At 71.7% G+C, this 113,589-nt stretch carries 107 protein-coding genes and 3 tRNA genes (1 of these 110 only partly in view); 35 read left to right on the top strand and 75 right to left on the bottom strand.

Features of this window, described 5'->3' with window-relative positions; genetic code table 11:
- On the bottom strand, window positions 1–415 hold the start of the coding sequence (locus HD597_RS04665) for a DUF4192 domain-containing protein (protein ID WP_276082822.1). It extends 653 nt beyond the left edge of the window; 415 of the gene's 1,068 nt are visible here — the first part of the coding sequence; its start codon is at window positions 413–415; the stop codon falls past the left edge of the window.
- A gap of 710 nt (window positions 416–1,125) precedes the next feature.
- Window positions 1,126–1,893, bottom strand: a complete 768-nt coding sequence (locus tag HD597_RS04660) for an SDR family NAD(P)-dependent oxidoreductase (protein WP_253740459.1) — start codon at window positions 1,891–1,893, stop codon at window positions 1,126–1,128.
- 232 nt (window positions 1,894–2,125) lie between these two features.
- Between HD597_RS04660 and HD597_RS04655 the strand changes: the two genes are divergently transcribed.
- Window positions 2,126–3,055: an RNA polymerase sigma-70 factor gene (locus HD597_RS04655; protein WP_253740458.1), complete on the top strand. Its 930-nt coding sequence runs from the start codon at window positions 2,126–2,128 to the stop codon at window positions 3,053–3,055.
- Window positions 3,056–3,229: 174 nt separating this feature from the next.
- Here HD597_RS04655 and HD597_RS04650 read toward each other — a convergent pair whose 3' ends face one another.
- From HD597_RS04650 to HD597_RS04630, 5 genes are all read right to left on the bottom strand, one after another.
- Window positions 3,230–3,964: an EI24 domain-containing protein gene (locus HD597_RS04650; protein WP_253740457.1), complete on the bottom strand. Its 735-nt coding sequence runs from the start codon at window positions 3,962–3,964 to the stop codon at window positions 3,230–3,232.
- Window positions 3,965–3,974: 10 nt separating this feature from the next.
- Complete coding sequence (locus HD597_RS04645; protein ID WP_253740456.1) at window positions 3,975–4,556, bottom strand: Maf family protein; 582 nt, start codon at window positions 4,554–4,556, stop codon at window positions 3,975–3,977.
- 16 nt (window positions 4,557–4,572) lie between these two features.
- Window positions 4,573–5,184 (bottom strand): DUF937 domain-containing protein, encoded by a 612-nt coding sequence (locus HD597_RS04640; RefSeq protein ID WP_308210566.1) that lies wholly within the window; start codon window positions 5,182–5,184, stop codon window positions 4,573–4,575.
- 69 nt (window positions 5,185–5,253) lie between these two features.
- A complete protein-coding gene (gene ftsH, locus HD597_RS04635) occupies window positions 5,254–7,206 on the bottom strand; it encodes an ATP-dependent zinc metalloprotease FtsH (RefSeq protein WP_253740454.1) in 1,953 nt (650 codons plus the stop codon).
- A 37-nt stretch (window positions 7,207–7,243) separates the two neighbouring features.
- Window positions 7,244–8,044, bottom strand: a complete 801-nt coding sequence (locus HD597_RS04630; protein WP_253740453.1) for a hypothetical protein — start codon at window positions 8,042–8,044, stop codon at window positions 7,244–7,246.
- Between the two features lie 167 nt (window positions 8,045–8,211).
- Between HD597_RS04630 and HD597_RS04625 the strand changes: the two genes are divergently transcribed.
- A complete protein-coding gene (locus HD597_RS04625; protein ID WP_253740452.1) occupies window positions 8,212–9,183 on the top strand; it encodes a DUF3616 domain-containing protein in 972 nt (323 codons plus the stop codon).
- On the opposite strand, the gene HD597_RS04620 is transcribed toward HD597_RS04625, so the two are convergent.
- Both HD597_RS04620 and HD597_RS04615 read right to left on the bottom strand, forming a co-directional pair.
- Window positions 9,173–9,844, bottom strand: coding sequence for a peptidyl-tRNA hydrolase (locus tag HD597_RS04620; protein WP_253740451.1), 672 nt, complete (start codon window positions 9,842–9,844; stop codon window positions 9,173–9,175). The two genes, HD597_RS04625 and HD597_RS04620, sit on opposite strands and share 11 nt — an antisense overlap.
- Window positions 9,841–11,106 carry an MFS transporter gene (locus tag HD597_RS04615; protein ID WP_253740450.1) on the bottom strand — a complete coding sequence of 422 codons (1,266 nt, stop codon included), beginning with the start codon at window positions 11,104–11,106 and terminating at the stop codon, window positions 9,841–9,843. Before HD597_RS04615 ends, HD597_RS04620 begins: the two co-directional genes overlap by 4 nt.
- A gap of 71 nt (window positions 11,107–11,177) precedes the next feature.
- On the opposite strand from HD597_RS04615, the gene HD597_RS04610 reads away from it, so the two are divergent.
- From HD597_RS04610 to HD597_RS04600, 3 genes are read left to right on the top strand one after another with little or no spacing between them, the layout of a single operon-like run.
- A complete protein-coding gene (locus HD597_RS04610) occupies window positions 11,178–12,134 on the top strand; it encodes a GlxA family transcriptional regulator (protein WP_253740449.1) in 957 nt (318 codons plus the stop codon).
- Window positions 12,135–12,188: 54 nt separating this feature from the next.
- On the top strand, window positions 12,189–12,689 hold the full coding sequence (locus HD597_RS04605; protein ID WP_253740448.1) for a SigE family RNA polymerase sigma factor: 501 nt from the start codon (window positions 12,189–12,191) through the stop codon (window positions 12,687–12,689).
- Entirely contained in the window at window positions 12,682–13,893 is a 1,212-nt protein-coding gene (locus HD597_RS04600) for a hypothetical protein (protein ID WP_253740447.1), read from the top strand. The genes HD597_RS04605 and HD597_RS04600 overlap by 8 nt, the downstream gene beginning before the upstream one ends.
- Window positions 13,894–13,899: 6 nt before the next feature.
- Here HD597_RS04600 and HD597_RS04595 read toward each other — a convergent pair whose 3' ends face one another.
- The 4 genes from HD597_RS04595 to HD597_RS04580 form a co-directional block, all read right to left on the bottom strand.
- Window positions 13,900–14,790: a bifunctional helix-turn-helix transcriptional regulator/GNAT family N-acetyltransferase gene (locus HD597_RS04595; protein ID WP_253740446.1), complete on the bottom strand. Its 891-nt coding sequence runs from the start codon at window positions 14,788–14,790 to the stop codon at window positions 13,900–13,902.
- 23 nt (window positions 14,791–14,813) lie between these two features.
- Entirely contained in the window at window positions 14,814–15,077 is a 264-nt protein-coding gene (locus HD597_RS04590) for a hypothetical protein (RefSeq protein WP_253740445.1), read from the bottom strand.
- Window positions 15,078–15,174: 97 nt separating this feature from the next.
- Window positions 15,175–15,247 (bottom strand) — tRNA-Ala (locus tag HD597_RS04585).
- Window positions 15,248–15,317: 70 nt separating this feature from the next.
- Window positions 15,318–16,688: a vWA domain-containing protein gene (locus HD597_RS04580; RefSeq protein ID WP_253740444.1), complete on the bottom strand. Its 1,371-nt coding sequence runs from the start codon at window positions 16,686–16,688 to the stop codon at window positions 15,318–15,320.
- Between the two features lie 357 nt (window positions 16,689–17,045).
- Here HD597_RS04580 and HD597_RS04575 point away from each other — a divergent pair, with 357 nt between their 5' ends.
- A complete protein-coding gene (locus HD597_RS04575; RefSeq protein WP_253740443.1) occupies window positions 17,046–18,734 on the top strand; it encodes an asparagine synthase-related protein in 1,689 nt (562 codons plus the stop codon).
- Here the strand turns inward: HD597_RS04575 and HD597_RS04570 are convergent.
- From HD597_RS04570 to HD597_RS04560, 3 genes are read right to left on the bottom strand one after another with little or no spacing between them, the layout of a single operon-like run.
- Window positions 18,703–19,251 (bottom strand): TIGR03086 family metal-binding protein, encoded by a 549-nt coding sequence (locus HD597_RS04570; RefSeq protein WP_253740442.1) that lies wholly within the window; start codon window positions 19,249–19,251, stop codon window positions 18,703–18,705. The two genes, HD597_RS04575 and HD597_RS04570, sit on opposite strands and share 32 nt — an antisense overlap.
- A 5-nt stretch (window positions 19,252–19,256) precedes the next feature.
- Window positions 19,257–19,760, bottom strand: a complete 504-nt coding sequence (locus HD597_RS04565) for an isoprenylcysteine carboxyl methyltransferase family protein (RefSeq protein ID WP_253740441.1) — start codon at window positions 19,758–19,760, stop codon at window positions 19,257–19,259.
- Window positions 19,757–20,761: a type III polyketide synthase gene (locus HD597_RS04560; protein ID WP_253740440.1), complete on the bottom strand. Its 1,005-nt coding sequence runs from the start codon at window positions 20,759–20,761 to the stop codon at window positions 19,757–19,759. The genes HD597_RS04565 and HD597_RS04560 overlap by 4 nt, the downstream gene beginning before the upstream one ends.
- 57 nt (window positions 20,762–20,818) lie before the next feature.
- Between HD597_RS04560 and HD597_RS04555 the strand changes: the two genes are divergently transcribed.
- Complete coding sequence (locus HD597_RS04555; RefSeq protein ID WP_253740439.1) at window positions 20,819–21,790, top strand: helix-turn-helix domain-containing protein; 972 nt, start codon at window positions 20,819–20,821, stop codon at window positions 21,788–21,790.
- Here the strand turns inward: HD597_RS04555 and HD597_RS04550 are convergent.
- Entirely contained in the window at window positions 21,787–22,884 is a 1,098-nt protein-coding gene (locus tag HD597_RS04550; protein ID WP_253740438.1) for a methyltransferase, read from the bottom strand. The two genes, HD597_RS04555 and HD597_RS04550, sit on opposite strands and share 4 nt — an antisense overlap.
- A 111-nt stretch (window positions 22,885–22,995) precedes the next feature.
- Here HD597_RS04550 and HD597_RS04545 point away from each other — a divergent pair, with 111 nt between their 5' ends.
- Window positions 22,996–23,742 (top strand): DUF2071 domain-containing protein, encoded by a 747-nt coding sequence (locus tag HD597_RS04545; protein WP_253740437.1) that lies wholly within the window; start codon window positions 22,996–22,998, stop codon window positions 23,740–23,742.
- 3 nt (window positions 23,743–23,745) lie between these two features.
- Here the strand turns inward: HD597_RS04545 and HD597_RS04540 are convergent, their stop codons facing one another.
- From HD597_RS04540 to HD597_RS04525, 4 genes are all read right to left on the bottom strand, one after another.
- On the bottom strand, window positions 23,746–25,272 hold the full coding sequence (locus HD597_RS04540; RefSeq protein WP_253740436.1) for an acyl-CoA carboxylase subunit beta: 1,527 nt from the start codon (window positions 25,270–25,272) through the stop codon (window positions 23,746–23,748).
- A gap of 56 nt (window positions 25,273–25,328) precedes the next feature.
- On the bottom strand, window positions 25,329–25,721 hold the full coding sequence (locus HD597_RS04535) for a DUF3224 domain-containing protein (protein ID WP_253740435.1): 393 nt from the start codon (window positions 25,719–25,721) through the stop codon (window positions 25,329–25,331).
- A gap of 36 nt (window positions 25,722–25,757) precedes the next feature.
- Complete coding sequence (locus HD597_RS04530; protein WP_253740434.1) at window positions 25,758–26,540, bottom strand: LLM class flavin-dependent oxidoreductase; 783 nt, start codon at window positions 26,538–26,540, stop codon at window positions 25,758–25,760.
- A gap of 91 nt (window positions 26,541–26,631) precedes the next feature.
- Entirely contained in the window at window positions 26,632–27,840 is a 1,209-nt protein-coding gene (locus HD597_RS04525; protein WP_253740433.1) for an FAD-binding protein, read from the bottom strand.
- Between the two features lie 80 nt (window positions 27,841–27,920).
- On the opposite strand from HD597_RS04525, the gene HD597_RS04520 reads away from it, so the two are divergent.
- Window positions 27,921–28,268, top strand: coding sequence for a PLD nuclease N-terminal domain-containing protein (locus HD597_RS04520; protein WP_253740432.1), 348 nt, complete (start codon window positions 27,921–27,923; stop codon window positions 28,266–28,268).
- Here HD597_RS04520 and araA read toward each other — a convergent pair.
- The 12 genes from araA to HD597_RS04460 form a co-directional block, all read right to left on the bottom strand.
- Window positions 28,265–29,719: an L-arabinose isomerase gene (araA, locus tag HD597_RS04515; RefSeq protein ID WP_253740431.1), complete on the bottom strand. Its 1,455-nt coding sequence runs from the start codon at window positions 29,717–29,719 to the stop codon at window positions 28,265–28,267. The two genes, HD597_RS04520 and araA, sit on opposite strands and share 4 nt — an antisense overlap.
- The gene (locus HD597_RS04510; RefSeq protein ID WP_372513613.1) at window positions 29,716–30,363 is read right to left on the bottom strand and encodes an L-ribulose-5-phosphate 4-epimerase; all 648 of its coding nucleotides are present in this window, start codon (window positions 30,361–30,363) and stop codon (window positions 29,716–29,718) included. The genes araA and HD597_RS04510 overlap by 4 nt, the downstream gene beginning before the upstream one ends.
- 8 nt (window positions 30,364–30,371) lie before the next feature.
- Window positions 30,372–32,036 carry a ribulokinase gene (gene araB, locus HD597_RS04505; RefSeq protein ID WP_253740429.1) on the bottom strand — a complete coding sequence of 555 codons (1,665 nt, stop codon included), beginning with the start codon at window positions 32,034–32,036 and terminating at the stop codon, window positions 30,372–30,374.
- Window positions 32,037–32,045: 9 nt separating this feature from the next.
- Window positions 32,046–33,059, bottom strand: a complete 1,014-nt coding sequence (locus tag HD597_RS04500) for a LacI family DNA-binding transcriptional regulator (protein ID WP_372513357.1) — start codon at window positions 33,057–33,059, stop codon at window positions 32,046–32,048.
- 36 nt (window positions 33,060–33,095) lie between these two features.
- Window positions 33,096–34,352 (bottom strand): multiple monosaccharide ABC transporter permease, encoded by a 1,257-nt coding sequence (gene mmsB / locus HD597_RS04495; RefSeq protein WP_253740428.1) that lies wholly within the window; start codon window positions 34,350–34,352, stop codon window positions 33,096–33,098.
- A 5-nt stretch (window positions 34,353–34,357) separates the two neighbouring features.
- Window positions 34,358–35,887: a multiple monosaccharide ABC transporter ATP-binding protein gene (mmsA, locus tag HD597_RS04490; protein WP_253740427.1), complete on the bottom strand. Its 1,530-nt coding sequence runs from the start codon at window positions 35,885–35,887 to the stop codon at window positions 34,358–34,360.
- A gap of 53 nt (window positions 35,888–35,940) precedes the next feature.
- Window positions 35,941–37,050: a multiple monosaccharide ABC transporter substrate-binding protein gene (gene chvE, locus HD597_RS04485; protein ID WP_276082818.1), complete on the bottom strand. Its 1,110-nt coding sequence runs from the start codon at window positions 37,048–37,050 to the stop codon at window positions 35,941–35,943.
- A gap of 196 nt (window positions 37,051–37,246) precedes the next feature.
- Window positions 37,247–38,230: a galactofuranose ABC transporter, permease protein YjfF gene (yjfF, locus tag HD597_RS04480; protein WP_253740426.1), complete on the bottom strand. Its 984-nt coding sequence runs from the start codon at window positions 38,228–38,230 to the stop codon at window positions 37,247–37,249.
- Window positions 38,227–39,240, bottom strand: a complete 1,014-nt coding sequence (locus HD597_RS04475; protein WP_253740425.1) for an ABC transporter permease — start codon at window positions 39,238–39,240, stop codon at window positions 38,227–38,229. Before HD597_RS04475 ends, yjfF begins: the two co-directional genes overlap by 4 nt.
- Window positions 39,237–40,748 carry a sugar ABC transporter ATP-binding protein gene (locus HD597_RS04470; RefSeq protein ID WP_253740424.1) on the bottom strand — a complete coding sequence of 504 codons (1,512 nt, stop codon included), beginning with the start codon at window positions 40,746–40,748 and terminating at the stop codon, window positions 39,237–39,239. The genes HD597_RS04475 and HD597_RS04470 overlap by 4 nt, the downstream gene beginning before the upstream one ends.
- A 92-nt stretch (window positions 40,749–40,840) precedes the next feature.
- Window positions 40,841–41,827, bottom strand: a complete 987-nt coding sequence (locus tag HD597_RS04465) for an ABC transporter substrate-binding protein (protein WP_253740423.1) — start codon at window positions 41,825–41,827, stop codon at window positions 40,841–40,843.
- A 75-nt stretch (window positions 41,828–41,902) separates the two neighbouring features.
- A complete protein-coding gene (locus HD597_RS04460) occupies window positions 41,903–42,883 on the bottom strand; it encodes a LacI family DNA-binding transcriptional regulator (protein WP_253759222.1) in 981 nt (326 codons plus the stop codon).
- Window positions 42,884–43,112: 229 nt separating this feature from the next.
- Here HD597_RS04460 and HD597_RS04455 point away from each other — a divergent pair, with 229 nt between their 5' ends.
- Window positions 43,113–46,493: an alpha-L-arabinofuranosidase family protein gene (locus HD597_RS04455; RefSeq protein WP_253740422.1), complete on the top strand. Its 3,381-nt coding sequence runs from the start codon at window positions 43,113–43,115 to the stop codon at window positions 46,491–46,493.
- 32 nt (window positions 46,494–46,525) lie between these two features.
- Here the strand turns inward: HD597_RS04455 and HD597_RS04450 are convergent, their stop codons facing one another.
- The gene (locus HD597_RS04450; protein WP_253740421.1) at window positions 46,526–47,275 is read right to left on the bottom strand and encodes a metallophosphoesterase; all 750 of its coding nucleotides are present in this window, start codon (window positions 47,273–47,275) and stop codon (window positions 46,526–46,528) included.
- A 79-nt stretch (window positions 47,276–47,354) separates the two neighbouring features.
- Here HD597_RS04450 and pdxR point away from each other — a divergent pair, with 79 nt between their 5' ends.
- The 3 genes from pdxR to HD597_RS04435 all read left to right on the top strand — a co-directional run bounded on the left by pdxR (window position 47,355) and on the right by HD597_RS04435 (window position 50,579).
- The gene (gene pdxR, locus HD597_RS04445; RefSeq protein WP_253740420.1) at window positions 47,355–48,782 is read left to right on the top strand and encodes a MocR-like pyridoxine biosynthesis transcription factor PdxR; all 1,428 of its coding nucleotides are present in this window, start codon (window positions 47,355–47,357) and stop codon (window positions 48,780–48,782) included.
- Between the two features lie 23 nt (window positions 48,783–48,805).
- Window positions 48,806–49,012 carry a DUF4236 domain-containing protein gene (locus HD597_RS04440; protein ID WP_253740419.1) on the top strand — a complete coding sequence of 69 codons (207 nt, stop codon included), beginning with the start codon at window positions 48,806–48,808 and terminating at the stop codon, window positions 49,010–49,012.
- A gap of 112 nt (window positions 49,013–49,124) precedes the next feature.
- Window positions 49,125–50,579 carry a pyridoxal-dependent decarboxylase gene (locus HD597_RS04435; RefSeq protein ID WP_276082817.1) on the top strand — a complete coding sequence of 485 codons (1,455 nt, stop codon included), beginning with the start codon at window positions 49,125–49,127 and terminating at the stop codon, window positions 50,577–50,579.
- A 48-nt stretch (window positions 50,580–50,627) separates the two neighbouring features.
- On the opposite strand, the gene HD597_RS04425 is transcribed toward HD597_RS04435, so the two are convergent.
- On the bottom strand, window positions 50,628–51,572 hold the full coding sequence (locus HD597_RS04425; protein WP_253740418.1) for a helix-turn-helix transcriptional regulator: 945 nt from the start codon (window positions 51,570–51,572) through the stop codon (window positions 50,628–50,630).
- A 96-nt stretch (window positions 51,573–51,668) separates the two neighbouring features.
- Here HD597_RS04425 and HD597_RS04420 point away from each other — a divergent pair, with 96 nt between their 5' ends.
- Window positions 51,669–52,190, top strand: coding sequence for a nucleoside-triphosphatase (locus HD597_RS04420; protein WP_253740417.1), 522 nt, complete (start codon window positions 51,669–51,671; stop codon window positions 52,188–52,190).
- Window positions 52,191–52,196: 6 nt separating this feature from the next.
- On the opposite strand, the gene HD597_RS04415 is transcribed toward HD597_RS04420, so the two are convergent.
- Window positions 52,197–52,272 (bottom strand) — tRNA-Ala (locus tag HD597_RS04415).
- Between the two features lie 75 nt (window positions 52,273–52,347).
- Between HD597_RS04415 and sigJ the strand changes: the two genes are divergently transcribed.
- On the top strand, window positions 52,348–53,238 hold the full coding sequence (gene sigJ, locus HD597_RS04410; protein WP_253740416.1) for an RNA polymerase sigma factor SigJ: 891 nt from the start codon (window positions 52,348–52,350) through the stop codon (window positions 53,236–53,238).
- Window positions 53,239–53,240: 2 nt separating this feature from the next.
- Here sigJ and HD597_RS04405 read toward each other — a convergent pair whose 3' ends face one another.
- The 6 genes from HD597_RS04405 to HD597_RS04380 all read right to left on the bottom strand — a co-directional run bounded on the left by HD597_RS04405 (window position 53,241) and on the right by HD597_RS04380 (window position 57,575).
- Entirely contained in the window at window positions 53,241–54,065 is an 825-nt protein-coding gene (locus HD597_RS04405) for an alanyl-tRNA editing protein (protein WP_253740415.1), read from the bottom strand.
- The gene (locus HD597_RS04400) at window positions 54,062–55,273 is read right to left on the bottom strand and encodes a CynX/NimT family MFS transporter (RefSeq protein ID WP_253740414.1); all 1,212 of its coding nucleotides are present in this window, start codon (window positions 55,271–55,273) and stop codon (window positions 54,062–54,064) included. The genes HD597_RS04405 and HD597_RS04400 overlap by 4 nt, the downstream gene beginning before the upstream one ends.
- 137 nt (window positions 55,274–55,410) lie before the next feature.
- On the bottom strand, window positions 55,411–56,094 hold the full coding sequence (locus HD597_RS04395) for an SRPBCC family protein (protein WP_253740413.1): 684 nt from the start codon (window positions 56,092–56,094) through the stop codon (window positions 55,411–55,413).
- Between the two features lie 31 nt (window positions 56,095–56,125).
- The gene (locus tag HD597_RS04390; RefSeq protein ID WP_253740412.1) at window positions 56,126–56,503 is read right to left on the bottom strand and encodes a hypothetical protein; all 378 of its coding nucleotides are present in this window, start codon (window positions 56,501–56,503) and stop codon (window positions 56,126–56,128) included.
- Window positions 56,500–56,862: a hypothetical protein gene (locus HD597_RS04385; RefSeq protein ID WP_253740411.1), complete on the bottom strand. Its 363-nt coding sequence runs from the start codon at window positions 56,860–56,862 to the stop codon at window positions 56,500–56,502. The genes HD597_RS04390 and HD597_RS04385 overlap by 4 nt, the downstream gene beginning before the upstream one ends.
- An 11-nt stretch (window positions 56,863–56,873) precedes the next feature.
- Window positions 56,874–57,575: a TetR/AcrR family transcriptional regulator C-terminal domain-containing protein gene (locus tag HD597_RS04380; protein ID WP_253740410.1), complete on the bottom strand. Its 702-nt coding sequence runs from the start codon at window positions 57,573–57,575 to the stop codon at window positions 56,874–56,876.
- 44 nt (window positions 57,576–57,619) lie between these two features.
- On the opposite strand from HD597_RS04380, the gene HD597_RS04375 reads away from it, so the two are divergent.
- Both HD597_RS04375 and HD597_RS04370 read left to right on the top strand, forming a co-directional pair.
- Window positions 57,620–58,975 carry a DHA2 family efflux MFS transporter permease subunit gene (locus HD597_RS04375; protein WP_253740409.1) on the top strand — a complete coding sequence of 452 codons (1,356 nt, stop codon included), beginning with the start codon at window positions 57,620–57,622 and terminating at the stop codon, window positions 58,973–58,975.
- Window positions 58,945–59,439 (top strand): 2-thiouracil desulfurase family protein, encoded by a 495-nt coding sequence (locus tag HD597_RS04370; RefSeq protein WP_253740408.1) that lies wholly within the window; start codon window positions 58,945–58,947, stop codon window positions 59,437–59,439. The genes HD597_RS04375 and HD597_RS04370 overlap by 31 nt, the downstream gene beginning before the upstream one ends.
- Here the strand turns inward: HD597_RS04370 and HD597_RS04365 are convergent.
- From HD597_RS04365 to HD597_RS04355, 3 genes are read right to left on the bottom strand one after another with little or no spacing between them, the layout of a single operon-like run.
- Window positions 59,415–59,795: a hypothetical protein gene (locus tag HD597_RS04365; RefSeq protein ID WP_253740407.1), complete on the bottom strand. Its 381-nt coding sequence runs from the start codon at window positions 59,793–59,795 to the stop codon at window positions 59,415–59,417. The genes HD597_RS04370 and HD597_RS04365 overlap by 25 nt on opposite strands.
- A 41-nt stretch (window positions 59,796–59,836) precedes the next feature.
- On the bottom strand, window positions 59,837–60,439 hold the full coding sequence (locus HD597_RS04360; protein ID WP_253740406.1) for a TetR/AcrR family transcriptional regulator: 603 nt from the start codon (window positions 60,437–60,439) through the stop codon (window positions 59,837–59,839).
- Window positions 60,439–61,026: a hypothetical protein gene (locus HD597_RS04355; RefSeq protein ID WP_253740405.1), complete on the bottom strand. Its 588-nt coding sequence runs from the start codon at window positions 61,024–61,026 to the stop codon at window positions 60,439–60,441. The genes HD597_RS04360 and HD597_RS04355 overlap by 1 nt, the downstream gene beginning before the upstream one ends.
- Window positions 61,027–61,053: 27 nt before the next feature.
- On the opposite strand from HD597_RS04355, the gene HD597_RS04350 reads away from it, so the two are divergent.
- From HD597_RS04350 to HD597_RS04335, 4 genes are all read left to right on the top strand, one after another.
- Window positions 61,054–61,731 (top strand): response regulator transcription factor, encoded by a 678-nt coding sequence (locus HD597_RS04350; RefSeq protein WP_253740404.1) that lies wholly within the window; start codon window positions 61,054–61,056, stop codon window positions 61,729–61,731.
- Between the two features lie 10 nt (window positions 61,732–61,741).
- Window positions 61,742–63,064: a sensor histidine kinase gene (locus HD597_RS04345; protein ID WP_253740403.1), complete on the top strand. Its 1,323-nt coding sequence runs from the start codon at window positions 61,742–61,744 to the stop codon at window positions 63,062–63,064.
- A gap of 41 nt (window positions 63,065–63,105) precedes the next feature.
- A complete protein-coding gene (locus HD597_RS64215; protein WP_276082815.1) occupies window positions 63,106–64,146 on the top strand; it encodes a lytic polysaccharide monooxygenase auxiliary activity family 9 protein in 1,041 nt (346 codons plus the stop codon).
- Between the two features lie 159 nt (window positions 64,147–64,305).
- Complete coding sequence (locus HD597_RS04335) at window positions 64,306–65,676, top strand: Dyp-type peroxidase (RefSeq protein WP_253740402.1); 1,371 nt, start codon at window positions 64,306–64,308, stop codon at window positions 65,674–65,676.
- Window positions 65,677–65,683: 7 nt separating this feature from the next.
- Here the strand turns inward: HD597_RS04335 and HD597_RS04330 are convergent, their stop codons facing one another.
- A complete protein-coding gene (locus HD597_RS04330) occupies window positions 65,684–65,839 on the bottom strand; it encodes a hypothetical protein (protein WP_253740401.1) in 156 nt (51 codons plus the stop codon).
- Window positions 65,840–65,936: 97 nt separating this feature from the next.
- On the opposite strand from HD597_RS04330, the gene HD597_RS04325 reads away from it, so the two are divergent.
- The 3 genes from HD597_RS04325 to HD597_RS04315 all read left to right on the top strand — a co-directional run bounded on the left by HD597_RS04325 (window position 65,937) and on the right by HD597_RS04315 (window position 69,058).
- Window positions 65,937–66,617, top strand: a complete 681-nt coding sequence (locus tag HD597_RS04325; protein WP_253740400.1) for a GAP family protein — start codon at window positions 65,937–65,939, stop codon at window positions 66,615–66,617.
- 65 nt (window positions 66,618–66,682) lie between these two features.
- Entirely contained in the window at window positions 66,683–68,479 is a 1,797-nt protein-coding gene (gene nhaA / locus HD597_RS04320; RefSeq protein WP_253740399.1) for a Na+/H+ antiporter NhaA, read from the top strand.
- Window positions 68,480–68,518: 39 nt separating this feature from the next.
- Window positions 68,519–69,058, top strand: coding sequence for a hypothetical protein (locus HD597_RS04315; RefSeq protein ID WP_253740398.1), 540 nt, complete (start codon window positions 68,519–68,521; stop codon window positions 69,056–69,058).
- An 18-nt stretch (window positions 69,059–69,076) separates the two neighbouring features.
- Here the strand turns inward: HD597_RS04315 and HD597_RS04310 are convergent, their stop codons facing one another.
- Window positions 69,077–69,853: an SDR family oxidoreductase gene (locus HD597_RS04310; protein ID WP_253740397.1), complete on the bottom strand. Its 777-nt coding sequence runs from the start codon at window positions 69,851–69,853 to the stop codon at window positions 69,077–69,079.
- A 62-nt stretch (window positions 69,854–69,915) separates the two neighbouring features.
- On the opposite strand from HD597_RS04310, the gene HD597_RS04305 reads away from it, so the two are divergent.
- Window positions 69,916–70,224, top strand: a complete 309-nt coding sequence (locus HD597_RS04305; RefSeq protein WP_253740396.1) for a hypothetical protein — start codon at window positions 69,916–69,918, stop codon at window positions 70,222–70,224.
- Here the strand turns inward: HD597_RS04305 and HD597_RS04300 are convergent.
- Window positions 70,211–70,663, bottom strand: coding sequence for a hypothetical protein (locus HD597_RS04300; RefSeq protein ID WP_253740395.1), 453 nt, complete (start codon window positions 70,661–70,663; stop codon window positions 70,211–70,213). The two genes, HD597_RS04305 and HD597_RS04300, sit on opposite strands and share 14 nt — an antisense overlap.
- Before the next feature lie 44 nt (window positions 70,664–70,707).
- Between HD597_RS04300 and HD597_RS04295 the strand changes: the two genes are divergently transcribed.
- The 6 genes from HD597_RS04295 (at window position 70,708) to HD597_RS04270 (ending at window position 79,419) form a co-directional block, all read left to right on the top strand.
- Entirely contained in the window at window positions 70,708–71,778 is a 1,071-nt protein-coding gene (locus tag HD597_RS04295) for a helix-turn-helix transcriptional regulator (protein WP_253740394.1), read from the top strand.
- 30 nt (window positions 71,779–71,808) lie between these two features.
- Window positions 71,809–72,702: a hypothetical protein gene (locus tag HD597_RS04290; protein WP_253740393.1), complete on the top strand. Its 894-nt coding sequence runs from the start codon at window positions 71,809–71,811 to the stop codon at window positions 72,700–72,702.
- A gap of 237 nt (window positions 72,703–72,939) precedes the next feature.
- Window positions 72,940–76,728, top strand: coding sequence for a S8 family peptidase (locus HD597_RS04285; RefSeq protein WP_253740392.1), 3,789 nt, complete (start codon window positions 72,940–72,942; stop codon window positions 76,726–76,728).
- 474 nt (window positions 76,729–77,202) lie between these two features.
- Window positions 77,203–78,249, top strand: a complete 1,047-nt coding sequence (locus HD597_RS04280; protein ID WP_253740391.1) for a glycosyltransferase family 2 protein — start codon at window positions 77,203–77,205, stop codon at window positions 78,247–78,249.
- Window positions 78,250–78,338: 89 nt separating this feature from the next.
- Complete coding sequence (locus HD597_RS04275) at window positions 78,339–78,677, top strand: hypothetical protein (protein WP_253740390.1); 339 nt, start codon at window positions 78,339–78,341, stop codon at window positions 78,675–78,677.
- Window positions 78,678–78,882: 205 nt separating this feature from the next.
- Entirely contained in the window at window positions 78,883–79,419 is a 537-nt protein-coding gene (locus HD597_RS04270) for a GNAT family N-acetyltransferase (RefSeq protein WP_253740389.1), read from the top strand.
- An 806-nt stretch (window positions 79,420–80,225) separates the two neighbouring features.
- Here HD597_RS04270 and HD597_RS04265 read toward each other — a convergent pair.
- Together HD597_RS04265 and HD597_RS04260 are read right to left on the bottom strand one after the other, a co-directional pair.
- Window positions 80,226–80,298: transfer RNA gene (locus HD597_RS04265), tRNA-Ala, on the bottom strand.
- Between the two features lie 66 nt (window positions 80,299–80,364).
- Window positions 80,365–81,285, bottom strand: coding sequence for a TetR/AcrR family transcriptional regulator C-terminal domain-containing protein (locus HD597_RS04260; protein ID WP_253740388.1), 921 nt, complete (start codon window positions 81,283–81,285; stop codon window positions 80,365–80,367).
- Window positions 81,286–81,602: 317 nt separating this feature from the next.
- Between HD597_RS04260 and HD597_RS04255 the strand changes: the two genes are divergently transcribed.
- Complete coding sequence (locus tag HD597_RS04255; RefSeq protein WP_253740387.1) at window positions 81,603–82,772, top strand: FAD-dependent monooxygenase; 1,170 nt, start codon at window positions 81,603–81,605, stop codon at window positions 82,770–82,772.
- Here HD597_RS04255 and HD597_RS04250 read toward each other — a convergent pair.
- The 6 genes from HD597_RS04250 to nadD form a co-directional block, all read right to left on the bottom strand.
- Window positions 82,750–83,685 carry a fumarylacetoacetate hydrolase family protein gene (locus HD597_RS04250; protein ID WP_253740386.1) on the bottom strand — a complete coding sequence of 312 codons (936 nt, stop codon included), beginning with the start codon at window positions 83,683–83,685 and terminating at the stop codon, window positions 82,750–82,752. The genes HD597_RS04255 and HD597_RS04250 overlap by 23 nt on opposite strands.
- A gap of 10 nt (window positions 83,686–83,695) precedes the next feature.
- The gene (locus tag HD597_RS04245) at window positions 83,696–84,634 is read right to left on the bottom strand and encodes an MBL fold metallo-hydrolase (RefSeq protein ID WP_253740385.1); all 939 of its coding nucleotides are present in this window, start codon (window positions 84,632–84,634) and stop codon (window positions 83,696–83,698) included.
- Window positions 84,635–84,670: 36 nt separating this feature from the next.
- Window positions 84,671–84,979 carry a LysR family transcriptional regulator gene (locus HD597_RS04240; protein WP_253740384.1) on the bottom strand — a complete coding sequence of 103 codons (309 nt, stop codon included), beginning with the start codon at window positions 84,977–84,979 and terminating at the stop codon, window positions 84,671–84,673.
- Window positions 84,980–85,098: 119 nt separating this feature from the next.
- Entirely contained in the window at window positions 85,099–85,728 is a 630-nt protein-coding gene (locus HD597_RS04235; protein ID WP_253740383.1) for a histidine phosphatase family protein, read from the bottom strand.
- Between the two features lie 34 nt (window positions 85,729–85,762).
- Window positions 85,763–86,158: a ribosome silencing factor gene (rsfS, locus tag HD597_RS04230; RefSeq protein WP_148443615.1), complete on the bottom strand. Its 396-nt coding sequence runs from the start codon at window positions 86,156–86,158 to the stop codon at window positions 85,763–85,765.
- Window positions 86,159–86,252: 94 nt separating this feature from the next.
- Entirely contained in the window at window positions 86,253–86,870 is a 618-nt protein-coding gene (nadD, locus tag HD597_RS04225; protein WP_253740382.1) for a nicotinate-nucleotide adenylyltransferase, read from the bottom strand.
- 87 nt (window positions 86,871–86,957) lie between these two features.
- Between nadD and HD597_RS04220 the strand changes: the two genes are divergently transcribed.
- The gene (locus HD597_RS04220) at window positions 86,958–87,989 is read left to right on the top strand and encodes a M48 family metallopeptidase (protein ID WP_253740381.1); all 1,032 of its coding nucleotides are present in this window, start codon (window positions 86,958–86,960) and stop codon (window positions 87,987–87,989) included.
- Window positions 87,990–88,080: 91 nt separating this feature from the next.
- Here the strand turns inward: HD597_RS04220 and HD597_RS04215 are convergent, their stop codons facing one another.
- The 4 genes from HD597_RS04215 to proB form a co-directional block, all read right to left on the bottom strand.
- Window positions 88,081–89,853 carry a serine/threonine protein kinase gene (locus HD597_RS04215; protein ID WP_253740380.1) on the bottom strand — a complete coding sequence of 591 codons (1,773 nt, stop codon included), beginning with the start codon at window positions 89,851–89,853 and terminating at the stop codon, window positions 88,081–88,083.
- Window positions 89,854–89,935: 82 nt separating this feature from the next.
- Window positions 89,936–90,112 (bottom strand): hypothetical protein, encoded by a 177-nt coding sequence (locus tag HD597_RS04210; protein WP_253740379.1) that lies wholly within the window; start codon window positions 90,110–90,112, stop codon window positions 89,936–89,938.
- Between the two features lie 50 nt (window positions 90,113–90,162).
- Window positions 90,163–91,437, bottom strand: coding sequence for a glutamate-5-semialdehyde dehydrogenase (locus HD597_RS04205; RefSeq protein WP_253740378.1), 1,275 nt, complete (start codon window positions 91,435–91,437; stop codon window positions 90,163–90,165).
- Between the two features lie 24 nt (window positions 91,438–91,461).
- Window positions 91,462–92,580 (bottom strand): glutamate 5-kinase, encoded by a 1,119-nt coding sequence (gene proB / locus HD597_RS04200; RefSeq protein WP_372513356.1) that lies wholly within the window; start codon window positions 92,578–92,580, stop codon window positions 91,462–91,464.
- A gap of 97 nt (window positions 92,581–92,677) precedes the next feature.
- Here proB and HD597_RS04195 point away from each other — a divergent pair, with 97 nt between their 5' ends.
- Window positions 92,678–93,442 carry an SDR family oxidoreductase gene (locus HD597_RS04195; protein WP_253740377.1) on the top strand — a complete coding sequence of 255 codons (765 nt, stop codon included), beginning with the start codon at window positions 92,678–92,680 and terminating at the stop codon, window positions 93,440–93,442.
- A gap of 151 nt (window positions 93,443–93,593) precedes the next feature.
- On the opposite strand, the gene obgE is transcribed toward HD597_RS04195, so the two are convergent.
- The 15 genes from obgE to HD597_RS04120 form a co-directional block, all read right to left on the bottom strand.
- On the bottom strand, window positions 93,594–94,946 hold the full coding sequence (gene obgE / locus HD597_RS04190; protein ID WP_253740376.1) for a GTPase ObgE: 1,353 nt from the start codon (window positions 94,944–94,946) through the stop codon (window positions 93,594–93,596).
- A gap of 150 nt (window positions 94,947–95,096) precedes the next feature.
- A complete protein-coding gene (gene rpmA, locus HD597_RS04185) occupies window positions 95,097–95,354 on the bottom strand; it encodes a 50S ribosomal protein L27 (protein ID WP_012893687.1) in 258 nt (85 codons plus the stop codon).
- Between the two features lie 15 nt (window positions 95,355–95,369).
- Window positions 95,370–95,672 (bottom strand): 50S ribosomal protein L21, encoded by a 303-nt coding sequence (rplU, locus tag HD597_RS04180; RefSeq protein ID WP_043634375.1) that lies wholly within the window; start codon window positions 95,670–95,672, stop codon window positions 95,370–95,372.
- A gap of 218 nt (window positions 95,673–95,890) precedes the next feature.
- Window positions 95,891–99,322, bottom strand: a complete 3,432-nt coding sequence (locus HD597_RS04175; RefSeq protein ID WP_276082812.1) for an Rne/Rng family ribonuclease — start codon at window positions 99,320–99,322, stop codon at window positions 95,891–95,893.
- Between the two features lie 144 nt (window positions 99,323–99,466).
- The gene (locus HD597_RS04170) at window positions 99,467–100,234 is read right to left on the bottom strand and encodes a TIGR03936 family radical SAM-associated protein (protein ID WP_253740375.1); all 768 of its coding nucleotides are present in this window, start codon (window positions 100,232–100,234) and stop codon (window positions 99,467–99,469) included.
- A gap of 138 nt (window positions 100,235–100,372) precedes the next feature.
- Window positions 100,373–102,283, bottom strand: a complete 1,911-nt coding sequence (locus HD597_RS04165) for a TIGR03960 family B12-binding radical SAM protein (protein ID WP_253740374.1) — start codon at window positions 102,281–102,283, stop codon at window positions 100,373–100,375.
- Between the two features lie 204 nt (window positions 102,284–102,487).
- Complete coding sequence (gene rodA / locus HD597_RS04160) at window positions 102,488–103,651, bottom strand: rod shape-determining protein RodA (RefSeq protein ID WP_253740373.1); 1,164 nt, start codon at window positions 103,649–103,651, stop codon at window positions 102,488–102,490.
- Between the two features lie 25 nt (window positions 103,652–103,676).
- On the bottom strand, window positions 103,677–105,725 hold the full coding sequence (gene mrdA, locus HD597_RS04155) for a penicillin-binding protein 2 (protein ID WP_253740372.1): 2,049 nt from the start codon (window positions 105,723–105,725) through the stop codon (window positions 103,677–103,679).
- On the bottom strand, window positions 105,722–106,177 hold the full coding sequence (gene mreD, locus HD597_RS04150; RefSeq protein WP_253740371.1) for a rod shape-determining protein MreD: 456 nt from the start codon (window positions 106,175–106,177) through the stop codon (window positions 105,722–105,724). The genes mrdA and mreD overlap by 4 nt, the downstream gene beginning before the upstream one ends.
- A 196-nt stretch (window positions 106,178–106,373) precedes the next feature.
- Window positions 106,374–107,252, bottom strand: coding sequence for a rod shape-determining protein MreC (gene mreC, locus HD597_RS04145; RefSeq protein ID WP_253740370.1), 879 nt, complete (start codon window positions 107,250–107,252; stop codon window positions 106,374–106,376).
- On the bottom strand, window positions 107,252–108,283 hold the full coding sequence (locus tag HD597_RS04140) for a rod shape-determining protein (protein WP_148443635.1): 1,032 nt from the start codon (window positions 108,281–108,283) through the stop codon (window positions 107,252–107,254). Before HD597_RS04140 ends, mreC begins: the two co-directional genes overlap by 1 nt.
- Before the next feature lie 346 nt (window positions 108,284–108,629).
- Window positions 108,630–109,040: a nucleoside-diphosphate kinase gene (gene ndk, locus HD597_RS04135; RefSeq protein WP_185102209.1), complete on the bottom strand. Its 411-nt coding sequence runs from the start codon at window positions 109,038–109,040 to the stop codon at window positions 108,630–108,632.
- A 156-nt stretch (window positions 109,041–109,196) separates the two neighbouring features.
- Window positions 109,197–110,837, bottom strand: a complete 1,641-nt coding sequence (locus HD597_RS04130; protein WP_253740369.1) for a hypothetical protein — start codon at window positions 110,835–110,837, stop codon at window positions 109,197–109,199.
- A gap of 11 nt (window positions 110,838–110,848) precedes the next feature.
- Window positions 110,849–111,193: a DUF4233 domain-containing protein gene (locus HD597_RS04125; protein ID WP_253740368.1), complete on the bottom strand. Its 345-nt coding sequence runs from the start codon at window positions 111,191–111,193 to the stop codon at window positions 110,849–110,851.
- Window positions 111,190–112,479, bottom strand: a complete 1,290-nt coding sequence (locus HD597_RS04120; protein WP_253740367.1) for a bifunctional folylpolyglutamate synthase/dihydrofolate synthase — start codon at window positions 112,477–112,479, stop codon at window positions 111,190–111,192. Before HD597_RS04120 ends, HD597_RS04125 begins: the two co-directional genes overlap by 4 nt.
- Window positions 112,480–112,757: 278 nt before the next feature.
- Between HD597_RS04120 and HD597_RS04115 the strand changes: the two genes are divergently transcribed.
- On the top strand, window positions 112,758–113,486 hold the full coding sequence (locus HD597_RS04115; RefSeq protein ID WP_253740366.1) for a dioxygenase family protein: 729 nt from the start codon (window positions 112,758–112,760) through the stop codon (window positions 113,484–113,486).
- The last annotated feature ends 103 nt before the right edge of the window (window positions 113,487–113,589 follow it).

Genomic DNA, 113,589 nt, shown 5'->3' with positions numbered 1-113,589 from the left:
CGGCCGCGATCTGGCTCGTGGACAGGTCGTACGGGGTGCCCTCCGCCGGGCAGCACGTCGCCAGGTCGCAGACGTACGACCAGTAGCGGCCCTCGTGGGCCCGCAGCGCCTCGCCGACATGGACCCCGTTCTTGGCCGCCAGCCGTCTGGCCTCGTCGACCGCCGGTGTGACCAGGTCTCCCGGGCCGTAACCGATGATGACGATCTCCGTGATGCCCTCGCGGCCGAACAGGGGTGACATCGCGTCGAGCGTGCCCGGCGGGAACGGCAGGCCCCATCTGGCCACCATCTTCGCCCGCCCTCGGGCCAGGCCCACGACGATGAGGCTGGCGGTGGGGTGGAATCCGACGAGGTAGGGCACGGCGGCCAGGACATCGGTGGGGCTGCTCAGGGTGAGGCAGGGCTCTGGGACCAAGGACGCGGGTGAGGGCGATGGCGAAGGTGAGGACGAAGGCGAAGGTATAGGCGAGGGCGAGGGCGAAGGTGTGGGCGGGGAGAGGGACGCCGGGGTGGCGGGTTGAGCGGAGAACTGGTCGAGGGCCTGGCCGCGCGCCTGCGGGGACGTGGAAACGGAGGGCTGCGTGGACGCGGGCATGAAGGCCTGCCCATAAGCCTGAGGCGCGCGGGCGGCGGGCTGTTCGGAGGCTTGCAGGGGTGCGCGGGTGGCGGGCTGCTCGGAGGTCTGGAGGGGTGTTCGGGTGGCGAGCGAGGCTGGGGGATGGGGCGGGGTGGAGGTGATGCGGGGGTGGTCGGGAGCCGCGCCGACGGCAGGGGCGGTGTGCGGGTGGTCGGGAGCGGAGGTGGGGCGGTTGCTCGTCATGGCCCCAGAGAGTGCCGTGTTTAGGGAGGCTGGAACGGCGCTGGGCTCCGATCTGTGGATAAGGGTGAGTGGGGGTCGCGCGGGTTGTGGATGAACCCGGCCCGCGACCGATCCCGACCGCGGGCGCGAGCGGTCCCGCCCGCCCGTGCCCGCCCGTGCCCGCGCGGGCACGACCGCGGGGCACGCGCGGTCGGGGCGCTGGCAGGCGGCCTGGGACGGGGGCGGGGTGGCCGCAGGCCAGCGGGTGGTCGGGTTGCGGTGGTCAGGTTGCGGTGGTCAGGTGGTCAGGCTGCTCGCCCGCCCGTTCACCACGGCACCGGCCCCTCGGCGCTGAAGAAGCCGGCGGTAGGCCCGTTCGCGTCCAGCGTGGCGAGGTGCACCAGGACCGTGGCGCCCTGGGCGGGGGTGAGGAAGCCGCTGTGGTTGTTGATGTCCGTGGCCACGTAGCCCGGGGCGGCGGCGTTGACCAGGATGCCGTCCTTGCGCAGTTCGTTGGCGTACTGCACGGTCAGGGCGTTCAGCGCGGTCTTGGAGGGCGAGTAGGCGGCCGACGCCGGCAGGTCCGTCAGCGGGCTGTCCGGATCGGCGCAGATGGCCAGGGAGCCGCCGCCGCTGCTGACGTTGACGATGCGGGGCGCCGGTGAGCGTCGCAGCAGCGGGAGCACGGCGTTGGTCAGGGCGATCACTCCGAAGACGTTGGTCTCGAACACCGCCCGGACCATGTCGACGTCCACGGTGCTGGGGATCTGGTCGACGGCGTCCTGGGGCGAGACCTGCCCGGAGCCGGTGATGGCGGCGTTGTTGATCAGCACGTCGAGGTGACCGAAGCGTTCCTCGATCCAGCTCGCGGCCCGCTCGATGGTGGCCTGGTCGGTGACGTCCAAGGTGAGCGCGTGGGCGTCGCCGCCCGCCGCGCGTACCGCCTCGGCGGCCTCTTCACCGCGCTGCGGGTCTCTGGCGCCGATCAGGACCGTCATGCCCAGCGCGGCCAGTTGATCGGCCGCCGCGCGGCCGATCCCCTTGTTCGCCCCGGTGATCAACGCCACCTTCTGGTGGGCGGAGTGCTCGTTCACGATCAGGCTCCTGTCAGTGAGAGTCGGTCCTCCCCGGGACGAGACAGCCCCGCCCTTCTGTGACATGGGCGGCTGGTGCACGGCGCGGGGACGGAGTGCCTCATGTCACAGACGGCGTGGCTGTCTCGTCTCGAATGGCGGAGGCAGACACGTACGCCAGGAAGGTGATGAACATGCGGGTGTGGTGCGGGATCTCCCACGTCGTCGCGCGGAACGCCGGGGAGGAGCGGACGTGACGCGGGCCGAGGAGTTCGAGGAGCTGCGGCCGCTGCTGTTCTCGATCGCCTACCGGATCCTGGGCAGTGTGGCCGAGGCCGAGGATGCCGTGCAGGAGACGTGGCTGCGTTACGAGGCTTTCCCGGCGCGGCCGGCGTCGGTCAAGGGGTTCCTGTCGGCGACGGTGTCGCGGATCGCGATCGATGTGCTGCGGTCGGCCCGTGTCCGGCGGGAGGAGTATGCCGGGCAGTGGTTTCCCGAGCCGTTGCTGGCCGATCCGTATGCGGATCCGGAGCGGTCGGCGGAGCTGGCCGATTCGGTGTCGATGGCGGTTCTGCTGCTGCTGGAGCGGCTCAGCCCGCTGGAGCGGGCGGTGTTCGTGCTGCGGGAGGTGTTCGGGTTCGGCTTCGGTGAGGTGGCCTCGGCGGTGGGGCGGTCGGAGGCGGCGTGCCGGCAGCTGGCGGTGCGGGCGCGGCGGCACATGGACGCGGGCCGCGCCCGGTTCGAGGCGGATCGCCGGGAGCGGGAGGAGCTTGCCGGGCGCTTCTTCGACGCCTTCCGCGACGGGGACGTGGACGGGCTGCGCGAGCTGCTGGCCGCCGACGTGCAGATGGTCGGTGACAGCGGGGGCAAGGCGCCGCTGTGGGGCGACGGCGTGTTCGGCGCCGCGAAGGTGGCCCGGGTGCTGGCCGGGTTCGTCGCGCCGTTCGTACGGATCGGCGGCGTCGTGGAGCCGCACGAGGTGAACGGCCAGCCGGGCGCGATCTTCCGCGACCGGGACGGCAAGGTCGTCAACACCTTGACGCTCGACATCCTGGACGGGCAGGTCCAGACGATCCGCGCAGTGCTCAACCCCGACAAGCTCGGGCACCTGGGGCCGGTGGCGGACGCCTGGGCAGTCGTCCGCGAAACCAACCAGGCCCGTCGCCGGCCTGATGGGGCATGAGGAGCCGGATGGCGGGCGCCCCATGGCCGCCTCCCCGCGGGTGAGCGCGGGCGATCCGGCCGAGGTCGCAGTAGCGCTTCACGCGCCCCCGGCACCTGCCGTGCCGCAGGAGACAGCGGACGCGGGGCGATGAGACGAGTGGGCGGGAGTCGTTCCGAAGGGGTCTGGGAGGGTCTAGGGGACCGGAGCCAGCCGGCTCCGGACGAGCAGCGCCGCCCCCGCCACCGCCGCCGGCATGGCGATGACCGCCACGAAGGGCACCAGGAACAGCAGGAACACCGCGACCCCGAACCCCAGCGCGCTGGCCTTGTTGGCGCGCAGCAGGGCGAAGCGCTGCTTCCGGGCGAGGCCGCGGCGTTCGAGGGCGAGCGTGGTGAGCTCGACTGTCAGGAAAAATCCGGACACGAGGGCGCCCAGCACCGGCACCACCGTCTGCCCGACCACCGGCACGAACCCCAGGAAGAACAGCGGAATCGTGAACATCAGCACGAAGAAGAGCGTCACCAGGCTGTCACGGATCGAGCGCGGCAGCGTCCGCCACCACGGCTGCTCCTCCTCCGACTCCAGCACGTCCGCCGCCGCCGACAACTTCTCGTAGAACGGCTCCCCGATGGCCAGCGTGAGCGCCGCGAACGTCAGCACCGCCAGCACCAGCCCGCCCATGAACAGCGCGATGCCCACCAGCGTCCGGAACAGCTCCCGCCAGCTCCACGAGTCGGCGAACGGCGTCAGGAACTCGGCCACGGCGGACGCGTTCGTCCCGAGAAAGACCAGCGCCGCGGCGTAGAGCGCGAACGCGATCAACGCGGGGATCAGCCCGAACAACCACCACCGGGTGTTCCTGGCGACCCACCCGAACCCTTGGAAGAAGAAGCCGACACCGGCCGTGAAGTCGCGCACTGATCGCATGCCCGGCAGGCTAGCGCCAGAACGACGTGACCGCGTAGCCCAGCTCGGCGAGCAGGTCGCGCAGCAGCGGGAGCGAGATGCCCAGCACGTTGCCGTGGTCGCCCTCGATGCCCTCGACGAACCAGCCGCCGCGCCCCTCGATGCTGAACGCCCCGGCCAGGCCGAGCGGCTCGTCGGTGCCGGCGTAGGCGGCGATCTCCTCCTCGGAGGGCAGGCCGAAGCGCACGACCGTGGTGGCGACCTCGGCCACCTGGCGGCCGGCCGCCACGTCGATCACGCAGTGACCGGTGACGAGGCGGCCCGTGCGGCCCCGCATGAGGCGCCAGCGCTCGATGGCCTCCTCGCGGGTGGCGGGCTTGCCGTACGGTCGCCCGTCGAGCTCCAGGATCGAGTCGCAGCCGATGACCAGCCCCTCCTCGAGCCCGCCCGCGACCGCCTCGGCCTTGGCCGTGGCCAGCACCTTGCTGAGCGCGGCGGGTGAGTGCGCGGAGTAGGAGTCCTCGTCGACTCCGCTGACGATCACCTTCGGGTCGAGACCCGCGCTGCGCAGCAGGGCGAGGCGGGCGGGGGAAGCAGAGGCCAAGACGATCACTGGTTCAGCCTACCGGTCACCAGTCGGGGTTCGACCTGCCCGGGGCCACCTCGCGCTCGCTGCGCATCGGATCATGGTATGGGTCGTAGGGCCCCGCCTGCCGCGGCACCGCCGCGCCGCCGAAGATGCCGCCCAGCAGGCTCGCGAGCAGCTCACCGAGCCCGCCGGGGATGGCCGACTCCTCGCGGCTCAGGTCGTCGGCCACGGCCTCGGCGTCCATGTCACGGCTGGCGGCCCGGTTGGCCAGCAGCGACATGATCATGGGTGCGATGAGCGGCAACAGCTTCATGATGGTCGCGGAGTTGACCCCGGCGAGCTGCGAGAGCTGCGCCGCCGCCTGCTCCGTGCCCTGCCCGCCCAGCACGTGGCCGAGGATGCTGTGCCCGTCGCGGGTCAGCGAGGCCACGTCGCCGTTGAACGGGTCCGCGTCCATGTGGTCGTCCAGGGCTCCGCGCAGGGCGTCGGCGCCGTCGGGATGGGTGGCGTTGCGCGCCATGCCGCCGACGATGGTGCCGGACACGGCCTCGATGACCTTGCGGGCGGTCAGTGTGTCCGTGCCGAGCATGCCGGCGATCTGTTCCACTCCTTGGTCTCCGAGTCCGGCGAGAAGCTCGTCATAAAGTGTCACGACGGTCCCCCGATCAGTCTGTCTCGGGTGACCTGCCCTCGCCGGGCCCGGAAGAACGTCCGGATTGTCCTAATTATCGGAAAAGTGTGCCGGGACCGGGGCGGCCGCCGCCGGGCGGTCCTCGGCCGGCCTGGGGAGACCCGCCGCCGTGTACGCGCCGAGCTCGTCGAGCGTCTCGTGCTCCAGCAGGGCCGCCACGATCGCGTCCAGCTTGTCGCGGTTCTCGGTGAGGATGCGGACCGCGCGCTCGTAGCACTCGTCCACGATCCGCCGTGCCTCCTCGTCCACCATGGCGAGCGTGACGGGCGAGGCCTGCGGCTGCTGGCCGTCGTTGGGCAGGATGGTCAGCGGGCCGACCTTCTCCGACATGCCCCACCGGCCCACCATGCCGCGAGCGATCATGGTGACCTGCTCCAGGTCGTTCTCCGCGCCGGTGGTGATGACGCCGTACACGACCTGCTCGGCCGCCATGCCCCCGAGCGCGCCCGTGATGCGCCCGCGCAGGTACTGCTCGTCGTAGGCGTAACGGTCGGTGTCGGGCGTGGAGAGCGTGACGCCGAGCGCCCGGCCGCGCGGGATGATCGAGATCTTCCTGACCGGGTCGGCGCCGGGCTGGAGCATGCCGAGCAGCGCGTGACCGGCCTCGTGGAAGGCCGTCCTGGTGCGCTCCTCCTCCGGCATGACGATGCTGCGCGCCGCGCCGAGCTGCAGTTTCTCCAGCGCGTCGGCGAAGTCGGCCGACGCGACCTTCTCCTTGCCGCGCTTGGCGGCGAGCAGGGCGGCCTCGTTGACCAGGTTCGCCAGGTCGGCGCCCGTCATGCCGGGGGTGGTCTTGGCGATCTGCTCGGCGCTGACCTCGCCGTCGAGCGGCACGCCGCGCGTGTGCACGGCCAGGATCGCCGCGCGCCCGGCCGCGTCGGGCAGGCCCACCTGCACCGTACGGTCGAAGCGCCCGGGACGCAGCAGCGCCGGGTCGAGAATCTCGGGCCGGTTCGTGGCCCCGATGACGATCACGCCCTCGGCCCCGGAGAAGCCGTCCATCTCGGTGAGGATCTGGTTCAGCGTCTGCTCGCGCTCGTCGTGGCCGCCGATGCCGCCGGCGCCGCCCCTGGCGCGGCCGATGGCGTCGATCTCGTCGATGAACACGATCGACGGCGCCACCTTGCGCGCCTCCTCGAACAGGTCGCGCACCCGCGAGGCGCCCACACCGACGATCATCTCGATGAACTCGGAGGCGCTGGCCGAGAAGTACGGCACCTTCGCCTCACCCGCGACCGCCCTGGCCAGCAGCGTCTTGCCGGTGCCGGGAGGCCCCGCCAGCAGCACGCCCTTGGGCAGCTTCGCGCCCAGCTTGCGGTACTTGCCGGGATCCTTGAGGTAGTCGACGATCTCGACGAGCTCGTTCTCGACCTCGTCGATGCCCGCGACGTCCTCGAACGTGACGCGCACCTTCGCCGCCTCGACCGGCTTGGCGGCCTTGGATTTGCCGAGCCCGCCCAGGCCGCCGCCCATCATGCTGGCGCCGCGCCGCATGATCCAGATCCACAGGCCGGCCAGCAGCAGCACGGGGAGCAGCGACAGCAGCAGGTTGGAGAAGAAGCCCCGGGTGATGGGCTGAGAGGTGATCTCGACCTGCCCGGTGGCGAGCTGCTGATCGAGCTGGTCGGTGTTGGCGAACGCCGGGATCTCGGTGGCGAACTTGGTGTACTGCTCGCCGCTCTCCGGGTTCTTCGCCGCCGACCTCAGGTCACCCTCGACCGACAGGCCCTGGGCGTAGATGTCCTTGACGTTCTTGGAGTTCACCTGCTTGGTGAACTCGGTGTACGAGATCGTCTCCACCGAGCCGCTGTCGACGAACGACGACACGATGAAGAAGCCCGCGTAGACGACGAGCAGGGTGACGATGAAACGCCACCAGTTGATCTTGGGCTTGCCTCCGGGCGTGCCCGGCAGGCCCTCCGAGCGCCAGGGCGGCTTGCCCTTGCCCTTGTTCGAGGCCTGCGGCGGTCCAGAGCGTTCCACGGCGTCACTCCCCAATATCGCCGCATTCATGATCTTTCTAGCCTAGAACACGCACCCCTGAGGCCACGCGGCTGATATCGCGCCACTGCTTGCGCTGCGAGTCAGGCACTGTTACGAACGCAAGACCCGGTTTACTTGTTCCCCCGTCCGCCACCACGACGGCGGCGCGTGAGGTGCGCTTGCCGTAGGTGACGCGGTAGAGCAGCATCCAGCCGCGCTCGACGGGCTGCGAGGCCAGCCATGTGATCCTGGAGCCCTTGGGGTGGTGGTTGAGCGTCCAGCGGGCCGCCAGCAGGGCCGTGTCGCGGGGCGACTCCTGCTCCATGATCGGCAGCGGGCAGGTGACGAACATGCCGCGCGTGCTCGTGCCGCGCGGCTTGGGCAGCACCTGCTTGGTGGTGAACGGCGCGGCCCCGTACGACTTCCACGGCCGTGGCAGCTTCGGCACGGCCAGGCCCGTACGCGGGTCCTTGACCGAGCGCCCGCCGGAGGAGCGCAGAGGCAGGCGCTTGACGCCGCGGGTGAGCCGCGGGACGCGCGGGTCGGCGTACAGGGCCTCCATGGCCGTGTAACCGGGCGCCAGCGAGGCGCCGGGGGTGGGCGTCGACCGGGGAGCCGAGGACGACGCCGCCGCCGGAGTGGTCGAGATCTCAGGAGGGGTGCTGGGCGAGGCGCCGGCGGACGGTGCGGAGCCGGACGAGGTCGGCGCGGCCGGCGGCGCGGTTACCGGCCCCGCGACGACCTCGTCCGGCTCTGACGGGAGCACCACGACCACCGCCACGGCGACGACCGCGGCGACGGCGGCGGCCACGGCCAGCCCCCGATACACCACCCGCATGCGGATGTCGCCGATGCGGGAGCGTTTGGGCGGAGAAGTATGGATCCCACGCCTTTCGGCCGTTCTCACTCGGGAACCCTTGATCTCATCTTCCCCATGGAGCACGACGGGAGCGTACGACATATCCCGCCATCGCGCCCTGGAAGCTACCGAAGTGCAATCATGGCGTGGTGGAACAGGTTGAGCTGCGATTCGACCACGCCTCCCGGGCGGCCCAGACGCACACGAATCTCTCCGCCATCCGGCAGAGCTCCACCGGCCTCTGGGTGGCCGGCGACGAGACCGCCACCTTCGAGCACCTGACCTGGACCGGCGACCACTACGGCGACCAGCGCACGTTCATGCTGGCCGACTACGTCGCCCTGCCCGCCGGACCGCGCGACGAGGCGGACATCGAGGGCCTGGCCAGGGCGAACGGCTACCTCTGGCTGGTCGGCTCGCACAGCCTGAAGCGCAGGAAGGTCAAGTCCAAGGACCCTGACAAGGGCCCCGAGCGGCTGGCCACGCTGATCAGGGAGGAGAACCGCTTCATCCTGGCCCGGCTCCCCCTCGACCCCCGCACCGGGCTGCCCCGGCGGGGCTCGGTCCTGTCGGGCGCCCACAGCCTCACCGCGCACCTGCGCGACGATCCGCACCTCGCGCCGTTCCTGGCCCTGCCGGGCAAGGACAACGGGTTCGACGTCGAGGGCATCGTGGTCACGCCGGACCGCCTCTACCTGGGCCTGCGCGGCCCCGTGCTGCGCGGCTGGGCGGTGGTGCTGGAGCTGCGCGTCGAGGACGCGGGCAAGGGGCGGCTGCGGCTGTCCGAGCCGGTCCGCAAGCACTTCCTGAGCCTGGGCGGGCTCGGCGTGCGCGACATGTGCCCGGACGGCAACGCGCTGCTGCTCCTGGCCGGGCCCACCATGGACCTCGACGGGCCGGTCCGGGTGGTGCGCTGGCGGCCCGGCGACAAGCGGCACGGCGTCGTCCCTGCCGACGAGCTGGAGACCGTGCTGGAGCTGCCGTACGGCGTCGGCTGCGACCACCCGGAAGGGCTGGCGCGGCTGTCGGACGGCCGGCTCATCGTGGTCTACGACAGCCCGTCGCCCGCCAGGATCACCCCGGCGGGCGGCGTGCTGGCGGACGTGTTCAGGGCCTAGCGACGCGGCCGGCCAGCCACGGAGCGTCGGCCACGAACGTGCACGAGCCCGGCTCGATCTCGGTGAACCCCGCGTCGCGCACCACGGGCAGCCCTGAGGCCACCATGGCCTCGAAGTCGCCCCGGGTGGCGGCCGTGCGCACCGACACCGCCAGCCCCCGCTCCCGCCAGGCCGCCCGCTCCCCCGCGTCGCTGGCCCACCAGGCGAGCTGGGCGGCGTGCCCCGCCTGCGCCATGGCCTTGCCCGCGGACATCTCCAGCGCCGGGTTGGCCCACAGCACCGGCGGCCCGGCGGGGCCCGGCGCGGCGGTGTCGGTCAGCTCGGTGCCCGACACCTGCAGCCGGGCCAGGTCGCGCGGCCAGTCGTCGAGAGGCACGGGCGGGTGCACGCGCACCTCGGCGGTGCGGTGCTCGATCGTGCGGCCGGGCAGCGCCACGGCCCGGCGCCACTCGGCCCCCCTGGCCCGGCGCACGACCTTGCGGATCTTGCCGGTGGACTGCCAGGCGCGCAGCTCCTCGGCGAACTCGCCCGGGTCGTCCAGCAGGGCCAGCACGGCCATGGCGGCCGCCTCCAAGGCGTCCGTGCGCTCAGGAGGCCCCGGATCAGACCCGGCCCTCTCGATCCGCACGACCAGGGGCAGGACATACAGCTCGGCGTTCATCGCCCTCTAGCATGCCCGATGGCCAGGGACATGCCGGCGGCGAGGAGGCACAGGGCGCCGGCGGCGTACCAGGCCAGGTCGTAGGCGCCCAGGTGGTCGCGGGTGAGCCCGGCGCCGACGGCCGCGATCGCGGCGCCGACCTGGTGCGAGCCGAACACCCAGCCGAACACCACGGCCCCGTCGGCACCGTAGATCCGCCGGCACAGCGCCACCGTGGGCGGCACCGTGGCGACCCAGTCCAGGCCGTAGAAGATGATGAAGATCAGCATGCTGGGCTCGGTCGTGGCCGCGAACAGGCTGGGCAGCACCATCAGCGACAGCCCGCGCAGGGCGTAGTAGACGCCGAGCAGCACCTTGGGGTCGATCTTGTCGCTGAGCCAGCCCGAGGCGATCGTGCCCGCGATGTCGAAGATGCCGATGATCGCCAGCAGGCCCGCGGCGACGGGCTCGGCCATGCCGTGGTCGTGGGCGGCGGGGATGAAGTGAGTGCCGACCAGGCCGTTCGTGCTGGCCCCGCAGATCGCGAAGCCGCCGGCAAGCAGCCAGAACGGCCGGGTCCGGGCCGCCGAGACGAGCACGGTGACGGCCCGCAGCGCCGCGTTGGTCCTGGCGGGCTCCGTGCGCACCTCGCCGGCAGGCGCGCCGAGCGCCGTCGTGCCCACGTCCTCGGGACGGTCGCGCAGCAGCCACCACACGAACGGCACCACGGCCAGCGCCGCCACGGCCACGGTCAGCGAGGCGAAGCGCCATCCGGGCCCCTGCGCGAGCTGGGCGAGCACCGGCAGGAAGATGAGCTGCCCCGTCGCGCCGGCGGCGGTGAGCACGCCGGTCACCAGGCCGCGGTGGCGCACGAACCAGCGGTCCACCACCGTCGCGGCGAACACCAGCGCCATCGACCCCGTGCCCAGCCCGACCAGCACGCCCCAGCAGAGCAGGAGCTGCCAGCTCGCCGTCATGAGCACGGTGAGCCCGCTGCCCGCCGCGATCAGCAGCAGCGCGACGGCCACCACGCGGCGCATGCCGAAGCGGTCCATGAGGGCGGCGGCGAAGGGGGCGGTCAGGCCGTAGAGCACCAGGTTGACGGAGACGGCCAGCGAGATGGTGCCGGCCGACCAGCCGAACTCCTCCTGGAGCGGCGTGATCAGCACGCCGGGGGTGGCGCGGAAGCCCGCCGACCCCAGGATCGCCACGAACGCGACGGCCGCGACGTACCAGGCCCGGTGCAGCCCGCGGCGGGTGGGCGAGTTGGTGCTCACTGTCATGCGCCAATCCTGATTTATCCCATTACATGGTCACGAGTGGCCGGAAAGCCAATATGTGCAAGAATCCGGCCATGGACCGTCATCGTGTCGTCGTCGTGGTGCTCAACCACTTCGCCCCGATCGACCTCGGCGTGCCGGGCCAGGTGTTCTGGGCGGCCGAGACGGCGTCGGGCGAGAAGCTCTACGAGGTGGTGACCTGCTCGGAGGGCCGCGTGCCGGTGCGGTGCAGCGCGGGCTACAGCGTGCTGCCCGACCACGACCTCGACGTGCTCGACAGCGCCGACACCGTCGTGGTGCCCGGCATCCACGCGGGCCGGGCGCTGAAGGACGGCACGATCGGGGACACGCTGCGCGCGGCCCTGCAGGGGCGGCCGCGGACGATGTCGATCTGCACGGGCTCGTTCGTGCTGGCGGCGGCCGGCCTGCTCGACGGCCGCCCGGCCACCACGCACTGGCGGGAGGCGGGCCGCTTCGCCGAGCTGTTCCCGCAGGTCAAACTGGATCCGGACGTCCTGTTCGTGGACGACGGCGACGTGCTGACCTCGGCGGGCGTGGCCGCCGGCCTGGACCTGTGCCTGCATGTGATCAGGCGCGACCACGGCAGCGAGGTGGCCAACCGGGCGGCCAGGCGGTGCGTCATGCCGCCGTGGCGGGACGGCGGCCAGGCCCAGTACATCGACCGGCACCTCCCGCTGGGCGAAGGCGGCGGCACGGCCGGCACCCGCGACTGGATGCTCGCCCACCTCGACACCCCGCTCGACCTCAACGCGCTGGCCGAACATGCCAGGATGAGCGTGCGCACGTTCACCAGGCGCTTTCGCGAGGAGACCGGCCAGAGCCCGGCCAGATGGCTGAACGCGCAGCGCGTGCAGCACGCCAGGCACCTGCTGGAGACGACGGATCTCGGCGTGGAGGAGGTGGCCAGGCGGGCGGGGTTCGGCACGGCGGTCTCGCTGCGCCAGCACCTGCACGCGGCCGTCGGCGTGTCACCGCTGGCCTACCGCCACACCTTCCGCCGCACGCCCTAGGATCCGGCCGGCACTCAACCGTCCGGCCCTCTCAGGTGTCCTTGGGGAGCGGAGGTGCGAGTGGACGATCCGACGTTCGAGACTTTCGTGGCGCAGCGGCTGCCTGCGCTCTTTCGCTACGCCATGGTCCTGACCCGGAACCGGCACGACGCCGAGGACCTGGTCCAGGAGGCGCTCACCCGCGCCGGCCTGCGCTGGGCCGCCGTCAGGCGGAAGGACTCCCCCGAGGGATACGTCCGCACGACCATGATCCGCATCATGGCCAACCGCTGGCGGCGGCCCAGGCGGGAGGTCAGCGTGGCGGCTCCGCCCGAGCCCGTGGCCGAGGACCTCGGCCTGGAACGCCTGCTGGACGACGCCGGGGTGCGCTCCCGGGTCGCCGAGCTGCCACCCCGTACGCGGGCCGTGCTGGTGCTGCGTTACGTCGAGGAGCGCAGCGACGAGGAGATCGCCCGGCTGCTGGGCTGCAGCCGCGGCAGCGTCAAGAGCCAGGCGTCGCGGGGGCTGGCCCGGCTCCGCGAGGCCGTCGTCCGCGCGGAGGTGGACCATGGATGACCTGGAGAACCGGCTGCCCACGCTGCTCGGTGACGCCGGCGGCGGAGATCCGCCGCCGGACCTGGCCGGCCGCATCCACCGGGCCGTGGCCACCAGACGCAGGAACCGCCGAACGGCCTGGCTGGCAGCGGTGGCCGGCGTGACCGCCGTGCTGGTCGCGACGCCACTGGTCCTGCGGAACGGGGGCGGCGACACCGCCGCGACGGTCGATCCCGGCCCGGCCGTGACCGTGACCGTCACCGCCCCCGGCCCCTCCCCCGCCCGGCCGGTGCCCACGAGGACCATCACGGTCTCCCCCGAGGGGGCCCGCGGCCAGGCGTTCGAGGAGCGGTTGCGCCGCCTCGTGGCCGTGACCGGCGTGGTGGACGTCGGGACGCGCACGGCGTCCGGCGAGCCGTTCACGCCGTCGGCGCTCGGCTCCGACGGCGCCGTGCTCGGGCTGACGCCCGGCGGCGCGGCGGCGGAGGCGCCCGCGAGCGGGGGCGCGGCCAGGGACGCCGGCTTCTCCGCGCAGGCGGGCCTGGGGGCGGCCGAGGGGCTGCGCACCTGGACGGAGGACGGCGAGCAGCGCTGCCGCACCCCCGACGGGACCACGCACACGATCAGCCCGCAGGGCGCCGACCCCCGGGCGCCCGTCTGGGTGGACGGCGGCGCGATCGCGGGCAGCGACGTCATGCGGCAGCCCTGGGTGGCCGCCGGCTGCGGCGAGCCCGGCAGGACGCTCACCGACGACCGGCCCGCCGCCGGGACGGCGGTGGCGTTCTCCTACCCCTACCTGTTCACCGTGGAGCCGGCCAACGACAGGAAGCTGCGGCTGGTGGACGTGCGGACGCTGGCGGTCGCGGCCGAGCACCCGCTGCCGGAGGGGGTGCGGGCGCACACGATGGGCCGGCCGCGGCAGGAGTGGTACGCGGCCGCCACCGACACGGCGTTCGTCTGGGTGGCCGGGGACGTGCTGCGGTCGGTGCCGCACGACAACTGGCGGTTCGAGAGGTCGTTCGGCCCGGTGCCGGAGCCGGGCAAGGGCGAGCGGGCCCGGATGACGGCCGGGGATCGGCTGGTCGCGTACACGACGGGCGGCTCCTCGCTCGTGCACGACCCGAAGACGGGCGTCACGCTGAAGCACCGCGGCCTGGTGCTGGTGGCCGGCCCGTGGCTGCTGTGGCAGGAGGGCAGGGGCTACCGGCTGGCCCGGGTGCGGTGAGGCCGCTCAGGCGGGCAGGTGCTTCTCGAACCAGTGGTGGGCGTAACGCTCGTCGTTGAACGCCGGCACCTCGGCGTACCCGGACGACCGGTAGAGGGCGATGGCCTCGGTGAGGGCCCGGTTGGTCTCCAGGCGCAGCGTGCGCACGCCGTGCCCGGCGGCGCGCGACTCCGCCTCGGCGAGCAGCCTGCGCCCGAGCCCGAGGCCCCGGGCCGACGGGGCGACCCACATCCGCTTGAGCTCGGCCGTCTCCTGCCCGGGGTGCAGCTTCAACGCCACGCAGCCCACCGGCTCGGCGCGCAGCGTGGCGACCAGCAACAGCCCCGCGGGCGGCCGCAGCTCGCGGTCGGTCGCGGGGAGGCTGCGCGCCGGGTCGAACCCGGACTCGAAGCGGCGAGCCAGCTCGGCGACGTAGGCCGTCAGGCAGTGGCGGGCGGCCGGCTGCCCGGGGTCGAGCACGCCGATCTCCACCATGGAGGCGGCGAACAGGCGCTCGACCTCGGACATCGCGGCCACCAGCCGCTCGCGCTGCCCGGCGGACAGCCGCCCGAGCATCGAGGCGGCCGCCTCGTCGGAGCGGCGGTCGAGCTCAGCCCGTTCGGCGGCCCCCGCCGGGGTGAGCCTGGCCGTGCGGACCCGCCCGTCGGGCCCGCCGGCCTCGACCACGACCAGGCCGTCGGCCTCCAGGGCACGCAGCAGCCGGCTCAGGTATCCGGAGTCGAGCTCCAGCCGGGCCCGCAGCACGCGCAGCTCGCTGCCTTCCGCGCCGATCTCCCAGAGCAGCCGCGCCTGCCCGAGCGGCCGGTCGCGGCCCATGAAGGCGTCGTCGAGCGCCCCGATGCGCTGTGTCACCGTGCGCTGGAAGCGGCGCACCCGCGCGATCGCCGTGGCATCCATTCTCTGACCCTAGTCAGAGACTCTCAGAATCGCCAGGGGTCGGCGACGGGCACGGTGCTGTAGTCCTCGCCGGCGACCGGGCCGATCTCCTCCCAGTGCACCCAGCGGGCGTTCGCCTCGTGGCGCACGCCCTCGTGCGCCTCCATCGTGCGGGGCGGCCACAGCAGGTATCCCCACCGCGCCCCCTGCGCGTCATCACCCCAGGCGAGCAGGTAACGCGCCGTACCGTCGGGGACCGCCGCCACGATGGGCGGCCGCCAGATCTCAGGTAGTTCCACAGGGCTCATGCGTCCCATCATACGAACGCCTGTTCGAGGATGCTATCCCAACAGCCCCTGGAAACACGAAAAGCCCGCCCGATCATGATGATCGGGCGGGCTGCCGTGGAGCTATGGGGATTCGAACCCCAGACCTCCTCCATGCCATGGAGGCGCGCTACCAACTGCGCCATAGCCCCTCGTTGCGTGTAAAAGTGTATCCGACTTCCGGACCACCTGAGCACGCCCCGGCCGAGGGGCCTGTGACGATCAGCCGACCGATTGGGCTCTTTCGATGAGGGTGGTCAGCTCGGAGACCATCGGATCCTCGGAGGTGGACGCCAGCCGGGCGGCGTGCTCGCGCAGCGTCGGCAGGTCCAGGCCGAAGGCCTCCCGGTCCCGCAGGTACATCGCGAACGCCGCCACCACGACGTCCACCTGCAACCGCACGGGCGCCTGGGACCAGATGCCGTCGGCCAGGTCGCCGGAGCCCAGCGATTCGCTGCTCTCCGAGGCGGCCCTGGTGTCGGGGTCCTGCCAGCGCACGGTGGCCTGAGCGAGCTGGCCGTCGGCGCCCGGCTTGAGCTTGAGCGCGTACAGGGCGGTGACGGAGTGGCCGGGGCCGATCTCGCCGCCGTCGCGGCTGTCGTCGCGGAACTCCTCGGCGGCGAGCGCGCGGTTCTCGTAGCCGACGAGCCGGTAGCTCTCCACCACCGACGGGTTGAAGACGACCTGGGCCTTGGCGTCGCGGGCGCGCAGGTCGAGGGTCGCGGGCAGCTGTGTGGTGAAGAGCCTGGTGGCCTCCTCCTCGGTGCTGACGTACACGGCCATGCCGTCGCCGGTGTCGGCGAGCCGCTCCATCAGCTCGTCGCCGTAGTCGCGGCCGACGCCCACCGTGAGCAGCGTGAGCTGCTTGGCGGCCTGCTCCCTGACCTTGGCCGAGAGGCTCTGCCACACGGTGTCGCCCTGGTTGGCCAGGCCGTCGGAGAGCAGGATGACGCGGTTGGTGGCGGCGGGGCGGAACGCCTTGGACGCCTCCTGGTAGCCGGCGAGCACCCCCGCCTCCACGTTCGTGCCGCCGGAGACGGTCAGTCGCGTCACGGCCGCGCGCAGTTCCTCCCTGGCGGTCAGCGGGGTCATGGAGGCCAGCACCTCGGCGCTCTCGCTGAAGGCGACGATCGAGACCTGGTCGCCGGGGGCGAGCTGGTCGAGCAGCTTCAGCAGGGCCGACTTGACCAGGTCCAGCCGGCCGTCGTCGGCCATCGAGCCGGACACGTCCACCACGAACGTCAGGTTGGCCGGGCGCCGCTGGGAGGAGTCGGAGGCACGCGTCTGCAGGCCGACCCGCAGGACGGCCTCGTCCCGCCGGGGCAGCTTCGCGCCGTCCACGTGCACGGTGAACCCGTCGCCCGACGGCTGCGCGTAGTCCTGGCGGAAGGCGTTCACCCACTCCTCGGGCCGGATCTCGCCGGGCGCGGGCCAGCGGCCCTCCTGGAGGGTACGGCGGGCGTAGCCGTACGAGGCGGTGTCCACGTCCAGGGCGAACGTGGAGATCTGCGCGGTCGTCGTGTCCTGCTCGTCGTCCTGCCGGGGTGACGCGGACGCCTCGGCGTCGCCGGCGTCGGCCTGTCGTTCGGGCACGGCCGGCTGCCGGGGCGCGGCGGTCCCGGCGGGGGCACTCTGGCTGCTGCTCTCCGAGCCGCCTCCGCCGCCACAGGCAGCCAGACCCAGGAGGGCGACAAGGCCAACACCAGCCACCAAAGAACGAAATCTCATCTCAACCACCTCCGAGTCGTACGACGGAATGCGCCCTGCCTCGGCCGGGCCGGTGACGTAAGCGAGCGCAAACCGCGATCGATACGTGATCAGTTGTGACGAATGAGCAAAATGAGGTAAGCCTGGTGCGTGCGCGTCTATTTGGGCCTGGCCACAAAGCGGCAGGACATTTCCCCGGCGGTACTGAATAGAGCCCGTTCCGCAATCGAATGGGCCTTTCCCGTGCCTCCCGAGGTGATTCGCGGCCAGGAATGGCACGGCCGTGGCGTCTCGCTGTTCGCCTGGACCAACGAGCCCGACGACTCCCGGCAGCCGCCGCTGATCTCCCAGCACGGCGGCCGGGTGGTGGGCCTCAACGGCCATCTGGCCGACCCCGCCGAGGTGGCGGCGCTGCCGGACGACTCCGTGGGCGGCTGCTTCTCGGCCTGGTTCGCCCGCGACGGCGAGCTGGGCGCGAGCACCGCGATCAACCGGGTCTGCCCCGTCTTCCACGCCGAGACGCCGGAGCTGCACATCGTCGGCAGCCGCGCCCTGCTCGTGCACCTCGTGTCCCGGCCCGACGACCGGGTCGACTTCGACGTGCTCGCCCTGCAGTCGATGGTCAGGCAGGGGTTCTTCCTGTCGGACGAGACGCCGTACAAGGGGGTGTCTGCGCTGCGGCCCAGCTCCCGCCTGGTGGTGCGGGACGGCGTGCGCGCCATCACCGAGACCCCGCTGCCGGAGGCGGCGCCCGCGCCCACCTCGGCGCGGCGCAAGCGGGCGGCCATCGGCGAGCTGGCGGACGCGCTGCTGGCGACCGTGGCCCCGCTGCGCGACCTGGGCGAGCCGGTGAACCTGGCGCTGACCGGCGGACGCGACACCCGCATCCTGGCGGCGCTGCTGCACGCGGCGCGGGTGCCGTTCAGGACGACGACGAACGGTCTCGACACGCACCCCGACGTGATCCTCGCGCGCATGATCGCCGAGCGACTGGGCGTGGAGCACACGGTCATCGCCCCGCCGCAGACCGCCGCGAAGGACGCGGTGCTGGTGGAGCATCCGCGCAGCCGCGCCTGGGAGACGCTGCGCACGTGCGAGGGCATGACCTCGGCGTACGAGTCGATCGTGAGCTACCTGCCCTACTCCGGCAAGCCCACCATGTCGGGCCAGAGCGGCGAGACGCTGCGTGCCGGCAGCCTGAACCTGCTGCAGAGCGACCTCGGCGACAAGGCCCTGATGCGGCGCATCGACACGACGTTCCGCAAGGACGCGAAGCTCTTCACCGCCGAGGCCAACGAGCACGCCCGTGAGCTGGCCGAGCCGTGGCTGGCGCGGCCGGACCGGCTGGAGGCGCTGGACCACCTCTACATCTGGTACAAGGTCGGGCGCTGGCAGGCCAGCGCCCGCGCGGGCTCGTTGCGGCGCGGCGACCCCGTCCGGCCGTTCCTGGACAACCGGGTGGTGCGGGCGGCGCTCGGCCTGGACCAGGGCTGGCGGCTGTCCGAGGAGGTCATCCACACGCTGATCCTGCGGTTCGCCCCGAAACTGCGGGACGTGCCGATCGAGGGCAAGCCGTGGCGGTTCACCGAGGGCGCGGCCCCGCAGCGCCGGTTCCCCTGGACGACCCGCCTGCCCGAGCCTCCCCCGCACCTGCCCACCGCCAAGACCGGAGGCGGGTGGAGCTGGCGGACCAGCCCCGGCCCCGCGCTCACGGACGTGCTGCGCGAGCAGGTGCTCGGCAGCCTCGACGCCCTCGCGCCCATCGTCGAGCCGGACGAGGTGCGCGCCCTGTTCGCCGACCCGGTCGTGCGCAAACCGGCGCAGGCCTGGCATCTCTACACCGTCAGCACCCTCCTGACCGGCCTGTATCCCGGCAAGGCGCCCGAGGACCTGCCGCAGATCACGGTTTCCAGGCCGGATCCCGGCCGATGAGCCCGAGGAAGCGGTCGAGCGCCGGCGCGTCGTCCGGCACCGCCACCTCGGCGCCGAACGCACCCTGCTCGCGGCCCTTGGGCGCCATCCGCGCGGCGAACGCGGCCAGCACGGCGGCCGTCTCCTCCTCCACCTCCCAGTCGAGGCCCGTCGCCCTCGACAGGTCCCACCCGTGGGCCACGAGGTCGGTCAGCGCCATGTTGGCCAGCACGGCCCTGGGCAGGCCGCCCATGGCCTCGCTGACGCCCTCCCAGGCCTCGGGACGCTCGTAGACGGCGAGCATGCGCTCGACCCGCTCGGGGAAGTCGCCGGTGTACTCCTGCTTCGGCGGCACGAAGGGGCCTCCGGCGGCGACGGACTCGAACAGGGAGGCGCTCCACTCCATGTGGTTGAGCAGCGCCTCGACGTCGTATTCGGTGCACGGCGTGGGCAGCCCGAGCCGGTCGTCGCCGATGGCGCGGACGAGGTCGGTGGTGCGCCCGGCGGCTCGGCGCATCAACGGCAGGATATCGTTCATACGTTCTAGTCTGCCAGTGCGGCGTCCTCCACCCGTATCCGGACGGCGAGAAGTGCCGCATTCGTGATCGTGAACACCAGGGCGGTCACCCAGGCCGTGTGCACGAGCGGCAGCGCGATGCCCTCGGCGACCACGGCGACGTAGTTCGGGTGCCGCATCCACCTGTACGGCCCCCGGTGCACCAGCGGCAGCCCCGGCACCACCACGACGCGCGTGTTCCACTGGTGCCCCAGTGTGCGGATGCACCACCACCGCAGGCCCTGGGCCAGGACGACGACGACCAGCATGGGCCAGCCGAGCGCGGGCAGGAACGGCCGGTCGAGCAGCCACACCTCGGCCGGCGCCGCCGCCAGCAGCCCCACGTGGGCCAGCACGATCCAGGGATAGTGCCGCCTGCCGTACTCGGCTGCGCCCCTGGCCCTGGCCCAGGCCAGGTTGCGCCTGGCCACGACCAGCTCGGCCAGCCGCTCGGCCACGACCAGGCCGATGAGCAGCGCGTACGCGCTCACCAGTGCAGCAGCAGCAGCTCGGCGGAGAACCCCGGGCCCAGCGCCATGAGCACGGCGGGGGCCCCGGGCGTGCCCCGGGTCTCCTGGAGCACGTGCAGCACCGAGACCGACGACAGGTTGCCGTACTCGCGCAGCGAGCTCCACGTCACGTCGAGCGCCTTGGCGGGCAGGCCGAGCGTCTGCACGATCTTCTCGATGACCTTGGGGCCGCCGGGATGGCAGACCCAGGTGGCCACCTGCTCGGGCGTCAGACCGTAGTCGGCCAGGAACTGCTTGATGTCGCCGGCCAGCACCTGCTCCACGAACCCCGTCAGGTCCGCGTCCAGCACGATGCGGAAGCCGTGGTCGCCCACCTCCCAGCCCATCAGGTGCTCGGTCCCCGGGTAGAGCCGGCTGCGGGTCGCGACGACCTCGGGGCCGCCGCCGCGCCCCGTCGCGACGACGGCCGCCGCGCCGTCGCCGAACAGGCCGCTGGCCACGAGGTTGGCGATCGAGGTGTCCTCGCGCTGGATGGTCAGCGAGCACAGCTCCACGCACACCAGCACCGCCACGTGGTCGGGCCAGCCGCGCAGGTAGTCGTGCAGCCTGGCGAGCCCGGCCGCGCCGGCCGCGCAGCCCAGGCCGAACACCGGCACCCGTTTCACGTCGGGCCGCAGCCCCATCCGCTGGGCCAGCTTGGCGTCGAGCGAGGGCGTGGCCAGGCCCGTGGTCGAGCAGAACAACAGGTGATCGACCTTCTCGGGGCGCACGCCGGCCTTGTGCAGGGCGCCCGCCAGGGCCCGCTCGCCGAGCTCCAGCGCGAGCTCGACGTAGGCGTCGTTGGCGCGGGCGAAGGAGTCGAGCTTGGCGTAGTCGGCCAGCGGCAGCGCCAGGTTGCGTCCGCGTACCCCGGTGGCCTGGTGGAATCGCCTCAGCAGCTCCTCGTCGCATTCGGTCAGCCGGGAGAACGCCTCGGTGATCTCCGCCTGCTCGTAGCGGTGATCGGGCAAAACGGTCTGCACTCCCGAAATATGCATATATCTCTCCTGCCGCGGAGAGGCTGCAGCTAACATGCGGGCATGCTGCTGCCTTCTCCGGTCAGGCCCCACCGGGTCGCCGTGCTGGCCTTCGACGGGATGGCGCCGTTCGAGCTGAGCTGCGTCATCGAGCTGTTCGGCCTGCCCCGGCCCGAGCTGGAGATCGCCTGGTACGACCTCACGGTGTGCGCGGAGACGCTGGAGCCGCTGAGCGTGGTCGGCGGGTTCACGATGACGGCGGCGCACGGTCTCGACGCGCTGGCCGTCGCCGACACCGTGATCGTGCCCGGCGTGGCCGACGTCCGCGGGCCCGTCTCGGCGCCGCTGACCGCCGCCCTGCGGCAGGCGCACGAGCGGGGCGCGCGCATGGTGTCGATCTGCTCGGGCGCGTTCGCGCTGGCGGCGGCCGGGCTGCTCGACGGCCGCCCGGCCACCACGCACTGGCGCTACGCCGGCCTGCTGCAGGAACGTTTCCCCGCCGTCCTGGTCAACCCCTCCGTCCTGTACGTGGACGACGGCGACGTGCTGACCAGCGCGGGCAGCGCCGCCGGGCTCGACCTGCTGATCCACCTCGTACGCCGCGACCACGGCCCCGGCGTGGCCAACACCGTGGCCCGCCGCCTCGTCGTGCCGCCGCACAGGGAGGGCGGCCAGGCCCAGTTCATCCAGGCCGCGGTCACCCCCGTCGAGGACGACGACGCGGTGGCCAGGGCGATGGCCTGGGCCATGGACCATCTGGCGGAGCCCATCACCGTGGCCGATCTGGCCGGGGTGGCGCACATGGCGGAGCGCACGTTCATCAGGCGTTTCAAGCGGCAGACCGGCACCAGCCCGCTGCGCTGGGTCATCTCGCAGCGGGTGGCGGCCAGCCTGCCGCTGCTGGAGTCGACGGGCGCGCCGGTGGAGGAGATAGGCGCGGCGGTCGGCTTCGAGAGCCCGGTGACGTTCCGGCACCACTTCACCCGCGCCATGCGCACCTCGCCGTCGGCCTACCGCAAGGCGTTCAGCGCCTAGCCCTCCGGTAGGGGCGTGAGCCGCCAGAGCGAGGTCACCTCGGCGGCGCGGGCGGCGTGCAGCGGGTCGGCCCCGTCGGCGGCGCGGCGGTGCCGGGGCGGGACGTCCATGCGGCCGGCCACCCGCAGCCCGGCCTGCTCGAACTCCGCCAGCAGCTCGGCCCTCGTCCGCAGCCCGAGATGTTCGGCCAGGTCCGACAGGATGAGCCAGCCCTCCCCTCCCGGCTCCAGATGCTCGCCCAGCCCGTCCAGGAACCCCCGTAACATCCGCCCGCCCGGATCGTAGACGGCGTGGTCGAGCGGCGAGACCGGCGTGGCGGGCAGCCATGGCGGGTTGCAGACGACCAGCGGCGCGCGCCCCGGCGGGAACAGGTCGGCCCGCACCACCTCCACCCGGTCGTCCAGGCCCAGCCTGGCGACGTTCTCGCCGGCGCACTCCACGGCGCGCGCGTCCAGGTCGGTGGCCACGACGTGGCGGACGCCGCGCCTGGCCAGCACGGCCGCCAGCACGCCGGTGCCGGTGCCGACGTCGAAGGCCAGCCGATCGCCCGGCAGCGGCGCCTCGGCGACCAGGTCGACGTACTCGCCCCTGATCGGGGAGAACACGCCGTGGTACGGGTGCACCCGGGCGCCGAGCGCCGGCACGTGCACGCCCTTCTTGCGCCACTCGTGCGCGCCGATCAGGCCGAGCAGCTCGCGTAACGGGCCGACCGCGGGCGGGGCGCCGGGCCCGAAGACCTCGGCGCACGCCTCCCGCACGTCGGGCGCCCTGCGCAGCGGCACCACGTGGCCCTGCGTGTACGGGACCAGCAGCATGCCGAGCGTGCGGGCGCGCTGGGACTGCGCCTGGCGGTGGCGGTGGAAGCCGCTGCCCGGCGCGGCCGGCTTGCACCGCCGGCCCATGGCGGCCAGGAGCTGCCTGGCGCCCTGGAAGTCGCCGCGCCACAGCAGCGCGGTGCCCTCGCAGGCCAGGCGGTAGGCGGTGGCGGCGGTCATGCGGTCGTCGGCGACCACGACACGCCCGGGTGGCGGCGCGCCCAGCGCCGAACGCCAGGCCGCCGTGCGCTCCTGCCCCGCCTCGGTCCACCGGATCATCGTGCACCGACGGTTTCACGGACCCGTCCGGCAGGCCACCGGTTTTCCGGTGAGAAGGCCGTTCGGGGCGGCAACCCCCGCACCGGCGCGCGCGGCCCCTACCGTGGGGGCATGACCTTCCCCGGCACCCCTCGCCCGCGCCCGCGCTGGCACCACGCGGAGACGGACCTCGACGACTTCGCCATCGTGAGCTACCGGGTGGACGCCGACGCGCTGGCCCGGCACCTGCCCAGGGGGTTCGCGCCGATGAAGACGACGTTCGGGGACGGTCCGGGGGCGCTGGTCTCCGCCGTGGCCTTCCGCGACCGCGACTTCCACTTCCGGTTCCTGCCGCGGGTGGGGATCGACTGCGGGCAGATCAACTACCGGGCGTACGTCACCGCCCACGGCCGGCCGGGCGTGTGGTTCTTCGGCACCGCGCTGGACCACCCGGTGGTCGCGATCCCGCAGCACGTCTGGGGGATGCCGTGGCGCCGCGCCCGCATCGGGATCGAGGCGGACTGGACCGCCGCGCCGGCCCGCTGGAGCCTGCGGGCGGGGCAGGCGCACTGCGAGGCGGCCGAGCTGCCCGGGCCGCTCCCGCTCCTCGACGGATTCGCGGGCGAGACCGACTGGCTGGAGCGGCTCACCCATCCGACGCTGGGCTGGTACCGGCGCAGGGACGGGAGGGTGGGCACGTACAGCATCTGGCATCCGGTCATGCGGCCCCGCTCCTTCGCCGCCACGGCCGCGCGGTTCCCCGTCTTGGAACGGCTGGGCCTGATCACCCCCGGCACGGCGCCCCACTCCGTCCTGGCCCAGCCGAGCCTGCGCTTCGACATCCACACCCCGCCGCGGCGCTACCGCCCCGGCGCGTGAGGCTCAGGGGCGGGCCGACGGGTTGGGGCCGAGGTCCAGGGCCGCGTACGCGTCGTGGACCCACTCCGTCAGCACCGGGCGCGTCCCGGCCGGGTCGATGATGTCCTCCACCAGGAACGCCTCCGCCGTCCTGAACGGCGACCTGACCGCCTCCAGCCGCTCGGCGATCTCGGCCTTCAGCGTGGCCGCCTCCTCGCCCGCCTCGGCCAGCATGCGCTTGAAGGCCACCTCCAGCCCGCCCTCGATCGGCAGCGACCCCCAGTCGCCCGACGGCCAGGCCACGCGCAGGCTGTAGCGGGAGTGGGGCCGGTGGGCGGCGCCGGCGACGCCGAAGACGCGGCGGACCAGGACCGAGGCCCACGGCACCGTCGACTGGTAGACGGCGGCCAGCGCGCGGGCGCCGCGCCGGATCGTGCCCGCCTTCTCGGCGGCGGTGCCGATGACGAAGCCCGGCTGGTCGACCAGGTGCACGACCGGCAGGTGGAAGGTCTCGGCCAGGTCGACGAAGCGGGCCGTCTTGTCCGCGCCCGCCGCCGTCATGCCGCCCCCGTACACGCGCGGGTCGGAGGCCAGCACCGCCACCGGGCAGCCGTCGAGCCGCGCCAGCGCGGTGACGATCGAGGGGGCGAACCTGCGCCCCAGCTCCAGCACCGTGCCGGTGTCGAAGACCAGCTCCAGGATCCGCCGCATGTCGTAGGGACGGCGGCGGTCTCTCGGGACGATCTCGCGCAGCTCGGGCGCGACCCTGCCGGGGTCGTCGCGGGGCTCGCGCAAGACGGGCGGCGGCTGCCAGGCGCTCTGCGGCAGGTACGCCAGCACCTTCCTGGCCAGCTCGAACGCCTCCTGCTCCGACCCCGCCACCAGGTCCACCGTGCCGGCCGCCGACACCGTGCGCCAGCCGCCCAGCTCCTCCTTGGAGACGCTCTCGCCCATCCCCGCCTCCACCACGGCCGGCCCCGCGATGAACACCTGCGAGAGCTCCTTCACCATGATCGACACGTGCGAGGTGACGAGCCGGGCGGCGCCGAGCCCGGCGACGGGGCCGAGGGCCAGCGCGATCACCGGAATCCTGCCCAGGTTGGCCACCACCTGGTCCCAGCCGGGATTGTGGGGCACGTACGTGCGCCCGTGCTCCTCCAACTGCTTGACGCTGCCGCCGCCCCCGGTGCCGTCGATGAGCCGGACGAGCGGCACGCGCAGCTCGCCCGCCATGCGCTCGGCCAGGATCTGCTTGTCGTGGATGGCCGCGTCGGCGGCCCCGCCGCGCACGGTGAAGTCGTCGCCCGCCACCACGATCCGCCGCCCGTCCAGCCGGGCGCGGCCGATGATGACGTTCGACGGGGTGAAGCCGCCGTCGGACGCGCGCCCGGTGAGCGCGCCGATCTCCTGCCAGGAGTCGGTGAGGGCGGCGAGCCGCTCACGGACGGTGAGGCGGCCGGTCGCGTGCTGGCGGGCGACCCGTTCCTCGCCTCCCATGCGCTCGGCCAGCTCCCTGCGGCGCTTCAGCTCGGCGAGTTCGGGGTCCCACACGACGCGCTCCTCCCCCCGGCGACGCCGGCGTACCGGGTGGTCGGTACGTTAGCCGATCAGAGCGCGTAGTCGAAGGTGTAGGAGTGACCTCCGTCGGGGCCGATGACGATGCCCATCTCGCCCCTGATGCCGCGCAGCTCGCCCGTGCCCGAGTCGGCCACGACCCTGATCCGCAGCGACTGCTCGCCCTCGTCGCTGGTGGCGTCGTGCTGGACGACGAAGCTGCCCGCGCGCCCGTGCAGGGTGCCCTCGACGCGCTCCAGCGCCACGTACGAGCGTGACTCCTCCACCGGGGTGGTGGCGATGAGCATGGTGACGAGGCTGGTGCCGGTCAGGTCGCCGGAGAAGGTCTTGGTCAGCGTCACCACGCCCAGCGTGACGCCGTCGCGGTCGTCGTACGGCGGCTGCGGGGTCCAGCCGGCGGTCTCGAAGGTTCCCTTTGCGGTCATGACCCCGATCCTGGCGGACGTACCTGTCAGATCCCGTCAGGTACCGGCGAGGCGTTCCACGACCGGCGCGAAGGCGTCCATGAACTGGGCGTTCACCGACACGTAGGAGATCCCGAGATGGTCACGGCGGCGCAGCAGCGTGTCGGTCATCTCCGCCACCGTGCCGGTGAGGATGCCGGTGCCGGTGCGGCCGAAGCGGCTCAGCGCCCATCCGGGCGGCTCCGCTCCGGCGCAGGCCAGGTTCATGGCCAGCTCCAGCTCGTGGAAGCGGTCGCCGGCCAGCTCGTACAGCTCGTCGAGCTTGGCGGCGACCTGCTCCTCGGTGTAGTGCGGCGGCACGCCGAGCGCGACCGTGTCGGCCTTGGCGGCGGCCAGCCGCAGCAGCTTCGTCCCGGAGGCGGCGACCAGCACCCGCACGTCCTGGACGGCGTCGATGGTGCTGGAGAGCCGCTCGATGCGCTGGCTGGGCGTGCCGAAGCGCACGCCGAGCGCCGCCGCGTCGGCCTCGGCGTCGGGCCGCCCGGCGCCCAGGCCCAGCTCGAACCGGCCGCCGGTGAGCTTGTGCAGGGTGGCGCTCTCCCAGGCGACGGCGTGCGGCGTGCGGTTGGGGGCGCTGAGCACGTACGTGCCGACGCGCAGGGTGGTGGTGGCCGTGGCCGCCACCGCGGCGGCCGTGAACGGCGACAGCGTGCCGAGTGTGTCGGGCACGAGCAGGGTCGCGTAGCCCAGGTCTTCCGCCCGCCGGGCCAGCCCGGTCCACGCGCCGGCGTCGGGGGCCTGCCCGGCTACCGCGCCGAATCTGAACGGGTGATCGGTCATGCCCCATACGATCGCCCACAGGCCCGGGGTGTGACATCGTCCCCCGGACCTGTCGCCCGCTACATCCGCGGGCGCATGCCTCCGGCGGGTGCTACTCCCCCAGCAGTAGCCGGGTGAAGTCGTTGGCGAACTTGCCCGCGGGGTCGAGCCGGCGAGCCAGCGCGCGGAAGGAGCCGGGGCACTCCGGCCATCGGGTGAACAGCTTGCCCCAGTGCGGCATCGGCTCGTACGGCGCCAGCGTCCGCTCCACGAGCTCCAGCACGGGCATGACCGCGGCCACGTCCTTGACCCAGGTGAAGTGGATGCCGATGCTGTCGCGGCCGTTGAAGGGGCTCAGCCACAGGTCGTCGGCGGCGATGGAGCGCACCTCGGAGATCTGCAGCACCGGCCGGATGCGGTCGCCGATCGCGAACAGCGCGCGCAGCGCCTCGGCCGCGTGCCGCCTGGGCAGCAGCAGCTCCGACTGCAGCTCGTCGCCGGCGCCGCTGGGCGGGTAGTCGGCACGGAAGTGCGGCAGCCGCTCGTACCAGGGGCCGGGCACGCCGAGCTGGCCCGTGCAGCTGTCGGCCGGCATGGCGGGCAGGGGGTGGCGGGGGCCGTCGGCGGGGGTGGTGCCGTACCAGTCGGGGTCGGCCAGCTCCTCCTCGCGCTTGAGCCAGACGCGGGTGTCGCGGTAGTCGGTGAAGAGGCTGACGCTGTAGCCGCTGGACATGATCTCCCCGAAGTGCGCGAGCGCGTCCTCGCTCAGCCCCTCGCGGACGTATTGGCGCAGCTCGAAGGCGGGTACGAGGTCGAGCGTGAGCGAGGTGACGACGCCGAGGGCGCCGACCGACACCACGGCGCCGGGGAAGTCGGCGTCGCCGCGCGAGAGCGACAGCAGCGAGCCGTCGGCGGTGACGAGCTCGATGCCGGAGACCGCGGCGGCCAGGCTGCGCACGGCGTCGCCCGAGCCGTGCGTGCCGGTCGCGACCGAGCCGGCGACCGAGATGTGCGGCAGCGAGGCCAGGTTCGCCAGCGCGAAACCGGCCTGGTGCAGCCGCGGCGCGAGCGTCGCGTACGTCGTGCGCGCCCCGACCCGCACCGTGGCCGCGGCGCTGTCGATCTCGACCTGGTCCGGCATCCGGTCGAGCACCACGAGGTCGCCGGTGGTGTCGGCGACGTGGTTGAAGGAGTGCCCGCTCCCGAGGGCCCGCACGCCGGCGCTGGCCGCGACGAGCCGCCGCAGCTCGTCGAGGGAGGTCGGATGGTGGACGTCCTTCGCGTGGAATGTGGTGTTTCCAGCCCAATTGGTCAGCGTCACGGCCTTACCTTCCCACAGCTCCACCTTGTCAGCCCGTCCGGGTGCCGCTAGTTTCAGGTGCCGCCGACCGGAGGTGTGCCGTGCTTCTTCTGTCCCAGGCCGTCGGCCTGGTCACGCTCGTGCTCTGGCTCTATTGCCTGTTCGACGTGATCACCACACCCGACGTCGCGTGCCGTAACCTGCCGAAGATCGGCTGGGTGCTGATCGTCCTGCTGTTCCCGCTCATCGGCTCCGTCGCCTGGCTGGTGGCCGGCCGCCCCGAGCGGGCCGTCGCGGCCAGGCCGAGCGCCTACCCCGAGTACGACCGCCCCGGCCGCTTCGCCGCCACCAACCCCGACGACGACGAGGAGTTCCTGCGCCGCTGCCGCGAGCGCGCCGAGGAGCAGCGCAGGAACGCCCCCAAGAAGTCTCCCGAGGGCGAGGCCTAGAAGCCCTGGGCCAGGCGGTAGTACGCCTGGTTCCAGCGCAGCTCCTTGGCGAACTGCTCGGTCGTGGTGCCGGCGTCGATGACCACCAGCTCCACGCCCAGCATCTCGGCCAGGTCCACCAGCTCCTCGCGGCCCACGGTCTTGGACAGCACCGTGTGGTGCGGGGCGCCGGCGGTCAGCCACGACTCGGTGGACGTGCGCAGGTTCGGGCGCGGCTGCCACACGGCGCGGGCCACCGGCAGCTTGGGCAGCGGCTGCGGCGGGGTCACCACGTCGATCTCGTTGGCCACCAGGCGGAACCGGTCGCCCATGTCGGCCAGGCCGATCACGATGCCGGGCCCCGGCTCGGCGTCGAACACCAGCCGGACCGGGTCCTCCCGGTTGCCGATGCCCAGCGGGTGGATCTCGCACGACGGCGTGCCGGAGGCGATCGACGGGCAGACCTCCAGCATGTGGGCGCCGAGGATGAGCTCGTTGCCGGGCGTCAGGTCGTAGGTGTAGTCCTCCATGAAGGAGGTGCCGCCCGGCGCCATGGCCTTGAGCGTGCGCAGCAGGACCGAGGTCTTCCAGTCGCCCTCGCCGCCGAAGCCGTACCCGTCGGCCATGAGCCGCTGCACGGCCAGGCCGGGGAGCTGGCGCAGGCCGCCGAGGTCCTCGAAGTTCGTGGTGAACGCCCTGAAGCCGCCGGCCTCCAGGAAGCCGCGCAGGCCCAGCTCGATCCTGGCCGCGTAGCGCAGCGACTCGTGGCGCTCGCCCAGCAGCTCGGGCGCCACGGCGTACTGCTCGGCGTACTCCTTGACCAGCGCCGTCACGTCGGCGTCGGAGGCCGCATCCACGGCCTCGACCAGGTCGTTGACGCCGTAGGTGTTGACCGAGACGCCGAAGCGGAGCTGCGCCTCGACCTTGTCGCCCTCGGTGACCGCCACGTCGCGCATGTTGTCGCCGAAGCGGGCCAGCTTGAGCGTGCGCACCTCGGCCAGGCCCTTGGCGGCGCGCAGCCAGGACAGGATGCGCTCGCCCACGGCCGGGTCGCTGACGTGCCCGGCCACGGTCTTGCGCGGCACGCCGAGCCTGGTCTGGATGTGCCCGAACTCGCGGTCGCCGTGCGCGGCCTGGTTCAGGTTCATGAAGTCCATGTCGATGGTGGCCCACGGCAGCTCGACGTTGGCCTGCGTGTGCAGGTGCAGCAGCGGCTTGCGCAGCGCGTCGAGCCCGGCGATCCACATCTTGGCCGGGGAGAACGTGTGCATCCACGCGATCACGCCGGCGCACGAGTCGTCGGCGTTGGCCTCCAGCATGATCCGCCGGATGGCGGCCGCGTCGGTCAGGACGGGCTTCCACTCCACCGGCATGGGGAGCTGCTCGGCGATCCGCTGGGACTGCTCGGCCACCTGCTGCAGCGTGTCCTCGCCGTAGAGTCCCTGACTGCCGGTCAGAAACCAGATGTTCAACGCGGGCTCCTCTGTCCGTAGACGTTCTGATAGCGGTCGTACAGGCTGTCGATGTCGGCCTGCGCGATGGGCAGCGGGTCGCCGAGCTGGCGGGCCACGTGCACGGTACGGGCCACGTCCTCGCACATCACGGCGGCCTTAACCGCGGCCTTGGCGTCCTTGCCGATGCTGAACACGCCGTGGTTCTGCATGAGGACGGCCTTGGAGCGGTGGCCCTTCAGCGTCTCGACGATGCCCTGGCCGATCGAGTCGTCGCCGATCAGCGCGAACGGGCCGACCGGGATCTCCCCGCCGAACTCGTCGGCCATCGCGGTCAGCACGCACGGGACGGCCTCGCCGCGGGCCGCCCAGGCGGAGGCGTAGGTGGAGTGGGTGTGCACGACGCCTCCCACCTCGGGCATGTTGCGGTAGACGTAGGCGTGCGCGGCGGTGTCGCTGGACGGCGCGTGCTCGCCCTCCACCAGGTTGCCGTCGAGGTCGCACACGACCATGTTCTCCGGCGTCAGCTCGTCGTAGGAGACCCCGGAGGGCTTGATGACGAACAGGTCCTCCCCGGGGACACGGCCGGAGACGTTGCCGGCCGTCCAGACCACCAGGTTGTAGCGGACCAGCTCGGCGTGCAGGTCCGCCACGGTCTTCCGCATGTCGTTCATCAAGCCTGTGCCTCGTTCCTGATCGCGCGCAGCGCGTGCAGCATCTGTCCGTCTCCGAAGAAGTCGTGGAGCCTGCGGTACTCGGCGTAGAGCCGGTCGTAGGCGTCGGCGCGGGCCTCGTCCGGCTCGTACGCGTTCTCGGTGCGCTTGCCCATGGCGGCGGCGGCCTCCTCGACGGAGGCGTACTCGCCGGCGGCGACGGCCGCGTGGATGGCCGAGCCCAGCGCGGGGCCCTGGTCGGAGGCGATGATCGACAGCGGGCGGCGCAGCACGTCGGAGTAGACCTGCATGAGGAAACGGTTCTTCAGCAGGCCGCCGGCGACGATGAACTCCTCGACCGGCACCCCCGACTTCTCGAACGTCTCGACGATCATGCGGGCGCCGAACGCGGTGGACTCGATGAGCGCGCGGTAGACGTCCTCGGGCTTGGTGGCCAGGGTCTGACCGATGATCACGCCGGAGAGGTTGTGGTCCACCAGCACCGAGCGGTTGCCGCCGAACCAGTCGAGGGCGACCAGCCCGTGCTGGCCCACGGCCTGCTTCTCGGCCAGCTCGGTCAGCCGCTCGTGCCCGTCGGTGCCGAAGTTCTCGACGAACCAGGCGAAGATGTCTCCCACCGCCGACTGCCCCGCCTCGTAGCCCCACAGGCCGGGCACGATGCCGTCGCGGACGACGCCGCACATGCCGGGCACCTCGGCGAGCTGGTCGCTGGGCATGATGTGGCAGGTGGAGGTGCCCATGATGGCCACCATCTGGCCGGGCCTGACGGCGTCCGCGGCGGCGGCGGTGACGTGCGCGTCCACGTTGCCGACGGCCACGGCGGCGCCCTCGGGGATACCGGTCCACCCGGCCGCCCGCGCGGTCAGGCGCCCGGCCAGGCCGCCCAGCGGCGCCAGCGTGACGTCACCCGCCTTCTCGCCGACCTCGCCGGTGGCGAGCTTGCCGACGAAGCCGGCGAAGCCCGGGTTCAGCTCGGACAGGTACTCCTCCGACGGGTAGGAGCCGTCCTGGAAGACGCCCTTGTAGCCGACCGTGCAGATGTTGCGGCTCTCGACGCCGGTGAGCTGCCAGATGATCCAGTCCGCGGCCTCGATCCAGCGCTCGGCCCTGGCGTAGACCTCGGGGGCCTCCTCCAGGACCTGCAGCCCCTTGGCGAACTCCCACTCCGAGGAGATCTTGCCGCCGTAACGCGGCAGCCAGCTCTCGCCCCTGCGCGCGGCCAGCTCGTTGATCCGGTCGGCGTGCGGCTGGGCGGCGTGGTGCTTCCACAGCTTGGGCCAGGCGTGCGGCTCCTGCGGCGTCTCGAAGCAGAGCGGGGTGCCGTCGGCCGTGGTGGGCAGCACGGTGCAGGCGGTGAAGTCGGTGCCGATGCCGACGATCTCCTCGGCCGGCACGCCGGCGGCGGCGATGGCCCGCGGGACGGCGATCCGCATCACGTCGATCCAGTCCTGCGGCGACTGCAGCGCCCAGTCAGGGCCCAGGCGCACCTCGGTGCCCGGGAGGGTGTGCTCGATGACGCGGTGCTCGTACTCGTGGACGGCGCTGCCCAGCTCGGCGCCGTCGCTCACCCGTACGACGACGGCACGCCCGGAAAGCGTGCCGAAGTCAACTCCGACCACGTATTTGTTAGCGCTCACATTGATCTCCAGGGTTTTCGGGGGCATGCACATCATCTACCGGACGGGAGCCGTACTCGACCGGACGACGAAGCTGGGGCGTACGACCAGGCGCTCGTACGCGGCGTAGCCGAGGTCGATCTGCCGCAGCAGCACCTCGATGCAGTGCCGGCCCACCACGTCGAAGTCCTGCCTGACCGTGGTGAGCGGGGGCGAGAAGAACTCCGACTCCGGGATGTCGTCGAAGCCGACCACGCTGATCTGCTGCGGCACGCGCACGCCCTTCTCCGACAGGGCGCGCAGCACGCCCAGCGCCATCTGGTCGTTGGCGGCGAACACGGCCGTGACGCCGTCCATCGCGGCCAGGCTCTTGCCCGCCTCGTAGCCGGCGCGCGGGCTCCAGTCGCCGGCCAGCGGCTCGGGGACCGGCCGGCCCGCCTCCTCCAGCGCGGCCCGCCAGCCTTCGAGCCGGCCCTCGGTCTCCAGCCAGTCGTGCGGGCCGCTGACGTGCCAGACCGTCTCGTGGCCCTGGTCGAGCAGGTGCCGGGTGGCCAGCCTGGCGCCCTCGATCTGGTCGATGCACACGACCGACACGTCGGCCCTGTGCGTGCCCTCGACCGCCACGGCGGGCAGGCCGGAGGGCAGGCTCTCCAGCGCGAGCCCGGCCGAGCGCTGCGGGGCGACCACCACGACGCCGTCCACGCCCTGCTCGGCCAGGTAGTCGATGGCGTCGCGCACGTTGTCGGCGTCGATCGACTTCAGGCTCACGATGCTGACGAAGTAACCCGCGGTCCTGGCCGCCTGCTCGATGCCGTAGATGGTGCTGGCGGGACCGTACAGCGTGGTGTCGAAGCTCACCACGCCGAGGGTCCTCGAGCGCTTGGTGACCAGGGCGCGGGCCACGAGGTTACGCCGGTAGCCCAGCCGGGTGATCGCCGCCTCCACCCGGGCGCGGGTGTCGGCCCGGACGTTGGGATGGTCGTTGAGCACCCGGGAGACCGTCTGGTGCGACACGCCCGCCTCCTTGGCCACGTCGGCCATGACCGGCAGGCGACGCCTGGGTGTCGTCAACGATCTCTCCTTTTCGCTGGGCTCTGAGGATCTTACTTAGCGGGAGACCCCTGCCCGGCGCTTGGTCCACACGTCGAACGCGACGGCCGCCAGGAGCACGATGCCCTTGACGAGCATGACCCGCTCGCTGGGCGAGCCGATCAGGGACATGCCGTTGTTGATCACCGCCATGATCAGGCCGCCGGTGATGGCGCCCACGACCTTGCCGACGCCGCCCTGGACGGCCGCGCCGCCGATGAAGGCCGCCGCGATGGCGTCCAGCTCGAAGCTGTTACCAGCGGTGGGCCCGGCCTGGTTGAGGCGGCCGGCGAAGATGATGCCGGCGATGGCCGACAGCACGCCCATGTTCACGAAGATCCAGAAGACGACCGACTTGACCTTCACGCCGGACATGATCGCCGCCTGGAGGTTGCCGCCGATCGCGTAGATCTGCCGGCCGAAGACGGTGCGGTTGGCCATCATCGAGTAGCCCAGCACCAGGATCGCCAGCAGGACCAGCACCCACGGCAGGTTCTTGAACCGGGCGAGCTGGATGACCAGGAACATGATGATCGCGGCGCCCGCGACCATCTTCAGCCAGAACAGCGCCATCGGCTCGACCGACTGGCCGTAACCCTTGCGGGCGTTCCTGGTGCGCAGCTGGGCGGTGAACATGCCGGCGATCGCCACGATGCCGATCAGCAGGCTGAACAGGTCGGCGCCGCCGAGCGGGCCGAGGCCGATGTTGCCGAGGTAGCCGTCGGTGAAGCCGTTGGCCAGCGTACGGACCTGGTCGGGGAACGGGCCGATGCCCTGGTTGCCCAGGACGGTCATCGTCAGCGCCCGGAACAGCAGCATGCCGGCCAGGGTCACGATGAAGGCCGGGATGCCGAAGTAGGCGATCCAGTAACCCTGCCAGGCTCCGATGAGCGCGCCGGCCACCAGCGTGGCCAGCAGGGCCAGCGGCCATGGCCAGCCCATGTTCACCATGAGCACCGCCGCCAGCGCTCCCGTGACCGCCACCACCGAGCCGACCGACAGGTCGATGTGCCCGGCGATGATGATCAGGATCATCCCGATCGCGAGGATCAGGACGTAGGAGTTCTGGACGATGATGTTCGAGATGTTCTGCGGCGTGAGCAGCGCGCCGTCCGTCAGGATCGAGAACAGCACGATGATCGCCGCGAAGGCGATGTAGATGCCACTGGATCGCAGGTTGAGCGAGACTCCGCCGAACGACACCCGGCCCGGCTGCCGTGGCGCTCCCCCGTCGCCCTTGGCGCCGACCTTCACGTCGGCAGGCGTGATGCTCATCAGAGCTACTCCTGTCCCTTGGTCATGAGGTGCATGAGGCTTTCCTGGGTGGCCTCCTGGCGGGGAACCTCGCCGGTGATGCGACCTTCGGAGAGTGTGTAGATGCGGTCGCACAGGCCGAGCAGCTCAGGCAACTCACTGGAGATCACCAGCACGGCCTTGCCCTCGTCGGCGAGGCGGTTGATGATCGTGTAGATCTCGTACTTGGCGCCGACGTCGATGCCGCGGGTCGGCTCGTCGAGGATGAGCACGTCCGGCTCGGTCATGATCCACTTGGACAGCACGACCTTCTGCTGGTTGCCGCCACTGAGCTGGCCCACGACGCTGTTGACGCTCGGGGCCTTGATGTTCATGCTCTTGTGGAACTCCTCGGCGACCCGGTACTCCTCGTTGTCGTTCACCCAGCCGCGCTTGGCCAGGCCCTTGAGCCCGGCGGCGCTGATGTTGGTCTTGATGTCCTGGATGAGGTTGAGCCCGTACCGCTTGCGGTCCTCGGAGGCGTAGGCGATGCCGTGGTTGATCGCGTCCTGCACGTTGCGGATCTCGATCGGCTTGCCGTCCTTGAAGACCTTGCCGGTGATGTGCACGCCGTACGTGCGCCCGAACAGGCTCATCGCCAGCTCCGTGCGCCCGGCGCCCATCAGCCCGGCCAGCCCGACGATCTCCCCGCGCCGCAGCGTGAGCGCGGCCCCGTCCACGACCTTGCGGTCCGGCTGGGCGGGGCTGTAGACCGTCCAGTCCTCGATGCGCAGGGCCTCCTCGCCGATCGTCGGCTCGTGCGGCGGGTAGCGGTTGTCGAGGGCGCGGCCGACCATGCCGGCGATGATGCGGTCCTCGGTGACGTGGTCGGTGACCATGTCGAGCGTCTCGATCGTGCGGCCGTCACGGATGATCGTGACGGAGTCGGCGATCGCGGTCACCTCGTTGAGCTTGTGCGAGATGATCACACAGGTGATGCCCTCGTCGCGCAGCCCGCGCAGCAGGTCCAGCAGGTGGGCGGAGTCGTCGTCGTTGAGCGCCGCGGTCGGCTCGTCGAGGATGAGCAGCTTCACCCTCTTCGACAGGGCCTTGGCGATCTCGACGAGCTGCTGCTTGCCCACGCCGATGTCGGAGATGGGCGTCGTCGGGTTCTCGCGCAGGCCGACCCGCTTCATCAGCTCGGCGGCCTCGTAGTTGGTGCGGTTCCAGTCGATGAACCCGCGCTTGGCGCGCTCGTTGCCGAGGAAGATGTTCTCCGCGATCGACAGCTGCGGGCTGAGCGCCAGCTCCTGGTGGATGATGACGATGCCGGCGTGCTCGCTGTCGCGGATGCCGCCGAACTCGCAGCGCTCGCCCTCGAAGAGGATCTCGCCCTCGTAGTCGCCGTGCGGGTAGACCCCGGACAGCACCTTCATCAGCGTCGACTTGCCGGCGCCGTTCTCGCCGCAGATGGCGTGGATCTCGCCCTGCCTGACCGACAGGTTGACGTCCTGCAGCGCCTTGACGCCGGGGAACGTCTTGGTGATCCCGCTCATCCGCAAGATGTGCTCGGTCATATCCCCTCGCTCGGGAAAAGCCCCGGGGAGCGGCGTCCCCGGGGCTGAAGCCCCTACTTGAGCTGGTCCTCGGTGTAGTAGTTGCCGCCGACGATGACTTCCTTGTAGTTGGTCTTGTCGACGATCACCGGGTCGAGCAGGTACGAGGGCACGACCTTGTTGCCGTTGTCGTAGTCCTTGGTGTTGTTCACCTCGGGCTGCTGGCCCTTGAGCACGGCGTCGGCCATCTTGACCGTCTGCTCGGCGAGCTTGCGGGTGTCCTTGAAGATGGTGGAGTACTGCTCGTCGGCGACGATGGACTTCACCGACTGGAGCTCGGCGTCCTGGCCGGTCACGATCGGGTACGGCTTGCTGTAGCCGGAGCTCTTCAGCGCCGAGAGGATGCCGATCGACAGACCGTCGTACGGCGACAGCACGCCGTCGACCTTGGTGCTGCCCGTGTAGGTCTTGGTGATGATGTCCTCCATGCGCTTCTGCGCGGTGGCGGGGTCCCACCGGAGGATGGCGGCCTGCTTGAAGTCGGTCTGGCCGCTGGCGATCTTCAGGGTGCCGTCGTCGATCTTCGGCTGGAGCACCGACATGGCGCCGTTCCAGAAGAACGTGGCGTTGTTGTCGTCGGGCGAGCCGCCGAACAGCTCGACGTTGAACGGGCCCTTCTTGCCGTCCTCCACGCCCAGGCCCTTCAGCAGCGAGGTCGCCTGCTGCACGCCGACCTTGAAGTTGTCGAAGGTGGCGTAGTAGTCGACGTTGGGGCTGTTGCGGATCAGCCGGTCGTAGGCGATGACCGGGATCTTCGCGTCGGCGGCCTGCTGGAGCTGCGAGGTGATCGCCGTGCCGTCGATCGAGGCCACGATCAGGAGCTTGGCTCCCTTGGTGATCTGGTTCTCGATCTGGTTGGCCTGCGTCGGGATGTCGTTCTCGGCGTACTGGAGGTCGACCTTGTAGCCGAGCTGCTCGAGCTGCTTCTTGACGTTGTCGCCGTCGTGGATCCAGCGCTCGGAGGACTTGGTGGGCATGGTGACGCCGATGAGGGCGCCCGCGTTGCCGGCGGCCGCGGAGGCGGAGGCCTCCTGGTCAACGGTCTTCGTGCTCGAGCCACAGGCCGTCATGGTCGCGGCGAGCGCGATGGCGGACACCACGCCCCCGATCCGTCCCAACCTCATGTGCATCCCTTTCCATGGGGGTCGCGGCAGACGCAGGACGCGGCGGCTGCCGGTGATAAGTGAGGGGATTCGATCACAGAACGTGACGAATCAGAACAAAGTTCGCACCCGTTTCCGCTGATTGTTATCGCTAACAAAGTCTATGTCAACGCTCGGACATAACCTCACAGAAACTTTCAGGTAACTTTGCCGCAGGTCAGCGGCCCGAGCGGGCCGAGAACAGGCGCTGCAGCAGGATGAAGACGAAGAGCAACATTCCGATGAAGATCTTGGTCCACCAAGACGACAGGGTCCCTTCGAAACTGATGATCGTCTGAATCAGCCCCAGCACGAGCACGCCGAGCACCGTCCCCAGCAGGAAGCCGCTACCGCCGGTCAGCAACGTCCCGCCGATGACCACCGCGGCGATCGCGTCCAGCTCCATGCCCACCGCGTGCAGGCCGTAGCCGGAGAGCATGTAGAACGACAGCAGCACGCCGCCCAGCGCCGAGCAGAAGCCGCTGATGGTGTAGACGGTGATCTTCGTCCGCCCCACGGGCAGGCCCATGAGCAGCGCCGACTGCTCGCTGCCGCCCGTCGCGTAGACCGAGCGGCCGAAGCGGGTGTAGTGCAGCACGTACGCCGCCACCACCACGACCACCACCGCGATGATCACGCTGGGCGAGATCCACAGGTCGGCGAACAGGTCGATCCTGGTCTGCGCGAACGCCGTGAACGTGGCGTCCTCGATCGGGATCGAGTCGGTCCCGATCGTGTAGCACAGCCCCCGCGCCAGGAACATGCCGGCCAGCGTCACGATGAACGGCTGGATGTCGAAGGCGTGCACGATGTACCCCATGACCAGGCCCAACCCCGATCCGATGGCCAGCACCAGCGGCACCACCAGGTACGGCGGCCACCCCGGCCCCGCCATGAGGCTGGCCGAGATCATCGTCGACAGCGCCACCACCGACCCCACCGACAGGTCGATGCCCCCGGTGAGGATCACGAACGTCATCCCGATCGCCACCACGAGCAGGAAGGCGTTGTCGATGAAGACGTTCAGGATCACCTGCCCGCTGGCGAACCCCTCGTAGCGGATGCCGCCGGCCACGAACATGGCCGCCAGCAGGCACCCGGTCACCAGGACGGGCAGGTACTTGGCCGGGACCGAGGCCCGGCCCACGGTCAGCGTCGTCACGTGCTCACCCTCACCTTCTCCTCGACGGCAGGGCTGGCGGGCGCGGCCCGCCCGCGCCCCCGGAACACCTTCGCGCGGAACGACGGGGACTGGATGAGGCAGACCGCGGTCACGACCAGTGCCTTGAACAGCAGCGTCGTCTCCGGCGGCACCCCGATCGAGTAGATCGTCGTGGTCAGCGTCTGGATGATGAGCGCGCCCACCACGGTGCCGCCGAGCGAGAACCTGCCGCCCGCCAGCGACGTGCCGCCGATCACCACGGCCAGGATCGCGTCCAGCTCGATCCACAGGCCGGCGTTGTTGCCGTCGGCGCTGGAGACGTTCGAGCTGATCATCAGGCCCGCCACGCCCGCGCACAGGGCGGCGAACGCGTACACCATGACGATGATCCCGCGCGACCTGATCCCCGCCAGCCTGCTCGCCTCGGCGTTGCTGCCGACCGACTCGATCAGCATGCCCAGCGCCAGCCGCCTGGTCAGGAACGCGCTGATCGCCAGCACCCCGATCACGATGAGGATGCCGAACGGCACGGTCAGCCAGTAGCCGCCGCCGATCACCTTGTACGCCGGGCTGTTGACCGTGATGATCTGCCCGTCGGTGATGAGCTGGGCCAGGCCGCGCCCGGCCACCATGAGGATGAGCGTGGCGATGATCGGCTGGATGCCGACGCCCGCGACCAGGAAGCCGTTCCAGGCCCCCAGCACCAGGCAGAGCGCCAGCGCCAGCGCCACGGCGGTGAACACGCTCGCGTCCTGGCTGATCTGCAGGCAGGCCAGCGCGCCGGAGATCGCCACCACCGAGCCCACCGACAGGTCGATGCCGCCGGTCGCGATGACCAGCGTCATGCCCAGCGAGACCAGGATCAGCGGGGCGCCGAACCGCAGGATGTCGATCAGGCTGCCGTAAAGGTGGCCGTCCTTGACCTCGATCGAGAAGAAGCTGGGCGTGAAGAACACGTTCAGCACCAGCAGCAGGGCCAGGATGACCAGCGGCCACAACAGACGTCTCATGAGGCCCGCCCTCCGCTCGCGATGGTCTCCATCAGCACGTCGGTCGTGAGCGCCTCGTCATTCGGCAGCTCGGCCACCAGCCTCCGGTCCCGCAGCACCTGCACCTTGTGGCTGAGCCGCAGCACCTCCTCCAGCTCGGCGGAGATGAACAGCACCGCCATCCCGCCGTCGGACAGCTCGGCCACCAGGCGCTGGATCTCGGTCTTGGCCCCGACGTCGATGCCCCGGGTGGGCTCGTCCAGGATGAGCAGCCGGGGCTCCAGGATCAGCCACCTGGCCAGCACCACCTTCTGCTGGTTGCCGCCGCTGAGGTTGCGCACCAGGTGCTCGGGGTTGGGCGGGCTGATCTTGAGCGCCTTGACGTACCTGGAGACCAGCTCGTCCTGCTGCTCGCGCGGCACCGGCCTGGTCCAGCCCCTGGTGGCCTGCAGGGCCAGGATGATGTTCTCGCGCACGGTGAGGTCGGGGATGAGCCCGTCGGCCTTGCGGTTCTCCGAGCAGAACGCGATCTTCTGCGTCATCGCCGCGCGCGGCGTGCGCAGCGACTGCGGCGACCCGCCGACCGTGATCTCGCCCGTGCTCGCGTGGTCGGCGCCGAACAGCAGCCGGGCGATCTCCGTGCGCCCCGAGCCGAGCAGCCCCGCCAGGCCCACGACCTCGCCCTCGTGGATGGTCATGCTGAACGGCTCGATCGCCCCGGCCCGGCCCAGCCCGCGCGCCTCGACCAGCGGGCGGTCGAACACCTTGGCCTCGCCGTGCAGCCGCTCCAGCACGGCCAGCTCCTGGCCGATCATCTTGGCGACCAGCTCGACCTGCGGCAGCTCCCTCGTCAGGTACTCCCCGACCAGCCGCCCGTTGCGCAGGATCGTCATCCGGTCGGAGATCTCGTAGACCTGGTCGAGGAAGTGGGAGACGAACAGGATGGCGATGCCCTCCTCCTTCAGCCTCCTCATCACCCTGAAGAGCTGCTCGACCTCGTCGGCGTCCAGGCTGGAGGTGGGCTCGTCGAGGATCAGCACCCTGGCGTCGATGTCGATCGCCCGGGCGATGGCCACCATCTGCTGGATGGCCAGCGAGTACGACGACAGCGGCGCCGAGACGTCCAGGCTCAGCTCCAGCCGCGACAGCAGCTCGCCGGCCCTGGCCCGCATGCGCTTCCAGTCGATGCGGCCGCGTTTCCTGGGCTCGCGGCCCAGGAGGATGTTCTCGGCCACCGACAGGTTGGTGCAGAGGTTGACCTCCTGGTAGACCGTGCTGATCCCGGCCTGCTGCGCCTCCAGGGGGCTGCCGAACGCGACCTGCGATCCGTTCAGCTCGGTGGTGCCCGCGTCGGCGGGGTGCACACCGGTGAGCACCTTGATCAATGTGGACTTGCCCGCGCCGTTCTCTCCCATCAGCGCGTGCACCTCGCCGGGCAGCAGCCGCAGGTCCACTCCGTCCAGGGCTTTCACCCCCGGAAACTCTTTGCCGATTCCCGTCATCGTCAGGACCGGCGTGGGTACGGCCATCCGCCTTCCTTCCTGAGAGGGCGGCCCGGCGGGTGTCCCGGGCCGCCTCACTTCGTCCCTACGCCTGTGCCGGCTCCGCGTCCAGCGGCGGCTCAGTACTGGCGGGTGGACAGGACCTGCTTGGCCTGCTCCTGCGTGAACGTGGTCTCCTCGGTCACCACGCGGGCGGGCACCTGCTCGCCCTTGACGACCTTCTTGGCCAGGTCCATGAGCTGCGGGCCGAGCAGCGGCGAGCACTCGACGATGAAGTTGATCTTTCCGTCGGCGAGCGCCTGCATGCCGTCCTTCACCGCGTCCACGGTGATGATCTTGATGTCCTTGCCGGGCACCTTGCCCGCGCCCTCGATGGCCTCGATCGCGCCGAGCCCCATGTCGTCGTTGTGCGCGTACAGCACGTCGATGTCCGGGGTGGACTTCAGGAAGGCCTCCATGACCTCCTTGCCCTTGGCCCGCGTGAAGTCACCGGTCTGCGAGGCGACGATCTTGAACTTGGTGTCGGCCTGGATGACCTCGGCGAAGCCCGCCTTGCGGTCGTTGGCCGGGGCCGAGCCCGTCGTGCCCTGCAACTCGACGATGTTCACCGGGTCCTTGGTGTCCTTGTACTCCTCCACCAGCCACTGCCCGGCCTTCTTGCCCTCCTCGATGAAGTCCGAGCCGAGGAAGGTCTTGTAGAGGGAGGTGTCCTTGGAGTCGACCGCGCGGTCGGTCAGGATGACCGGGATCTTCGCGTTCTGCGCCTCCTTCAGCACCGTGTCCCAGCCCGACTCCACCACCGGCGAGAAGGCGATGATGTCCACCTTCTGCTGGATGTAGGAGCGGATGGCCTTGATCTGGTTCTCCTGCTTCTGCTGGGCGTCGGAGAACTTGAGCGTGATGCCCGCGTTCTTCGCGGAGTCCTGGACGGACTTGGTGTTGGCGGTCCGCCACCCGCTCTCCGCGCCGACCTGGGAGAAGCCCATGGTGATCGAGTCGTCACCACCGCCCGTGCCTGCGCTGGTGGTGCCGCCACCGCCGCCACAGGACGCCACCGCCATGGCGGTGAGACCGGCGAGCACTAACGCCGAGATCCTCTTGAACACGTGGGGGGTTCCCTTCTCATGTGAACGCTAACAACCCCAGCCGGGCGCCAGCGCGTCCTGCCTTGCCGTACGGCTCTAGACCCGGGCCGTGCTGGCCCTGGGCACGAAGGTGGGCGGCACCACGAGCCGCTCCCGCTCCTGCGGGCCGCCTTCGAGCTGCCGTACGAGCACCTCGATGCTGTGCCTGCCCACCGCGTCGAAGTCCTGCCTGATGGTCGTGAGCGGCGGCGAGAAGAACTCCGACTCGGGGATGTCGTCGAAGCCGACCACGCTCACCCGCTCGGGCACTCTCACCCCCTGCTCCGTGAACGCCCGCAGCACGCCGAGCGCCATCTGGTCGTTGGCGACGAACACCGCGGTCACGTTCCTCATGCTCGCCAGGCTGCGCCCCGCCTCGTATCCCGAGCGCGGGCTCCAGTCACCGGCCAGCGGTCGCGGGGCCTCGCGGCCCGCCTCCTCCAGCGCGGCCCGCCACCCGGCCACGCGTCCCTCCGCCTCCAGCCAGTCGGACGGCCCGCTGACGTGCCAGACCGTCTCGTGCCCCAGCGACAGCAGGTGCTCGGTGGCGAGCCTGCCTCCCGCTACCTGGTCGACGCAGACCACGGACACGTCGCCCGCCTGCCCGCCCTCGACGGCGACGGTGGGCACGCCGAGCGGCAGGTCGGCCAGCGCCTGGGCGGCCGAGCGCTGCGGCGCGACCACCACGATGCCGTCCACGCCCTGGTCGGCCAGGTAGTCGAGGGCATCGCGCACGCCGGCCTTGTCGATCGACTTGAGGCTGACGATGCTGACGAAGTAGCCGGCCGCCCTGGCCGCCTGCTCGATGCCGTAGACGGTACTGGCCGGGCCGTACAGCGTGGTGTCGAAGCTGACCACTCCGAGTGTTCTGGAGTGTTTGGTGACCAGGGCGCGGGCGACGAGGTTGCGGCGGTAGCCGAGCTTGTCGATCGCCTCGAGCACCCGCGTCCGGGTCTCGCTGCGCACGTTCGGATGATCGTTGAGCACGCGGGAGACCGTCTGATGCGACACGCCGGCCTCCCTGGCCACGTCGGCCATGACCGGCAGGCGGCGCCCCAGGGTGGATCCCACAGCCGTGCTCCTTTCCTGGCTTGGCCCCGACTGTGAACGCTAACAAGAGGTGTCGTCAATAGCTCGCCGCATTACGGTCGGGTTACACGGAAGGGTCTTGACGCCCGCCCTGAGCACTCCTTACGTTGTCGCCGTTCGCCGTTGTTAACGCTCACTTGATTGTTAACGCTAACAACTCTTGAGGAGCCCCCCGCTCATGTTGCGAATCGTGTTATCCGCCCTGCTCTTAGCCGGTTTGCTCACCGCACCCGCGGCCGCCGCGGCGGCCGAGCCCATCCCCGAAGGCGCCGTCGTGGACCAGTTCGACGGCACCACGCTCGGCGAGGACTGGACGGTGCTCTCGCCGGACGACTCCCGCTGGAGCCTGTCGGACGGCGCCCTGCGCCTGGACACCCTGACCGGCGACACCCACCAGGCCACCAACAACGCCAGGAACCTCTTCCTCGTGGACGTCCCCGACGGCGACTTCGAGGTGGTCACCAAGCTCAGCGCCCCGGTCACGCTCGACTACCAGAGCGCCGGCCTGCTGGCCTGGCAGGACTGGGACAACTACGTGCGCGCCGGCCTGGCCCACGTCGGGTTCGCCGGCGGCCCGGTGATCGAGACGGCCACCGAGGTCGGCGCGGCCTTCACCTCGGCCTTCGCGGCCAGGCCCGGCTCCGCCGCCGAGATCGTCAAGCTGGCCAGGACCGGCGACGAGTTCACCTCCTCCTACTGGGACGGCACGGCCTGGGTGCAGGCGGCCAGGATGACCGCCGACCTCGAGGTCGGGCAGGTGGGGCTGTTCGGGCTGTCGGCGCAGAACGGCACGTCCGTGCGGGCGGACTTCGACTACTTCGCGATCAAGGCGGCCGAGGGGGCGGCCGTGGTGCCGGAAGGGCCGTTCACGCTGCGCTCGGAGGCGGCGCCGTACCTGACGGCCGACCGCTCGGGCGTCGTGCGGGCCTCGTCGAAGGCGCCCATGACGGGGCTGGTCCTCACGGCCGAGGCCGGCGCGCTGAAGGACACCGCGAGCGGCAGGTACCTCCAGGCCGGCGACCCCGTCCGGCTGGGCGCGCAGGCCACTCCCTTCCAGCTCAAGGACGCGGGCGGCGGCAAGGTCACGGTCTCCTCCGGCGGGCGCAGCCTCGCGGTCAGCGACGGCCGGCTCGTCCTGGGCGCGGACGCGACGAAGTTCCGCGTCGAGAGCTACACCTCGGGCAGGCTGAGCGTCGACACCAGGGCACGGGGCACGAAGGTCAGCCCCGACCTGTACGGCGTCTTCTACGAGGACATCAACCACGCCGCCGACGGCGGGCTCTACGCCGAGCTGGTGCAGAACCGCTCGTTCGAGTTCAACTCCGTCGACGAGCCCTCCTACACCGGCCTGACCGCGTGGAGCGAGGTCGAGCGCGGCGCCACCGTCACGCCCGTCGTCACCGGCGAGGACCCGCTGAACGTCAACAACCGCAACTACCTGCGGCTCGACGTGACGGGCGAGGGCACGGCCGGGGTGAGCAACGCCGGATTCAACCGCGGCCTGCCGCTCGCCGCGGGCAGGCGTTACGACTTCTCCGTCTGGGCCAGGCGCGCCGAGGCGGGCCCGCTCACGATCACCGCCGAGAACGGCACGACCGTGCTCGGCACGATGACCGTGCAGGTCAAGGCGGGCGGCTGGGCCAAGTACCAGGCGTCGTTCACCGCCTCGGGCACCACCGACGCGGCCCGGCTCGTCGTGCGGGCCCCCGCCGGGCGGACCGACCTGGACATGGTCTCGCTGTTCCCCCGCGACACGTTCAAGGGGCACGGCATGCGGACCGACCTGGCCGAGCTGATCGCCGATTTGAAGCCGCGGTTCCTGCGCTTCCCCGGCGGCTGCGTGACCAACGTCGGCACCTACGAGCCGTACGCGGAGACCGGCGACCGGCGCCGCATCTACCAGTGGAAGGAGACCATCGGCCCGGTCGAGGAGCGGCCGACGAACTTCAACTTCTGGGGCTACAACCAGAGCTACGGCATCGGCTACTACGAGTACTTCCAGTTCGCCGAGGACCTCGGCGCCGAGGCGCTGCCGGTGCTGTCGGTGGGCGTGAACGGCTGCGGCGAGAACCGGCCGCTGACCGACGAGGCCAAGCTGGCCCGGTGGGTGCAGGACACCCTCGACCTGATCGAGTTCGCCAACGGGCCGGTCACCTCGCCCTGGGGGAAGAAGCGGGCCGAGCTGGGGCATCCGAAGCCGTTCGGGCTGGAGTACATCGGGCTCGGGAACGAGGAGATCTATCCGGAGTTCTTCACCAACTACCCGAAGTTCGCCGACGCGATCAGGGCGGAGCATCCCGACATCAAGATCATCAGCAACTCGGGGCAGACGTCGCAGGGCGCCTGGTTCGACCGCATGTGGCAGTTCGCCCGCGACCAGAAGGCCGACCTGGTCGACGAGCACTACTACAACAACCCCGACTGGTTCCTGGCCAACAACCACCGCTACGACACCTACGACCGTCAGGGGCCGAAGGTGTTCGTGGGCGAGTACGCCTCCAGGGGCAACACGTTCTACAACGCGCTGGCCGAGGCGTCGTACATGACCGGGCTGGAACGCAACTCCGACGTGGTGGAGCTGACCTCGTACGCGCCGCTGCTGGCCAACGTGGACTACGTGGACTGGACGCCGGACCTGATCTGGTTCGACAACGACCAGGCGTACGGGTCGCCGAGCTACCACGTCCAGCGCCTGTTCTCCACGAACGTGGGCGAGCGCGTGGTGCCCAGCACGTTCGAGGGCGAGACCAGGCCCGTCGAGGACGTCAAGGGGGCCGTCGGCCTCGGCGCCTGGAACACCGCGGTGCGCTACGACGACGTCAGGGTCACCGCGGCCGACGGGAGCGTGCTGCTGTCGGACGACTTCTCCGCCGGCGCCGGCGACTGGACTCCCGGCCTGGGCACCTGGGCGGTGCAGGACGGCGCGTACGCGCAGACGGCGCAGGTCGAGGACGCCAGGTCCACGGCCGGCTCGGCCGACTGGTCCAATTACACGATCGAGGTGACCGCCCGCAAGACCGCCGGCGCCGAGGGCTTCCTGGTGATGTTCGGGGTGCGTGACACCGGCAACTTCTACTGGTGGAACGTCGGCGGCTGGAACAACACCCAGTCCGCCGTCGAGAAGGCCGTCAACGGCGGCAAGTCCTCGATCGCCACCTCGTCCACCACGATCGAGACCGGCCGCGACTACCGCCTGAAGGTGCAGGTCAGCGGGCGCCGGATCACGACGTGGCTGGACGGGCAGCAGATCAACGACTTCGTGGACAGCTCCCGGGTCGAGCCGCTCTACCAGGTGGTGTCCAGGAACGGGAAGTCCGTGACGCTGAAGGTCGTCAACGCGCAGGACACGGCCGTGCGCAGCGGCGTGGACCTCGGCTCCGCCCGGTTCAGGCCCACGGCCACGGTGACCTCGCTGACCGGCGCGCCCTCCGACACGAACTCGATCGCCGACCCGGACCGCGTGGCGCCGGTGCGGCGGCAGGTGAGCGGCTTCTCCTCGGCCTTCACCTACGACTTCCCCGCCCACTCGGTGACGTTCATCGAGCTCACCGGGCGATGACGCCCTGGGGGGCGGGCGCCTGGGCCCGCCCCCTACGGGACGGCGCGGAAGTGCGTGGTGATCCGGCCCTCGTCGTCGAGCACGTGGAAGGCGATCAGCGGCGGCAGGGCGAAGTCCACGCAGGTGGCGAAGCTCGTCCCGCCCTCCCACGGCAACGTCAGCGTGGACACCACCCCGCCGCCGACCAGCAGCGGCCTGCCCGCGAACGTGGTGGCGGCGGCCGTGTGGGCGTGCCCGGTCAGCACGGCGGGCACGCCGGCGCGGCCGGCGAGCAGCGCCTCCAGCCGTGCCGTCTCGTGCATCCTGATCCCGTCGCACGGCGGGCCGTGCAGCTTCACGGGCGGGTGGTGGAACGCCACGAACACCGGCAGGCCCGCGCTGTCGTCCAGCACGCCTTCCAGCCAGGCGATCGTCTCGTCGTCCAGATGGCCCTCGTCGCTGCCCGGGATGGAGGAGTCGCACATCGCGTAGACCGCGCGGCCGGTGCGCAGGACCTGGTTGACCGGGCCGTCCGCCGGCTCCTCGCCCAGCAGGGAGCGGCGGAACTCCCGCCTGACGTCGTGGTTGCCCGGGCCCACCAGGACGGGGTGACGCGAGGCGAGCAGCTTGGCGGCCGTCTCGTACTCCTCCGGCGCGCCGTGGTCGGCGATGTCGCCCGTGACGAGCACCGCGTCCAAATCGCCGGGGATCGTGTCCAGGTAACGCATGACGGCGGCGGTGCGGGCGACGCTCTCGGGGGTGGCGCCGATGTGGATGTCGCTCAGGTGAGCGATCACGATCATGGGGCTCTCGTTTCTTCCTCGTTCGGGCTGCTCACCCACCGTAAGCCCGGGCACCGGACCAAGGGTAAGGTCCGGTTCCGTGCGCAAAGCCTGGGCCGGTTACGGAGTGGACCTGCATCTGGAGCTCCCCGCCGGGAGCGGGCGGCGGCGGGCGCTGGAGGAGGCGCTGCGGCAGGCGGTCAGGGACGGGCGGCTGCCGCGCGGCACCCGCCTGCCCTCCAGCCGCGCGCTGGCCGCCGAGCTGCGGTTGTCGCGGGGCACGGTGAGCGCCGCGTACGACCAGCTCGTCGCGGAGGGCTACCTGGCCACGCGCCCCGGCTCCGGCACGGAGGTCGCCACCACGCCCTCCGCTCCCGAGCTGGTGTCAGGCGCGTTCCCCGGCGAGGCCGCGCCGGTGCGCGACCCGCGCGAGGCCACGCCGGTGCACGACCTGCGGCCCGGGCAGCCGGACGTCTCCACCTTCCCCGCCCGGGCCTGGCTGCGCGCCACCCGGCACGTGCTGGCCACCGCGCCCGCCTCCGTCTTCGGCCCCTGCGACCCGCGCGGCCGGATCGAGCTGCGCACCGCGCTGGCCGCCTACCTGGCCAGGACCCGCGGCGTGCTCACCACCCCCGACCTGATCGTCGTCACCACGGGCTTCGTGCAGGCGATCAACCTGATCGCCGCTGTCACCGGTGGCCCGTTCGCCATGGAGGACCCCGGTCACGACTTCTACCGCGAGGTGGTGAGCAGGGCCGGGCGCGAGGTCGTGCCGCTGCCGGTGGACGAGCTGGGCGCGCGGACCGGCGCCCTCACGCCCGCCGTGGCCGCCGCGGTCGTCACGCCCGCCCACCAGTACCCCATGGGCGTCCCGCTGCACCCGTCGCGCCGCCTGGCGCTGCGCGAGTGGGGCGGGCTGGTCGTCGAGGACGACTACGACGGCGAGTTCCGCTACGACCGCCAGCCCGTCGGCGCGCTCCAGGGCACGGCGCCGGAGCAGGTCGTGTACTGCGGCACCACGTCGGAGACCCTCGGCCCGGCCATGCGCCTGGGCTGGATGGCGGTACCGCCCGCGCTGATCGGCCCCGTCACCGAGGCCAAGCTGCACGCCGACGCCCACACCGAGGTGCTCGGGCAGCTCGTGCTGGCCAGGCTGATCGAGACCCACGACTACGACCGCCACGTCCGCGCCGCCCGCCTGCGCTACCGCCACCGCCGCGAGCTGCTGCGCGCCCGCCTGTCCGCCGCGCTGCCGGGCGCGGCGCTGCCCGGCGTCGCGGCCGGCCTGCGCGCGCTCCTCCTGCTCCCCCCGGCCGGCCCTTCGGAGGCCGAGGTCCTGGCCGCGTGCGGGCGGGCCGGCGTCGCCCTGCGCCCCGCCTCCCCCCTCTGGCACGGGCGGGGACGTGACGGCCTGCTCATCGGGTACGCCGCCCCCTCGCAACGCGCCTACCCCCGGGCGCTGGACGCCCTGGCGAGCATCTTGGCGGGCGGGGAACCCCGCGGCCGTCCCGGCCGTTCTTCTGGATGAGCGCACGATGGCGGAGGAGGGGCATGGGCTGGCACTACCGCAAGTCAATCAAAGTGGGGCCGTTCCGGATCAACCTGTCACGGCACGGCGTCGGTCACAGCTTCGGCAATCGGCGCTTCAACGTCTCGACCGCCCCTGACGGCCGCCGCTACGTGTCCGTGCACCTGCCGGGCGGCATCCACCTCAGCAAGGCCATCGGTGGCAAGCGCCACCGTCACTATCGTTACTGACACTCGGCGGTCCCAGACCGCTTGAGATAGAACGGGCCGGGGGCGAAAGCCTCCGGCCCGTCCACTTCCCCGGCCCCCGCCGCGGCGGCAGAGTGGTCGGATGAGCCCTCACATGACCCCTGAGGAGTTCCGCCGCCACGGCAGGCAGGTCATCGACTGGATCGCGGACTACCTCGCAGGCATCGAGTCCCACCCCGTGATGTCCCAGGTCAAGCCGGGTGAGATCCGGCGCGCCCTGCCGGCGTCCGCGCCCGAGCGCGGGGAGCCGTTCGAGAGCGTGCTGTCGGATCTGGGGCAGATCCTGCTGCCCGGCATCACGCACTGGCAACATCCCGGCTTCTTCGCCTACTTCCCCTCCAACGCCAGCGGCCCGGCACTCCTGGGAGATCTGCTGGCCGGCGGGCTGGGCGTGCAGGGCATGTTGTGGGTGACCAGCCCGGCGTGCACGGAGCTGGAGACCGTGGTGGTCGACTGGCTGGCCGAGCTGATCGGGCTGCCGGAGCGCTTCCGCACCGACGCGGCGGGCGGCGGCGTCATCCAGGACTCCGCGTCGAGCGCCTGCCTGGTCGCGCTGCTGGCGGCGCTGCACCGGGCGAGCGGCGGCCGGGTCGCGGCCGAGGGCGTGGACCGGCGCTACACGCTGTACGTGACGTCGCAGACGCACTCCTCGCTGGAGAAGGCGGCGCGGATCGCCGGGCTCGGCGCGGCGGGCGTGCGGGTGGTGGACGCGGACCCGGACACTCTGGCCATGGACCCGTCCCACCTGCGCGAGCTGCTGGCCGCGGACGAGGCGGCGGGCGCCGTCCCCGCGATGGTGTGCGCCACCGTCGGCACCACCTCCACCACCGCCGTCGATCCGGTGCCCGCCATCGGCGCGGTGTGCCGGGAGCGCGGGGTCTGGCTGCACGTGGACGCCGCCTACGCCGGGGTCGCGGCGATCTGCCCGGAGCTCCGGTGGCTGAACGACGGCGTGGCCGAGTACGCGGACTCGTACGCGACCAACCCGCACAAGTGGCTGCTGACCAACTTCGACTGCGGCGTGCTCTGGACGGCCGACCGCGGCCCGCTCCTCGGCGCGCTGTCGATCCTGCCCGAGTACCTCAGGAACCCCGCCACCTCGACCGGCTCCGTCGTGGACTACCGGGACTGGCAGGTGCCGCTGGGCCGCCGGTTCAGGGCGCTGAAACTGTGGTCGGTGATCCGCTGGTACGGGGCCGAGGGGCTGCGCGCGCACATCCGCAAGGGCGTCGGCCTGGCGGCGGAGCTGGCGGCATGGATCGCCGCGGACCCGGGGTTCGAGCTGCACGAGCAGCACCCGCTCGGGCTGGTGTGCCTGCGCCCCCTGTGGCCGGGCCTGGACGACCCGGCGGAGGCGGACCGGGCCACGCTGGGGCTGATGGAGCTGCTCAACGCGAGCGGGTCGATGTACCTGACGCACACGAGGATCGCCGGCCGGGTGGTGCTGCGGCTGGCCGTCGGGGCCGCGGCGACGGAGCGGCGGCACGTGGAGCAGGCGTGGGAGCAGATCCGCTGGGAGCACGCGGCCCTGTCCTCGACCCTGCCGTGACCATGGGGGCCACGCGGCCCACGCGGCCCCGCCTCGACCCTGCCGTGACTAGGAGTAGCGCTCGACGAGCTCGGCGCCGATCCTGGCCAGCTCGGCCCGGACCTCCTCGGGCTCCTCGACCTCCACCCGCGCGCCCCACCCGGCGAGCTGCTCGGCGATCGTCAGCGCCATCGGCGCGGCCACCCGGGCCCGGACCCGCCCGTCGCCCGCCTCCCCCAGGCTCTCGAAGTGCCGCCCGAAGTGGTCGCGCAGGATGGGCAGCAGCCGGGCGGAGATCAGCACGGTCGCGGAGACGGTGGCGCGCCGCCGCTCCATCTCCTCCACGACCCCGGCCCAGGCCCGCGACAGCTCGAAGTCGTCCGGCCGCTCGAACTCCTCCTCCGTCACCTCGGCCGCGACGATCCGGTCGACCCGGAACGTGCGCTGCCCGCGCTCGGTGCCCGCCAGCAGGTACCAGACGTCGTCCTTGTCCACCAGGCCCCAGGGGTCGACCAGCCGCTCGGTGCGCTCGCCGGCGCGGCGGCCCGCGTACCCGAGCCTGACCCGGCGCCGGCGCACGGTGGCGCGTTGCAGGACCCGCACCAGCTCGGGCCGCTCCTTCTCCGGCTCGCCCCAGCGGGCGGGGTCGACGACCACCGCCCCGGCCGCGGCCTCGGCCTCCTGCCTGAACGTCTGGGGCAGCGCCCGCAGCAGCTTGCGCAGCGCGGACCTGAGCTCGGGCGCGTCGGGCGCGGCCGGCCCGGCGAGCAGGAACAGCGCCTGGGCCTCGTGCGCGGTGAGCCCCGTCAGGTCGGTACGGGCGCCGCCCAGCAGCGACCAGCCGCCACCCCGCCCCGCCTGGGGGTAGACGGGGATGCCGGCGGCGGACAGCGCTTCGAGGTCGCGCCGCGCGGTGGCCACGGACACCTCCAGCTTCTCGGCCAGCTCGGCGGCGGTCACCCGGCCACGCGCCTGCATGAGCAGCAGCGCGGCCACCAGTCGGTCAGCTCGCATGCCCCCATTCTGCGCGCTGAAGTGCTCACCGGATGAGCACTTATGTCAGCGGGCCTCGCGGTGTCCCGCTCGGGCGCGTTCTGCCATCCTGGTGCCGTGTCCAGGCCGCGCATCCTGCTCACCGCCCCGCCCCGCACGGGCAAGACCACCGTTGTCCGCCGCCTCGCGGGTCTCCTGCGGGCGGCCCAGGTGCCGATCTGCGGCTTCCTCAGCGACGAGGTACGCGAGCGCGGGCAGCGGGCCGGCTTCACCGTGGAGGACTTCGCGGGGCACAAGGCCGTGATGGCCCACCTGTCGTGGGTCACCGGCCCGCGGGTCGGCAGGTACGGCGTCAACGTGCCCGCGTTCGAGCGTATCGCGCTGCCGGCCATGCAGCAGGCGCTCACCGCGCGGGGCGCCGTGGTGCTCATCGACGAGATCGGGCCCATGGAGCTGCTGTCTCCGGCGTTCGTGCCGCGCTGCGTGGCGCTGTTCGAGGCCGGCGTGCCGATCGTGGCCACCGTCCACCAGCGCACGCACGCCTCGCTCAAGGCACAGATCGACGCCGATCTGATCACCGTGACACCGCGGAACCGCGACGAGCTCCCGGAGAGCCTCGCCCGTCTCTTCGTGCCGTGACAGGGGTGGTGGAGCTATGGGGATTCGAACCCCAGACCTCCTCCATGCCATGGAGGCGCGCTACCAACTGCGCTATAGCCCCTTGCGATCAACAAGTGTAACGGAGTTCTGAACCCCTTGTGTCACGCCGGGACTTCCGTGGTACGTCTATGGTTTTATGTCGACATTTGAGGATCATCGCGGCGTGCTGGTCGCGGTCGCCTACCGGATCCTGGGCAGCGTGGCCGATGCCGAGGACGTCGTGCAGGAGGCGTGGCTGCGCTGGTCCGGGGTGGACCAGACGGCCGTCGAGGATCCCAAGGCGTTCCTGATCACGGTGACCTCGCGGCTGGCCATCGACCGGCTGCGGTGGGCGAAGTCGCGGCGCGAGTCGTACGTGGGGCCGTGGCTGCCCGAGCCGATCAGCACCGCGCCCGACGTGGCCGAGCACGCCGAGCTGGCCGACTCCGTGGAGATGGCGATGCTCGTGGTGCTGGAGACGCTGTCGCCGCTGGAGCGGGCGGTGTTCGTCCTGCGGGAGGCGTTCGACCTGCCGTTCTCGGAGATCGCGCAGATCATCGGGCGGGCGGAGCCGGCCACCAGGCAGCTCGCCCGGCGGGCCAGGGACCACGTGCGGGACAAGCGGCCGCGCTTCGACGTGGACAGGGACGAGCGCCGGCGGGTCACCGAGCGGTTCCTGGGCGCCTCCGCGGGCGGCGACCTGGACGCGCTGATCGAGCTGTTCGCCGACCAGGTGTCGATGGTCAGCGACGGCGGCGGCAAGGCCAGGGCGGCGCTGCGGGTCATCACCGGCGCCGAGAACGTGGGCCGCTACCTGCAGTCGATCAACAGCCCGGCGAACATCGCCAAGTTCATGGCCTCGATCGGCAGGTCGCAGCTCGCCGACCTGTCGTTCGCGGTGGAGACGCTGAACAACGCGCCCGCCATCGTCATCTCGGCGGAGGGCCGCGTGATCAGCGTCATCGCACTCGTGATCGCGGACGGCAAGATCGAGACGATCTACGTGCTGGCCAACCCGGAGAAGATCGGCCACCTGAAGCCGTCCTGAGCTCAGCCGGCGCGGCCGGTGCGCATGGTGAGCGTGGCGTCGTCGAGCGACAGCTCGGCGACGATCCCGGCCAGCTCCCCCGTGCGGCCCACGTGGGTGCCGCCGCACGGGATGGACGCCTCGCCCTCCGGCAGCGTGCAGTGCCACGTGCGACGGGCCGTCAGCCCCCGGTCCGGCGCCTCCACCCGGACCGGGGCGTCGGCGGCCACCCAGGCCGCGAGCTGGTCGTTGACCTGCCGGGCGAGCTTCCCCGGGTCGAGGTCCTCGGCGGAGAAGCCCTTCTTGCGCAGCGACTTGCCCAGGCGGTAGACGTCCACGCTGCCGTACGGGTTGATGCGGGAGGAGGTGATGGCCGCCTGGTCGAAGTCGGGGCGGCCGAGCGAGTCGGGCCGGGCCTCCTTGCGCCACCGATCGGCCAGGGCGGCGTTGAGCGCCAGCGCGGCCAGGTGGCAGCCGGTGTGACCGGCGCAGAGCCCGGCGCGGTAGCCCGCGTCCACCTCCAGGTCGACCTCCGCCCCCACGGGCAGCGGCGTCCCGGTCATGTGGACGACCAGCCAGTCCCAGCCCTCGGCGCCGCGCCGGGCCGGGATGTCAGGGCCGAGGAAGATCTCGCCGGTGCCGGACCTGGCCCCTGTCACGCAGTCGACGACCGGCAGGCCGCCGATCGTGCCACGGTCGGCGGGCTGGTCGGGCCAGGTGTGGTCGAGAGGATGGAACGGGGTCTCGGAGACGACGAGGCCGTGCCGCTCCCCCGCCGGCACGGCCTCGACGATCGTGGAGCGGCCACTGGTCAGGCCGCTGGGGAAGGTGACGAGGGTGGAGTTCACCCGGCCATTCTCTCGTCCTCCAGGTAGCGGTTGCGGCCGGCGTACAGGCCGGTCAGGAGCTGCGCGGCGAGGACCACGAAGATCAGCGTGTACGGCACCGCCCACCCGCCGGTGGCCTCGCGCAGCACGCCCACGAGCAGCGGGCCCGCGCCCGAGATGAGATAGCCGGCGCTCTGCCCGAAGGCCGACAGCGCGGCCGTGGTCTCCGGCGTGCGGGTGCGCAGCGCCAGCATCATCAGCGCCAGCGGGAACGAGCCCATCCCCACCGCGACGAACACGACCCACACCATGGCCGTGGAGGGGGGCGCGAACCACAGCCCGAGGAAGCCGATCACGTAGAACACGACGAGCCCGACGACGGTGGGCCGCTGGTCGCGGAAGCGGGAGGCGATCATCGGCACGGCGATCGAGACGGGGATGTTCAGCGCGGTGAACACCCCGAGGATCAGCCCGGCCTCGGAGGTGGTGTAGCCGCTGTCGGTGAGGATGGTGGCGAGCCAGCCGAACATGATGTAGGCGATCATCGACTGGGTGCCGAAGTAGACCGCGATCATCCAGGCCAGCTTGCTCTTGACCATGCTGCGCAGGCCCGTGTCCCGGCCGCCCGTGTCCCGCTCCGGCTCACTGCGCAACAGCGCAAGCCACGGAATGGCGGCGACAGCGGCCAGGGCCGCCCACACGCCGAGCGCGATGTGCCAGTCCCCCGAGGCACGCTCGATCGGCACGGTCGCGGCGGCGGCCAGCATGGTGCCGGCGGCCAGGGCCGTGGTGTAGACGGTGGTCATGATCCCGGTCCGGGCCGGGAAGTGACGCTTGATCAGTGTCGGGATCAGCACGTTGCCGACGGCACCGCCGGACAGCGCGACCGCGCTGCTCAGCAGGAACACCGGGGCCGAGCCGGCCAGCGACCTGACCAGCAGCCCGACGCCCAGCGTGACGAGGGCGAGCAGCAGCAGCCGGTGCTCGCCGATCCGCCTGGCCAGCGTCGGGGTGATGGCGCCCACGCTGGCGAAGGCCAGCACGGGCAGGGTGGTCAGCAGCCCGGTGCCGACGCTCGTCATGCCGAGGCCGGCGGCGAGCTGGTCGAGCAGGGGGCCGACGCTGGTGACGCCGGTGCGCAGGTTCAGTGCGGCGAGGACGATTCCCAGCACGAGGAGCCAGGCCAGCGGGGTGGTTCTGCCTCGGGACTCTTGGGCGAGCACGCTCATGTCGGGAACGGTCCTCCACTCATCAAATCATGGGACGAATGACACCTTAACAGGACCGAAATATGCATTTATTCCTGGCGACAAGCGTCAGGCACGACAAAACCCCCGGAGCCGGGCTCCGGGGGCTTCGTGGCAGCTCACAGCACAGGAGGAGGCGGCGGCTGCCCCGGACCCTGGGGAGTTCCAGGACCGCCAGGAGCGCCGGGAACGCCCGTGGAGCCCGGAGGCACCGGCCCCGGAGGCGGCAGCGTGCCGCCCGGCGAAGCGCCGCCACCACCGGCGGGCGGGTAGTCGCCGCCCACCGTGCCCGGTGGCACGTTCCTGGCGCTGTCGCCGTACGTGGAGCCCTGCTCGTGCTCGCGCTGGTGCGGCCCCGGCACGTCGCCGCGCCAGCCGCCGGTCTCGTCACCGCGCGACTCGATGAAGGTCTTGAAGCGCTTGACGTCGCCGACCACACGCATGCGCACGAGCTGCAGCTTGTCGCCCGCGGTCTCGACCAGGCCCTCGGGGTCGAACTCCATCTGGAGCGTGACCCTGGTGGTGCCCTCGTCGAGCCGGTGGAAGGTCACCACGCCCGCCTGGTGCGGCTTGTCGACGCTGCGCCAGGCGATGCGCTCGTCGGGGTGCTGCTCGGTGATCTCCGCCTCGAACTCGCGCCTGATCCCGGCGATCTCCGCCACCCAGGCCGTACGCGTGTCACTGAGCTGCTTGACCGACTCCACGCCGTCCATGAACTCGGGGAAGCTCTCGAACTGCGTCCATTGGTTGTAGGCCACCCGGACGGGGACCCTGACATCTTCGGAATGTTCGATCGTGCTCATGGGGTCTGTCACTGCCCCGCCACGCCGGGCGTTAACGCCTGCGCCGCAGCCAGAACAGGCCCACGAGGGGCAGCACGAGAGGGATGAACAGGTAACCCCTGCCGTACGCCGACCACACGGTCTCGTCGGGGAAGGCGGCCCGGTCCAGCAGGCTGAGCGTGCCGATGATCAGCACGCCGGCCAGCTCGATGCCGAGCGCCACCAGCGCCAGGCGGCGCGCGCCGCGCCAGAGCGCGACCGTGAGCAGGATGTAGACCAGCGCCGCGAACGCCGACAGCGAGTACGCCAGCGGCGCCTCGCCGAACCTCGTGGCGATCTGCACGGCCGCCCGCGCCCCCGCGGCCAGCGAGAACAGTCCGTAGACCGCGATCAGCGCGCGGCCGGGCCCCGAGCCGATGGCGGTCGTCACGCCGTGCCCTGCCAGATCTGCAGGAGCCTGCCCGTCATCACCGCGACCGCGAAGCCGGCCACACCCAGGATCGCCGGCCCCCACCTGCTGCGCTCGGCCAGCGCCAGGAACACGCCCGCGGGCGGGATCAGCACCACGCCGCCGACGTAGCCGAACAGCGTGACCTGGTCGTCAGGCCCCCGCCCGCCGGCCACCCCCGCGATCACGAACCCCGCCTGCACCAGCACGGCGACTTCCAGCAGGGCGAACCCGACCAGCAGCACCATGCCCATCGGCCGGTCGCGGATCGCGACGACCAGGCTCATCAGCATCAGCAGCAGCGAGCCGGAGATGACGATCGTGGAGACGGTGGTGTTCATCGGGGGTAAGGCTATCGCCCGGCGCCGCCGCCCCCGATGGAGCCCTCCATCCCGTCGAGCACCCAGTTGAGCCCGCGCTCGAAGTTGTCGTCGGCCCCCTGCACGCCCTGCTCGATCATCGGCGCCAGCCGCGGGAACTCGCCGCCCTCGATCAGCTCCCTGATGTACGGCTCCGCCAGCGCGGCCCGTTCGCCGGCGTCGACCCCCTGCTCCCTGGGCGAGCGGCGCTCCACGGCCTGCCTGACCACGAACCCGGTCATGTAGTCGTTGAAGGCCGCCAGGAACCGCCAGGCCGTCAGCCGGTCGACCCCGAGCCCGTCGAAGGCCGACAGCTTCTGCTCCACGTGCCGCAACCCGTTGGGCCCCACGGCCACCCGGTGGGAGATCAGGTCGACCCGCCACGGATGCCGGCGCACCAGCTCCAGCTCGCGCCGGGCCAGCAGCAGGAGCGCCTCGCGCCAGCCGGCGGGCAGGGGCTCCTCGGCCACCGCCTCGGCGGCGATCTCGTCGGCCATCAGCGCGAGCAGGTCCTCCTTGCGCTCGATGTAGGAGTACAGCGTCATCGCGCGGGCGTCGAGCTCGGTGGCCACGCGCCTGATCGAGACGGCGTCGAGCCCTTCGGCGTCGGCCACGGCGATGGCCGTGGCGACGATCGCCTCCCGGGTCAGCACCGGGCGGCGTGGCGGGGTCGGTCTCGACCAGATCGAAGTCACGGCACCGATTCTAGACAGCGTACGAAAGTGTTACGGTGTACGACATGCGATACGCCGTACGAACCTCCTTCGGGGCCACCGGCCTGGTCGTCCTGCTCGGCGTCGTCATGACGATGCTCGACACCACGATCGTCAACGTCGCGCTCGGCGCCCTGGCCCGCGACCTCCACACCACGATCGCCAGTGTCCAGTGGGCGGCCACCGGATACCTGCTGGCCATGTCCATGACGGTCCCGGTCACCGGCTGGGCGGTCGGCAGGTTCGGCGTGCGCAACGTCTGGCTCGCCTCGCTCGCCCTCTTCGTCGCCGGCTCCCTCCTCTGCGCCGCCGCCTGGTCGCTGGGGAGCCTGGTCGTCTTCCGCGTCGTGCAGGGGGTGGGCGGGGGCCTGCTCCAGCCGGTCGGGCAGCTGATGCTGGCCCAGGCGGCGGGCAAGGAGCGGATGGGCCGGGCGATGGGACTGATCTCGGTGCCCGCCATGCTGGTGCCCGTGCTCGGCCCGCCGCTCGGCGGGCTGCTCGTGCAGGGCCCGGGCTGGCGGTGGCTGTTCCTGGTGAACGTGCCGGTCTGCGCGGTGGCGCTGCCGGCCGCGTTCCTGCTGCTGCCCCGCGAGAGCGGCGCGGGGCAGCGGCAGCGCCTCGACGTGCCCGGCCTGGCCCTGCTCTCACCCGGCCTGGCCGCCGTGATCTACGGGCTGTCGGAGGTGGGCAACGGGGCCTCGCCGCTGCACCCGGCGCTGTGGATCGGCCTGGCCCTGGTGGCGGCCTTCGCCCGGCGGTCTTTGCGTGACACGTCCCTGCTGGACCTGCGGCTGTTCGGCGATCGCACGTTCGGCGCGGCGGTGCTCGCCCTCGCCTGCTACTCGGCCGCGATGCTCGGCTTCACCGTGCTCGTACCGCTCCACAGCCAGCTCGCCGCGGGCGGCACCGCGCTGGAGGCGGGGTTGCTGCTGGCGCCGATGGGCATCGGCGCGGCCCTCACGATGCCGCTGGCCGGCAGGCTCACCGACAGCAGGGGGCCGCGCGGCGTCGCCGCGGCGGGGGTGGTGCTGGTGGTGGCGAGCATCGCGGGGTTCGTGCTGGCCGGCGGGCCGGTGCCGATGTTCGCGCTCGGCCTCGGCCATGGGCTGGTGGCCACGTCGGTGATGGCGGCCGCGTTCCGGACGCTGGAGGCTGCCGCCATTCCGGCGGCGACCACGCTGAGCACGATCACGCTCCGGCTCGCCGGGCCGTTCGGGGTCGCGCTGGCGGCCGTGCTGCTGCAGGTGCTCACCAGGGCGGGCGTGGCGCAACCGTTCCCGTACACGTTCTGGGTGGCCGCCGGGCTGGCCGGGGTCTCGCTGCTGCCGATCGCGCTCATAGGATCGGGTACGTGGAGAGGATCCTCGTCAGCGCCTGCCTGATGGGCCGCAAGGTGCGCTACGACGGCGGCGCGAAGACCAGCTCCGACGCCTGGCTCGCGGGGTGGCGCGAGGAGGGGCGGCTGGTGCCGTTCTGCCCCGAGGTGGAGGGCGGGCTGCCGGTCCCGAGGCTCGCCGCCGAGATCGAGGAGGGCGCGGGCGGCTCGGCGGTGCTGGCCGGCACAGCCCGCGTGCTGGCGGCCGACGGGGCCGACGTGACCGCCGAGTTCCTGGCGGGGGCGCGCGGGGCGCTGGAGGTGGCGCGCGCGCACGGCATCCGGATGGCGGTGCTGAAGGAGGGCAGCCCCTCGTGCGGAGCCCTGGCGATCTACGACGGCACCTTCCAGGGGCGCAAGGCTCCGGGGCAGGGCGTCACGACGGCGTTGCTGGAGCGGAACGGCATCCGGGTCTTCAGCGAGGAGCGGCTGCCCGAGGCCGCCGGCTACCTGCGCACCCTGGAGACGTAGAAGGCGCCGCTCAGCCCGGCGGTGAGCGCGACCGCCATGACGCTGTGGTACCAGGTGAGCAGCGCGCTGCCCGCCTCCGGGCCGAAGGCCAGCGCCAGAATCCCGAGCAGCACGCCGCCGAGCGCCGCCGCGTGCGTGTAGATCAGGCCGTCCCAGGCCCACGCCCGCCGGGCCAGCGCGCCGTACCCGCCGCCGATCAGCACCACGCAGCACAGCGTCTCCACGATCGCGGCCGGCACGATCACCGGCTCCCGTACGGGCCCGAGCCCGGCTCCGGCGTGCAGCAGCGCGAACGTCGCGAAGACCAGCGCGTAGAGCAACGACAGCCCGCCCAGCAATGTCCGGAGTGCGTCCATGCCGCCACGCTGTCACGGCACGGGGCGAGCCGGAATCGTCTCTAGGGAGTCGGCTCCGCTACGCCCGGAGATGTAGGCAGCAGCCGCCTCACCAGGCGGATCGCCTCGTCGATCGTCACCGTCGCGTCGCGGTCGGACTCGCATGCCGCCACCTCGCGGCCGGCCTCGCCCATCATGGTCGTCAGGAGCACCACCAGCACCTGGCTCTCCCGCGAGTCGTCCAGGCCGAGCAGCCGCTTGTTGCCGCCGATCCAGTTCCAGCCGCGCTGCCTGCGCAGCGTGGCGAACTCGACCGGCCCGTCGCTCTCCAGGAACAGCCTGGCCACCTCGCGCTGCTCCCACGAGCCCTCCAGGTACGCGCGGGCCCCCGCCAGGAACTTCTCGGCCTCGCCCGCCTCCTTGACGGACTTCGCCGCCCGGGAGGTGCGCTCCTCCTGCCCGCGCATGAACTGCTCCCACAGCGCCAGGAACAGGCCGGGCTTGCCGCCGTAGTGGTGGTACAGGCTGCCGACGCTGATCCCGGACGCCTCCACGATGTCGGCGACCGTGGCGTCGGCGTACCCCTTGGCCAGGAAGACGTCGCGGGCCGCGCGCAGCAGCGAGTCGCGGGTGCCGCTCGACCGGCTCCAGCGTCGGCTCCTCATCAGTACTCCCAGGTGTCGGTGCGCCGCTCGTGACCGATGCAGAACACGCCCGTGCCGTGCTCGCCCTTGACCAGGTCCACCCGGATCCAGCCGTCGGCGCGGGCGATCTTGGCGGTGTAGCCGCTGACCGGGGTGGCCGAGATCAGGCGGCAGCCGTCCTGGCCGAGCGTGAAGGCCACCTCCCCGCCCTTCACCTTCACGACCTTGAGCGACGGAGCGGGCGCCGGAGCGGTCGGCTGCCCTGTCGGCGGCACAGTCGGCGGCACAGTCGGTGGTTTCGTCGCCGGCGCCTTGGTGCGCCGCTCCTGCGGTGTGCCGCGTGGCGTCGGCGTGACAGGCGACGGCACGGGGGACGCGGGCGCGGAGGACGCCGGTGTGGGGGACGCCGGCGCGGCGGAGGGCGGCGTGGCGGGCGCGCGCGTCGCGGCCCGCTCGTCCGCCGCGATCGTCTGCGCGAGGAACGGCTCGACGTCCACGTCGTCCACGAACTCGTTCCGCAGCACGTCACGCACGCCGAACCATGAGACCGACACCGCGACCGCGGTGGCACCGCACCAGATCGCCGTATATCTCAGGGCTCGACGCATGAGACGCATTATGTACGGTGGGGCCCCATGGCGACGGTTCTCGTAGTCGAAGACGACGAATTCGTCAGATCGGCGATCATTCACGAGCTCGGCCGGCGGGAGCACGCCGTCCGCAGCGCCGGCTGCGCCCTCGACGCGCTCCGGGAGATCTCGCAGTCCCCTCCCGACGCCGTCATCCTCGATCTGGGCCTGCCCGACCTGGACGGCTCGGAGGCGCTGCGCATGGTGCGCGGCATCTCCGACGTGCCGATCATCGTGGCCACCGCCCGCGACGACGAGAGCGAGATCGTCAGGCTGCTGCGCGCCGGCGCCGACGACTACCTGGTCAAGCCGTTCTCCGGCGAACATCTCAGCGCCCGCCTGGACGCCGTGCTGCGCCGGGCCAGGTCGGCGCCCGCGCCCCGCACGATCGCGGTCGGCGGCCTGGTCGTGGACATGGACCGGCGCGAGGCCGCGCTCGACGGCGGGCCGCTGGCGCTGACCAGGCGCGAGTTCGACCTGCTCGCCTACCTCGCCGCCCGCGCCGACCGGGTGGTCACCCGCAAGGAGCTGCTGGCCGAGGTCTGGCGGCTGGCCTACGGCGACGACCAGACGATCGACGTGCACCTGTCGTGGCTGCGCCGCAAGCTCGGCGAGAGCGCCTCCCGGCCCCGCTACCTGCACACCGTACGCGGCGTCGGGTTCATGTTGTCCGCGCCCCGATGAGAGGCCCCCGATGAGGCGGACCCTCGCGGTGCTGATGGTCGCCGTCACCTCGATGGTCGCGCTGGCCTTCCTGGTGCCGCTGGCGCTGATCGTCAGGGAGACCGCGCAGAGCAGGGCCGTCGCGGGCGCCGAGCGGCAGGCGTCGGCGCTGGTGCCGGTGCTGGCGCTGACGACCAGCGGCGACGACCTCGGGCTCGCGATGGCGCGCACCGAGGCGGGACGGCGCGGGCTGCTGGCCGTGCACGTCACCGGCGGCGCGACGGTCGGCACGTCGCGCGCGCCGGCCGGGCAGGTGGCGGGGGCCGCCGCCCGGACCAGGGCGAGCACGATCGAGCTGGACGGCGGCTACGTGCTGCTGCGTCCCGTGGCGCTGGACGGCGACCGGGGCGCGGTGATCGAGGTGTTCGTGCCCGCCGACGACCTGAACCGGGGCGTGCTGTCCTCCTGGGCGGTGCTGACGGGGGTGGCCGTGGTGCTCGTGCTCGGCTCGGTGCTGGTCGGCGACCGGCTCGGGGCGCGGGTCGTACGGGCCTCGCGCCGCCTCGGCACGGCGGCCGCCGCGCTCGGCTCCGGCGACCTGAGCGAGCGCATCCACCCCGACGGGCCGCCCGAGCTCAAGGCGGCCGCCAACGCCTTCAACACCATGGCCAACCGGGTCACCCACCTCCTGGCGGCCGAGCGGGAGCTGGCCGCCGACCTCTCGCACCGGCTCCGCACGCCGCTGACCGCGCTCAAGCTCAGCCTCGACCAGCTCGGCCCGCAGGCGGAGCCCAGCAGGCAGGCGCTGGCCCGGCTGGAGGGCGAGGTCACCGCGATCATCTCGGCGGCCCGGCGCCCCGCACGCGCGGGCCAGTCGTCCGGCAGGTCGTTCGGCAGGTCGTGCGACGCGGCCGAGGTGCTGCGCGAGCGGCTGGCGTTCTGGTCGGCGCTGGCCGAGGACCAGGGGCGGCCGTGGCGGCTCGTCGGCGCCACGCTTCCGGTGCGGGCGCCCGTACCGGCCGGGGAGCTGACGGCGGTGGTGGACGCCCTGCTCGGGAACGTCTTCCGGCACACGGCGGAGGGCACCGCGTTCAGCGTCACGCTGCACGAGGGCCGCGGCGTGGTCGGCGTCCTGGTCGCCGACGCGGGGCCCGGCATCTCCGACCCGGAGGCGGCGCTGGAGCGGGGCGCGAGCGGGAGCGGGTCCACCGGGCTCGGGCTGGACATCGCGCGGCGGCTGGCCGAGTCGACCGGCGGGTCGCTGCGGCTGGATCGTGCGTCGCTGGGCGGGGCTCAGGTGCAGGTGTGGTTGCGGCTTGAAAAGCTGTCTAAGCCAGCCTTAAAGGACACTTAAGCCCGATATTTCGGCATTATCGGTGCTCCAAGGTGTTCTGCATGCAGATCAACCGCAAGGCGCTCATCGCCACCACCCTGGCCGCCCCCACCCTGCTCGTGCTCGCCGTCGCCCCCGGCGCCGCCTCCGCCCACGGCACCATGAGCAACCCGCCCAGCCGCACGATGGTCTGCTACAGCGAGGGCCCGGAGAGCCCCAGGTCGGCCGCCTGCAAGCAGGCCGTGGCCACCGGCGGCACCCAGCCCCTGTACGACTGGAACGAGGTCAACATCGCCGACGCCGCCGGCCGGCACCGCCAGATCATCCCCGACGGGAAGCTGTGCAGCGCGGGCCGCGACAAGTACCGCGGCTTCGACCAGGCCCGCGCCGACTGGCCGGCGACGACCATGGCGAGCGGCGCCACGCACACCTTCAAGTACCGGGCGACCGCCCCGCACAAGGGCGCCTTCGAGCTGTACATCACCGACGAGAGCTACGACCCGGCCAAGCCGCTGACGTGGTCGGACCTGGAGTCCACGCCCTTCCACACCGTGACCAACCCGACGGTGGCCGAGGGCTACTACACGATGACCGCCAAGCTCCCGTCCCGCCAGGGCCGCCACCTGATCTACGCGATCTGGCAGCGCAGCGACAGCCCCGAGGCGTTCTACTCCTGCTCGGACGTGGTCTTCGGCCAGAGCAACCCCTCGCCTGCGCCGACGCCGACCGGCACGCCGACGGCGACCCCGAAGCCCACCCCGACGACCTCCACCCCGAAGCCCACCTCGACGACCTCCAGCCCCAAGCCGACCTCCACCACCACACCCCCTCCGGGCGGCAACGCCCTGGCCGCGATCAACGCGGGCGTCGGCGTCGCCCCCGCCACCGCGACCGCGGGCGCACAGGTGAAGGTGACGGCCGTCTGCAGCGGCTCCCAGGTGCGCGACGTCACCTCCGCCGCCTTCACCCCGGCCAGGAACCTGCCCGGCACGCCCACCGTGGCCTGGACGCCGAGCCTGAAGGCGGCCAAGGCCGGCACCCACGCCGTGACCGTGCGCTGCAAGGACGGCAGCGTGGCGCGGACCTCGATCACCGTCGGCTGATCGGGAAATGCAGGCTGTCCCTTTCCTGGAAACTTTCCCGGCTGCTCGCGAGTCGTACTGGTGGGGCGCGTCGGAAGACGGGGGATCGCTGGGGAGCGGTCGCGCCGTGGCGCGTGTTAGGGGGCCCGATTTCATCGGAAACGGGGAAGGGACACGGCAATGCCTGTCGACCTGAACAACGAACGACCCCTGGCCTGGGACTCGGCCACGCTCGACGCGGACACCAAGGCGATGCTCGACAACCTGCAGCCCAACATCCTGCGGGCGCACGTGCGTGAGCACCTGTCCGTGCTGTTCGTCCGGTTCAACGACGTGGCCGAGGGCAGGGCGTTCCTGCGCTGGGTCGCGACCACGAAGATGAAGTCGGCACGCAAGCACATGCAGGAGGTACGGGACTTCGCCGCCGGCCGCCACCGCGGAACCCCGTACGTCGGCATCGGCATCAGCAAGGCCGGTTACCGCGACCTCGGCCACTCGGTGGAGGACGTGCGCGAGTTCGGCGACCCGGTCTTCCGCGACGGCATGAAGCGGCGGGTCGCCGAGGTCGACGACCCGCCGGTGGAGGAGTGGGACCGCGCCTTCCAGCGCGAGATCCACGCCGTCATCCTGATCGGCGACGCGGAGGCGGAGCCGGTGGAGCGGCTGCGCGAGGAGATCCTCGGCGAGCTGCCCGACAGCGCCCGGCTGCTCGGCGAGGAGCGGGGCCAGGGCATGCGCAACCCGGCAGGCGACGGCATCGAGCACTTCGGCTACGTGGACGGCCGCAGCCAGCCGCTGTTCCTGAAGGACGAGGTGGACAGGGAGCCGAAGGAGCACTGGGACCCGGCGTTCCCGCTGAGCAACGTGCTGGTGCCCGACCCGTTCGCGCCGAACCCGGTGCGTCACCACGGCAGCTACCTGGTGTTCAGGAAGCTGGAGCAGAACGTGCGGGCGTTCAAGGAGATCGAGCGCGACCTGGCCGACACCCTCGGCCTGGCCGGGGTGGACCGCGAGCGGGCGGGCGCCATGCTCGTCGGCCGCTTCAAGGACGGCACCCCCCTGACGCTCAAGCCCAAGCCGGGCGGCGGGCCGGTGGCCAACGACTTCACCTTCGACGGCGACGACGGCTCGAAGTGCCCGTTCGCCGGCCACGTCAGGAAGACCAACCCGCGCTCGTTCGGGCGCGAGGTGCTCATGGCGCGGCGCGGCCAGACCTACGGCGAGCGCGCCGACGAGCCGTGGGACGACTCGCCGCCGGAGAACCGGCCGAGCGGGGAGGTCGGGCTGCTGTTCATGGCGTTCAACAGCAGCCTGCTCGACCAGTTCGAGTTCACCCAGCAGAGCTGGGCCAACAACCCGGGCTTCGAGGTCGAGGCCACCGGCCACGACCCCGTCATCGGGCAGGGCGAGCGCGACATCAAGGTCGCCTTCCCCAAGGCGTGGGGCAAGCCCGAGCTGTCCGGGCCGCAGGCCCAGGTGGCCCAGACGGTCACCATGAAGGGCGGCGAGTACTTCTTCGCGCCGTCCCTGGCCTACCTGCGTAACCTGTAACGGGATCTCAGCTCGCCTTGATGCACGTGAGGCCGAGGGTGCCGGCGACGAGCCGCTCCCGGAGCCTCGCGGGCAGGCGGGTGAGCAGGCCGATCAGGCGCGCCTCGCCGGCGAGGGCCTGGCCGCGGTGCGGGGGTGGCTGACGTCGGGAGAGGTCGATCACACGCTGCCGATCCAGTCCCAAGTGAGCAGAAGGATGTACACCGGGTTCGATCCGGCGAAGGAGGCGGGCGCCCGCCCGCGTTCAGCATGATTTCCTCATGACCATCGCGCTGCTGCTCGCTCTCGCGGGCCTGGCGGTGCTCGACAGCACGAGCTTCGGCACCCTCGGAATCCCCGTCTACCTCATGCTCAGCCTCGACCGCTCCCGGACCACCCGGTTGCTGATCTACCTCGCCACCGTGACGATCTTCTACTTCCTGGTGGGCGTGGCGCTCATGCTCGGGCTGACCACCGCGATGGACACCTTCGGCGACGCGCTCCACAGCAGGGCCGCCTACGCCGTGCAGCTCGTGCTCGGCGTGGGGCTGTTCGCGCTGAGCTGGCGCTTCGACCCCAAGTGGCGCGCCAAGCGGGGCCTGCCCGAGCGCACCTTCGAGCCCCGGGTGGGCGGGCCGCGCACGATGATGCTGGTGGGGCTGACCGCCGGGGTGCTGGAAGTGGCCACCATGGTGCCGTACCTGGCCGCGATCGGCATGATGACGACCGCGGGGCTGGCGGTGGCCCAGTGGGCGCCGCTGCTGGGGGCGTACGTGCTGATCATGATTCTGCCGGCGCTGGTGCTCATGGCCCTGCGCGCGGGGGCGGGGAAGTGGCTGGAGCCGAAGCTGGAGCGGCTGCGCGCGTGGCTGGTCAAGCACTCGTCGTCGATGCTGAGCTGGGGCATGGCGATCGTCGGCTTCCTGCTGGCCAGGGACGCGGCCGCCCACCTGTTCCTCTAGCCGGGTGCGGCGCGGGAGCATACCGGCGGCGCATCTAGGATCGGATCTCCGGGGGGAGATCTACGATGTTGCGCGCGTTCCTGCGTACCGAGGCGGGCAGCACCAGCGTGCTGCTCGCCGCCACCGCGCTGGCCCTGTTCTGGGCCAACTCGCCGTGGGCCGACACCTACGAGGCGTTCTGGCACACCTCCATGGGCATCTCCTTCGGCGACGCCCAGTTCTCGCTGGACCTGCGCCACTGGGTCAACGACGGGCTCATGACCGTCTTCTTCTTCCTCATCGGCCTGGAGGTCTCCTACGAGGTGCGGCTCGGGCAGCTCAGGGACCGGCGGCTGATCGCCGTGCCCGCCGTGGCCGCGTTCGGCGGCATGCTCGTGCCGGCCGGCGTCTACCTGCTGCTCAACTACGGCGGCCCCGGCGCCGGCGGCTGGGGCGTGCCGATCGCCACCGACACCGCCTTCGTGCTGGGCCTGCTCGCCGTGGTCGGCGCGCGCTGCCCCGACCCGCTGCGCGCGTTCCTGCTGACGCTGGCCATCGTGGACGACGTTCTGGCGATCATCATCATCGCGCTCTTCTACACCGAGGACCTGTCGGTGACCGCGCTCGTCACCGCCGCGCTGCTCCTGGCGGCCATCATGACGCTGCGGTGGCTGAAGATCTGGCGGGCGCCCGCCTACATCGTGCTGGGGTTCGCGCTGTGGGTGGCCACGCTGGAGAGCGGCATCCATCCGACGCTGATCGGCATCGCGCTGGGGATCCTCGTCTTCGTGTACGCCCCCACCGACCACAAGCTGCTGCTCGCCGGGGAGGCCGTGCAGGAGTTCACCAGCGAGCCCAGCGCGCGGGCCGCCAGGCAGGCCGCGCTGCGCGTCCAGCGGGCCGTCTCCGTGAACGAGCGCCTGCAACTGCGGCTGCACCCGTGGAGCAGCTACGTCATCGTGCCCGTCTTCGCCCTGGCCAACGCCGGCGTCCGCCTCGACGGGGAGACGTTGCGCGCCGCCGCCACCTCGCCCGTCGCCATCGGCGTGGCGCTCGGGCTGCTGCTGGGCAAGTTCGCCGGGATCTCGCTGGGCACGTGGCTGCCGCTGCGGCTGGGCTGGGGCGTCCTGCCGGGGAACCTGGTGTGGGGGCAGTTGCTGGGCGGGGCCGCGGTGTCGGGGATCGGGTTCACGGTGGCGCTGTTCATCGTGGACCTGGCGTTCGAGGATCCCGCGCTGCACGATCAGGCCAAGATCGGCATCCTGGCGGGCTCGCTGCTGTCGGCCGTGCTGGGCTGGCTGATCTTCCGCATGGCGTGGGACCGGGGCGGGGTGTGCGCGCCGCCCGAGGCCGAGCCGGCCGAGGACCTGCCCACCACGCTGGCCGTCCCCGTCGGCCCCGGCGACCACGTGCGCGGCCCCGCGGACGCCCGGGTCACGATCGTCGAGTACGGCGACTTCGAATGCCCGTACTGCGGCCGGCTGCACCCGATCCTGGAGGAGGTCCTCAGGAGGAACCCGGACGTGCGGCTGGTCTTCCGCCACTTCCCGCTGCGCACGCTGCACCCGCGCTCCGCCCCCGCCGCGATCGTCGCCGAGGCCGCCGCCGACCGGGACAGGTTCTGGGAGATGCACGACATCCTCTACGACAACCAGCGCTTCCTCACCGACGCCGACCTGGAGCACTACGCGGCCGAGCTGGACGTCGTGCCCTGGTCCGACGTGGCGCGCCATGTCGCCAGGGTCGGTGTGGACGAGGCGTCAGGCCGCGACAGCGGCGTGCGGGGCACGCCGGCGCTGTTCGTGAACGGCGTGCGGTACGAGGGCGGGCATGATCTCGATTCGATCACCCGTGCGGTGGAAGAAAGCCGGGAGTCCGCGTAACGTCGTCGGGTCGCGCACCGATCCAACGGAGCTTGTTCAATGCTTTCCTACATCCTCACCATCTTCAATCTGATCGTGTCGCTGGTCGTGTTGCTGGGCGGTGTCGCGCTCATGGCGATGCGCAGGAAGGAGCACGGCCGCGCCTCGGTGGTCGGCATGGTGGGCTGCATCATGCTGCTGCTGGGAGGCGTGATCGGCGGCGTGTTCTCGTTGATGCTGCCCAATCTGGTCGAGTCGCTGGGGATGCGCGGCTTCACACCGGTCTCCCTGATCGTCAACGTGGCCGTCATGCTCCTGCAGGCCGTCGGGACCGCGTTGCTGGTCTGGGCGGTGATCATGCCCAGGAACCAGCCGCAGCCGACCGCGCAGGGGGCGTGGCAGCCGCAGCCGGAGTGGCAGCCCGGACAGCCCGACTGGCAGGGCGGGTCGCAGCCGGGTCAGCCCGGTTGGCAGCCCGGCCCGCAGCCGGGCCAGCCGGGGCCCCAGCCGGGACAGCCGGGTTGGCACCCCGGGCCGCAGCAGCAGCCGCCCGGATGGCAGACGCCCCCGCAGCCGCCCTTCGGCCAGGGTCAGGGCTGAGCCCGGCTTCGGGCAGGGTCAGGGCTGAGCCTGGCGCAGGTACTCCTCCCAGGTGATCTCGCCGGCGGGCCGGGCCTTCGTGGTCAGGTGGCCGGCGCGGAAGCCCCGGCCGAGGCTGCCGGGCAGGCGCAGGCTCAGCACCGGCCTGCGCAGGCGCCGGGCCCGCAGCCAGCTCCGCGCGGCCTCGGCCATGGTCAGCGACTCGGGGCCGCCGAACTCCCGCACCTCGCCGCCCGGCGCCTGGCCCGCCAGCGCCGTCAGGTGTGCGGCCAGGTCCCGCACGTCCACGGGCTGCACCGTGACGCCCGGATCGACGACCATGAAGCCGAGCCTGGCCATCCCCCGCAACGCCTGTGCCACGAACTCGTGGAACTGCGTGGCCCGCACGATCGTCCACGGCACCGGGCCGCCCTGGACGAGGCGCTCGCCCTGCACCTTCATCCCGAAATATCCCCACGGCACCCGGTCCACGCCCACGATCGAGACGTAGATCAGGTGCCGTACGCTGGCCTCCCGGGCCGCGGCGAGCAGCGCCGACGTGCCGTCGAGCTCCACCCGTCGGGTGTAACGGCCCCGGTAGGGCGCCGAGGCGAGGTGCACGACCACGTCCGCCCCGGCCACGGCCGCAGCCACGCCCCGGCCGGTGGTCAGGTCCGCGACCTCCCACCGCACGCCGCCACCGGCGGGCCGCGCCGTACGGCTGGTCGCCCGCACCTCGTATCCGGCCTCGACCAGGCTCTCCAGGACGGCACGGCCGAGGCGCCCGCTGCCGCCAGTCACGAGTACAGATGTCATGAGGCATGGACGGGACAGCCCCGGTAAGTGTGACAATGTTGCCGTACCCGACACTCCGCCGCGTGTTCGAGGGGACCATGACGCGAGAGCAGACCGGCCCGCAGGATTCCGATCCCAACCAGACGATCCGCTACCCCCGCCCCGGGCAGGCCGACGAGCAGGGGCCTCCCGACGCGCCCAGCACGAGGCGGTTGCCGTACACGCCGGACATGCTCCCCGACGTGCAGCACTACGAGGCCAGGCCGCCGAGGTCGGCCTGGTGGTGGGTGATCGTGGTCGGCGGGCTCGCGCTGCTCATCGCGGTCGTGGCCGTGGTGGCGATCCTGTGGGTGCGCTCGGCCTCCGGCACCGGGGCGCTCATACTCGGCTGAAGTCCATGGTCCAGTTCGTCTCCCAGGTGCGGCCGTCGTCGTCGGAGAAGGCCTGCTCCCAGCGGGCGGCGTCGGCGCCGGCGACCGTCCAGACGAACCGGCAGCGCACCGGCCGGCCCTCGTGGGTCTCCTCGCCGTGGAACACGCCCCTGTCCCCCTCGAACGCGCCGACCATGGGCCTGGTGTCCAGCGCTCCTGTGACGCTGCTGGCCCAGTAGATGGACCACTGCCGGGTGGCCGGGTCGTACAGGCGCACGGTCAGCCCGCTGGTCCCCTTGGTGGGGAACTCGATCTCGTCGAAGCTGGCCGCGCCGCCGAAGTGCCGGGTGGCGACGGACCGGCCGGGGAACTCGTCCCATTCGTCGCTGCCGGACAGGGGCTTGGCGAGGCGGCGGTTGACCACGTTCCAGTGACCGGCGAAGAAGTCGAAGTCGTTCATGGGGAGAACGTACGGCCGGGTCACTGACAGGTAGTGTCAGTGGTATGCGTGCTTCCCGCCTGGTCTCCATCCTGCTGATGTTGCAGACGCGCGGGCGGATGACCGCCCAGGAGCTGGCCGGGCGGCTGGAGGTGTCGGTACGCACCATCTACCGCGACGTCGAGTCCCTGCACGCCGCGGGCATCCCCCTCTACGGCGACGCGGGCCCGAGGGGCGGCTACCAGCTCCTCGACGGCTACCGCACCCGGCTCACCGGCCTGACGGCGGACGAGGCGGAGTCCCTGTTCCTGGCGGGCCTGCCCGGCCCCGCGGCCGAGCTGGGCCTGGGCACGGTGGTGGCGGCGGCGCAGCTCAAGCTGATGGCGGCGCTCCCGGTCGAGCTGCGGGACCGCGCGGGGCGCATCCAGGAGCGGTTCCTGCTCGACGCGCCCACCTGGTACCGCGACCAGGACCCAACGACGTACCTGGCCGCCGTGGCCGACGCGGTCTGGAACGAGCGGCGCATCCAGATCAGGTACCGGCGGTGGAAGCAGCCGCAGGAGGTGGAGCGGCGGCTGGAGCCGTACGGGCTGGTCGTCAAGGCGGGGCGGTGGTATCTCGTGGCCCGGGCGGGCGAGGACGTCCGCACGTACCGCGTCTCGCAGATCCTCGACCTGCAGCCGCTGGAGGAGGGGTTCGCCCGGCAGGAGGGCTTCGATCTGGCCGCCTACTGGGCGGGGCACCTGGCGGAGTTCGAGGCCAGGCTGCGCTGGGGCGAGGCCGTGGTGCGGCTGTCGCCGCGCGGGGTGGAGCGCCTGGCCGATCTCATGACGCCCGGCGTGGTGGCGGCGGCCAGGCAGAGCGCGCTGCCGCCCGACGAGGAGGGCTGGACACGGGTCACGGTGCCGATCGAGTCGATCGAGCACGCGGTCGGGGAGTTCCTGAGGCTGGGCACGGACGCCGAGGTGCTGGCTCCCGCCGCGTTGCGCGAGCGGCTGGCGACGACGGCGGACGAGCTCGCCCGGCGGTACCGGCCGGCGACGACGGAGGCAGCGGCGACGACGGCGGAGGCGGACCTGGTCCGGATGCGCCGGACGGCGGGAGCCCCGCCGATTTATGGGGATATCTCGGGATAAGACCCCCCTCGGCCCCAGGATGGGCGCGCCATGGACCTCCACGAGCGCCTGCTGGTCCAGGTCAGCGTCAGGGACGTCTACGACGCGGCGACGCTGGCCGGGCACCCCGGCTCGGGCCTGGTCTTCACCGGCCAGGCCGGCCACGACGCGGTCCGCATGGTCCGCAGGGCCGGTTACGACGGGCCGCTGCTCGCCGATCGCCGCAGGTACGCCGGGTCCGCGCGGGTGCGGGGCACAGCGCGGCTGTCGGCCGACTGGATCGCGGACCAGGTGGAGGCGGGCGCGACGGTCCCGCTCACCGATTCGGGTTATGTCGGCAGAGGGGACCACGAAGCCCTGCACGCCATCCTCGAACAGGCCCTCCAGTGGGACGGCGCCGTGGCGGTGCTGCCCGTGCACGCCCGCTGGGTCATCGAGGACCGCGGCACGCTGCTGCGCACGGTCACCGACTACGGGTCGCCGGTGGCGCTGGTGGTCGAGGACGGGCCACCGTACCGGCCGGTCCCGCTGCCCCTGCTCTCGGCCGGGGTGGCGGCGCTGGGGTCGCTGGCGTACGGGGCGCGGTGGGCCGCGATCGGCGTACGCGAGGTGCTGCGGCATCTCTACCCGGAGCCGCACGAGGTGCGCGGCGGGTGGCGGCGGGGCGGGGCGCGCAGCGCGTTCGTGGCGGAGCGGCTGGAGTTCGTGCCGGTGGAGCGGCTCGGGGAGGGCACGTGCGGCTGCTCCACCTGCCACGGGCGCCCGCTGCGCCACCTGGCGGAGGCGGAGGAGCTGCACGTGAACACGCACAACGCCAAGGCCCTGCACGGGCTGCACAACCGCCTGATGCGGGCCACGCACCGCGAGCGGTGGTGGCACACCCTGACGCAGGCGGCGGCAGCCGGTGGCGGCACACCACGGACGACGGCTCCCGGCACACCGTGACGCGGCTGGCGACTCCCAGCGCGCCGTGACGCGGACGGCGACTCTCCGCACGCCGCGACGCGGACGGCGACTCCCCGCACGCCGCGACGCGGACGACGGCTCCCGGCACCTCGCGCCGGGGCTTCCGCAGTCCCGGCGGAACGGGCGATTAGTTTGATCATGTCCTGGATATAAGCCCACTCGGAAGATTGGGAGCGCTCCCGAAATAGCCCTCCCTCCTGACCGAAAGGGCCCCACGTGTCCCCTTCACCCTCCCGGCTGGCCGCGGCCTTATCCGGCTTCACCCTCGCGTTCACGGCCATCGCCGCCACCCCGCCGCCCACCCACGCGGCGCCCGCCGGCCCGGCCGAGACCCCGCCGGGCACCACCCTCACCCTCATCACGGGCGACGTCATCGACTACGCCCCCGGCAAGGACGGCGGCGTGCCGTCCATCGCCGTCAAGCAGGCGCCCAGGCCCGACGGGACCGAGATCACGTTCGCCACGCTGCCCAGCAAGGACGGCGGCTACCTGGTCATGCCGTCCGACGCCGCGGGCATGGTCGCGGCGGGCACGCTCGACGAGGAGCTGTTCGACGTCGAGACGCTGGCCCGCGACCAGGCCACCGCCGCGATCCCCCTCCTGGTCACGTACACGGGCCAGGCCAGGTCCGCCGCCGCCACCGCACTGCCCGCCGCCGAGGACGTGCGCGTGCTCGGCAGCGTCAACGGCGCCGCGATGACGGTCCGCGCCGGGCAGGCGGGGGCGTTCTGGGCGGGGCTGCGTACCGACAGGGGCGTCAGCGGACGGTCGGCGAGCGGCGTCGGCAAGATCTGGCTGGACCGCAGGACGCAGGCCTCCCTCGACCGCAGCGTGCCGCTCGTCGGCGCGCCCACCGCGTGGCGGCAGGGGTTCGACGGCAAGGGCGTCAAGGTCGCCGTCCTCGACACCGGCATCGACGTGGACCACCCCGACTTCGCCGGCCGCATCCTCGCCACGGAGAACTTCACCACCGCCCCCGGCATCGCCGACAGGAAGGGCCACGGCACGCACGTCGCCTCCACGATCGCCGGCGCGGGCGGCACGTACCAGGGTGTGGCCCCGGCGGCGTCGCTGCTGGTCGGCAAGGTGCTCGACGACAGCGGCAACGGCGCCTGGTCCTGGGCTATCGCCGGCATGGAATGGGCCGCCGCGCAGGGCGCCGACGTGGTGAACCTGAGCCTGGGCACCTGCTGCGGCAACGGCACCGACCCGATGAGCCAGGCGCTGAACGAGCTGACCAGGAAGCACGGGACGCTGTTCGTGACGGCCGCGGGCAACGAGGCCGACCCGCTCACGGTGAGCGTCCCCGCGGCGGCCGACGAGGCGCTGGCCGTCGGCGCGGTCGACAAGGACACCGGCACGGAGCTGGCGGGCTTCTCCAGCCGCGGCCCCCGCCTGGACGACGCCGCCGTCAAGCCCAACATCGTGGCCCCAGGCGTGGACATCGTCGCCGCCCGCTCGTCCGCCTCGTCCCTGCCCGGCATCCCGGGCGACGACCGGCACACGGCGTTCAGCGGCACCTCGATGGCGACGCCGCACGTGGCGGGCGCCGCGGCGATCCTGGCCCAGCAGCACCCCGAATGGCGGGCGGGAGAGCTGCGCGACGCGCTCACCTCCACCGCCGTGCGCAACGACGCCCACCACTGGTACGAACAGGGCAGCGGCCGGGTGGACGTGGCCCGGGCCGTCACCCAGACCGTCTTCGCCACCTCCGTCGTCGACTTCCGCCGGCTGGCCGGTGCCCCGGCGACACGCCAGGTCACCTACCGCAACACCGGCGCCGACCCGGTCACCCTCGACCTCTCCCTCGCCACCCGCGGCTGGAGCGGCGACCCCGCCCCCTCCGGCGCGATCAAGCTCGGAGCACAGACCGTCACGATCCCCGCGAACGGCACCGCCACCGCGGACCTCACCGTGGACCCGTCGGCCGGGCCGGTGGGCGCCTACGGCGGCTGGGTGACGGCGAGCGCCGGAGAGACGCGCGTGGTCACCCCGTTCAGCTACTACACCGGCCCGGCCACGCACCGGCTCGGGGTGCAACTCGTCAACTCGTACGGGACCAAGGAGTTCTTCCCCGGCTACCAGGCCGAGCCCCTCGTGTACGCGATCCCGCTGAAGCGCGGCAACAGCCCCGAGGACCCGTTCAACCCGTACGGCTACTACTACCTGCGCACCGACTACGCGGGCACCGGCGAGTTCCTGCTCCCCGCCGGCGACTACGAGGTGATCGGCATCCTCCCGGAGAGCCGGCTGACCAACCGCAACAACTGGGTGATCGAGACCATCACCCTCGACGAGAACGAAACGGTCACCCTGGACGCCCGCGACACGGTCAGGCTCCGGCCCGACCTGCCGGTGCCCGCGGACGGCGGCGGCAACGCCTACTACGTGCGCACGTTCACCGACCGCACGCAGCCCATCTCGATCTACGGAGGCGCGGTGGGCGGCGGGCACGACGTCCACATCACGCCGGTCCCGGCCGTGAAGGCGGGCAAGGTGCGCCTGTCGCACCAGTGGAACCTGGAACCGCCCGTCCTGTCCTCCGTGACGGCCGGCGACCTGCGGCTGCGTCCGGCGTACGACGTGGAGTCCATGCGCGGGCTGACCGGGATCAGCACGCTCGCCGTCGTGCCGGCCGGCCGGGGCCGCCCCGAGGACTTCGCGAACCTGGACGTGGGGGGCAAGCTCGCCCTGGTCGGCATCCCGGTGGAGGGGACCGACCGGCCGTACGTCACCGCTGCCGCCGCCATGGACGACGCCGCCGCGCAGGCGATCCGGCACGGGGCGGCCGGCATCGTCGCCTACCTCGACGTGGACGGCGGCCAGGCGCGGCTGCCCGCCGGGGGCTCACCTGCGTTCCACCGGCTGGGCCTGACCGCCGCCGAGGGCCGGGCCGTGCGCGACGCGCTCTCCCGGGGGCCGCTGTCCGTCCGCCTGGAGCCGTACGCGGGGCCGGAGGTGGTGTACCACCTGCGCTTCGACTCGCGCGGACGGGTGCCTTCGCGCCCGGCGAAGGTGGACATGAAGGACCTCGTACGGGTGGACGCCGCCTATCACGCGGACGACACGGAGCCCGGCGGCTGGGAGTTCGGCCAGTCGACGACCGGGGAGGAGCCGGGGCGGCTGACGTACGGGGGGCCGCTGGCGATGCCGGCCGTACGGACCGAGTACTACGGCCCCGCCTCTGACGACGTGCTCTGGACGCGGGAGATCAGCAACGACGGCCTGGCCCTGTACTCGGCCGACCGGTTCACGCGACGCGACCAGCGGGTCTCCGAGCAGTGGTTCAAGGCGCCGCTGGTGCCCGGGGCCGCCGACGTGCCGCCGGGGTATCCGGTGGCGTTGCCGTGCACGATGTGCCGGGACGGGGACCGGTTCGTCCCTGCCGAGGGGTGGCGTGACTCCGACCCTCGGCACTACAGCGCGCTCGGCACGGGGAGGTCGACGCCCCGGCTGTTCGTCGGGGATCAGGAGGTGGCCGTGCAGGGGCGGTATCCCCGGTCGTTCCCGGTGCCGGCGGGGGCGGGGCCGTACCGGCTGGAGACGGTGGACCTCTCGGGCCGTACCCTGGCGGGCAAGGTGACGACCACCACGTCGTTCACCTCGTCGCCGCCGTCGCGGACGCCTCGCGGATACACCTGCACGTTCGGGACGTCCTGCGCGTTCCAACCAGCCGTGCAGCTCACCTACGATCTGCCGCTCGACCTGCTGAACCGGGCGGCGGCCGGACGGCCGTTCACCTTCGAGCTGCGGGCCGGAGCCCACTCGGGCGCGCGGCGGAGCTCCGAGGTGCGGCGGGTCCAGGTGGAGTACTCGGTGGACGACGGGGGCGCCTGGCAGGCGGCCACCCGGGTCACGAAACGCGGTGACGGCCGGTTCCGGGTCGAGGTGAGCCATCCGGCGCTGGAGCGGACCAGCGGGTACGTGTCACTGCGCGTCACGGCCTCGGACGGGGCGGGCGGCTCGACCACGCAGACCATCGACCGGGCCTACGGCCTGCGCTGATCACGTACGAGGCCGCGACGGGCGAGAAGCCCAGCGGCCGACGGGGCCGAGGGAGCACCCGCTCCCCCGGCCCCCTACCGACGCCACCCCTCCCCGCCCCCTGCCTCCCCCTCACCCTGCCTCTCATCCACAGCACACCCCGACCTGCCCCACCCTCATCCACAGGGCAACTGGGACAGCCGCCCCTTCGCCCACACGACAACCTGGACAACCGCCCCTCCCTCCACAGAACCGCCTTCGGAGCCTCGCCACCCGCCCTCGCGGAGCATCCTCATAGCCACCTACCGCACAACCAAGGAGCCAGAGGATGCCCGGAGGCCCGCCCACGCTCGGTTTCAGCCTGATCGTCTACGCGACGGTCGGCCTGGTGACCCTGATCGCGCTCAAGCTGAGGAGGCGACGCAGGTGACCACGCCCTCCTCACCACCACTCACGCGGACACCCCCGCCACCGCTCACGCGCACATCCCCGCCCTTGACCGTCACGGTCATCATCCCGGCCCACAACGAGGAGGCCGGCCTCCCCGCCACCCTCCGCTCCGTCAAGTCCCAGTCCGTCCCCCCAGACAAGATCATCGTCGTGGACGACGGCTCCACCGACCACACCGGCGACGTCGCCGCCTCCTACGGCGTCACCGTCCTGCGCCCGCCCCGCAACCTGGGCAGCAAGGCCAAGGCCCAGAACCACGCGCTCCCCCACTGCGACACGGACCTGATCCTGGCGGTGGACGCCGACACGGTCCTGGCCCCCGACTACATCGAGCACCTCAAGCCCGCCTTCGACGACCCGGCCGTGCAGGTGGCGGCCGGCAACGTGCAGACCCGCTTCGCCCGCACCCCGTGGGAGCGCGGCAGGTCCACCGAGTACCTCTTCGGCTTCCACTGGCACCGCCCGATCCAGCAACTGGCCGACAGCCCCATGGTCTGCTCCGGCTGCTGCTCGATGTTCAGGCGCACGGCCCTGACGGAGTTCGGCGGCTTCCCCGAGCGCACCATCGTCGAGGACATGGACTTCACCTGGAGCCAGCAGTCGGCAGGCCGCCGGGCGGTCTACGTCTCCGACGCCGTGGCCTGGGCCGCCGACCCGGAGACCCTGCCCTACCTGCGCAAGCAGGTGTGGCGCTGGATGGCCGGCTTCATGCAGAACGTCCGCCTCCACCTCCCCCGCCTGCTCACCCGCAAGCCCATGCTCGCCACCTGGATCATCGTGGCCCTCCTGGAGATCCTGATGGCCCCGCTGTGGTGGGCGGCCCCGCTGCTCCTCATCACGGCCTTCCACGAGCCGGTGCCGCACACGCTGGGCTGGTGGGCGGGAGCCGAGCTCTTCCTGACCGTCCCCGCTCTCCTCTACGCGGCCAGACGCCGCCGCCTCCCCGTCACCCAGGTCCTGCTCAACCTCCCCTTCGTCTACCTCAACAAGGCGGTGAACCTCTACTACGCCTGGAAGGCCCTCCTGGTGGAGCTGGTCCTGGTCCCCCTCCACCTCTCCCGGGGTCTCGTCATCTACGAGAAAGGCCGATAGCTTCAGGTAACCGTTCAGTAACTCTCAGTAGTCATAGGATGTGATGGCCGACCAAGGCATCACCCCATCCCGAAGGGACGTGCTCCACCATGACCGCACGCAGGACCGCCGCCACCCTCTCCTCCCTGACACTGGCCCTGGCAGTGTCGCTGTGCACCCCCGCCCACGCCGCCACAGGAACCTTCATCTACACCTATCCGACCCCGAACGGCGCGAGCGTCGCCGACCTGACGGACCCCCACAGCGGCACCTGCATCAACCTCCCCGAGGTCCAGCACGTCGAGGACAGCGCCCACAGCCCCGTCAACCACACCGATTCCACGGTCACCATGTTCACCGGCATCGACTGCACAGGCGACTACTACTCCCTGCGCCCCGGCGGCCGGGCAAGCAGCCGCCTGCTGCTCAAGTCGGCCGTCTTCTCCTGACGCACCACCACCACAAAACCCAGCAAGGCGGGGCACCTAGGCCCGACCGGCACCCCCCTCAACGTGTCCCGCCTCGCCTTTCCAGACACCTTGCCGCCCCCGCACCACCACCCCCGTAGCATCAACCCACAGCCCCACCCAAAGCGGACCGCCACGCACCAGCCCCCCACCCCCTCCCGCACGAAAAACTCAAGATTGGCGAAAAGTGACGCCCGACCCCGAGATGACAAGCGATCGGCTCCTCTTCGCCCCGCTGTCAGCCACCGACGCCGACGAAATGGTCCACGTCCTCAGCGCGAAGTCCCTGTACACCTTCACCGGAGGCTCCCCACCCACCCTGGACGAGCTGCGCGCCCGCTACACCCGCCAATCCATCGGCCGCTCCCCCGACGGAACCCAGGAATGGCGCAACTGGATCCTCCGCACAAAGCAGGACGCCCACGCCATCGGCTACGTCCAGGCCACCATCATGGACGAGGGCCGCCGAGCCGAGGTCGCCTGGGTGATCGGCACCTCATGGCAGGGCCAGGGCTACGCCTCCGAAGCCGCCCGAGCCCTCATCACCTGGCTCCACACGACCGGCGTCACCACCGTGCAGGCCCACATCCACCCCGCCCACACCGCCTCCGCCGCCGTCGCCCGCCACGCCGGCCTCCTCCCCACCGACCACTTCGACGACGACGAACAACTCTGGCAACACTCCTTCGACCACCCCCCACACTCTCCCGCCCACCCGCACTGACAACCTCAGCCCTGGGCCCGCCGGCCACCGGTGCCCACACAACGACAACCCCCCGGCCACCATCTCTCAGCAGGCACACCAACCCACGACCGACAACGCCTCCTGGGTACCCCTCCACCAGATCAGCAGCCGGCCAAGGGTGCCCCGATCGCCGCACCGCTCCCTGCCCGCCAGACGCGACCGCCGCCAGCCGTCGCAGACAGCCGCTTCCCAGTCGGCATACGCGTCCGCGGCCGGACTACACACCCACCCGCATCCCCCGAACGACACGCCCACCCGCGCCCCGAACGACACGCCCAGCCGCCGCACGGACGGCACACGCGACCGCTGCCAGCCGCCGTCCACGACCGGTCCCGGCCACGGCCGTGCTGTCCGCCGATGAGCCCGTCCGTGCGTCACGTCCTACCAACATTCGCAACCGGCCGCTGCCCAGCCCTACCAGCCGCCCGCACCCGACCCAGCCAGCGCCCGTCATCGCGTCAGTGACAGCGTCAGCCCAAAGTCACAACCACACCCGCCCCAGCCTCGGGCCCTTTCGCAACCCAGTCCCAGCAGCCATCGCCCCCAGAGCGGCCACCAAGCTCTCCGCACTGCCTGGCCACCGAGTTGCCTGGCCACTGCGCCACCGCGCCACCGACCCTCCAGACCACTGCGCCACTGCGCCACTGCGCCACCGAGCACCGAGCACCGAGCACCGAGCACCGAGCACCGAGCACCGAGCACCGAGCAAAGCCTGCGCTCACAGGCCTCACCGGCACAACGCAAAACGCCCCGATCCTGAACCAGGATCGGGGCGGGAAGTCGTGTGGAGCTATGGGGATTCGAACCCCAGACCTCCTCCATGCCATGGAGGCGCGCTACCAACTGCGCTATAGCCCCTGGTCACCGCTCCGAGTCCACCCGTTGCGGCGCTCCGAGAGCATATAGCCATCCGGCCCCATTCGCCTAATCGCGCCGCCCGCCCCGCACCCTGGCCACCAGCACGGCCACCCCGTCGAGCTGCCGCCGCAGGCCGAACTCGAAGATCGAGTCGAGGTCCATGTCCAGCTCCGGCTGCTCCACCACTTTCGCGAGCGTGGGATAGGCCCCGGAGGCGAACAACGTCTCGAGCTCGGCCTCCCGTGCCCGCATCCAGTCGTCGTCCGTGATCCCCGTCTCCGTACGCGCCTGCTCCTCCGCCTCCAGACTGACCGCCGCCCCGCGAACGTAGCTCAGCAGCGACAGGACGGCGTGCATCATGGCGTTGGCGTCCAGCCCGACCCCGTCCAGCGCACGCAGCAGCCGGTCCGTGTGCGCCATGCCGTTGGGCACGAACTCGGGCCGGGTCAGGGAGACGGCCCGCGCCAGCCAGGGATGGCGCCGGTAGATGCGCCACTGCTGCCGAAGCGCCAGCTCCAGTTGCTCCCGCCAGCCGCGCGGGATGCGTTCCGGCGGCGGATCGTCCCCGTACACCGCGTCGGCCATCAGGTGGACGAGCTCGTCCTTTCCCGCCACATGCCGGTACAGGGACATGGCCGAGGCGCTCAGCTCGGTCGCGACCCGCCGCATCGAGACGGCCGCGAGCCCTTCCCCGTCAGCGACCCTGATGGCCGCCCGCACGATGCGCTGCCTGGTGAGGTCCTGTGTGTACGTCCGCGCGACCGCCTCGCGCCCCGCCACCACGGTGCCCACCCCCGGCACGGCCCGCGCCAGCCCTTCCTCCTGCAGCCTGCTCAGCACCTTGCTGGCGGTGGCCATCGCCACCCCCCACTCCTGGACAATCTGCCGCGTCGAGGGCAGCCGCTCACCCGCCGCCAGTTCCCCGGCGGCGACGCGCCGCCGCAGCTCCTCGACGATCCGGAGGTACGGCGCACTCTCCCGATCCACCAGCCCCCTCCTCCTCTGACCCGAACGCAAGCCCCAAAGGCCACCTCCGAACGCGAAGGTCCGAACGCCAGCCCCGGCGCAAGGCCGCGGCACAAGGCTCGACCGCCAAGCCCCCGCGCAAGGCTCGACCGCCAAGCCCCCGTGCAAGGCTCGACCGTCAGAACCAGAACGCAGCGCCCAGCGCACTAGTGCACCAGCCCGATTTCTACCAGACATCCCTGCCGAGCGCACTAGTGCAACGAACAGCCATCTTGCCGCACCGACCACCACTTCCTAGAGTGCGCGTACACCGTAAACACCCCAGAAAGGCCACCCCGGTGCGCGACCTCACCGTCCTCATCTCCGGCGCCGGCATAGCCGGCCCCGCCCTGGCCCACTGGCTGACCCGCCACAACAACCACCCCACCATCATCGAACGCGCCCAGACCATCCGCCCCGGCGGCCAGGCGGTCGACTTCCGCGGCGCTCCCCAGCTGGAGGTCCTGACCCGCATGGGCATCCTCGACGCGATCCGCCAGGCCCAGACCCACATGGGCGACATAAAGATCGTCGACGGGCACGGCAGACGCCTGTCGAGCCTCCCCTCCGCCGCGTTCAGCGGAGAGGTGGAGATCCTCCGCGGCGACCTGAGCCGCATCCTGCACGACGCCGCCCCCGCCGAGTACCTCTTCGGCGACTCCATCACCACGCTGACCGAGACCGCGCACGGCGTCCACGTCACCTTCGAACGATCCGCCCCCCGCACGTTCGACCTGGTCGTAGGCGCGGACGGGATCCGCTCGAAGATCCGTGAGCTGGCCTTCGGCGACACCCCCGCCCAGACCCGCCACCTGGGCATGTACGGGGCGATCTTCTCCGTCCCCGGCACCTACGGCCTCGACCACGAGGGCGTCATGTACAGCGAGCCCGCCAGATGCGCCACGATCGTCAGCACGGGCGGCCGGACGCGAGCCGCCCTGGACTTCGCCGCGCCCCCGCTCACCTACGACCACCGCGACCGGGCCCGGCAGCAGGCGCTGGTGGAGGAGGCGTTCGCGGGAGCGGGCTGGGAGGTCCCGCGCCTGCTGAGGCAGATGCGGGAGGCGGGCGACTTCTACTTCGCCCCCGCGGCGCAGATCGTCCTGCCCGCGTACTCGTCGGGCCGGGTGGCGCTCCTCGGCGACGCGGGCCACGCCCCGGGCCCGGGTGGCATGGGCACGGGGCTGGCGCTGATCGGCGCGTACGTGCTGGCAGGCGAGCTGGCCGAGGCGGACGACCACGAAACCGCCTTCAGCCGGTACGAGAGCCGCATGCGGCCCTATGTCACCACCTGCCAGCGCCAGGCACGGGGAGCCGACACGTTCCTGGTCCCCCGGAAGAAGTCGCAGATCTGGCGACGCAACCAGATGATGCGCCTGCTGCCGTACATGCCGGGCAAGAGCCTCATCAAGCGCATGACCGAACGCGCCGCCTCGGCCATCGACCTCAGGTCCTACGCGACGCCCTGAGATCGTCCGCGCCGGGCTCCGCCCCTTCCACGACCCGGCACCGCTGCACCCCCAGCCGCTCCACCGTGATCGTCACGGTGTCCCCGGGCGAGAGCGGCGCGTGCGCCTCCAGGCCCAGCCGCCCCCACAGCTCCGCCAGGCACCCGCCCCCGCAGGTCCCGGACCCGAGCACGTCCCCGGCCCGCACCTCGGTCCCACGGGAGGCATAGGCGATCATCTGCGGATACGAGAACGCCATGTTGCTCCACCGGTCCGTGCCCACGGTCAGCCCGTTGACGGCCGCGGTCATCGGCAGGTCGAAGGCGTTGCCCGCCCGGTACGGCGCCAGCTCGTCCGGCGTGACCAGCACGGGCCCGAGCGTCGTGGCGGTGTCCTTGCCCTTCACGGGCCCCAGCCGCACCTCCATCTCGTCGAGCTGGATGTCGCGCGCCGACCAGTCGTTCATGAGCAGGTACCCGGCGATGTGCCCGCCGGCCTCCTCGACGCTCAGGTCGCGCCCGCCGCGCCCGATCACGGCGGCCACCTCCAGCTCGAAGTCGAACACGCCGCACCCGGGCGGCACCGGCACGTCGTCGTACGGCCCGCGCACGGCGTACGGATTGGTGAAGTAGAAGGCGGGCGCCGCGTACCACTGCTCGGGCACCCCGGCCCCCATCAGCTTGGCCACGCCCTCGACGTGCTGCTCGAAGGTCATGAAGTCCCGCACGGTCGGCGGGTCGGGGATGGGCGCGCGCAGCCGTACGGCGTCGAGCGGCACGACCTCGGCGGGGTCGCGCAGCGCGGCCTCGCCGGCCGCCGGGAGGTCGCCGAGCAGGTCGACCAGCCGCACCCCCGGCGGCAGGGCGTACACCTCCTGGGAGACGAGCAGCCCTGCCCGGTCGCCCTCGCGGCCCGCGTACGTGACGAATCTCATCGCGGCCTCCTCAGACGGCCGTGGGGAAGGGGCCGCGGTTCCACTCCATGGCCTCGACGAAGGCCGCCGGCAGGTCCACGTCGGCGCCGGCCGCGTCGGCGTACGCGCGATGCAGGTTGAGCACGAGCCGTTCCGCGTCGGGCCACCCCTGGAAGGCGCGCAGGTCGGCGCGCCGGGCGGCGTCCAGGGGGCTCAGCCCGCGCCGCAGCCCGGCCGCCGCGGTGTCGGCCACGAACCGGAAGTAACGCTCGTGATCGGCCAGGATGCCGGGCAGCGTGGCGGCGTCGGCGAGCGGGCCGTGCCCGGGCACGACGTGCTCGGCGCCGAACCCGGCCAGCCAGTCCAGCGACCGCAGGGCCCCGTCGACCGACCCCATCAGCACCAGCGGCGTGATCCCGTGGAAGAGCAGGTCGCCGGTGAACAGCACGCGCTCCTCCGGCAGCCACGCCACCACGTCACCGGCGGTGTGCGCGGGATGGCCCGGATGCAGCAGGTCGATCCGCCGCCCGCCGCTGTAGACGGTCAGCTCGGAGCTGAACACGAGCGACGGCGGTCGCCGCGTCACCCCGCCCCAGTCGGGCACCGGCGACCAGAACGGCGGGCATCCGTCGATGACGAAGTCCGTCAGCACGCTCTCGCGGACGCTCTCGTGCCCCACGATCACGGCCTGCTCCGGCAGCAGGCAGTTGCCGTGGGTGTGGTCGCCGTGCTGGTGCGTGTTGACCGCGGCCCTGATGGGGGCGTCGTCGGTGGCGGCCTCCAGCGCGCGGAGGAATCTCCGGGTACGTTCCTCGGTGGCGCAGGTGTCGACGACGATCGTGCCGTCGTCTCCCGTCACCGCGCCGGCGTTGTTGACCCACCAGGTGCCGTCGGGCTGCACCCACGCGTGCACCCCGGGCACGATCTCCTGCAGAGCGGCCGAATCCAGCCTGATCCTCTGATGTCCCATGCCATCGACTTCAGCACGGCATCCCGCGGGGCATCATCAGCGGGAAAGGTTACGATCTCTCCTCGCAGGAATGTCACAAGCCGCCCGTTCGGACGAGCGGACCGCCTCCGCCAGCCCGTCCACCGCCGCCAGCACCCTGCGTGCCTCCGCGACCAGCCGCTCCCCGGCCGGCGTGAGCACGACCTTCCGGCTCGTACGCTCGAACAGCCGCCGCCCGACCTCCCGCTCCAGGCGCTGGATGTGCCGCCCGAACGGCTGGGCCGCGATGAAATGCCGCTGCGCGGCCCGCCCGAAGTGCAGCTCCTCGGCGAGCGTGACCGCATAGCGAAGTGACTGAATCTCCATCGACGAACCTTCCCCGACGTCAGCGGCCCGCCGTCCCAGGCCGCCTCGGTTTGTGTCGTCGGGTTATTCGTCGCGCGAGGCCCGCCGTATGTCCGTACGGCCCCCGAGCCGTACGAACGTCAGGCCTCGGCCTCGGGCTTGTCGTCGCTGTGCACCGGCTCGGGCAGGGTGCCGGCGTTGTGCTCCAGCAGCCGCCACCCCCTTCGGCCTTCCTGCAGCACGGACCAGGAGCAGTTGCCCAGCCCGCCCAGCGCCGGCCACAGCTGCTCGGGCAGCCCGAGCAGCTCGCAGATGCCCAGCCGCAGCGCCGCGCCGTGGGAGACCACGACCAGCAGCCCGTCGTCGTCGACCCGGGCCGCCCACCGGCGCATCGCGGTCGCCACCCTGGCGGCCACGTCGGTGACGGGCTCGCCGTCGGGCGCCTCCCACGCGGCGTACTCCTCGGGCCAGCGCGCGGCGATCTCCTGGCGGGTGAGCCCTTCCCACTGCCCACCGCCGCGCTCGCGGAAGTCCTTGTCGACCGCCACGTCGAGGCTGATCAGCCGCCCGAGGGCGAGGGCCGTGTCGTTGGCCCGCTGGAGGTCGGAAGAGACGATCATGGTGGGTCGCAGCGAGGCCAGCAGCGAGGCCGCCCTGGCGGCCTGCGCGACGCCGGTCTCGTCGAGGGGGATGTCGGAGTGGCCCTGGAAGCGCTGCTCGACGTTCCACAGGGTCTGCCCGTGACGCAGGCACACGATCCGCCGGCTCATGCGGCGGCTCCGCTCGAACGCATGGAGGTGCGGCTCACGCGCGGGCCCGCTGGAGGTTGGCCTGCATGACGCTCTCCGGCAGCGAGATGGCCGGGCAGTCCTTCCAGAGGCGCTCGAGCGCGTAGAACGTACGGTCTTCCTCGTGCTGGACGTGGACGACGATGTCGATGAAGTCGAGCAGCACCCAGCGGCCCTCGCGCTCGCCTTCACGGCGTACGGGCTTGGCGCCGGCCTCGGTGCGCAGCCGCTCCTCGATCTCGTCGACGATGGCGCGTACCTGGCGGTCGTTGGTGGCGGAGCAGAGCAGGAAGGCGTCGGTGATGACGAGCTGTTCGCTCACGTCGTAGGCGAGGATGTCATCGGCCAGCTTGTCGGCCGCGGCTTCCGCGGCGATGCGCACGAGCTGGACGGATCTGTCAGATGCGGTCACGATGCGGGTCTGTCCTCCTGTGTCGGCAGCATGCCCTTATGTTGAGGGTACCCTTCCAGCCCGAAACCCCTCACCTGTGTATCCGTGAACCCCGTCAGCCGGCCGCGTGGTACAACCCGCGCTTGTTGATGTACTGGACGATTCCATCGGGCACCAGATACCAAATCGGCTCGCCCTTTGCCACGCGCTGACGGCACTCGGACGAGGAAATGGCCAGGGCGGGAATCTCCAGCAACGTCACGCGGCCTTCGGGCAGGCCAGGGTCGTGCAGCGTGTGCCCCGGGCGCGTGCACCCGACGAAATGCGCGAGCTCGAACAGCTCGTCGGCCTGCTGCCAGTCGAGTATGGCGCCGAGCGCGTCGGCGCCGGTGATGAAGAACAGCTGCGTGTCAGGCCCATAAATCTCGGAAATATCACGCAAAGTATCGATCGTGAACGTGGGCCCGGGACGGTCCACATCGACCCTGCTGACGGAGAAGCGGGGATTGGACGCCGTCGCGATCACCGTCATCAGATAACGGTCCTCGGGAGCCGAAACCTCCCGCTCCGACTTCTGGTACGGCCGGCCGGTCGGCACGAAGACGACCTCGTCGAGCTGGAAGTGATGGGCGACCTCACTGGCCGCGACCAGGTGCCCGTGGTGGATGGGGTCGAACGTCCCACCCATCACGCCTACTCGCCTCATCCCCTGCACACCAGGCGCATTCATCATGAAACGGACCTTACGCGGACGCTCTCCCCCAACATGAATGGACCCCCCTTCGTGATGACCGCGCATCACTTCCGTTGCGGACGTAGCATGCCGGGCATGACGACCACCCCGGACCGCAACCGCGTCCAACTGCCCGGCATCTCGTCCCGAGCCTACGAACACCCCGCAGACCGGTCCGCCCTGGTCGCTCTGCGCAAGCTGAGTGGGTTCGACACGGTTCTCAAGCAGATGTCCGGTCTCGTCAGCGAGCGCCGCCTGCGCCTGATGTATCTGGCCTCCGCGGTACGCGTGAGCGAGACCCAGTTCCGTTCGCTGTACGACATGGGCCGCGACGCGGCCTACACGCTCGACCTGCACCGGATCCCCGAGATCTACGTCCAGCAGGACCCGCACGTCCAGGCCAAGGCCATCGGCTTCGACGACCCGTTCATCGTCGTCACCACCGGCCTGCTCAACCTCATGAACGAGGAGGAGCAGCGCTTCGTCATCGGCCACGAGACCTCGCACATCCTGTCGGGGCACGCGGTCTACCGGACGATGCTCGACATCCTCACCACCCTCGCCGCCCGCGTGGCCTGGATCCCGCTCGGCTACATCGGCCTGCGGGCGATCGTCGCGGGCCTGGAGGAGTGGTACCGCAAGTCCGAGCTGTCCTCCGACCGCGGCGGCCTGCTCGTCGGGCAGGACCCCGACGCGGCCAAGCGCGCGCTGATGAAGCTCGCCGGCGGCGACTACACGCACGAGATGAACATCGAGGCGTTCCTGGAGCAGTTCCGGGAGTACGACACCGCGGGCGACCTTCGCGACGGCTTCCTCAAGGTCCTCAACCTCCTCGGCACCACCCACCCGTTCGCGGTGGTGCGCGTGGCGGAGCTGGACAGGTGGCAGCGCGGCGGCGAGTACGAGCGGATCCTCGGCGGCGACTACCCCCGCAGGGAGGACGACCCCAACGCGCGGGTGACCGACGAGATCAAGGCGGCGGCCGAGTCCTACCGCGCGTCCTGGCAGCAGTCCCAGGACCCGTTCATCGGCGTCCTGCGCGACGTGGCCGAGGGCGCGGTCAACGCGGGCGAGCGCATCTTCAACCGCTTCTCCCGCCGCGACGGCGGCCAGGGCTGAAACCGCGCGACCGATCGGCGTGATCAGTCGCGCCGGCCCGCCGTGAGCCGGCGGCGGGCCGCCAAGGCCCGCCCGGTCCTGCCAGGGCCCGTCACAGCAGAAGGGCGATCGCGCGTACGGCGGCCGCGCACAGGGCGACGAACCCGCCCAGCACGGCCAGTGCGCGCAGCCCCTCTCTCCGCAGATCGGGCAACCGGTGCCCGATCCGCTCGATCTCTCGCCCGGTGATGCCGCCGCACAACATCCCGAACACCACCCCGGCCACGGTCACGGGCGCGGCCTGCTGCCACCAGTCGGCGTCGATCTGACCGCCACCGGTGGCCCACAGCGCCCCGCCCGACGCCACCGCGACAGGCACCCCGGGCCACACGACGGCGGTGGCCGCCGCCCCGGCCAGCGCCATCGGGAAGAGCAGCACACGCAGCGTCACCCGCGTGCGCCGGGAGCTGCGCCTCCTGACCAGCCAGTGGCTCATCCAGAGCGTCCTGGTCAGCACCACGAACACGGCCGTGATCGCGATCGAGGCGATCGGCCAGATCACCGAGGCCACCACGCACGGCACGGCCAGCACCGCGAGCATCAGCAGCGCGCCGTTGCCCGCGGGCAGGGTGGTGGCCGACTCGGCCTTCGGCCTGGCCGTCGTCCTGCTCCTGACGGCCGCCGCCGTGCGCTGGCGTGAGGCGGTCATCTTCGGCCGCGGGCCTGTGGTCTTCCCGTCGATGCTCGTACGGGCCCGCGGCGCCGGCACCTTCCCCTCGGCCCGGCTGCGCGCCACCGCCGCCGCGCCCTTCCCGTCGGGCACGGGCCTGCTCCCGGCCCGCCCGCTCCCGTCGGTGGCGGACCTGCTCCCGCTCCGCCCGCCGCCGTCGGGCACGGGCCTGCTTCCCGTACGGCCGCGCGGCGGCGGCACCTTGCCCTCCGCGGGCACCGCGTTGGGCCTGCTGCGCGCCTTGGCCTCGCCCCGCGCGCCGGAATCGTCGGCCGTACGGCCGCGCGCGGCCGTGCCCTTGGCGGGCTCCTCGGCCGCGTCGCCCGCGCGCCCACCGGCAGCCTGCTCGCTCTCGGCCGTGCTGGTGGCCTTGGCCAGCCTGGAGAGCCGGTCGGCCAGCAGTGCCGCCGTGGGCCGCTTGCCCGGCTCCCTGTTGAGCGCCGCGCGCACCAGCGGCAGCAGCTCCACAGGCACGCCCTTGAGGTCGGCCCGGCCGTTCAGCACCGCGTACATCTGCGCCTCGGCCGTGCCCCGCCCGAACGTCGGCCGCCCCGTCGCCGCGAACGCCACCGTGGCCGCCCAGGCGTGCACGTCGGCGGGCGAGTCGACCTGCTCGTCGGCGAAGATCTCTGGCGCCGTGTAGCCCGGGGTGCCGAGGAACGTGCCGGTCATGGTCAGCCGGGTCGCGTCGAGCACCTGGGCGATGCCGAAGTCGATCAGCACCGGCCCCCGGTCGGCCATGATGATGTTGCCGGGCTTGACGTCGCGGTGCACGACCCCGGCCGCGTGGATGATCGCCAGCGCGGCGGCGATGCCCTGGGCCATGTCGACGAGCTGGGAAACGTCGAGAGCGCCGCTCTGGCGTACCCGGTCGAGCAGCGTGGCGCCCTCGATGTGCTCCATGACGAGGTAGGGCCGGGCACAGTTGAGGTCGGCGTCGAGCACCTTGGCGACGTACGGGCTCTCGACCCTGCGCAGCGCGCGGACCTCACGCTCCAGCCGGATGCGTGCGGTCTCGTCCTCTGTCAGGTCGCGCAGGACCTTGAGCGCGACCTGCTCGCCGCGGCGGGTGGTGGCGAGGTAGACCTCACCCATTCCGCCCCGGCCGAGCCGCTCGACCAGGGTGTACGGCCCGACCTTGCCGAGCTTGCTCACCGTCCCTCCCCGCCCGGCGCGCCCATAAGGGACACAACCCTAGCGCCGGTACGCGAGTTACCGTGTGAGGCACGCCGAAGGATTATCGGCGTGTGTGATCGGAGAGCATGCTGTCGAGCCCGGCCGTGGGCTCGTCCGACAGTTGCCTGCGGCCCTTCCTGCGCCAGTTGACGTGGCCGCGGCTCTCCAGCCAGAGCAGCAGCCGGTCGGCGCCGAACAGGACCGCGGCCGAGAAGACCAGGGCGACGACAATTTCCATGCCCCCCAGTCAAGCCGCGGCACCCCGTGCCGGTCAGGCCGACACGCCGGTCAACCGCACACCACCGTGCCCTCTGACGTGCGCAAATGCCCCTCACCCGTATAGATCCACTTGGTGGAGGTGAGCTCGGGCAGCCCCATCGGGCCGCGCGCGTGCAGCTTCTGCGTGGAGATGCCGATCTCCGCCCCGAACCCGAACTCGCCGCCGTCGGTGAAGCGCGTCGAGGCGTTGACGGCCACGGCCGCCGAGTCGACGAGCGCCACGAACCTGCGGGCCGCCTGCTGCGAGCGGGTGACGATGGCGTCGGTGTGGCCGGAGCCGTAGCGCCGGATGTGCGCCACCGCCTCCTCCAGCGAGCCGACGACGGCCGCGGCGATGTCGAGCGAGAGGTACTCGGTGAAGAAGTCGTCGTCGGTGACGGGCACGACCTCGGCGCCGTAGCCGGCGATCCGCTCGTCGCCGTGCACGGTCACGCCCGCCTCGCGCAGCGCCGCCAGCGCCCTGGGCACGAACGCGTCGGCGACGCCGGCGTGCACCAGGAACGTCTCGGCGGCGTTGCACACCGACGGCCGCTGCGCCTTGGCGTTGAGCAGGATCTGCACGGCCAGGTCGACGTCGGCCTCGGCGTCGACGTACACGTGGCAGTTGCCCACGCCGGTCTCGATCACCGGCACCGTGGACTCCTCGACCACCGAGTTGATCAGGGACGCGCCGCCGCGCGGGATCAGCACGTCGACCAGCCCGCGGGCCCGCATGAGCTCCTTGACCGAGTCGCGCGTCAGGCCCGGCACGAGCTGGACGGCGTCGGCGGGCACCTCGGTGCCCCGCAGCGCGCCCTGCATGACCTTCACCAGCGCGGTGTTGGAGGAGTAGGCGCTGGACGAGCCGCGCAGCAGCACCGCGTTGCCGCTCTTGAGGCAGAGCGCGGCGGCGTCGACGGTGACGTTGGGACGGCCCTCGTAGATGATGCCGATCACGCCCAGCGGCACCCTGAGCTGGCGCAGCTCCAGCCCGTTGGGCAGCGTGGAGCCGCGGACGACCTCGCCGACCGGGTCGGGCAGGTCGGCCACCTGGCGCACGGCCTCGGCGATGGCGCCGATCCTGGCCTCGTCGAGCCGCAGCCGGTCGATCATCGACTCGGAGGTGCCCTGGGCCCTGGCCCGCTCGACGTCCTCGGCGTTGGCCTGGACGATCTCGGCGGCATGCGCGACCAGGGCGTCGGCGATCGTGCGCAGCGCCCGGTCCTTGGGGGCCCGCGGCAGCGGGGCCAGCTCGGCGGCGGCCTCTCGTGCCGCACGGGCGACCTTCAGGAACTCTTCGGACATCACGCGCTCCTTGCCAGGGCTTGTCTAGCTGTGGGATTCCAGTATGACGATGTCGTCGCGGTGAATCAGCTCGCGTTCATATTCCGGACCGAGGGCGCTCGCCAGCTCCCGCGTGGAGCGGCCGAGCAGCCCGGGTATCTCGGTCGCGTCGAAGTTGACCAGGCCGCGGGCCACCACGAGCCCCTGGGGGCCGCACAGGTCCACCGGGTCGCCCGCCGCGAACTCGCCCTCCACCGCCGTCACCCCGGCCGGCAGCAGTGACTTGCGGCGGCCCACGATGGCCTCCACGGCGCCCTGGTCGAGGTGGAGGCGGCCGCGCCCGGTGGTGGCGTGCGCGAGCCACAGCAGGCGCGTGCCGGGATGGCGGCCCCCGGGGTGGAAGTAGGTGCCGACGTCGGCTCCGGCGAGCGCCTGGGCCGCGTGAGCGGCCGCGGTGAGCACCACAGGCACGCCCGCGCCGGTGGCGATCCTGGCCGCCTGCACCTTGGTGATCATGCCGCCGGTGCCGACGGCGGCGCCGTTCTTGCCCAGCTCGACCCCGACCAGGTCTTCGGGCCCGCGGATCTCGGCCAGCCTGCGTGAGCCGCTGCGGCTGGGCGGGCCGTCGTAGAGCGCGTCCACGTCCGACAGCAGCACCAGCGCGTCGGCGTGGATCAGATGGGCGACCAGCGCCGCGAGGCGGTCGTTGTCGCCGAAGCGGATCTCGTCGGTGGCCACCGTGTCGTTCTCGTTGACGATGGGCACGATGCCCAGCTCCAGCAGCCTGGCCAGGGTGCGCTGGGCGTTGGCGTGGTGCGCGCGCCGCATCATGTCGTCGGCGGTCAGCAGCACCTGGCCCACGCGCAGCGAGTAGCGGGCGAAGGAGGAGGTGTAGCGGGCCACCAGCACGCCCTGGCCGACGGAGGCGGCGGCCTGCTGGGTGGCCAGGTCGCGCGGTCGCGCGCTCAGCCCGAGCGGGCCCAGGCCCGCCGCGATCGCTCCGGAGGACACCAGGACGATCTGCGTCCCGGTGCGGCGCCTGGCCGCCAGCACGTCCACCAGGGCGTCGACCCGATCCACGTCGATCATGCCCTGGGGGGTGGTGAGCGAGGAGGAGCCGACCTTGACGACGACCTTCGACGCTGAGCTGATCTGTTCCCGCACGTTAGGCAGCCTATCGGCTCGCCGGTGAGCCACCGCTACCGAATCGGCGCATTGTCTGCATTGACTGCATTACTTCAACGAATATAATTTTTCACTCGTGGAAACTCGAACCTATGTCGTCACCGGCGCCGCCTCCGGCATCGGCGCGGCCACCGCCGACCACCTCGCCTCGTCGGGAGCGAAGGTGATCCGCTGCGACGTGCGCGACGCCGACGTGCTCGCCGACCTGGCCACCCCGCAGGGCCGCGACAGCCTGGTGTCGGAGGTCGATTCGGCGTCCGGCGGCAGGATCGACGGTCTCGTCGCCGTCGCCGGGCTCGCGCTGCCGTCCGAGCTGACGGTGCGGCTCAACTTCTTCGGCACCATCGCCACCCTGGAGGGCCTGCGGCCGCTCCTGGCGGCGTCCGCGCAGCCCAGAGCGGTCGCCGTCTCCTCACTGAGCGCCATCGTGGCGGCCGACGACGGCCTCGTGGAGTCCTGCCTGACCATGGACGAGGACGCCGCCGCCGCGTCCGCCCGCGCGCTCGTCGAGTCCGGGCGGGGGCGCGCCGTCTACCCGTCGAGCAAGCTCGCGCTCAACCGGTGGCTGCGCCGGGCCGCCCTGTCCTGGGCCGGGTCCGGCATCCCGCTCAACGCGGTGGCGCCGGGCGTGGTGGACACTCGGACGGCCCGTACGACGTTCCTGGACGACCCTCAGGCACGCGCCCTCGTGGCCGCCGCCATGCCGCAGCCCCTGGCCTTCCCGGGCCCGGTCGACGCGATCGCGTCCCTGCTCGCCTGGACGGTCGGCGCCGCCAACTCGTTCATGACGGGCCAGATCCTGTACGCGGACGGCGGCGCGGAAGCGACCCTCCGCGCCTGACCCGCCCTGGGGCGCCGACACCCTTCGCGCGGCGCCGGCACCCTTCGCGCGGTGCCCGCGCCCTTCGCCCGCGCCCTTTCCCAGCGCCGCCCGCGCCGCCGGTGCCCTTCGGGCGCGCCGCCGGCGCCCTCGGCGCGGCAGGGACCGGGTGCTACCCGAGACGCATGTCGGTGCCGCGTGGCCCCTGCCGCGCCGACTCGGCGCTCAGCGTCGGCTGCCAGTCGAAGACGTAACCGCCCTCCATGGGCCCGATGACCACCTCGGCGCCGGCCTTGGCGCCGGCCTTGGCCAGCTCCTCCTCCACGCCCAGCCGCTCCAGCCGGTCGGCGAGGTAGCCGACGGCCTCGTCGTTGCTGAAGTCGGTCTGCCTGATCCACCGCTCCGGCTTCTCACCGGTGATCTGGAACAGGTTGTCGTTGACCCGCCGCACCTTGAACCCGGCGTCCCCGAGCTGCTTGGGCCGGATCACCAGCCGCGTCGGCTCCTCGACGGGCTTGTTGGCCCTGGCCGCCGCGACCCACTCGCCCATCGCGTACGTCAGCTCCCGCAGCCCGTCGTGCGTGGCGGCGGAGATCGTGAACACCTGCAGCCCCTTGGCCTCGAACTCGGGCCTGACCATCTCGGCCAGCTCCCGCGCGTCGGGCACGTCGGCCTTGTTCAGCACGATCATCCGCGGCCGGTCCTCGAGCTTCCCGTACGCCCGCAGCTCCGCCTCGATCACCTCGTAGTCGGTGATCGGGTCGCGCCCCGGCTCCATGGTGGCGCAGTCGATGACGTGCACGAGCATGTCGCACCGCTCGACGTGCCGCAGGAACTCGTGCCCGAGCCCCTTGCCCTGCGACGCCCCGGGGATCAGGCCGGGCACGTCGGCGACGGTGAACACGTTCTCCCCCGCGGTCACCACGCCCAGGTTGGGGATCAGGGTGGTGAACGGGTAGTCGGCGATCTTCGGCTTGGCCGCGCTCAGCGCCGCGATCAGCGAGCTCTTGCCCGCGCTCGGGAAGCCCACCAGCGCCACGTCGGCGACGCTCTTCAGCTCCAGGATCACGTCGAGGCCGTCGCCCGGCTCGCCGAGCAGCGCGAACCCGGGCGCCTTGCGCTTGGTGCTGGCCAGCGCGGCGTTGCCGAGCCCGCCGTGCCCGCCCTGGGCGATCACGTACCGCGTGCCGGCGCCCACGAGGTCCACCAGCACCTCGCCGGTGGAGGCGTCCTTCACCACGGTTCCGTTGGGCACCGGCAGGATCACGTCCTCGCCGTTGGCGCCGTCACGGTTGGAGCCCTGGCCCTGCTTGCCGTTCTCCGCCTTGCGGTGCGGGCGGCGGTGGTAGTCGAGCAGGGTGGCGGTGTTGGGGTCGACCTCGAGGATCACGTCACCGCCGCGCCCGCCGTCGCCGCCGTCGGGGCCGCCGAGCGGCTTGAACTTCTCCCGGTGGATGGAGGCGCACCCGTTCCCCCCGTCACCGGCCGTGATGTGAAGGACCACCTGGTCCACGAAGTCCGGCATCCCCGTATTCCTCCATCACCCCCGCCAGGGGGCATCTCATTCCAGCACCGAGGCCGTGAGGCCCGGAAAACGCCAAGGGGTGGATCGACACCCGATCGAGTCGATCCACCCCTGAAGCAACAAACCCGAAGGTCGGAGAAGCGGGAAACCCTACTCCGCGACGGGAACGATGCTCACGGCCCGACGGCCGCGCTTGACACCGAACTGCACGTGACCCGCGGCCAGCGCGAACAGCGTGTCATCGCCACCACGGCCGACGTTGTCGCCGGGGTGGAAGTGGGTGCCACGCTGGCGGACGATGATCTCGCCCGCGTTGACCAGCTGGCCACCGAAGCGCTTGACGCCCAGACGCTGGGCGTTGGAGTCACGACCGTTCCGGGTGGACGACGCGCCCTTCTTGTGTGCCATCTCTCAAACTCCCGTTCAGGCCTGCTCGATACCGGTGATCTTCACCTGGGTGTACCGCTGGCGGTGACCCTGGCGCTTCTTGTAACCGGTCTTGTTCTTGTACTTGAGAATGCGGATCTTCGGGCCCTTGGTCTCGCCGAGAATCTCGGCGCTGACCGTGAACTTGCCCGCCTCGGTGGTCACATCGCCGTCGTTGACGACGAGCACCGTCGGCAGCGAAACCGAAGAGCCGACCTCGCCGGCGACCTTGTCCACCTCGAGGACGTCACCGACGGAGACCTTCTGCTGCCTGCCGCCGCAACGAACGATCGCGTACACCGCGGAACCCTTCTACTGACTTCACTGTTGTCTCGAACATCGGCCGCCTCACGAAGAGGCGGCCGCCGAATGCTGCGCCTGTCATTCGGCCTGTCTCAAACCGACGAACCGAGTAAGCGCGCCAACAGGGCACGTCACCTGACGCACCGATTCACCAGGGTACCGGATTAACGGGCCCCTAGGCGAACCGGACGGATCGTCGGAAGTCCGCCGAGCAGCTACTCGGCAGACTTGGCTCGGCGGGAGCGTCGCCGCCCTCTGCCGGAAGTCTGGTTTGCCTGGTCGTCCTCGGCCGGGACGTCCTCAAGCGCACCGGTCACGGTATCACGGCTGGAGGAGTCCTTGGCCGCGGAAACCTTGTCCGAGACCGCCTTCTCGACCGCCATCTTGCCCTGCGTGCCGCGCGGCTCCGGCTTGGTCTCCACCGGCTCGGTGGACACCAGCAGACCACGCCCGTTGCAGCACTCGCACGGCGTCGAGAACGCCTCCAGCAGGCCCTGACCGACCCGCTTACGCGTCATCTGGACCAGCCCCAGTGAGGTGACCTCGGCCACCTGGTGCTTCGTCCTGTCGCGCGCCAGGCACTCCAGCATCCGCCGCAGCACCAGGTCGCGGTTCGACTCCAGCACCATGTCGATGAAGTCGATCACGATGATGCCGCCGATGTCACGCAGCCTGAGCTGGCGGACGATCTCCTCGGCCGCCTCCAGGTTGTTCCTGGTGACGGTCTCCTCCAGGTTGCCGCCCTGGCCGGTGAACTTGCCGGTGTTGACGTCGACGACGGTCATCGCCTCGGTACGGTCGATCACCAGCGACCCGCCGCTCGGCAGCCACACCTTGCGCTCCATCGCCTTGGAGAGCTGCTCATCGATCCGGTACGACTCGAACACGTCGCCGTGCTCGCCGTCGTCCCACTTCGACAGGCGCTCCGCCAGGTGCGGGGCGACGTACTGGACGTAGTCGTCCACCGTGTCCCACGCCTCGTCGCCCTGGACGACCAGGTTCGTGAAGTCCTCGTTGAAGACGTCACGCACGACCCTGATGGTCAGGTCGGGCTCGGCGGACAGCAGCTCGGGCGGGCTGGCCGACTTGGCCTTCTTCTGGATGCTCTCCCACTGCGCCGACAGCCTGGCCACGTCGCGGGCCAGCTCCTCCTCGGAGGCGCCCTCGGCCGCGGTGCGCACGATCACACCGGCGTTCTCCGGCATGACCTTCTTCAGGATGCTCTTGAGCCGCGTGCGCTCCTTGTCGGGCAGCTTGCGGCTGATGCCGGTCATCGACCCGTCCGGCACGTACACGAGGTAACGCCCGGGAAGGCTGATCTGCGACGTCAGGCGGGCGCCCTTGTGGCCGATCGGATCCTTCGTGACCTGCACGAGCACCGACTGGCCCGACTTCAGCGCCGACTCGATCCGCTTCGGCTGGCCCTCCAGCCCGGCGGTGTCGAAGTTCACCTCGCCGGCGTACAGGACCGCGTTCCTGCCCTTGCCGATGTCCACGAACGCCGCCTCCATCGAGGGCAGCACGTTCTGCACCTTGCCGAGGTAGACGTTGCCGACGTACGACTGGCTGGCCTCGCGGTTGACGTAGTGCTCGACGAGCACGCCGTCCTCCAGCACCGCGATCTGCGTGCGGTCGCCCTGGCGGCGCACCACCATCATCCGGTCGACGGACTCGCGGCGGGCCAGGAACTCCGACTCGGTGATGATCGGCGGGCGCCGGCGGCCGAGCTCGCGCCCCTCGCGGCGGCGCTGCTTCTTGGCCTCCAGCCGGGTCGAGCCGCGCACGCTCTGCACGCCGTCGGTGGCGGTGTCGAGTGCCGCCGCACGGCCGGAGCGCGGCGCGCGGATGCGCACCACGGTGTTCGGCGGGTCGTCGCTGGCCGGCTCGGCGCCCTCGTCGCTGCCCCGGCGGCGGCGACGGCGGCGACGCCGCGACGTGGAGGCCTCTTCGTCCTGGCCCTCCTCCGCCTGCTCCTCGTCGCCCTCCTCCTCGGACTCCTCGCCGTCCTCGGCCTCGTCACGCTCGCGCGCCTTGCCGCGGCCCCTGCCGCCCCTGCGCCGGCGGCGACGCCGGCCGCCGCCCTCCTCCTCCTGCTCGTCGGAGGTGTCGAGGTCGGTCTCGTCCTCGGTGACGCTCTCGTCGACCGGCTCCTCGACCTCCTCGGGCTCGGGAGCGGGCTGCGGCTCGGCCTTGCGCTGCACGACCGGCTTGGCCTGGCTGGGGTCGGGCGCCTGGAACAGCGGCGCGAAGATGGCCGCGGGCCGCTGGAACGCGGCGCCGCCCGGCTCGACGTCCCTGCGCGCGGTCAGCCCGAAGGGGTCGGCGAGCAGGCTCGGCCGCACGTTCTCCTCGTCGAGGTCCTCGCCCGCGGGCTCGTCGTCGAGCGGCTCGTCCTCGGGCAGGATCTCCAGAATGTCCTCGTCGCCCTCGGCCTCGGCCACCTCACCGGCACCGGCCGCCTCAGCGTCCGCACGGCCCCTACGGGCACCCGCACGGCCCCTACCGGCGCCGGCCGCCGCGCGACCCGCCCCGGCGGGCTCCGCGGCCTCGCCACCGGCCACCTCAGCACCGGCGAGCCCCTCACCGGCGCCCGCCGCCGCGGCGGCCTCGCCGGCGGACACCGCGGCGCCCCCGGCCTCGCCGGCGGCCGTCGCGGCCGCCGGCGCCTGGCCGGCCCTCGCCGTGGACTTGCGCGTGCGGCGCCGCGTCGTCCCGGTCGCTCCTTCAGGCGCGACGACGGCCTCTCCTGCCGCAAGGCCGGCACCCGCGGCGACACCTTCGGCCGCGCCCGCCTGACCACCGGCACCCGTGGTCGCCTGACCACCACCACTCGTGATCGCCGCCTCGTCGCCGAACGGCGCCGCGACCTCACCACCACCGGAGGGCGCGACCACCTCGGCCCCCGCGGCGAAACCGGCCTCGGCCGCCCCGGCCCGCGCGGCGGAGTCCTCCACGGACCGCGCCTCGCCACCGGGCACCGCCGCACCGGGCACCCCGGCGGCAGGCGCCGCGGCCTCCTCCTCGGTCTTCTTACGCGTCCTGCGCCGCTTCACAGGCGCCTCCACGACGCCCTCAGCGGCCTCGCCGACCGCTCCGGCGGCATCAGGCGCACCGGCCTCCCCGAGAGCACCGGTCACACCGGTCTCACCCTCGGAAACCGCCACCGAGGCTTCCGCCTCGGCCTCCGCGGCCTTCTTCGTCGTACGTCGCCGCGTCGTCGTCGCGGTCGACCGTGTCCTGGCAGCCCTCTTCGGCTTCTCGGCCACGGCATCACCGACGGCCTCGGCCGCAGCGGCCTCCACCGGGCTTCCGGCAGCCGCACCAGCGGCCTCGGAAGCCTCATCAGCGGCGGCCGGCGCGGTCGCCGTACCGGCATCGGCCGGCCGTCCGGTCGCCGTGAGAAGCTCGGGCGCCGGCTCACCGGCGGCCCGCTGCGCGGCGCTGCTCTGCACCGCCTGCACATCGGCCACGGACGGCGCGGACTGCGCGGCGGCGACCGTGACCGGGGCGGAGGCCGGCTCCTCGGGCAGCTCCGGCGGAGGGCCCGCGGGGCGGCTGGCGGAGCGGCGACGACTGGTCACCTCGGGCTGTTCAATTGTCTCCCCGTCAGGGCCAGTGGCCCCGGCGTTGGGCTCGTTGTCGAGCATGCGGGCGCTCTCCCGTCAGCTCCCGGGCGCGTCGCCGCGCCGCGCAGGAGCCCTCGTGTCTCGTTGTCCGCCGGCGCTCTCCTGAGGAGCGCGCCGGCGCCAAGTCCTGTCAGCGGTCGTGCCAGGCTCATGCCGGGCTCGTCCTTAACCGGCGACGTGCTCACCCACCGGTCCCGCCTCGCCGCCGCGCGTGGTGTCGCGGTCAAGGTCGAGCGGGTCGGCAAGTGCACCGGTGCTCGCGTCGAGCGGCCCCTGCGCCAGCCTGGTCACCTCGGGGGGAACCGGCGGCGCGAAGTCGGCCACAAGGCGCAGCCCTGTGAGCACATCGTCGGGTCGAACGGCAGGCGTCATGTGCCGAACAACCATGCGCAGTATGACACACGGCTCTCCCTGCACCTGAGCTGCAGTTCTGTCTGTTCCCTCGGACACCGTCAGCCCCAGGACGGCCTGCCGCGCGTCGAAGCGGCGGGGACCCTTCTTGGTCAGGCGCTCGACTTCCACAGTGCCTGCCGCGAGAAACTTCTCCACCGCCACCTCGGCGGGCTCGCGATCGGCACCAGGAAGCCGCACCTGCCAGTCGGAGACCTCCAAGCGGTCGGCCAGCCCACCCTGCCCCGCCTCCACGACGTCGAGCACATCGAGCCCAGCGGGCAACGACTCGTCCAGGTGCTGTCTGACCTGGGCGGGATCGCACGGCGTGGTAACACCGATCTCGAGGTATTCGGCTTCGCTGGCGACGCCGGTCGGCGCCGCGCCCGCGTAGGAGATCTTCGGGTGGGGCGAGAAGCCCGCGCTGTAAGCCACCGGAATGCCGGCACGGCGGACCGCCCTCTCGACGGCCCGCGAGATGTCGCGGTGGCTGGTGAAGCGCAGGCGGCCGCGCTTGGCGTAACGCACACGCAGGCGCTGCACCGTGGGCGCGGGCGGAGGCCCTTCGGGAACAGGTTTCAGAGCTTGTCGTCCTTCCCTTGTAAGAGTTCCTTCGTCTCAGGATAAGCCGCCGCGGCGGATGAACGTGTACGCCGTGACACGGCTCGCCCACTGAGCGCGCTAGACCACCGTCAGAGGAAGGAGTTTCCGCCCCGTGGGGCCGATCTGGATCTCGGTGCCCATGGTCGGGCAGACGCCGCAGTCGTAGCACGGAGTCCAGCGGCAGTCTTCGACCTCACCGCCGGTGACGGCCTCCTGCCAGTCCTGCCACAGCCATTCGCGGTCGAGCCCGGCGTCGAGGTGGTCCCACGGAAGGACCTCGTTCTCCTCGCGCTCGCGCGTGGTGTACCAGTCGACGTCGACGCCCGCCTTGTCGGCGGCGGCCATCCAGCGCTCGTAGGAGAAGTGCTCGCTCCACCCGTCGAAGCGGCCGCCGTCCTCCCAGACGGCCCTGATCACGGCGCCGACCCTGCGGTCGCCCCGCGACAGGAGCCCTTCCACGATGGACGGCTTGCCGTCGTGGTAGCGGAAGCCGATGGCGCGGCCGTAGTTCTTGTCGCCTCTCAGCGAGTCGCGCAGCGCCTTGAGCCGTCTGTCGACGGTCTCGTGGTCGGCCTGGCCCGCCCACTGGAACGGTGTGTGCGGTTTGGGCACGAAGCCGCCGATGGAGACCGTGCAGCGGATGTCGCGGCTCCCGGTCGCCTCGCGGCCCGCCTTGATGACCTTCTTGGCCAGGTCGGCGATGCCGAGCACGTCTTCGTCCTGCTCGGTGGGCAGCCCGCACATGAAGTAGAGCTTGACCTGGCGCCACCCCTGCGAATAGGCCGTGGTGACGGTGCGGATCAGGTCTTCCTCGGTGACCATCTTGTTGATCACCTTGCGCATGCGTTCCGAGCCGCCCTCGGGCGCGAACGTCAGGCCCGAGCGCCTGCCGTTCCTGGAGAACTCGTTGGCCAGGTCGATGTTGAACGCGTCGACCCGGGTCGAGGGCAGCGACAGCGAGGTGTTGGTGCCCTCGTAGCGGTCGGCCAGGCCCTTGGCGACCTCGCCGATCTCGGAGTGGTCGGCGGACGACAGCGACAGCAGCCCGACCTCGTTGAAGCCGGACTCCTTGATGCCGTTGTCGACCATCGCGCCGATCGTGGTGATGGAGCGCTCGCGCACCGGGCGCGTGATCATGCCGGCCTGGCAGAAGCGGCAGCCCCGCGTGCAGCCGCGGAAGATCTCCACGCTGAACCGCTCGTGCACCGTCTCGGCCAGCGGCACCAGCGGTTTCTTGGGGTAGGGCCACTCGTCGAGATCCATCACGGTGTGCTTGTGCACCCGCCACGGCACCTCGGCCCGGTTGGGCGCGACCCGCTTGATGCGGCCGTCGGCGTGGTATTCGACGTCGTAGAACTTCGGCACGTAGACCCCGCCGGACTCGGCGAGCCGCATCAGCACCTCGTCGCGCCCGCCGGGGCTGCCCTCGGCCTTCCACTCGCGGATGACCTCGGAGATGGCGATGGAGATCTGCTCCCCGTCACCGAGCACGGCCGCGTCGAGGAAGTCGGCGATCGGCTCGGGGTTGAAGGCCGCGTGGCCGCCGGCGAGCACGATCGGGTCGTCCTCGCCCCGGTCGGCGGCCAGCAGCGGGATGCCGGCCAGATCGAGCGCGGTCAGCATGTTGGTGTAGCCGAGCTCGGTCGAGAACGACACGCCGAGCACGTCGAAGGCGCGCACCGGCCGGTGCGCGTCCACGGTGAACTGCGGGACGCCCTCGGCCCGCATGAGCGCCTCGAGATCCGGCCAGACCGCGTACGTGCGCTCGGCCAGCGTGCCCGGGAGCTCGTTGAGGATCTCGTAGAGGATGGCCACGCCCTGGTTGGGCAGCCCGACCTCATAGGCGTCCGGGTACATCAGGGCCCAGCGCACGTCCGCCGCGTCCCAGTCCTTGACGGTCGAGTTGAGCTCACCCCCGACATACTGGATGGGCTTCTGCACCTTGGGCAGCAGCGCTTCCAGGCGGTGGAAAATCGACTCGACAGGCATACCGTCAAGGGTAGCGGCGCTCAGACGGTGGCAGGTCCGGGGATGTCGATGTCGTTTCCACTGAGCACCACGATGTGGTGCCCCTCGTAGCAGGTCAGCTCGACGGCGATGACCCCGCTGTCCAGATTGTGCACGGCGGCGACGTGATTCGCTGGTAGCAGGAAGCGTTCGCCGCACTCATCGCAATAAGCCAGGAACATACCTCTAATTAAACGACTGTCTTCGCACCCTGATGGCCTGGAGAAGCCCAACTGCAATGAGATTGGCGAACGTGGCGGTGCCGCCGTACGACACGAAGGGCAGCGGCAGCCCGGTGATCGGCATGATCCCGATCGTCATGCCCACGTTGATGAACGTCTGGAACGCGAACCAGCACACGATCGTGCCCGCGACGAGAGTCCCGAACCGGTCCTCGCACTGCCTGGCGATCTTCAGCCCGCGCAGCAGCACCACCCCGAGCAGCAGCACCACGGTGACCGACCCGAGGAAGCCGAACTCCTCCCCCGCCACGGTGAAGATGAAGTCGGTGTGCTGCTCCGGCACGAACCGCCCGGTCGTCTGCCCGCCGCCGAGCAGCCCCTTGCCCAGGAGCTGCCCGGAGCCGATCGCGATCATCGACTGCGTGCTGTTGTAGCCGACCCCGCGCGGGTCCACGCTCGGGTCGACGAACGCCGTGAACCGCGCCACCTGGTACGGCTCCAGCATCTGGAAGTAGAACACCGAGAACATCCCGGCGCCCGCGACCATCGTCAGCCCCCCGATCCACCGCTTGCGCATCCCCGCGATGATCAGCCCGGCGGCCGTGATCACGGCGAGCACCATCGCCGTGCCCAGGTCCGGCTGGAGCATCACCAGCCCCATCGTGATCGAGGCGCACACGAGCACCAGCGTCACGTCCAGCCCGCGCGGCCGATCACTGCCCTCGGCGGGCTGGGCCAGCAACATCGCGATGATGAGCAGCAGCCCGACCTTGGCGAACTCCGACGGCTGCACCGCGAACCCGCCGCCGAGCAGGATCCACGAGTGCGACCCGTTGATCGTCGCGCCCAGCGGTGTGATCACCAGCCCCAGCCCGACCAGCGACAGCAGGAACACCAGCGGCGCGTACGCCCGCATCGCCCGGTGGTCCACCATGGCCACGATCCCGCACAGCACCACGCCGATCGTCTCGTTGAGCAGGTGCTTCTTCACCAGCCCCGTCGAGCCCGGCGCCCAGGTCCTGGTGGACGACCACACCAGCAGCGTGCCGATCACGCACAGGCCGGCCACCGCGACCAGCATCAGCCCGTCGAGCCGGCGCACGGTGGAGTTCTCGGCGGTGATCCGCCGGAACAGTGAGGGCCGCCGCACGGCCGCTGTCCGCGCCATCACCTCCGCCCTCCCGCATGCGTGCTCATCCCCGGATCACCGTGCCGTCCGGCGCGAAGCGCGGCAGCCGCGTGGTCAGCCGCCCGCCGTTGGCCACGGCGGGCTTGCGCTTGATGCCGTAGATGCCCTCATAGATCTCCCGTACGGCCGGAGCGGCCGTCTGCGCGCCCATCCCGCCCTGCGACACCATGGCGACCACCACGTACTGGGGGTTCTTCGTGGGCGCGAACGACGCGAACCACGAGGTGTCCTGCTTGCCCCAGACCTCGGCGGTGCCCGTCTTGCCGCCCACCCGGACCTTGTTCATCGGGAACCCGGCGAAGGCCCCCGCCGCCGTGCCATCCGCGGCCACCTGGCTCAGCGCGTTCTTGATGTAGAGCCGCTCCTTCTCGCTGAGCGGCAGCTTGCCGACCACCGGCACGGGGATGGTCCTGACCACCTTGCCGTCGGGCCGCACCTGCGCCCACCCGATGCGCGGGCTGCGCACCTTGCCGTCGCTCACCAGCGCCGCGTACGCCCGGGCCAGTTGCATCGGCGTGACCAGCACGTCGCCCTGCCCGATGGAGAAGTTGGCCGAGTCACCCGGCCGCAGCAGGAAGCCCTCGGTGCAGTTCTCCAGCGCCAGCCGCTTCAGGAACTCGGCGCGCGCCCTGTCCTTCTCCTCCGGATAGCCCTTGCGCGACCGCTCGCAGTTGATCGCGCTGGTCTGCTGCCACAGCTCCTTCTTCCAGGCCCGGTCGGGGATCCGCCCGCCGGACTCGCCCGGCAGGTCCACGCCGGTGGGGCTGCCGAACCCGAACGCCCGCGCTATGTTGGCGAACACCTCCTTGGGCTTGCGCTTCGGGAAGCGCCCGCCGTCCTTCAGGTACTGCTCGTACGCCGCCCGGTAGAAGATCGTGTCGCACGACTTGACCAGCGCCGTGTGCAGGGACAGCGTGCCCAGCGCGATGCCGCGGAAGTTGTTGAAGGCCCGGCCGCCCACGGCGTACGAGCCCGGGCAGGAGTAGTGGCCGTTGAGCGGGTATCCCGCGCGCAGCATGGACGCCACCGACGACACCTTGAACGTCGAGCCGGGCGCGAACTGCCCGTTGATCGCCCGCGACACGAGCGGCTTGCCGGACTTCTCCGACAGCAGCCACTGGTAGCCCCGCGCCGAGATCCCGCCCGCCCAGATCTCCGGGTCGTACCCGGGCGCGCTGGCCAGCGCCACGACCCGCCCCGTACGCGCGTCGAGCACCACCGCGGCCCCGCCGTCGGCCGACGGCGCCGACTTCATCGCCTTGTCGAGCGCCTTCTCGGTCACCGTCTGCACGCGGGAGTCGATGCTGGTCACGAGGTGGTCGCCGGGGATGGGGGTGATCTGCTCCTCCACGCCGAGCGCCTTGCCCATCCGGTCGACCTGCACCCTGCGCAGCCCGGACTTGCCCCGCAGCGCGTCGTCGTAGACGTATTCGAGCCCGTCGCGCCCCGCCAGGTCCACCCCGGAGAAGCTGGCCTTGAGGCCCTCCCGCTTCTCCAGCTCGGCCTCGGTGACGGGCTGCAGGTAGCCGAGCATCTGCGCGCCGGCCCTGCCGCCGGGATACTGCCTGACGGAGTGGATCTCCGCCGTCACCCCGGGGAACTCCTCCTGCCGCTCCAGGATCTGCAGCGCCTCGCGCGTGTCGACCTTCTCGTCCAGCGGCACGGGCTGGTACGGCGACCCCGTCCAGCACGGCTTGCCGACGTTGGGGCCGCACGGCGTGATGCGCTGCTGCAGGTCCGACACGGGCCGCCCGAGCACCGCCGACAGCTTGCTCAGCACCTTGACGCCGCCGTCCTTCATCCTCGACAGGCGGGTCCTGTCGACGGAGACGACCAGCGCGGTCTTGTTGCGCACCAGCGGCCGGCCCGAGGAGTCGAGGATCTGCCCGCGCACCGCCGGCACGATGACCGCGCGTGTCCTGGTCTCCGTGGCCCGCGTGACGAACTCCTGCCCGCGCACCACCTGTACCTGCCACAGCCGCACCGCCAGCACGACGAGCAGCGTCAGCACCAGCACGTGCAGCACCAGCAGCCGGGCCCGCATCCTGGTCATGGCGCGAATCTCTTTCTGGTGGTCAGCCAGATCACGACCGGCGAGACGAGCAGCGTGTAGACGATCGTGACCGGCACCTGCTCGATCAGCGTGGACATCGTCACGCGGGGATCGGAGATCAGCCCGCCCACGGCCGCCGCCAGCAGCGGCGCCATCAGCACGCACAGCACGACGGTCGTCACGGGGCCGCCCGCGCCCCGCCCGGCGACGTAGCCGACCAGCGCGAGCACGAACGCGTACTGGCCCATGAGATGAGCGGTCGGCGGCATGACGTCGACCAGCAGCCCGGCGAAGAACCCGAGCACCGCCCCCGGCGCGGGCCCTCTGACCAGCGCGGCCCCGATGACGGTCAGCAACACGAGATCGGGCGCTCCGCCGGCGGGCAGCGGCACCCGGTTGACGAGCATCACCTGCGCCAGCAACGCCAGCACGACGGAAACACCCCCGATCACCGCGCCCCCTCCTCGCCCGCCGGCCCCACGCCGGCCCCGCCGATCACCACGCCGTCAACGGCCCCGCGCACCCGCCTCACCGACAACAGGACACAGCAGGCGCCCCCGCGCCTGCCCGCGAGCGCCGCTGGGCAGCCCCCCTTGCGCCTCCTCGCGCCCGCCGCCTGGCAGGCGCCCTTACGGCAACGTCCTCTCCTCACCGCGAGCCCTCCTTGGAGGGCAGCACCGCGTCACGCGGGTCCCGCTTCGGCGCCTCCACCACCACGCCGACCACGTCGAGAGCGGTCAGATCCGCGTACGGCCTGGCGTAGGCGATGCGCGTCAGCTCCCCGGGCGTGGACTCCACCCGCTCGATGACCCCGATCGGCACCCCCGGCACGTACGGCCGCGCGTGCTGGGAGCCGAAGCTCACGATCCGCCCGCCCCTGGCCATCGCCGCCGTGGAGTCGAGCAGCCGGAACTGCACGAGCCGCCCGTGCTCCCCCACCCCGTGCACGACGCCGATCTCCTTGCCGCCTTCCAGCCGCGCCCCGGCGGCCGAGGCGGGATCGCTGAGCAGCACCACCGTCGACGTACGGGCGGAGGCGTGCAACACCCGCCCGACCAGCCCGTCGCCGTTGAGCACGGTCATCTCCGACCGCACCCCGTCGTTGGTGCCGATGTCGATCTGCACCGCGTCCTCGAACCCGGGCTGGCCCCGTCTGGCGACGACGTTGCCGGTGACCACCTTGTATCCGCCGGCCCCGGCCAGCCCGACCAGCCGATCCAGCTCCTTGGAGCGGTCGGCGTTCAGCTTGCCTGCCAGCAGCCCCGCGCGCAGCTTCGCGTTCTCCGCCTTGAGCGCCTCGATGCGCTCCCTGGAGGCGGGCGCGGTCAGGATCGCGTGCACGAATGTGCTGACGGGGCGCAACACCCCGCCGCCGAACTGCTCCGCCGTGCCGAACAGATAGGACCCGGCCGCGCGCAGCGGGCGCAGCGGTGAGCTCTCGCCGGTGCGGTGGTCGACGGTCAGGATGACCAGTGCCGCCGCCAGCAGCACTCCCAGGATCAGCCGGGCACGGCGTGAATCTCTCATCAGTGTCGCGACTCCGGCACCAGGACCTGCTGCAGGGCCTCGAACTCCTCGGCGCACTTGCCCGACCCGATGGCCACCGAGTCGAGAGCGTTGTCGACCAGGTGGACGGGCATGCCCGTCTCGGCCTTGACCCGCTCGTCGAGCCCCTTGAGCAGGGCTCCGCCGCCGGTGAGCGCGATGCCGCGGTCCATGATGTCGCCGGACAGCTCGGGCGGGCACTTGTCGAGCGTGGTCTTGACCGCGTCGACGATCGCGTTGACCGGCTCCTCGGTGGCCTTCCTGATCTCCTCGCTGGAGACGATGATCGTCTTGGGCAGCCCGCTGACCAGGTCGCGTCCGCGGACCTCCGCGTGCGCCTCCTCGCCGAACGGGCAGGCCGAGCCGATGGCGATCTTGATCTCCTCGGCGGTGCGCTCGCCGAGCATCAGCGAGAACTCCTTCTTGGCGAACGCGATCACCGCCTGGTCGAGCTCGTCGCCGCCGATCCTGATCGACTGGCTCGTGACCACGCCGCCCATCGAGATGATCGCCACCTCGGTGGTGCCGCCGCCGATGTCGACGACCATGTTGCCCGTCGGCTCGTGCACCGGCAGCCCGGCCCCGATGGCGGCGGCCATCGGCTCCTCGACGATGTAGACCTTCCTGGCCCCCGCCTGGTAGCCGGCCTCCTTCACCGCCCGCTGCTCAACGCTGGTGATGCCACTGGGCACGGCGATGATGATGCGCGGCTTGGCGAAATGTCGCCGCCGATGCACTCGTTGAATGAAATATCGCAACATCCGCTCAGTGACGTCGAAATCCGCGATCACACCGTCCTTGAGCGGACGGACCGCGATGATGTTGCCAGGTGTGCGGCCGATCATTCGTTTGGCTTCGATGCCGACCGCCACAATCTTGCCGGTCGCCGTGTTGATCGCGACGACTGATGGCTCGTTGAGCACGATGCCACGACCACGCACGTAGACCAGCGTGTTGGCGGTGCCCAGGTCGACCGCCATGTCACGGCCGAGGAACGCGAGCTTGCTGCCCATGGGGAACGGAGCCCTCCGTAACGTCGTTCGCGAATGACTACGGATTGAATTCGAATCGTAACGTGACGTACCCACCGATGCGCGCAATGAGCCATCGCGCCCATCAAAAATCTCCAGCCCCTACCTCAACCGCAATTTTGCCCGGATTGCACCACAACATCCGCTGAGGCTCTGGAACGATCCAACAACCAACCGCGAGAAACCATACGGTAAGCAGCCGACAAAATTCAGCCGCGCCGCACCCGCGGGCCGGTCACGCGGACGCCCTATTCCACGTTCCGGCATGAAAAACGCGCGCCCCCGCGGCCGAAGCCGCGAAGACGCGCGCGGAAAACCCTCGAACGGCCTAGAACCGGTCCGGGAAGAAGATCTTGACCTCGCGGGCCGCCGACTCGGGCGAGTCGGAGCCGTGCACCACGTTCTCACCGATCTCGAGGGCGTGGTCGCCGCGGATCGTCCCCGGAGCCGACTTGACGGGGTCGGTGGCGCCGGCCAGCGCGCGGAAGGCCTCGACGGCACGCGGCCCCTCCAGCACCATGGCGACGAGCGGCCCCGAGGTGATGAACTCGACGAGCTCGCCGAAGAACGGCCGCTCGGAGTGCTCGGCGTAGTGCGCCTTGGCGGTGTCGGCGTCGAGGGTGCGCAGGTCCATCGCCACGACCTTGAGGCCCTTGCGCTCCACACGGGCGATCACGTCACCGATGAGGCCGCGCTTAACCCCGTCGGGCTTGATCAGGACAAGAGTGCGCTCGGACACTTGGAGTTCTCCTTCGAACAGAGTGGGGTCGCGACTGCAGGCATCGGGCCTGGTCGCGAAGACGCGTCGCGGGGCACGTGCCCACGCGGCGCCGTAGCAGGGCCCTCAGCTTACCGTCCCCGGCCCCGCCCTCGTTTTCCGCGACCGCGGCCGAGCCTAGGAAGGCGCGCCGCCGTCCTCGGGAGAATGCCCCTGAGGCGGCACGGCGGGCCCGGCCCCCTCGTCCTCGGACGCGGCCCCGGCCTGGTCGAAGGCCCCTCGGGCGGCCACGGGCAGCACCACGCGGGGGATCGCGCCGGTGGGCCCTTCCTCCTCCTCCGCGTCGTCGTCCCTGCCCGGCGCCGGCACGAGCAGCACGTCCACGGGATCAGCGGTGGGGATGCCCGCACAAGGCGGGTCCGTCAGCGGCACCGGCTCCGCCGGCGCGGCGCCCGTCCCGGAACGCCGGGCCATCACGGCCGCCAGGACGATGATGGCCACCACGAGGAACCCGCCGATCAGCGCCCACCAGTGCAACGCCTCCACGAAGCTGTCGACCAGCTCCTGAGCCGACCGGACCCCGTCCAGCATGGCCATCTGCACTCCCGTGCCGAGCAGGAACCCCGCCAGCACGCCCGTGCAGCCCAGTGACAGCCCGAACACCGCCGCCCCGACGCCCACCTCCTGCAACGCCGCCGTCAGCGCCACCGCAGCGCCCACCGCGAGCAGGCTGAACGGCACCGTGAGCACCATCCCGTCGGCCGACGGCACCACGATCCGCACCGAGCAGAGCCCGGCCACCATGGCCAGCAGCCCCAGAGGAGCCAGCCAGCGCCCGGCCGCCCGGGTGAGCAGCCGCACCGCCACCGAGGCGGCGACCGCGAGCACCCCCGCCACGGTGTACGGCACCCACAGGCCACGCAGCCCAGGACCGCCGAGCCCGCCCATCTCCACCAGCGTGACCTGCGCCGCGCTGGGCAGCAGCACCACACCCACCGCCACCATCGTGTACGCCAGCGTGCGGCCGGAAGCGACCCCGATCGAGGCCAGCGCCAGCAGCCCCAGGACCGCCACCGCCGCCAGCAGGACCACCAGCAGGGCCCGCCACCCCTCGCTCGCCGTGCTGATCGCCACGACCGCGATGGCCGCGGCGGGCACGGCCGCCAGCAGCAGCCGCCCGCGCTCGCGCAGATCAGGGGCGGGCGTCTCCGGCCGCCCGAGCAGCATCCACGCGACCAGGTGAACCGCGGCCAGGCCGAGCGCCACACCCGTCACCATCGGGTACGGCTGCAGCGTGACCCGCCAGCTGCTCACCGCGTCGAGCGGCCACAGCGCCAGCGCCTGCGCCGCGAGCAGGCTGAGACCGAACACCCCCACCCACAGGGCCCGCAGCACCGGCAGGCGGTCCCACACGGCCGCCAGCGTGGTGGTGAGCACGAGGCCGGCGCCGATGCCGCGCAGCACGCGCACCGCGCCGACGACGAGCTCGGAGTCCGCGTACCCGCCCGCGGCGTCGGACAGCGCCACCAGCGCCAGCGCGCCGACCAGCAGGTGAGCGGCGGGCACCCGCCGCAGCGCCACGCCCGCCAGCGGGACGGCCAGCATCAGCGCGGGCAGGGCGAGCCCGTGCGTGCGCATGAGCCCGGCGTGGTCGAGGCCCAGCGGGAGCAGCCTGGCGACGACGGACAGCGTGTTGGGGATCGCGACGACCGCCAGCGGCAGCGACGCCACGACGAGGAGCCCGAGCAACGTGTCGAGCAGCCAGGGATGTCTGAGGCGCGCCTGATGCGGCGGCCGCGTGCTTGGGGGGACGGCCATAGAGGCCGACTTTAGCGGGAAGTAGCGCCCTCGACACGGCGAGCGACGATAATCACTGTGATCCACAGTGCGGTGAAGATCGCGCCGAGGAAGAACATGGTCGTCACGACGAAGCCCGTGCAGATCGCCAGCACCTGGACGACGCTGCCGAGCACGTACCCGAAGGGCCGCTTGAGCAGGCCCGCAGCGACCACGCACAGCACGGCCAGACCGATGCCGACCGTCACGGCGAGCGCCGGCTCGACGCCGCCCACGCTGATCGCCACCGGCGTGATGAGCCCGGCCACGATCGCCTCCATGCCGAGCACGCTCGCGCCGAGCCTGCGCATGCCGGGTGTGACCTCGAAGTTCATCATGTGCCGTCCGCCTTGAGCAGCAACCGCGCGTCGCCCGCCGTCACGACGGACCCGGTGATGAGCACTCCCGTGCCGCTGAACTCGCCCTCGGCATCGGCCATGCCGATCGCCCTGTCGATGGCGTCGTCGAGCCGCTCGACGACGTGGACGCGCTCCTCGCCGAACAACGGCTCGGCCAGGGCCGCCAGCTCCTCGGCGGACATGGACCTGGGCGAGGAGTTGCGGGTCACGACGATCTCGTCGAGGACCGGCTCCAGCAGCTCCAGCAGCCCCGCCACGTCCTTGTCGTGCATGACCCCGACCACGCCGATCACCTTGGCGAAGTCGAACGCCTCGTGCAGCCCGTCGAGCGACGCCTGCATGCCGCCCGGGTTGTGCGCGGCGTCGATCACCACCGTGGGGGTGCGCCGCACGACCTCCATCCGCCCCGGAGAGGACGCCTGCGCGAACGCGGCGCGTACGAGCTCCACGTCGAGCGGATCGTCACCGCCGGTCAGCGCCTCGACGGCGGCCAGCGCGCACACGGCGTTGCTCGCCTGGTGGGCGCCGTACAGCGGCAGGTAGACCTCGTCGTAGACGCCCTTGAGCCCGCGCAGCGTGAGCAACTGCCCGCCGATCGCGACCTCCCGGCTCAGCACGCCGAACTCCAGCCCCTCGCGCGCCACGACCGCGCCGACGTCGGCCACGCGCCGCATCAGCACCTCGGCGGCCTCCAGCTCCTGCTGGGCGAGGATGGTGGTCGCGCCGGCCTTGATGATGCCGGCCTTCTCTCCGGCGATGCTCGGGATGTCGGGACCGAGCCGGTCGGTGTGGTCGAGGGAGATCGGCGTGATCACCGACACGGTGCCGTCGGCGACGTTCGTCGCGTCCCACGACCCGCCCATGCCCGTCTCGACGACGGCGACGTCGACCGGCGTGTCGGCGAACGCCGCGAACGCCATGGCCGTCAGCAGCTCGAAGAACTGGATGCGCCGGCCCTGCGTGTCGGCCAGCTCGACGTATGGAATGACCTCCTCGTAGACCTGGGAGAAGCGCTCCTCGCTCAGCGGCTCACCGTCCACGGTGATCCGCTCGCGCATCGACACCAGATGAGGGCTGGTGAACCGCCCCACCCGCAGGTTGCGCTCCCTGAGCAGCGTCTCGGTCAGCCGCGCCGTGCTCGTCTTGCCGTTGGTGCCGGCGATGTGTATGACCGGGTACGCCCGCTGCGGCGAGCCGAGCAGGTCAAGGAGGGCCGCGATCCGATCGAGCGTCGGCTCGAAATCCCACTCGACGCCACGATCCATGATCGCGCGTTCTACCGCACGATAATCCACCCTTCAACCCTACTGACCGCCGACAGCGGTCCGTACGCGGGGCGAACATATTGCCGGACATATAGAAAAGTGGAGGGTACTCACCCGGACGGCCCGGGTGCCACCTTGGGAAACAGCCCGCCCCACCCCCCGGCGGGCCGCTCTTCAAGGAGGCAATCGTGGACGGCGAGCACACTCGCGCGGATAACCAAGGCGGCATCAGCAGAAAGACGCTTTTCAAGGCGGCACTCATAGCGACACCGGTCCCCTTGCTCCTCGGACAGGTGCCGGCCCTCGCCCGGCAGACGGCCGAGAGCGGCGGCCCGCTCACTCCCACCCCGTACTGCGACGACGGCGACGACCCCACCATCCCCCAGATGGAGGGCCCGTACTTCAAGCCGAACTCCCCCCAGCGCGCGGTCCTGCCCGGCGCCGGCACGCCGCTCACCGTCAGCGGGTACGTCTTCGGTCTCGCCTGCCAGCCCCTGGCCAACGTGCTGCTGGACTTCTGGCAGGCCGACAACAGCGGCGCCTACGACAACATCACGTACAACTTCCGCGGCCACCAGTACACCAACGCCCAGGGCGCCTTCAAGCTCACCACGATCGTGCCCGGCCTCTACCCCGGCCGCACCAGGCACCTCCACGTCAAGGCCCAGGCCCCCGGCCGGCCGATCCTGACGACGCAGCTGTACTTCCCCGGCGAGCCGCGCAACAACACCGACACCATCTTCGATCCCCGCCTCCTGATGACCGTCCGGACGGTGGGGACGGGAAGGGAGGCCACGTTCGACTTCGTGCTCAACGTCCCGGGCATACCGCCCACGGACCCCCCGACGAGTCCGCCTCCGGGCGGCGGCACCTGGCAGGTTGGGGTGACCTACCAGGCGGGTGACCGGGTCACTCATGGCGGCGCGACCTACCGGTGTCTGCAGGGGCACCAGGCACAGGCGGGCTGGGAACCACCCAATGTGCCCGCGTTGTGGCAACGCGCCTGACCCACACGGTCCCCGAACGCAAGAGAGGGCCACTCCAGCTGCTGGGAGTGGCCCTCGTTGCACCAAAAAAGAAGGGCCCCGACGCTAGGCGTCGGGGCCCTTC

Source organism: Nonomuraea thailandensis (assembly GCF_024172165.1).
Lineage (GTDB): Bacteria > Actinomycetota > Actinomycetes > Streptosporangiales > Streptosporangiaceae > Nonomuraea > Nonomuraea thailandensis.
Note: the sequence above shows the minus strand (reverse complement) of the source record. Positions and strands in the feature narration are given on the sequence as shown.

Coding starts and splice junctions, on each gene's coding strand:
- HD597_RS04650 (WP_253740457.1), bottom strand. CDS start 3,964: ATGCGATCAGTGCGCGACTTCACGGCCGGTGTCGGCTTCTTCTTCCAA.
- HD597_RS04630 (WP_253740453.1), bottom strand. CDS start 8,044: ATGCGGGTGGTGTATCGGGGGCTGGCCGTGGCCGCCGCCGTCGCCGCG.
- HD597_RS04620 (WP_253740451.1), bottom strand. CDS start 9,844: ATGAACGCCGAGCTGTATGTCCTGCCCCTGGTCGTGCGGATCGAGAGG.
- HD597_RS04615 (WP_253740450.1), bottom strand. CDS start 11,106: ATGACAGTGAGCACCAACTCGCCCACCCGCCGCGGGCTGCACCGGGCC.
- HD597_RS04610 (WP_253740449.1), top strand. CDS start 11,178: ATGGACCGTCATCGTGTCGTCGTCGTGGTGCTCAACCACTTCGCCCCG.
- HD597_RS04600 (WP_253740447.1), top strand. CDS start 12,682: ATGGATGACCTGGAGAACCGGCTGCCCACGCTGCTCGGTGACGCCGGC.
- HD597_RS04595 (WP_253740446.1), bottom strand. CDS start 14,790: ATGGATGCCACGGCGATCGCGCGGGTGCGCCGCTTCCAGCGCACGGTG.
- HD597_RS04590 (WP_253740445.1), bottom strand. CDS start 15,077: ATGAGCCCTGTGGAACTACCTGAGATCTGGCGGCCGCCCATCGTGGCG.
- HD597_RS04570 (WP_253740442.1), bottom strand. CDS start 19,251: ATGAACGATATCCTGCCGTTGATGCGCCGAGCCGCCGGGCGCACCACC.
- HD597_RS04555 (WP_253740439.1), top strand. CDS start 20,819: ATGCTGCTGCCTTCTCCGGTCAGGCCCCACCGGGTCGCCGTGCTGGCC.
- HD597_RS04550 (WP_253740438.1), bottom strand. CDS start 22,884: ATGATCCGGTGGACCGAGGCGGGGCAGGAGCGCACGGCGGCCTGGCGT.
- HD597_RS04545 (WP_253740437.1), top strand. CDS start 22,996: ATGACCTTCCCCGGCACCCCTCGCCCGCGCCCGCGCTGGCACCACGCG.
- HD597_RS04535 (WP_253740435.1), bottom strand. CDS start 25,721: ATGACCGCAAAGGGAACCTTCGAGACCGCCGGCTGGACCCCGCAGCCG.
- HD597_RS04530 (WP_253740434.1), bottom strand. CDS start 26,540: ATGACCGATCACCCGTTCAGATTCGGCGCGGTAGCCGGGCAGGCCCCC.
- HD597_RS04510 (WP_372513613.1), bottom strand. CDS start 30,363: ATGCGGAAGACCGTGGCGGACCTGCACGCCGAGCTGGTCCGCTACAAC.
- araB (WP_253740429.1), bottom strand. CDS start 32,036: ATGCCCCCGAAAACCCTGGAGATCAATGTGAGCGCTAACAAATACGTG.
- mmsB (WP_253740428.1), bottom strand. CDS start 34,352: ATGAGCATCACGCCTGCCGACGTGAAGGTCGGCGCCAAGGGCGACGGG.
- mmsA (WP_253740427.1), bottom strand. CDS start 35,887: ATGACCGAGCACATCTTGCGGATGAGCGGGATCACCAAGACGTTCCCC.
- chvE (WP_276082818.1), bottom strand. CDS start 37,050: ATGAGGTTGGGACGGATCGGGGGCGTGGTGTCCGCCATCGCGCTCGCC.
- HD597_RS04475 (WP_253740425.1), bottom strand. CDS start 39,240: ATGAGACGTCTGTTGTGGCCGCTGGTCATCCTGGCCCTGCTGCTGGTG.
- HD597_RS04470 (WP_253740424.1), bottom strand. CDS start 40,748: ATGGCCGTACCCACGCCGGTCCTGACGATGACGGGAATCGGCAAAGAG.
- HD597_RS04460 (WP_253759222.1), bottom strand. CDS start 42,883: ATGGCCGACGTGGCCAGGGAGGCCGGCGTGTCGCATCAGACGGTCTCC.
- HD597_RS04455 (WP_253740422.1), top strand. CDS start 43,113: ATGTTGCGAATCGTGTTATCCGCCCTGCTCTTAGCCGGTTTGCTCACC.
- HD597_RS04450 (WP_253740421.1), bottom strand. CDS start 47,275: ATGATCGTGATCGCTCACCTGAGCGACATCCACATCGGCGCCACCCCC.
- HD597_RS04440 (WP_253740419.1), top strand. CDS start 48,806: ATGGGCTGGCACTACCGCAAGTCAATCAAAGTGGGGCCGTTCCGGATC.
- HD597_RS04435 (WP_276082817.1), top strand. CDS start 49,125: ATGACCCCTGAGGAGTTCCGCCGCCACGGCAGGCAGGTCATCGACTGG.
- HD597_RS04425 (WP_253740418.1), bottom strand. CDS start 51,572: ATGCGAGCTGACCGACTGGTGGCCGCGCTGCTGCTCATGCAGGCGCGT.
- sigJ (WP_253740416.1), top strand. CDS start 52,348: ATGTCGACATTTGAGGATCATCGCGGCGTGCTGGTCGCGGTCGCCTAC.
- HD597_RS04400 (WP_253740414.1), bottom strand. CDS start 55,273: ATGAGCGTGCTCGCCCAAGAGTCCCGAGGCAGAACCACCCCGCTGGCC.
- HD597_RS04395 (WP_253740413.1), bottom strand. CDS start 56,094: ATGAGCACGATCGAACATTCCGAAGATGTCAGGGTCCCCGTCCGGGTG.
- HD597_RS04385 (WP_253740411.1), bottom strand. CDS start 56,862: ATGAACACCACCGTCTCCACGATCGTCATCTCCGGCTCGCTGCTGCTG.
- HD597_RS04375 (WP_253740409.1), top strand. CDS start 57,620: ATGCGATACGCCGTACGAACCTCCTTCGGGGCCACCGGCCTGGTCGTC.
- HD597_RS04365 (WP_253740407.1), bottom strand. CDS start 59,795: ATGGACGCACTCCGGACATTGCTGGGCGGGCTGTCGTTGCTCTACGCG.
- HD597_RS04360 (WP_253740406.1), bottom strand. CDS start 60,439: ATGAGGAGCCGACGCTGGAGCCGGTCGAGCGGCACCCGCGACTCGCTG.
- HD597_RS04355 (WP_253740405.1), bottom strand. CDS start 61,026: ATGCGTCGAGCCCTGAGATATACGGCGATCTGGTGCGGTGCCACCGCG.
- HD597_RS04350 (WP_253740404.1), top strand. CDS start 61,054: ATGGCGACGGTTCTCGTAGTCGAAGACGACGAATTCGTCAGATCGGCG.
- HD597_RS04345 (WP_253740403.1), top strand. CDS start 61,742: ATGAGGCGGACCCTCGCGGTGCTGATGGTCGCCGTCACCTCGATGGTC.
- HD597_RS64215 (WP_276082815.1), top strand. CDS start 63,106: ATGCAGATCAACCGCAAGGCGCTCATCGCCACCACCCTGGCCGCCCCC.
- HD597_RS04335 (WP_253740402.1), top strand. CDS start 64,306: ATGCCTGTCGACCTGAACAACGAACGACCCCTGGCCTGGGACTCGGCC.
- HD597_RS04325 (WP_253740400.1), top strand. CDS start 65,937: ATGACCATCGCGCTGCTGCTCGCTCTCGCGGGCCTGGCGGTGCTCGAC.
- nhaA (WP_253740399.1), top strand. CDS start 66,683: ATGTTGCGCGCGTTCCTGCGTACCGAGGCGGGCAGCACCAGCGTGCTG.
- HD597_RS04315 (WP_253740398.1), top strand. CDS start 68,519: ATGCTTTCCTACATCCTCACCATCTTCAATCTGATCGTGTCGCTGGTC.
- HD597_RS04310 (WP_253740397.1), bottom strand. CDS start 69,853: ATGACATCTGTACTCGTGACTGGCGGCAGCGGGCGCCTCGGCCGTGCC.
- HD597_RS04300 (WP_253740395.1), bottom strand. CDS start 70,663: ATGAACGACTTCGACTTCTTCGCCGGTCACTGGAACGTGGTCAACCGC.
- HD597_RS04295 (WP_253740394.1), top strand. CDS start 70,708: ATGCGTGCTTCCCGCCTGGTCTCCATCCTGCTGATGTTGCAGACGCGC.
- HD597_RS04290 (WP_253740393.1), top strand. CDS start 71,809: ATGGACCTCCACGAGCGCCTGCTGGTCCAGGTCAGCGTCAGGGACGTC.
- HD597_RS04275 (WP_253740390.1), top strand. CDS start 78,339: ATGACCGCACGCAGGACCGCCGCCACCCTCTCCTCCCTGACACTGGCC.
- HD597_RS04250 (WP_253740386.1), bottom strand. CDS start 83,685: ATGAGATTCGTCACGTACGCGGGCCGCGAGGGCGACCGGGCAGGGCTG.
- HD597_RS04245 (WP_253740385.1), bottom strand. CDS start 84,634: ATGGGACATCAGAGGATCAGGCTGGATTCGGCCGCTCTGCAGGAGATC.
- HD597_RS04240 (WP_253740384.1), bottom strand. CDS start 84,979: ATGGAGATTCAGTCACTTCGCTATGCGGTCACGCTCGCCGAGGAGCTG.
- HD597_RS04235 (WP_253740383.1), bottom strand. CDS start 85,728: ATGAGCCGGCGGATCGTGTGCCTGCGTCACGGGCAGACCCTGTGGAAC.
- nadD (WP_253740382.1), bottom strand. CDS start 86,870: ATGATGAATGCGCCTGGTGTGCAGGGGATGAGGCGAGTAGGCGTGATG.
- HD597_RS04220 (WP_253740381.1), top strand. CDS start 86,958: ATGCCGGGCATGACGACCACCCCGGACCGCAACCGCGTCCAACTGCCC.
- HD597_RS04210 (WP_253740379.1), bottom strand. CDS start 90,112: ATGGAAATTGTCGTCGCCCTGGTCTTCTCGGCCGCGGTCCTGTTCGGC.
- HD597_RS04205 (WP_253740378.1), bottom strand. CDS start 91,437: ATGTCCGAAGAGTTCCTGAAGGTCGCCCGTGCGGCACGAGAGGCCGCC.
- obgE (WP_253740376.1), bottom strand. CDS start 94,946: ATGCCGGACTTCGTGGACCAGGTGGTCCTTCACATCACGGCCGGTGAC.
- rpmA (WP_012893687.1), bottom strand. CDS start 95,354: ATGGCACACAAGAAGGGCGCGTCGTCCACCCGGAACGGTCGTGACTCC.
- HD597_RS04175 (WP_276082812.1), bottom strand. CDS start 99,322: ATGCTCGACAACGAGCCCAACGCCGGGGCCACTGGCCCTGACGGGGAG.
- HD597_RS04165 (WP_253740374.1), bottom strand. CDS start 102,283: ATGCCTGTCGAGTCGATTTTCCACCGCCTGGAAGCGCTGCTGCCCAAG.
- rodA (WP_253740373.1), bottom strand. CDS start 103,651: ATGGCGCGGACAGCGGCCGTGCGGCGGCCCTCACTGTTCCGGCGGATC.
- mrdA (WP_253740372.1), bottom strand. CDS start 105,725: ATGACCAGGATGCGGGCCCGGCTGCTGGTGCTGCACGTGCTGGTGCTG.
- mreC (WP_253740370.1), bottom strand. CDS start 107,252: ATGAGAGATTCACGCCGTGCCCGGCTGATCCTGGGAGTGCTGCTGGCG.
- HD597_RS04140 (WP_148443635.1), bottom strand. CDS start 108,283: ATGGGCAGCAAGCTCGCGTTCCTCGGCCGTGACATGGCGGTCGACCTG.
- HD597_RS04130 (WP_253740369.1), bottom strand. CDS start 110,837: ATGGCCGTCCCCCCAAGCACGCGGCCGCCGCATCAGGCGCGCCTCAGA.
- HD597_RS04125 (WP_253740368.1), bottom strand. CDS start 111,193: ATGATGAACTTCGAGGTCACACCCGGCATGCGCAGGCTCGGCGCGAGC.
- HD597_RS04120 (WP_253740367.1), bottom strand. CDS start 112,479: ATGGATCGTGGCGTCGAGTGGGATTTCGAGCCGACGCTCGATCGGATC.